The sequence below is a fragment of the Paenibacillus glacialis genome (assembly GCF_001637205.1).
Classification (GTDB): Bacteria; Bacillota; Bacilli; order Paenibacillales; family Paenibacillaceae; genus Paenibacillus_AQ; species Paenibacillus_AQ glacialis.
Genome location: NZ_LVJH01000002.1, coordinates 57,672 through 173,014 on the forward strand (window position 1 = coordinate 57,672; position 115,343 = coordinate 173,014).

The window sequence follows — 115,343 nt, forward strand, 5'->3', positions numbered from 1 at the left end:
AATGGCTCCAGCTCCATATTTACTATTTAGGGGAAGCCCTACTTTATCCACCATAAACGCATTTGATGAATGTTCAAGGGCTCCAGCAGGGCTCAAAGGACCATAAACATGCCCTCCCGAATTCTGAATTCGAGCCTGATGCCCTTCCTTACCAAAGTAAGCCGCACCTTTGTCATAATACGTATAATTCTTCGAAAAGAATCCTTCCTTTAAGCCAATAAGCACACTAAGAGGCTTAATCGTTGAACCCAAAAGAACAACAGACTCTGGATGGTATCCTTTTTTACCCGAATTAAAAGAACGAATGGTTCCATTCTGGTAAATATACTCAATATTTTTCCAATTATCTGAAGATACGGCTCCCGATCCCCAAACATTGGTATCATAATCTGGCATACTAGCCATAGCCACTATCTTGCCGGTCTTCACTTCCATAGCCACAGCGAAACCAGTGGTAGCATCTCGATGTAGTTTCCCAGATACAGCATTCTTATGTAACCAATCTAATTGGTCCATAATCGCTTGCTCTGTCTTCATTTGAACCTCTTTGTTAATCGTTGACCACACATCATGTCCTTTTTCGGGAGGGATGATATCATCCACACCTTCAGGCATATTACGAGGATCAACAGGTATTTCCATATATCCATTCTTTCCACGTAGCTCATCTTGGTACATCAATTCTAATCCATCAAACCCAACAAACTCGGATTCACTATACATTAAACCCGGATCTTTCTGAGTACCATTCTTCATTTCATCCGTAATTGTCTGATATTTATCTAATGTTTTAGATCTTTTGAAATCTTTAATATAACCTATGGTTTGAACAGCCACGGTGTCAGGATCATATTGCCTCTTATTTTCTTCAACAATCGTAATCCCTTGATATTCGGATTTATGTTCCATAAAGTAAGCATACTCTTTATCCGTAATATCCATCTTAATTCTTCTCGGTACATACCCAGAATATAATCTGTAGTTTAAGTCCAACGCCTTCAAGATATCTTCTTTAGTTAAGATTTCCCCGTTAGGGTCACCATATTCTTTAAAAGCCGCTGCTAAATCCTCAGCCAACTTCTCAACTTCAGGATAGTTGTCTCGCTTCTTGCCACCTTCAAGATCACTATAATTACTCTTCAAAGTAACATACATGGACAGTGTTGGTGTAGAATAGGCCAACTTCACACCCTTGTCATCATATATAATCCCTCTAGCTGGAGAAATAGGTACATTCTTTACATCTCTACTCGTTTCTTCTCCTTTTAGCATCGGGCCCTCAACAAACTGTAATATAGCCAAACGTACGATAATAACACAAAATATAAGGAACGTACTGAAAAAAAACAGATTGATACGCAGATTAAAACTATCTTTATGTTTAGGTGATTCTTGCTGCGTTCGATCCGGCACGTAGTCGCTCACCGGTTGTCCTCCTTTAGATATTAACCACTCTCAATGTTCATTTTCGTGAAAATGTCTTTCTCATTCTATCATAAAACAACACTACCTTCACCATCACCCATGTTCTTAACATCATGTATCATATCTTATGAAACAGAAATATAAGAGGCTAAATTGTCATTGTTGACAATTTAGCCTCTTATTTTCATGCATCCTTGAAGAATTATTGGAAATCCGAATTATTTTTATAACTTACAGCCATAACTTTTTCATATGCGCTTTCGAAATCTTCAGGAAGGAGAGGTTTGATCTGTTCCATAATATTGGATAGTGAGGCAAAGGCTTGCATTTCTTTCTCCGTCCAATCTAACGGATATAATGAAAAATCACCAATGAACTTATACCCCTTACCATACCCTTGGTGAACGATAGGAATATGCATCGCACTCAACACATCCATATCACGATAGATGGTACGTTCAGTTGTTCCACATCGTTCAGCAAGCTCACGAGCTAGAACTCCAGGCATGGCTTGTACAAGAGTAATGATACGCATGATACGAATTAGTCTGTCTGTCATATTTTCCCCTTGGATGTAGTTATTTGTACTCATATAAAAATACTATAACTAGTCCTTTCGACTATTTACCAGGGATGTCCTTCTTTTCAAACTTCAAATCATGCAACTATTTTCCTATTATATTTGATAGTCCCTCGCGAGTACCATCATTCATTTACCCTTCAAGTAATACTATAGTTATGTACCTCCATATATCTCAATGATACGATACAGCTTTTCTGCCTCTTCAATCAGACTCATATCACCTGATTGAACAGCACACAATAACAATTCATCTCCTTTCCTTCTTAATATAAATTCGGCATATTCTGGATCGCCTAATTCGTATATTTCTATCGCTTCTTTCATTATCGTAGAAGTTTTAAGAAGCTTCACTTGCTTCTCAACTTTAAAGTTGCCTGTCTTTCGCAGGAGTCCCAAATTGTATGTATAATTCATATAAATCTCCTCAACAGCTTGTTCCTTCATTCGTTCATTATTAGAGCCTTTGTATCTCCATTGGACAGATATCACAGGACGTTTACACGCGAAATGTGGCTTAAAGGAGCATTCAATAACTACACTCTGCTTCTTATCAGTATATAAATGTCCTAGTGAAAGTATTAAAGATGATTGTGGTGGTCCCAAAACTCCTTTACACCCGTAAGTACGAACAACTTTGATACCTGGTTCGAGCCATATATTCAATTCCACATCCCGTGCATAAAGTTTAGACACTGATGGTGTACGGTTTGCGTTCAGTTCAGACATATTCCACTCAATTAGTAAAAATACACTATCGGCTCCGGTAGCATATATATATGAATGGTTCCATGTATATGTAGCTTTAATATTTGCTATATACACCCCTCCCACCTCCTAGTTCTTACTAATATACCAATATCAGAATGACATCACCTTGTCAGGGAACACATGTTTCCGGAATAATTAACGATCCCCCCTCCACCTAGCCAACTACACGTCAAGACTCCACACATAACATAATCCTCATCCCTTTGTACTGTAAAAAAAGGGCTACCTCCTCATAATGAGGAATAGCCCTTTTGGTACGCACATATTCTCATTACTTTCTCTGCAACTGTTTCTTTCTGAAGAATAACAACAGAGCACCTAAAATGATGAATCCGAATCCTGTAAGTTGAAGCGGTAGATGACTTGATTCTCCTGTTTGAGGAAGTGTATTTTGGGAGTGAGTTTTACCTGTGTTCTCAGAAATACCATCTGTTCCACCTCTAGGTATATCATTTACATCAACCTCAACGAGGACTTCCTCTTCATTTCCATCTTTATCGGTAACGATGATCGTGAATGAATCTTTACCGACATAGTCTTTTTTAGGTTTGTATACCCAATTTCCTTTCGGATCTACAGTGACCTTTCCGTTCTTAGGTTGTTTGCTTATCTTCGGTGTAGTATCTTTTGGAACTTCAACCTTGCCTTTAACTGGAGTTTCTTTCGTTGTTACCACTTTCTCATCAGGTATTACCGGTTTCACTGGCTTAGGATCTATCGGTGTACCCGGAGTAGGATCTACCGGTTCACCTGGTTTTGGATCCACTGGTGTAATCGGAGTTGGGTCCACTGGTATGATCGGTGTTGGATCTACTGGTATGCCTGGGTTACCTGGTCCAGTTGGACCACTTGGATCTACTGGAGTTGAAATTCTATTGTTTGTCTTTTCGACTAATACAGTTTCAGTTTGCTTATCAGTGATCTCAAATGCTACTGGTGTTTTGTCTAATAGATAACCAAAAGGTGCTTTAATTTCAATGAGCTGATATTTATTTGATACTAAACTTTCTAACAATAGTTCACCATTTACATCAGTCGTTAACTTAGCTTCATCTATGCCTGGAACAACTTTATACACAAAGTTTCCATCTTTATCAAAAATTTTCGTCTCTTCTCTTAATTCAAAGACAGCCCCTTGAATCTTCTGACTTCTGATCGAATTATATTTGGTTAATTTGACTGAACGATCGTTTTCTTTATTTTCAATCGTCAATGTTGTTTCTGCTTTTGTAATTAACACTTCTCTATTAGCTACTTCAATAACGTAACCGTCCGCTTTTGTCTCTACCACTGTATATGGACCATAAGGTAAGTTAGTGAACTCGATTACGCCGTTTATATCAGTAGTTTTAGCAGCAACGACTACATCTGCATGATCACGAAGCTCAAATTCTACACCTTGTATAACTGACTGGTCCTTAGCATTAACCTTTGTGATAACTAGCTTACCGTCGGTACCTTGAGCATTCTTGTGGTCTAGTTCTAATACTTTGGTTTGATTAGCAACAATCTTAACAGCAATCGGTTTAGCATCGACTACATAAAAGTCTGGAGCTGCTATTTCTACTAATTCATAGTCTCCTGAAGGTAGATCACCTTTAGCAATTCTTCCAAGGCTGTTTGTTGTTAATGTGTCGATTAGCGTTCCATTCAATTTCAATTCAAAAACTGCGCCTTTCAACTTCTTCGTTGAATCAGTTGCGTCAACTTTCGTTAATTCAAATCCTTGACGAATAGTTTCATTTATAATTGTAAACGTGTTTGATACATCTTTAAACTTAATCTCTTTGCCTTTTGGAGCTCCAAACTCGGGATCAATTAGATAGCCGCTCGGCACTGATACTTCTTTTAACATATAAGGCAGCCCAGCATTTGTATTATTATACTTATAGTTTCTAGTAGTTGAAACTTCTCCATTTACATCTGTCGTAAGTTTTTCAAGGAGAGTCGTACCAGATGCATTATAAAGTTCGAATACGACGCCTGCTATCGGTTGATTTAAATCATCTATTTTAACAATTTTAATCTTCCCAATACCTGTAGACGCCCCTCCGCCTGCTCCAGCTAAAGAAACGATTACGCCTTCTTTACTATCTGAACCTTTTACAGTAGAAGATTGACCTGCAAATTCGACTTTATTCTCGATTCGTTGGCCCGTATCCGTGTTAATATACGATTCATACTCCAAAATATAAGCAGTGTTCAGTGCTTTCTTGAATGTTATAATAAATGTGTTTCCTGTGACTACTAAATCATAGTCATTTTTATCTACTTTAACATTTGTTTTATTAATAGTACCGCTATTATTTGGAGATATATCCGTTTTATAGAGCTTTAACGAATCTTTAAGCAAAATTTGTTTATCGGATAATGTATCTGTTAATATTGAGCCAGCTGCCACGTAGGATTGGCTACGGTTAATATTAACGGTCCAAGAAGCAATATCTGATCCTAGGAACTTTTGTTTACCTGTTTTGTTAATATACTCTCCACCGTTTTTAGGTGTTACACTAATTGATTTTGTAAAACGTTGAGGTCCATTTTCACCGTCATGCATCGTTGCATTATTCGAATATGTGCCTTTGACTGGATAGTTACCATCAAGACTTGTTTTGTACGTAATTCGATATGCATTTTTACCAATAGTATTCAGATCTAATACAAAACCTTTACCATCAGCATTTAGTTGAAATTGTCCTTCTGTTAGCGTAACTTCGCCACCAACATCTGTTACCTTGTTATTAACTGGGTCAAGTGTCAACTTACTCACTTTCAAAGAATTTTCTACAAATGTTTGATCACCTGTATAATTATCTTTGATCACCGCATCTTGAATATCGAAAAGATTGTAGTTCACATCAATCATCCAAGTGATTGTTTTGTCTTTGGCGTTATAATCCCCTTTTTTATTGCCATTTTCAAGGGTATAGCTTTCCGGTGTTACATAATCATACTCTGTGATTGGTGTTGGATCCGGTGTTATACCAGGTTCTTTCCAACTTAATGTCGCTTTATTTTCATACTTATTATTTGTTGGCATTCCTACCGTAGGGTCAAACGATGTAGTATACGTGATTACGTATTTCGAATCAATGGACTCTCCAGCTTTGAGTTCAAGTGTAAATCCTTTTTCATATGCTAAGTCATTCAAATCTGCTGCTTTAAGCTCAAATTTTGTGGAATTTTGAATAGCTTGTCCATTAATTTTTATACTATTTGGATCCAATTTCATATGTTTCCCAACGTAATTATCCGTAATTACGATATCAGTCATTGTATTCAAGTCTTGATTCAGAACAATCTTCCATTCAATTGTTTTCTTCTGGAAGTCGGACTTGCTTACACTTTTCTCAAAGATGACTTGATTGATGTTCTTTTCTCCTTCTTTTGACGTGCCATCGTGCATCGTTACTTTATTTTTGACTGTAGTGTCCTCATAGACGCGATTTATTGCCTTAGTTTGATATTCGATTTCATAAGCTTTATCAATTTGATTGTTAAATTTCAGCTTGAAACCATTATCAAAACCAGTACCGACTCCAGTTAAATTATATTCACTTGCGGCAATAATGGTAGGATTTACACCCTTACCACTACTGTTGATGTCAACTTGATAAACTTTCACTGAGCCCGCAACTAATTTATATTTTGCTGTATCAAATGTATCCTCTATCCATGCATTGGTTACTGGAATCGTTTGTTGATTATAATTGTATTGAACTTTCCAAGTGATGGTTTGCGTTATCGGATCATAAGCACTATTAGAACCCGATTTACTTAGGGGTTCATTGAAACTCACAGTCGCCTTGCCAATGGCAGTATCATTGATGGTTCCACTATTACCAGTAAGTACAGCTTCATTAGCGAATTCCCTATTTGTAAATGGAGCTGTACTTGGTGCTTTAACACTTGTCGTATATGTCACTCTGTAAGCTTTATTGATATCACCTAAATGGACAGGAAATGCTGGTTCAGTTGTAACTGTTGTTCCTTCCTTTACTGTCCCGTCTATTTGAACTACCAACTGACGAACTTCAATGTTACCTTTAAGTGTCAATTCGGATGGAAGGGTATCTGTAAGTACAGCGTCTTTAATTTCTTTTTCACCTTGGTTAAAGTCAACCGTCCAAACAATTTCATCTGAATTAAAGTTGTTTTTATTGGCCTTCCCTGTTTTCGTCAATCCATCTTTTGCAGTATTAGCAAAGTGAACGTCGATAACACTTTGTCCAACTGAGGTAAAGTCAATTTTATATTCCAAACCATCATTAAGTTCAGATTGGTCAAACGCTAGCCAGACATAGAAATTACCATTTAATTTTTGACCCTTTATTGCATCATTAAATATGAATGTTACTTTTCCAGTTGTTGATACTACATAATCTCCAACTCCACCAGTTAGTGTTCCCTTTAATTCAATTGGAATATTAAATTCTTTAGGAAGACTAAATGTAAAGGTTGAACCATCATCATACTGATGTATTTCACTTAGTAATGACCAGTCAAAAATGATTGCTACTTCATCTTCGACTTTTGGTCGAATAGTTTGTATTTCTACTCCCTGGGTAATAATAGAACCATCCGTCTCATTAACAAGAGGCTTTTTGTCATACATCTTCACATCTGTGATGAGATTATCAGTGATTTCGTAGACACTTTTCGTGACACTCATACCCAAATTACCTTCAGATGTTTCTCCAATGACACTCTCTTGAGTGGGATTCATTGAACCCTCCAGCTCATCACTAGCAATAACCATTGAAGCAGGTAATACGAGATTTAATACCAAAGATATGACTAACAATAAATACATTATCTTACTACGTTCCTTCATAATTAGATCTTCACCTCACCATTTATTTGTAAACACGATACTTTTAGTTCAGTTTATGTACCCAAAAGCCATCCCTCCCTCTATTTCTCACACGTTGCGGACCAAAAGGATAATCCCCTGCTGGAAAGCTCTAACCTATTCTATTATTTTTGCTTTAATAATTAGCCGATGAGTAGGATTGATCATAGGATCACAGGTGACTAAGGTCAGTTCCCTATCACTTCCAACCCCCTCCAATACCCACACCTCTTCCGGTGTTACACGCAATTTCTCCATAACTGTATATTCAAATTGATCTTCTCCGTTATCAATTTGGATCTTATCTCCTTGTTCAAGCTCATCTAGTCTATTAAGGTTTCTTCCAAAGGTGCGATTTCTATGTCCAGCGAGAGCATAGTTCCCAACCTCTCCTAGTTGCCCTGTATTTACAATACTAGCCACACTAGTCTTCATATTGCTCTTAGTTGCACCATGGAGAATAGGCAATTGTAAATTAATCCTTTTGATATACAAGATGCCTTCCATATTCTCATTGTTACTAGAGTCCAACTTCACATTAGTCTCGTATAAGTCATTTACTTCATTGTCGGTGACGATGTTGTCAGATAACACATCCCCATTTATCGATTGAGAGGAATCGGCTCCATTATCAATATTTTGGAGGCTAATCTGCCACTCCCTAACCAGCTTTTCCTGCTGATAATTTTCATACATTTCAGAAAGTTTTGGATAACACAGCATAATGATTCCAATAACTATGAATAGTAAGGAAACATTCCTCGATTTTATTGTCATATTATGTACATTCCTAACTCCTCAATTATTAAATCCACATCTTATTTCTAATCTTGTCGACAAAGCCTATTCTATAAATCTATTATAAATGTCACATCTCAACAAATTCTCGACAAAAAAATTATCATAAGATGTTCTCCTACGTCATTAGAACTTATTTCAAGATTTATTTATTTTTCCATCCCATTGATTATACCAATCTGTAATATAGCCTCTCGGTGGTTCATTAAATTCATTCCATAGATTAGTAATCAAAGAACTGTACTGTTGATCAACCAAGACATGATTGTTCATAGAAGCATATATTTTCATTAAAGCAAAATAAGCCCGTTCCTCCTGCATATGCTGATTACATATTTCAAGAAACCAAACAATGGCCTTATCCAACTGATTATTATTCTCATACAAATCCGCAATTTTATAAGAAATACTAAGCCATAATTGCTTCAGTCGTTGGCGCTCATTTTCTGCCCACCAATAATCATATTCTTGCAAATAGTGGCCCGTATATAATTTCATAATTTCCATATATTGGTCTATTGTTTCAAATGATAGAGACGGTGCCGATTCTATTTGACTCTCCCATTCTTCAACGTCTAATAGAACATGATCGATATTCAGAATATAGCCTTCCATCAAATTTATAATTTGAAAATTTTCACCACCAAATCGTGCCATTGTCTTACGGATATGATAGATTGCAGTGTATAATTGTGAATACACTTTATCCGGTTCGTACTCCGGCCACAGCAAGTCAATCAATACGGATTTACGAACGAGTTGGCGCCGGTGTTGTAGCAAATATAGAAACAACTCCTGAGATTTTGTCGTGCGCCATTGAATCACAGAAAATTGTCCATTTGACGCTTCGACTGTCACCTGCCTGAATATATTCATCCTCATCGTATAGGTCTTCATCTCAGCTGAGTCTTGTTTAGATTCGTGTTCGCTAATACGATTAATCGTTTTGATCAATCGATCTGCTCTAATCGGTTTCACTATATAGTCCAAGGCATTAAGTTCAAAAGCTTTAACTGCATATTCATTATACGCTGTTACAAACACAATTCTCAGATCAGGCTTCTTCTCCAAAATCTGTTCAGCTAACTCAATCCCGTTGATTTCAGGTAAACTAATATCTAAAAAAACCAAATCCACATCTTTAAGAAAAATCTCACTTCTTCCAGCGATTGGATCTATGAATTTACCTATGATTTCTATATTATTTATTTTCATAAGTTGACGCTCCAAATAATCCACAGCAAGCTGTTCGTCATCTATAATAATCACTTTCATCTCGAATTCTCCTTACATCATGGATTTTAATATCGACAAATTTCTTGTGGTAAGAATAGCACATTTTTTCAAAACAAAGAAGCTTCGAACATGGTGTTCGAAGCTTCTTCAACAAAACTCATGCAGTTAATATTGCTTGGAAGCAACGTATCTGGATGTATCCTTTATCATCGTAAAGACTGTAGTCGTACCCTTCCATCCTGCATCAAGCGTTGTATCAATAGTAACCCACTTGTTGTTTAAGTAGACTTCATTCCACGCGTGATAGGTATCCACATAACTGGTCTTACCCATAACAAGTTTAGTAGGAATATCTACACTCCGAAGCATTGCTGCAAACAACGAAGAATACCCATAACAAATGTCCTTTTTTGACGAAAATGTATCATCGATTCGAGGAGAATAATCCATAGGAACCTTAGCTGCAAGATTCTTATCATATTTAATATTGCTAATCACATAACTATAAATTACATTTACCTTTTCGGTATCCGTTGCTAGATTCTTCGTTAAATTTCTCGCCATTTGAATGGCTTTATTCGTACTGTTCCAATTCACATTCTGAATCGAATTCAAGTATACTGTCGTACTATCAGTCAAATCAAGCATAACTGTGTCCTTATGTACTACTTGATATTTATTACCCTTTGTTTGTTCCACGATGCTAACGTTATAATTGCCATTCCCTAATTGAAGAGGAAAAACCTCGCCTTGCTTGTCTCCAGTTAAACTATAAGTATATTGTTCCCCACCCTTAGCGATCAATAACTTAGTATTCACATTATACTTCACATCGTACTTCACACTAATGATACCCTTATTTACATTGGCTTCATTTAACCATGTATTTCCCACAGAAGCATGAACTACCGCACTACTAAACAATGGGCACAAAATCACAAGTGTAACAACAAATAACTTAAATTTTCGCATGATAAAAAACTCCCTTCGGTGGCCAGGCTGCCATTTTTTCAAGAAGGCCCTATAGCTTTGCGTCCCTAGCTTTCGATAGGTTTGCCATTATCGTATAAAGTTCTATTATAAACCAACAACTTTCCATATTTTACGTTACAGAATAGCTTTAATAATATCATATACTCCAGTTATTACAACAGATTTCTTCTATTGGACCCACACAATGACACCGCATTGTACTACTATTTGGATTTGGGAATTGTAAAAGATACAGTAGTTCCCTGATCTAATGCGCTACTAATTTGTAATCCAATACCGTAGGTTTGCTTCAAGCGCCGATCTGTGTTGAGCAGACCGATTCCTCTCATTTGCTGAGGATGGCTAATAAGTAGACTTTCTACCTTCTCCACATCCATCCCCACACCATCATCTGAAATGGATACTTCTACGTAGTCATCATTCTCAGAGATTCCTATCGTAATCGTTCCTCCACGCGCACGTGTTAGAATACCATGTCTGACGGCATTTTCTAAAAGAGGCTGGATCGACAGCGGTGGAATTTCTATGTTTATACCTTTTTGCACATTCCAAACCACCTGCAACCTGTCTCCAAAACGTTCTTGTTCTATGTACACATAGGATTCAAGCAATTCAAGCTCATGATCCAATGGAACAACTCGCTTCAAATTCTTATCAGCAAAGCTCGTACGTAAATAATGACCGAATTTCTCAAGCAAAATGACCATTCTTGTTGTATCCGTATCGCTAAGTGAAGCAATCGTATTCAACGTATTAAATAAGAAATGTGGTTGGATTTGAGCTTGAAGCCATGCTGCCTCCATACGAAGTTGCTCAGTTACAGACTGCCTTAAATCTATTAAGCCCCGAACTCGTGTTTTTAATTCCAAAGCCCTCACCGGTTTGGTCACATAGTCGTTAGCTCCTGATTGAAATCCATGATACACATCTTCGGATTGACTTCTTGCAGTCAAAAGGAGGATCGGCAACTCTGAAATAGTGAATTTCTCCCGTATCGCTCGTGATAGCTCATATCCCGACATACGAGGCATCATCACATCAGTTATTATTAAATCCCATTCCTCTCGATCTAGGCAGATTAAAGCTTCCTTTCCACTTGTTACTACTGTCATATCGTAATGATCTGCAGATAGCATATTTCTTAATATTTTTAAATTCACAGGATCATCGTCTACAGCTAATATCTTGGGCCTTCGTACATCAGAATTGAAATCAGGTGCTGTCCATGCACGATTAAAATCCATTATCACTTCGGGTGATATCACATGATCAGTGGAAATAGCTGATCTTTCAGACTCGATAATTGGTCTTTGCATCGTATTATTGTCGATGGGTAGTGTAAAGTTAAACACAGAACCTAGATCAAGAGAAGATTTCACCTCCAATGTTCCTCCGTGAAGCTCGACTAGCCGTTTGCAAATACTAAGACCTAGTCCCAGACCGCCACCTATAGCAGTCATACTAGAGTCTCCCTGCTCGTAAGGATGGAAAATCTTCTGTTGCTCCTCTTCACTTATACCTATTCCTGAGTCCTTAATATCGATATAGACCATATCATTCCGAATACCACTATGAACGACAATCAAACCCTCATTCGTATATTTAATTGCATTGTGTACCAGATTAAACAAAATTTGAACGAGACGATTCTCATCAGCCATTACGTTAGGAAATGGTTCAGGCATATCCATCACTAACTCTATCGGTTTGCCCTCAGTCATGAAGCGAAGGATATCAAATACACCGGAAACAACTCCCTGAAGATTCAGACTTTGTTTGTTCAACTGAACGTCTTGTTCCTTCAGCCGAGTAATATCTAGCAAGTCATTAAGCATCAGTGACATCCGCCGTCCAACGGTAGTAATTAGTTCCAAATGACTCTTATTCTTCTCATCTAATGTGTCCTTACCGTCCTCAAGAACAGTCTGGGCCATATTAATCATCCCGTGCAACGGATTACGTAGTTCATGCGAGGTGTTTGCCAGAAAATCATCCTTAAGCTTATCTGCCTTCTGCAGCTTAATAGTTAAATTCTCCGCTCGAGTTGTGGTTTGGAAAAAGCGAATAAACCAAAATGAAGCCAGACCAAGGAATGCAATGATCATGTCAAAGGGATAATAGGGCATGTCTAGCCAATATAATTCTCTGATTAAACCACCTGTAAAAATATTAGTGGAAATAGCAACTACGGAGAGCAAAAGGACAATCGCTTCTGCTTTCTCTCCCTTGGTAATCGCCTTAAGTATACAAGCAGGAATCAACCAGGTAACGATCATCACGATGAAGAATAGCAATACTTTTCCCAGAATAAAATAACCTTCCGGCAACACAATGAACACCATGGTAAATATAGCGCATAGCAGAGTAATCCAACGAAGGCGCCTGTCTTTCTTACTATTGTTCAGTAAATTAATCGCACAGAACATAAAAAACAGGGATGCACCCACATAAGATACTACATAAAGTTTAAACGACCATTCTAGATCCAAAGGTACCCATGCCAGAAGTATTTTATCATCATCCACCAACGTTGAAATGAACATGCAGCATATGGCTCCAGCGAAATAAAACACTACTTTTTCCCGAGAACCAAGAACATATATAATACATGCGTACAGTCCGTGCAGCAGAAGAACAATACAAACAATGATCTGCATGCTTTGTGAGAATAATTTTTCATTAGCTACCGCAGTAGTCGTTCCAAATTTAATAGATTGGATGATACCTCCCGTGTTCGAAAGCTGATAGTTAGAGACGTGAACCACAATTTCTATCTCTCTCGTATCCGTATGAAATGATGAAGAATAAGGAACATTCCTAGCTTTATTATCCTCTACTGTTTCTGTCGGAAAACCCATTTCTTGTTTCAAATTACCATTTATGTATAGTCTAGACGCTGTTAGAATGTTTGGAATACGAATCCCGTACAATTGCTCTTCATCATGAATCAACACTCTCAAACGATACGTTCCAAATCCATATTTTGAGTTTGTACCCATGACACTATTCCAATTACCTGGAACTTCAATCCAACTTCTTGGTAAGTTCAGATCAGAAGAAGATTTGAATTTCTCCGGCTTTAACAAAAGACTAGGATAAAACTCCCATTCACCATCCAGTGTAATCTCCTGTCGATCACTAAAATTCCATTGGCTCAAGTCTATTGTTCCCTGCTCCGCCCTAGGATGATCGGGGATACTATGAAATGAAATCCATGCTATTCGTAAAGTAGTAAGTACAAGAAAGAACATGACGGCAATAAGTACAATCTTCCTTTTTGACATCATCTAATTATTCCAACCTTGCCTGCACGATAAATCGGTTCGTGGACTTCACTCGTGGGATCACCTGTGATTGAAGAGAAAAGTTATAAATCAGATTCTGCTTCAATAGCTTCTTGCGCAAATCTTCAACTCCTTAACTAATATTCCTTTTGTTATGTACAACGGTCCGTATCCATTTTTGCTTTATTATATTATTAAAAAAACCGGTCGTCTATTAAACGAACCGGTTCGCTGTATGAATTGTTATGACCATATTACAATTAGATTAACTTACAATTTTCATAATAATCATTAACGCAATCGTGTAAATCCCTATTGCACCAGCAGATATCTTCATTTGTTGACTAGCATTAGCATTATATAGTTGAAGAACTAATGTATTTGTACAGACTAGAGCTAGTAGTATAGCAACCACTAAAATAATGAAGGCTAGTTGCATTGAAATGAATGCTATTATGGCAGATAACATGAATGCAACACCAAATATAAGGTGGAATGAACCTATCTTAGCCGTAAAATCTTTCACGTCCAACTTCTTTTTAGTTACGAATTGAGCTACAAACCAATAGGAAGCCATAAGGGCTAGAATAGATAACAAACCTATCAATAAAGATCGTCCTCCAAGAGAAGCTTGGGCCAATAGTGCGCTTCCAATTCCATACTCACCAAACGAATTTGATATGATTCTATCAAGTGACAATGCAAACAAGAAGAACCCTAACACGCTCATTCCTATACCGATAAGACCATAGATAAATCCACCATTAGAGCTATTAAGTTGGACACAATTCATTGGATGTCGTAGTATCTCTAGAAGAACCTGAAAATCCACTTTTTTAAGCAGGGTTTCCTTAGTTGACGCAGTTGAACCAACGAACGTACATTCATGTACATTACCTTCTGCTAAAGATTGACCACATTTACTACAAAATGTCATAATTTCATATTCCTTTCCTACTTCTATTTTTCACTCTGACTTCCTTCACTATATAAATAGGTTCTAACAATATGTAGTATACTGAATATTCTTGTGAATATGTGTCGGAAAATGTCGTCATGCATAAATCTATTATCAGCCAAAAAAATCCCCTCATCTGAGGAACTTATTTATTCATTTCATATACTAATTTCACTCATCATCATCTATGTAGTCAGTCGTATTCTCAGCGATGTTATGAGAGCTTCTATCCGAATAAGATCCATTAATATAGGTGCAAAGGTAACTTTATCAATAAGAAGCACGTTACCAACAGGTTCGCCGTTAACAGTAACCAACAATTTTTTATGATTTTCCTCTTTATTTTGCATCCTTTTCGTGCTCCATTAAGTATTGTATAGATATATATAGCCCAAACCTAGCAACACAAAACCATGATGACAAATTTCATAAGCCGTGCCTTTGGTAAATTATTTAACAAATCCACATTCTTAGGGGTGACGACGATGAGTTGGCCAATGCTCTTTCATAGAGTCGGAAAGACTAGCTTATTAATCTTCATTATTTGTATTTGTTTCTTTCAATCTAATAAAGCACACGCAAATTACTTCACTGATTTCTATAATGGATTAGAGCAATTCTCTGAACTTCCATCTGAAATAAACGAGTTAAAGAACAGCTACGAACAGTCTCGTGCTGAGCTAAATGAAGCGAAAGAAAATGTTCAAGCCTATGCAGAGCAAAATATTCAGCTCATGGAACAGAACCGCCAACTTACGGAGACCGTTCAATTATTAAAAGAAGCAGAGATATCTCGTCAAAATCGAGCTCATCAAATAAAAAGTGTCGTCATTTGGGCGATAGCGCTAGCGGTAGGTTATTTTATTCTTACACGAACGATCCGATTCGCAATGAGACGCTCAAATAAGTGGTAAGTACATATAACGTCTGTAATGGAGGTTCCATTTCGTGAATATACAAATCAACAATGACAACAATGCTCCTATTGGACAAGCAGTCACCTTCTCGCTTATGAAAGGAGATCTCGTCCATATCCTCCATCCTGAACAGATCGTTGCATATCGTGGACCTTCTAACGGACGTAATGATCGATTCATGAATATGAAACGCATGTATCGCAAGAGGAAGATAATACAGTCCGACATGACTGGTCCCTCTCAATTTGTTGCCGCTCTGCCTCCCGGGTTTGCTATGCAACCAATAGATATTAATGAGGGTAGTGATCTACTTTATGATTTCAGAAGTTTATTCTATTTTAGCGATGGAATCACGATGCAGACACGAATACTAAGTATGAAGAATATACTCGTGACTCACGATATCATTAAAGTAAAGTTCTCAGGTACAGGGCAAATAGGTATCCTCACACAAGGACCGGTATGTCAAACTGAACTTCATCCTACAGAGCCCGTATATATTGATGCTGGAAGTCTGATTGCCTATCCTGAGAATGCCAATCTAGAGTTGACCGTGTATGGAAATACGTTGGCCAGCCAGCGTATGAACTATCATTGGAAAATGACTGGTAAAGGTACCGTACTCTATCAAGCAGGCCGCCAGAATCGGCAATTAGAGAAGGACATGGAGAATGACGGATTTATAAAACGAGTGCTTAGAGAGATCATTCCTTTTGGTAATGTTTTTATTAAATGAGCGACCGATGACATCTTTAAACCACGTCATTATTGATATGTGATTATTTATGCTATAATGGTGTGGTTCCACGTTATCCGACTGGAACAATTGAAGATAATCCATGCGTTGCATGGAAGAGGTTCGCGAACTCCCTCTATAAAAAACTATTCACCTTATTTTGTTTTGATAGAAGTAAGGCTTGTTTTTGTGTTGGAATCAAGTTCATGAATCTCTTTTTCTTCTGTGAATCTAAAGAAGAATGAGAGGTTTTTTTGTGATGACTAACGACAAAGCGGTCGTCGTATTTAGCGGCGGTCAAGACAGCACTACCTGTTTATTTTGGGCTTTAAAAAATTTCAGTGAGGTTGAGACAATCACCTTCGACTACGGTCAGCGTCATAAATTAGAGATTGAATGTGCTACTAGCATAGCAACTGATCTCGGTGTGAAGCAGACCATTCTCGATATGAGTCTATTGAATCAACTTGCCCCGAACGCACTTACTCGTCATGATGTTGACATCGCTCACGAAGAGGGGCAACTCCCCAACACTTTTGTAGATGGACGCAACCTTCTATTCCTGAGTTTCGCAGCGATTGTTGCCAAACAAGCAGGTGCAAGGCATCTAATTACAGGCGTATGCGAAACTGATTTCAGTGGCTACCCCGACTGCCGTGATGTGTTCGTTAAATCTCTCAATGTCACACTCAATTTATCTATGGATTATGATTTTGTAATCCATACACCCCTCATGTGGCTTAACAAGGCGGAAACATGGCACATGTCAGACCAATTAGATGCATTCAACTATATCCGAGAGCGCACACTAACATGTTATAACGGGGTTATTGGTGATGGATGTGGAGAATGCCCAGCATGTAAGCTTAGAAAAGCTGGTCTTGATCAGTATTTAGCTACCTCTATCCAAGGTGGTGCTTAAACATGAATTATACACCTGGAGTATTCCGAATTATCGATAACCTTCAACGCTTCGGAGAAGATATTCAACATGACGAGCTAAAGTATCACACCAAAAGAGTACTCGTCTGTAAAGAATTTACCTTCGACGCAGCTCACCATTTACATGCCTATGAAGGAAAATGCAAGAATCTTCATGGCCATACGTACAAAGCGGTCTTTGGAATCAGTGGTGTACCGAATGACATTGGAATCACCGTTGATTTCGGTGAAATCAAGGACATTTGGAAAGATCGTATCGAACCCTATCTCGATCACCGCTATCTTAACGAGACCTTACCTAAGATGAACACAACGGCTGAGAATATGGTCGTCTGGCTGTTTGAACAAATGGAGCAAGCACTTCAGGGCTCTATTCACCTCAACCATGAAGACATTCCACATTCGAATGTTATCCGTACAGAGTTTGTAAGACTATACGAGACTCCTACCAGCTATGCTGAATCAAGACGGGAGTGGATGCTAAGTGAGTAGTCAGAATTACGATAAACGTAAGCCTGATGATCATAAGCTTGGTCGTCCCCTCCCGGTTCTTGAAATATTTGGACCTACTGTCCAAGGTGAGGGGATGGTCATCGGAAGGAAGACAATGTTCGTTCGTACCGCCGGCTGTGACTATCATTGCTCTTGGTGTGATTCAAGCTTCACTTGGGATGGGAGTGGGAAAGATCTTATTAAGCTCCTAAGTCCTGAGCAAATCTGTCATGAACTATATCAAGTAGGTGAAGATCGATTCTCACACGTAACGCTATCTGGAGGAAACCCAGCCTTACTTCCACAACTCGGAGAATTAATACAATTGTTACACGATCGGAACATTACCGTGGCAGTAGAGACCCAAGGATCTAGATGGCAAGATTGGCTTATAGCGGTCGACGAAGTGACACTATCTCCTAAGCCACCTAGTTCGGGTATGGAAACGGAGTGGAAGATGTTAGACATCATCGTAGATAACTTGAGGCAACGCCCTGCGAGATATTCCCATAGCTTGAAAGTAGTTATTTTTGATGAAGTAGATCTAGACTATGCCACTACGGTTCATCTTCGTTATCCGGAGACTCTGCTATATCTACAAGTAGGAAATTCGGATGTCCACACGATGGATTCAGTACAACTCACAACAAACTTATTACAGCGTTATGAATGGCTTATTGATAAAGTCATGGAATCCTCTACTTTAAATAATGTTCGGGTATTGCCTCAGCTTCATACTTTAGTGTGGGGGAATAAACGGGGCGTTTAATACGGAATACAAACATAATAAATCGAACCCAAAAAGGAGTATCATCATGCCTGGAAGACAACCTATTGAAATGGAAGACCTTACGCTACTAGGAAACCAAGGAACTAAATACCTTGTGGAATACGATCCATCCATTCTTGAAAGTTTTGATAACAAACATGCATACCGCGATTATTTCGTCAAATTTAACTGCCCTGAATTCACAAGTCTGTGTCCTATCACTGGCCAACCTGATTTTGCCACAATCTATATTAGTTACATGCCAGATGTTCGTATGGTAGAGAGTAAATCACTAAAGTTATACTTATTCAGCTTCCGTAATCATGGCGATTTCCACGAAGATTGCATGAACGTTATTATGAATGATCTCATTAAACTGATGGATCCCAAATACATTGAAGTCTGGGGTAAATTCACTCCACGTGGAGGAATCTCCATTGACCCATACTGTAATTATGGACGTCCAGAAACGAAGTATGAAGAAATGGCACATCATCGCCTGATGAATCACGATATGTATCCCGAAACAATAGACAACAGATAATAGTAAATAAGCGGGGGGATGTCCCTAACCATTTCATCAATGATTATTTGGCCATCCCCCCAAATGTTATTTTATATTTGTTTCAGATCCTCGATCTTCCTTAGAATTCTTCGTTTCTTATACAGCATCTTACCTGCCTCAGATACATCCTCAATCGTTGCTTTATTACTAATAGATCCGAAGACAATACCAGCAACCGGAACAAGTTGAAACAATTTCTTCCACCCGAAGCTATCCATATAAGTCTGAACAACTTCTTGCCATCCTTTTAGTTGAGAGAATACTTGTCCCTCGCGTTCCTCATCATCAAATAGCGCTAATTCTTCAAGAATCGCCTTCTTCCCTACGACATCTGCTGAGGAGAACTGAAGGCACTTAACAATAAATATCCGTTCATGCTTGTCATTAGGATCAAAACCATAGCACAACGCTAGCTCTTGCAATACTTTGAGCGAGAGACCCAGAACGAGGGGAATATCCGCAGCCATGGTAAATACCCCACCAACACCTATTGTCGCTCCTTGGGCAGCTGCAAATTTAACACGTCCGGATATCAAGTCATCTGCAACATGATCCAATAAAGCCAATGGTAAATTACCCACATCTTGAAGCGTCAGAGTCCCCTCTGCGGTATGATTAGTGCTAGTCTGTGATGCTTTTTCTAAACGTTTCATCATCGTTTTGTGGTGTACCAAGTACTGTCCACCCGTCTGAATAAAACTTCCGATCTCATTTATCACGCTTCCTAACTTTTCACGTATCCCTTTTGGTGTTATTTTATCTAAAAGTAAAAAAGGTACTCGTCCAATTTTCTCCCATATAAACACCTTCTTCTGTGTCTTCTCCCACTTAATAATGTTACGAAGTTCCTCCTGCAACTGTTCAGATGTCTCTTGATCATCCATTGACGCTAACCTCCCTATACGCTATAATTTGATCTCTTCTTCATCCAACACCTTAGTAGTATCATACCCTCTCTGCACTAACTTTGATTGGATCATACTACAATAAATCTATAAGCAATATAATCACAAGGGTTCGCTTTTATTGGCAGAGGGAAAACGAATGACAGCCTCCGTTCCTACCCCTTTTTTACTTTCGAATGTTACACTTCCATCCATCGATTCAATTATCCGGAATGTCACCATTAGACCAAGTCCCGTACCTCTGGTCTTATTGGAGTAGTAAGGCTCTCCTAGTCGCATAATCTCTTCAGCATCCATGCCCTGACCGTTATCATGGATATGAACGACAACCTCTCCCCCATCATGATAAGCCCAAATACGAATAAGCCCCTCATCCCCCAAAGCTTCTATACTATTCTTAATCATATTTATTAGCGCTTGTTTAAATTTCGAAGAATTACCATGAATCATTAGGCCAGAGGGGATATTTGTATATACAGTCCCACCTTCAAAATTAGCTAAAGGCAACAAAATCCCTTCTATATGCTTGAATTCTTTGGATATATCAAGAAGAGTAATTTGTTCAAGTCCAGGTTTAGCAAATGTTAAAAAGTCGGTAATGATATTCGATGCTCTCTCTAGTTCCTCAAGGGCAAGTTGTAAATAACCCTTTTCCTTGTCTTGTGACTTCTCCTCTAATAATTGTAGAAACCCCCTGGTCACTTGAAGTGGGTTTCTTACTTCATGTGCTACTGAAGCTGCTAATTCACTGATAATGTCCATCTTCTCAGAACGTTGTAATTCATTATTAAAACGTTCAAGTTCTTTCGAGTATTCAACAACACGGCGATGATTCAAGGCGAATTTCCTTCCTAATAATACAATTAAGGAAACGACGAAGCCCATTACACCCCACTTCCATAGAAATAATTCATGGTTGCCATTTTGTGAATAATACCAAATAAACTCAGTAATGATTACTAATGAGAATACTGCAAATCCTGTAGCCATAATAACGGCATCTCTATTACCTTTGATTGCATAATATACTGCGTTAACCACCAGTAGAATCCCTTGTATAATAATAAATACACCTAAAACTGTTACAGATACAATATAATAAATACCATAGAAAGCGTTATCAAGAAGCATATTAATAAACATTAGTATGAGACAGAGTAGTGAGTACTTCATTTGGAATTTTCGAAAATGACTAATCAACCCACGATAGCCCTTCCCAATCATACTCTCAAAAATATAGGTTAAACCAGGTAAGAAAATTAATAATGCAATATCAAATAAAGCGGTATACATATTCCCGTATTCTCCATAATGAGTATATAAATAGGGAGAGTACGTTATAATCAACGTACCGATCGCTACTAATACGATATCTAGAGATAACCAATCTCGTATCTGCTCTTTTCTCAAGAAAAAAGTACAAATAAACATCACTACAGCTATAAATATAATGGAACTCCCAAAGATGATATCGATTAAGTTTTCCTTGACGAACTTTTTAAGAAGAGTTTGATACTTTCCTACTATGATCTCTTCGGCCATTCCCATTCGGTCTCTTTCCGAATGTACCCTCATAAGCAATTCTTTGCCTGCATCCTCAGGTTTAACTGCCACTAAAATTCTATTTGCGTCATATGTGTGGGACCTATTATTCTCATATATCAGCACATTGTCTAAATATATAGAAATATCTTTTGCGTAGATCTTATCGATGAATATAGCTGGAGTGGATATATCTATTGTTGCTGGTAATCTGAATTTAAGCCACAAGGTATACGAACGCTGATTAGAACCTGTTATAACTTGACTGGAGCCACGCCAAGTCCACGGACCTGAAGAAAGAATATCACTTATATTCTTTCTTTCCTCACTATTACTCTTTTCCCACATAAATTGCCACCTTTTAATCTCGATGGACTTGTTTCTGTCTTCTATCGTATTAGAGGCACTAACAACATTAGATGAAGCCATGAGAACTACGATCAGTATTACCATCATTTTTTTAGAAAACCATTTCATAGACACACCTCAACGAGTAAAAATAAAGTATTATACTATCATTCTAAAATTCGACAAACTTCGAAACTTCCCTTCATCAAAAAACACTTCCTCCAAAATAAATTGGTTCATTTGGGTATATATGTTAAAATAATCATGAAAGGAGTGTGATATCATGCCATGGTATAAAGACTTTGAGAAGGAACTAGCACAAGTCTTTATGGAGTCACAACGAATAGTAGCAACATTCCCACCACCACTTAATCACAAAGGTCTCTCTTATTTAAATAAGTTTGATATTCACCAAGAAGATAGCTCGAAGAACTACATTTGCTACCTTTTACCTTTCTGGTTAAAGGAAATAACTCATCTTAAGGATGCGGATTGTGTCAAATTGTCTGTCGGCAATGTATTTGCTATGTTATATTTCTTTATTCAGGATGATATCATGGATAATAAAACAACTTTAGATCGAGATCAAATCCCTCTTGCCAACTTACTTCACATGCAGTTCTTAGAGATATACAGATCTTATTTCCCTTCCGATTCCCTATTTTGGGCCTACTTCCACCAATACATAATAGAATGGACAGACAGTGTTTCCAATGAACATCAACAAGATTACTTTCGAACTAATATAATAATGACAGCTCGTAAAGCTAGTCCTCTCAAACTTTCAAGTACAGGTGCATTAGTACTGTCAGGACAATCGGAACTTATATCCACGCTAACGAACTTCATCGATCATGTCCTAATTACTTTGCAAATGGCTGATGACTGGATTGATTGGATGGATGATTGGGAGGAAGGTAACTATAACGGGTTATTATCTATGATTAATGAAGAAAGTCATAGAGATGAACCGTTGACCTTAGACCTCATTAAGAATGCTATTTTTGTCCGAGGTGTTATGAAGCGTTATACGGACATTGCTAGTGCAAATCATACTTATATTCAAACATTAGAATTGAACCTTCCATACCTTATATCATTTCATAAAACACTTATTGATCACTTGATTAAAGACGCTAACCAGATCGAAGAAGATAAATTATTGCAAGAAAAAGGGGGATTATATTATTGGTTGTCGAAAAATATGATTTAATGATAGATTCCCAACATTATCCATGGTATTCTTAATAAGTAAATATTAACCAATACGAAAGGGTGATTCTAATGACGCAACAGGCACTACTTCAAACACAAATTATTAACAAAGCATGGGAAGATCCAAGTTTCAAAGCACAACTCTTGGCAGATCCAAAAAAAGCTATCAAAGAAGCACTTGGGGTCATCATTCCCGAACATATTAAACTCAAAATGGTGGAAGAATCATCCGATGTATTTTATCTAGTCCTACCGTCTAGTCCATCTGAGAGAAGTCCTGAGAACATTCAAACAAAAATAACCTGGTAGTTAGGTTATTTTCAAGTTTAATAAGGGGTTGGGACGTGGCGAAAGCCTCTGTCCCAACCCCTTTTTGTAATTTCCAAACGTACCTCTATCTTTCATAGTTCAAAATTGAAATATTTATCTTTAGAATTAACCACCGATACGTGACATTTCAACCTTAGAACCATCACTTTGATTTTTACCTCTATCTATAGAATATCGATCATGTCGGTTATACCATATGTCAACGAGATACGTTGTAATCTCCTCATCAGAAGCACCAGATCTAAGCATTGGGAGTAATGCGTAGCCTTTTGTAGCAAATAGGCATGTATATAGTGTACCCTCTGCTGACAATCTCGCTCTTGTACAAGTAGAACAAAATGCGTCACTGACGGATGAGATAATACCAATTTCCCCTTTCCCATCTAGGAAACGATAGCGAGAAGCAACTTCTCCAGAATAATTGGAGTCGACAGGTTCAAGCGGCCATTCCGAATGAATCCGTTCCAACATCTCTTTCTTACTCACTACTTGATCCCAATTCCAACCGTTTGTATTTCCAACATCCATAAACTCAATCAATCGAAGAATATGCCCCCTATCTCGAAAGTATTCTACCATCGATAGAATAGATTCATCGTTGACACCCTTTTGTACGACCATGTTTACTTTGACCTTAAGCCCAGCTTCTGCGGCTGCTTCAATTCCATTTAGAACAGGCTGCACATGAGAACGGCCGCCATTCATTTTCATAAACGTACCATCATCTAGCGCATCCAAACTTACTGCAACTCGCATTAACCCAGAATTCTTTAACAATTGAGCATGCTTAGCCAGAAGACTACCATTGGTTGTAAGGGCTACATCCTCAATCTGTGGGATTTGAGATACACGTTCAATGATCTCAGGCAACTCTTTACGAAGTAGTGGTTCCCCGCCTGTAATACGTATTTTCTGCACACCAAGAGCCGTAAATAGTCGAGCTAACCGTATAATCTCGTCTACGCTAAGAATATGTTCTTTCGGTAGAAAAGCATAATTGTTATCAAATATTTCTTCAGGCATACAATATCTACATCGGAAATTACACCGATCCGTTACTGAAATCCTTAAGTCTCTTAGACCTCGGCTGTATTGATCTTGTATCTGCATGTCATCAACTCCATTAAAGTCTACTTCAATATATCAGCCTATCAAATCATATTATAAACGATTGGTACTCACCATGTTTTAAATAAATCTAAAAAAGAACAACTTTACTTATTATTCAAGTCTGATAGAAAACAATCCCAGAAGCTATTGATAAGCTTCTGGGATTGTTTTGTTCTATATTCTATTTTTCAATTCAGTTTCAATTGCAGGCTCTAAATCTAATGGGTCGACAGGTGCCTCAAACCGACTAACGACTTCACCTTCTCGATTAATCAAGAATTTGGTGAAGTTCCATTTGATATCGTTACCGATTAATAGTTCTGGAAGCTTATCGTTCAACATCGCATTCAACATTTTGGCTGAAGAATTGTTCAGCTCAAACCCTTCAAATGGTGCTTGTTCTGTTAAATATGAGAACAACGGAATCCTCTCGTCTCCACGTACATTCACTTTTTCAAATAAAGGGAAAGTGACGCCATAATTCAATTGACAGAAGGTATGTACTTCTTCATTACTTCCGGATTCTTGCTCAGCGAACTGATTACATGGGAAGCCTAATACTACAAACCCTTGTTCCTGATATCTATCGTATAACTTCTGAATATCTGCGTATTGTGGAGTAAATCCACATCCACTTGCCGTATTCACAATAAGAACTACTTTTCCCTTGAATTGTTCAAGACTTATCTCTACTCCGCGAATATTGTTAGCTTTAAATGAATAAATACTCATTATTTCATTCTCCTCTGTTGAAACCTTTTGTGTTATAGATGAATCTATCATTTCGAAAATTCATTGTGAATTCAACTACCACTCTACCCATTTCCATATCACTATAAGGCTTAGATGGAGCGGATAGAACGATCGCCATATCCATTTGCGTACACGAATCGATTCAAGTCTAGTCCATAAGATCGGTCCATACACGATGACCAAGGTAGGTACAATACTGTACATTTGTAAGATCGCGTTATTCGAGAACAAATACACAACATTTAAAAATACATGTGCGAATACTAACTCGTGGGAAGATAAATATTTGAATAATAAGACAAGTACAAGTCCATAGGCACCATAATCAAATGGAATAATCTGCATCAATATACCGAACAGAAGGACAATCCCAACTGAAAGTATCTTTGAAGAAATCCTATCCAATATATTCATAACTAACACCGCTATAAATAACGTAGCTACAACATTAAATCTTGAAGTATCGAACGCAAGTTCATACGGGAGTTGTGATAATATCGCTATAATTAACAATCGAATGCCATATTTCAGCTGATTCGATGTATGTAAATATCCCTGAACTAGAGCATAAGTATAGATTGGGAAGGCCAATCTTCCAATCGTTCTCCACATCATCTCATCTGGAAAGAATACATATCCAATATGATCCATAAGCATCGTTAGCATGGCAATCCACTGCATCCATTCTTCTCCTTCGCTTTGACTACTGAACTCTTATTCTTATCCCATGTGGGACTTGATTAGCTCTCTTACCTTTAGAATACCATAGTGAAGGTGTATCTTTCATGCCCCGAACTTCAACTTCAAAGGGATCGCGAGGCAAATGGATCTCCCTCGCCCTTACACGATTCCCATCGAATTCAAGCCTCATATCCGTCACCACTTTATCCTCCACCAAACCTTCTTGAGACAACGGATACAACACAATCGTTACTCTTGACTTAGGGTCAATTCTTTTGCTAAAAGAAATAAGCAGCTCCTCTTCTCCTGTACGTGTAGCATAAATAGGAATAGGCGCTTCCGAAGACATATACCCGCCCAAATGATATTCATATGCCGTCCACGTGTCATACCCCAGATCGTACACGGTATTCTGAAACTGATTCAGCCATTCTCGACTCCGAACCATTCGTGCTACCGAGCCAATATCCGTCTGAATACCTAATGGGAGGGTAGGATATGTGTCTCGTATCGGTGCTGCAATAACTTCATAACCCTTAACATAATGGGGTGATAAGAACCTTTGCATCCAATCCGGCCAATGCGTCTGTAAGAAGTGAATATCTGGCTTCACAAGCCCAATCATAGATATCGCATCAATCCCTTGCCATTCCTTTACTTTCTCTAGCGCATTTGATGCATGTACAGCAAGAGACCAAGTTGCCACTAGAATATCAGGACGAGCAGTACGCACGCCATCTACACCATTCATCAATTCATGAATAAACCGATTCACTGTCTCAACTCTAAATAGGATCCATTGCTTATATATTTCTGGTACCTTTGTATAGTAGTTATCTGCCTTTTTATCAGTAAACTCAGGCATTTCCATCCCAAATTGTTTCTGAAAGGCCGCTTGCGCAAAAGGTCCGACATCCCCATATATCCCTCTACGTATACCGTCCCATTCAGGAAAATAAGGCTCTGCAATCTCGATCCCGTCGAACGGAAACTCTTGTACGAGTCGAACTAATACCCCTTTCTTCCACCGTACATAATCTGGAGCAAAAAGAGACAACCTCTCAAATCCATCCTTTGGATCTTTCAGCATACCCATACGCCATTCTCGCCAATGTACTGGTAAATGACGTGTATCGAACGTTCCATTCCCAATAACCAATGCCCATACCGTAATCCCATGTTTATGAAAAGCGTCGATTAGATCAATCGACACCTCATGTTCGTTAACTATAAAATAATGGACGATCTGATAACCAGCATTTCTTATTTCATCAGCTATGCTCTCTGGGGTACGATTTAAATAATAAGAAAACAGCGGGTCTATCTGAATACTGGGTCCTTGTAATTGCCTTAGCCTAGACGTCGTTTCAGGGTCACTCATACGGCTTCTCAATGACGAACAGACAGGTACTGTCTGGTAGTGGCACACGATTTCCCTGTTCATCAAACAAAGTCACTCGTTGACCCAATGCTTCTGTATATCCCTTTTGGAGATAATGTCTGCTGACGAGAATATTAGCTTCTTTCCCTAATGTTTCTGTTATAAACGCAGTGTACTGAGAAGGAGTGAAATAACCAAATTGTTCCTGTATCTCATGAACATAAGCATCTTCCCCCCATGTATACGTATAAAGAAACTCCATTGCATCGTTTATAGGTACAATAGCCTCATGATCATTTAGCTCTTCAAACTGGATGCTTCTTCCGGAAAAATCATGAGCGTATCGACGCAACCACACGATTCCATCAGGCTCATGAAATACGATTCTTCGCTTCTGATTCGTCGGCTCTGTCATAATGCCATCACGAATAATAATTCGCCCTCCTGGCGCCAAGACATCATAAGCACTTGCCAGCGCTGCTGCAACGGTATCATGATTAAATTTATGTCCGTTATATGGAATGTAGGAATAGAGCTCATGAAGAATGGACGAGAATATCACACTATCGATGCTGCCGGGTTCCACATATTCCTGTAGCTTCAGAGCATCCCCCTTCATAACTTTCCAATGATGACCCTCAAGCAATCTCTTACGCTCCAGTGCTTCTATGACGTTCGAAGAAATATCGATCCCAATCGGTTCAAGATGTGGCATTTCTTGCTCCATAAGATCAAGTAGTACGCCACCTCCCGGTCCGATATCTAGTACTTTGTGTCCTACGATATGGTCCAATAACACTTTTTTATAATCCGAAGTCTGATTCATATCAGCTAAATATTCTTCTTCGTTATGAAATCGATCATAGGCATCACGTCGCAAGTCGAATAGATCAAATAACAGAAGCACAGCCTTCTCGTATAATGGTGATTTCTCGGCTTCGATACAGAACTCAATTAACTTCTCTGCCGAACTCGAGAATGTAAAGGTGAAGAATAATGTATCAGGTAATTCCTTGTTTAATGTCAACTCGTGTATAAGATGTGGATTATCCGGAAACTTACCACAACGGATCGACTCCCACGAACATTCTTGCAGATATTTCTCAATAATTCGCTTCTTATACACATTCAGCCTCTTTAAGCCCTTATAGTCATAATACATCGTATTCATAAGCGGTTCGAAGCTGATATGCCTTATTCGTTCGATATCATCGTTATGGTATAAGAATAGAAATACTTTCATGAATTCTTCCAGCGTGAAATCCTGTAGAGCAGCTTCTACGAACCATAATGTATGATCTTCTAACCTCATGAATTCCTTTTCAATATCGATATGATTCCTTAGTGTCACAATCTCAGCCTCAAATGGTTCTCCTCGTCTAATAGCAGCCGTACGTAATTTACGCAACCTATTTACAATGCCCTCTGGCTCTAGATCATGATGGTCCGATATATTACGAATGATTCGCTCCACATCAAGCCTAACTTCATTCCACAACTCAGGTGACACGCCAGTAATAATGCAACGATTTAGGGGAACAAGAATATGGTGTAGTTCTTCGGGTGATAGCATTCTATCTAATGTCAAATCCGTTAGAGGACTATTGTCTTCAAATAATACTTCTCCACGTAGAAACTGCCCTACAAGGCCATGCGTTGCAATCAATGTATGAATAACATCCGTTCTATCGGTTCGAGCAACTACGGCATATTTATTATACAGATGGGATGATCCTACATTATGTACAAATAGATTGATTCCTTCCGCTTGCCAAGCCAAGCGGTCTTTAACAGTCCCTCCTTTTGCAACTTCGGACCATATCAGTACTTCCTCTAGAATTTCCTTTACCCAGAAGGATAAAGATAGCTTATCCAATATTTCAAGGGTCCTCTCTACATAATCAAGAACTGGATTCACTTCCGCCATTTCTTTGATAGAAGTAACCCGCTCCAAATTAACAATACGTTCTTCAGCAGATGTTATCATCTCTAGCCAAGTATTCTGTTGCAGGACACTACGGTCTCCTTGACGGAACGCCTTAATGATTGTTAATGATTTCAACATTGGATGTTCACCTTCTCTTTCTTATCCGATAAATATTCACACTTATTGTAAACGATATCCCCCCATCCTTGAACTAAAAATATATTCTGTTCACACGTTAGGAACCTATACTATCCGATCCGTATAAAGCCTGCATGATTAGCCATAATAAGGATTGTTTTCTAATACATCTAGAAGGATGGTTATCGACATGTCTATTTCAGCCCTACAGGAATTCACCTTTTATTTTCTAATCTATTCATTAGCAGGTTGGTTACTTGAGAATGTATATAGTTGGTTTATCGATGATCTATTTTGGAAGGTGGGATTTCTTAAAGGTCCTTTCAAACCCATGTATGGTTTTGCTCCCCTCTTCCTCTCTTTGACCTTGACACGGCATCTTCATTGGATCATTATCCTTATCCTCAGTCTGCTCATTCCTACTACGATAGAATATGTTAGCGGTGTTATACTTCACAGCCTGTTTCAGAAACGATGGTGGGATTATTCAACACAATCACTACAACTTCATGGACATATCTGCATGAAGTTTTCACTATATTGGTGCCCATTGTCATTGGTATGTTTATATGGTCTTCACCCATGGGTTATAAACCTATATACACATATGCTCCCTTTATGGAATTGGCTAATTCCAATATTATCTCTATCTATGTTGGCTGATGTCATTTGGAGTAGCTATAGCTGGAGATCAATATCCAAGAATATCTTAACAACATCTTGACGAGCTCTTTTTGGACATATTCCAACAATAGTAAAATACGCTAAAGTAAGAGAAATAAAACTTGTATCTTAGTTGTAATTACCTATATGTATTTACATAGCTTGAGTCCATTGACTCAGGCTTTTTATGTCGAAAAAACACTAAGATTATTCGACATAAAAGCCGATATTATATAGTAGGATTTTTATTATTTTGTCGACTCATACACTAACTTTATAATGATAACGAAGTAATAATATGAATCGATTTAAGGGAGATGAATCTTGTGCCAGACAAAATCAATTCCAGCAACAAAACAAGGGGATGGTTTAAAAATGTTCTAAGTGTTCGTACTGAATCAGAAAACGATCTTATGGTCATACATGAGGGTTCTGAAGTTGAAAATTCAGAAGCAAGTACAGATCCTTCGAAACTCGACTATGAATTACTAAAGCAAGATAAAACAGCTTTTGATTTAGTTGTTGCGGTTGAGAATTTATTAAATGATCGCCAGTTGTTCCAATTTAAGAGTAAAGATACAGAAGATCAATTATTAAATGCCAATGAAACGATCAATCGGCTTAAGAATGAGTTAAGTAAGAGGGAACATTTAATCCTTGAGAAGGAGAAAGAGTTCAGAAGTCTTGAAGACAAATTGACAAGTAAACAAATGAGCTATGATCAACTTCTTGAAGACTATAAAGACTATCAGAGTACTTCCAATAGCGGAATCGAGAATTTAAAATATCAACTAGATAAAGAACGAAACAAATATATCCAACTAAACGAAGAGTTTAGCAAACACCAATACGATAGTATGCAGAAGACAAAAGAACTTGAAGAAGAATTAAGAGATTCTGAGGCAGAGAACTTAAACATCTCAAGTCAATATCACAAAGTGATGGAAGAAAAAGCTCAATTATTACAATCCGTCACAGATTTCACGACACGCATGTCTTTCTCATTCTCACCTCCATCGTAAATGATAATCTCTGCTTACTACTGAAAGGAGGGGAACCCTATCCATTCTTACTCTGAGAAATGGCTGGAGCTTCTATCTGTGGATAAAGGATCCAAAACGTATACCATTCATGTCAATTTTACCTTTGAAGAAACTGTTCTAATGCAATGGGAGCTTGATGCTTTTACGGCTGATCATATTATAGCAATTACTGGTGTATCGGAGAGAGTCAAATACAGACTATCCTTGCAGTGTTATTTCAACGCAACCTTCAATTATCACTATAGTTACATAACGAAATATGATCGTGGGATTAGTGAAAAGGTCATGTTCCCATGTTCAGAGTCCTATTCAATAAAGATCTCAACATTGAGAGATATTCAAAGTCTGAATTTATTGCTCCCCTCAAGTTCCATTGTACTTCAACAACACGCCTCTGCCCTTCATAAAGAGCCTATGGAGTCAACTGGGATTATCCCTTTAAAATTCAGTAGAAGATTGAAACCTTTGTTATCTCGAATGTTAGTATCAACGGTTATTATTGCAATGCTTTCATTTCTCTTTGTTCCAGAGTATTCCTATATAAGCGAAAGAGTATTTGCAAACGTCTTCACTAATTCTTCTGAATTAACAGACAAAGCTGTCATGAAGTCTGAATTGAACACTGTGAAATATGAATCAAACCCCTCTTCTCCATCAGAGGAAAATGTCCTAGCTTCCGTGATATTACAACCTTCAGAGGTGCCGAAACCTATCTCAGCCCCTGAAATTATTTTGGACCAATCAGTCAACTTCAATCTACCCTCTGGGTCGGTTGCCTTAACCTTTGATGATGGTCCTTCCATTTACACGAAGGAGATCGTGGATGTTTTGAAGAAGTATGGTGTCGGGGGAACGTTCTTTTTCGTAGGAAGTCAGGTTCGTAAATTTCCTGAAGCTGTCAAGTATGCAGATGCTAACGGGTTCTCTATAGGAAATCATTCTATGACTCATTCTAATTTATCTCAATTATCTGCTACCATTCAGCAATATGAAATCGAGCAGACCAATCAATTAATTCAGCAAATTACATCCAATCCTGTTCTTCTATTCAGACCACCTTATGGCTCTCGAGATGATAAACTGACAGATCTTATGACCAACAATAACATGAAGATGGTATTGTGGAACAAAGATCCCGAAGATTGGAATAACAGTAATTCACAAAAAATACTGAATTATATCATCAATACCCACTCAACGGGGTCAATCATTCTCTTACATGAATCCAAAGAAACACTAAAAGCTCTACCCTTCATTATTGAATTTCTACAAAAACAACAACTTGAAATTTCAAGTTTAATTTAATTTCATTTATTGTTTATTCATAGGTTACGTTACATATATCAAGACTGCTGATTATATATATCAGCAGTCTTTTCGTTTATTCTCACTTGTCTATCACATAACCCCTCTCCCCGTGAATATACTTACTTAATAACAGACCACACTGTGCCGTATAAACCATTGGGAGGTGTCTATTATGTCATCGTCACCCCGGCCTTATTCGTTCGTTGTTTCTCGCGAAGACTGGTCTCTGCATCGAAAAGGCTACCAAGATCAAGTCCGCCATCAACAAAAGATACGCGATGTGATTAAGCAGAACTTACCTGATCTCATCACCGAAGAAAATATCATCATGTCTGATGGAAAACAAATTATCAAAGTGCCCATTCGAAGTCTGGATGAATATCGATTTGTTTATAATTTTCAGAAACAAAAACACGTTGGGCAAGGAGATGGAGATAGTCAAGTTGGAGATGTCCTCGGTCGGGACCCCGCACAGAAACCGGGGAAAGGTGATAAGGCAGGTGACCAGCCAGGGCAGGATGTTGTAGATGCAGAAATTAGTATTGAAGAGGTAGAGAACATGCTCTTTGAAGAGTTGGAACTCCCCCACTTACAACCGAAAGATAAAGAACAGATCGAGACCCACAAGATCATCTTCAATGACGTTCGTAAGAAAGGTATGATGTCCAACTTAGATAAGAAAAGAACCATCCTAGAAAACTTACGAAGAAATGCTTCTGCGGGTGACCCAGGAATTCATGGCATCAATCCAGATGACCTACGATACAAGACTTGGGATGACATCGTCGTACCTGATTCCAATGCCGTTATTATCGCTATGATGGATACCTCAGGCTCCATGGGAGTATCATAATTAACTATTAAAATCAAAAATATAATCGATGTGTAAATCCTCAACAGTTAAAGTAATCTTACTTATTACTTCCCGTAGCAAAGTACGTAGGTGATTAACATCCTCGATATCTAATTTATTAAACTCTTCTATAATGTACTGCAATGATGTAGCCTCAGATAACTTCTCCTCTATCCCACAAATTTGATTTTCAATGATTGACGTTTCGCTATCTGAATCACCAATTTTATTTTTAATCTCAATCATTTGAGTTCGATATAAATCTTCAGGGAATAAATCACGTTGAGAGAATATATCCATTTGATCCTTCATAAGTTTTTCTTTTCTTATGTTGATACTTTTCAATTCTTTTCTAAGGTTATCAATATCATCTTCTCTGTTAGCCGAAAGTAATAATGATTCATTTGGCAAATTGGTGAATTTACTTTTAACATCTTCGATTACTACTTTTTCAAGCTCATCAGCATTAACATTGGCTTGAGAGCAAGTGTCACGTCCATATTTATGATATGTTTTGCAAATGTAATAACGATAGGATTTCTCTTTATGCGTTCTCTTCTGACAAACCATTCCTGCCCCACATTGACCACAAATAAGGAGACCAGTGAGAGGATGGTAAGCACGTTTCACACCTCTTTCATGGGAACGAGAGGAGATAATTTTTTGTGCCTTATAAAACAATTCCTTATCAATGAGAGATGGATGTGCATTTTCAACAATCTGCCACTCTTTTCGATCTATTTTAATTTGAACTTTCTTTTTGCTCATGGCTCCTCTTTCGTCATATTCTCTTTTCAGAACATTACGTCTAGTACCATAGGCAACTTGTCCAATATAAGCTTGATTTTTAATCATTCGGTTAATTGTCTCACGACTCCAAAGATTGTCGTTTTTCGTTAATAAATCCCTTTGATTGAGATACTCCGCAACTTTAAATGTTCCTAGTCCTTTGTTGACATATAGATCGAATACTAAAGGTGGAACTTTACCACGTTCTTCGTCTATTTCAAGTCTTTTTGTTTCAGGATTTATATAGTATCCAAATGGTGGTTCTCCATTCCATTGACCTCTTGCTGCTTTCTGTTTTCTTGCTGAACTGACACGCACAGATATCTTTTTACTTTCTTGTTCAGATAAAACAGATAAAATATCGAAAGTGATATTGTCCTTGTTTAAACTGTCATAGTTATCATTTATTGCAACTATTCGCACACCGTATTGCTCAAACATCCCAATAATAGCTGGATTTTCTTGTTTATCTCTGCCTACACGACTTACTTCCTTAAAGACAAGTAATTGTATTCTTTTATTTTTTGCATCATCAATTGCAATTTTCATTTCTGCACGATCAAATACACTAGTGTAATACCCAGAAACCGCCTCATCTTTGTAAATTAAGATGTCTTCAGAATCGTACTCATCGCCCATACGTTTTATATATTCTCTTGCCTGACTAACTTGATTTTCTATTGAATCGCCTTGCTTGTCCGTACTTACCCTTGCATATATTCCACATTTTATCTTGTCATTCCCCATATTTTATCTCCTTCATTCCTTGGTTAATAAACGACACACTCACATTTGATTATACTTTAATCATTAACTAAAAAACACCCAGTTTATTGGGTGTTAGATAATAATATTATTTGCTATATGTATTTGTAGATATAATTTCAACATTGATCTCTAGTCCGTATTTTTCTTTTGCAAACTCTTTAACTTTTTTAGCATACCATTCCATAGGAGACTCTGTTCCGCTGGAGGATGTAACCTTTAATTGAATACTACCCCTCCTTCCTTTCTATTTATATATAAAATTATATTGAAAATCTACTTGTCCTATTCCATCTTACTTGCTTGCTAAATGTTTTATTTACTATTACATGACTAATGGTTCATTATTGTTATGGAGAGGATTAATCCCTGACACTTGCAACCCTCTCTTTTGACTTTTAAGACACTTTTATATCACCTTGTTACTTACTCTAGTTTCAAACTTATCATTCCTTAGAACGTCTCTTGCTTCGTCATACTCTATGTATTTTTGTGTTGCTCTGTTAATATCACCGACATGTATGGAAACCTGATTTCCTGCTTGATGATCCTAGTTTCGCCATTCGAGTCCTCTATAGTCCCAATAGGAATCCACGCTGTATACTCTTCATCATCTTCGTAGTTATACTCCTCCATGGGTTCAAGCCCAAGAGTTACGGCTTCACTTTGTATAAGATAGTGCTTGCCATCCACTTCAAATATCTTACCTGTGTCAACTTTATTATTGATTCCTATAAATTTTAACGCTTCTTTTTTATGTTGGAATCTCTTGAATTTCTTTTGCCCACTCAGATCAAAATTGATTTGGAATACATAACATGACTTACTCAGAGCCTTGCTCGAATTTGCGCTATGTGTGAGGGGGGCAATATTTTCTAGACGGTAACCCACTGATCGGTCTTCAGAAAGACGATCCACCGTGGGTCTGGCACTAAGCTTTTGTTTTGATTCTATAAATTTACCAGTCATGACCACCCACTCTTTCCAAAACTCAGGTTTGTGGTTGATAATATCTCTACACATCGAATTAGAGTCACTCCAATCAATGTAGACATCAATATAGGGTTTCTGTGCTTTATAGCGAATTGCATTAATCCGAGCCTCACATGAGCCATAGAGAAGATAAGCTGCAAATTCTGTTTCCTCTTTAATCAATCCACTTTTTATACTATTTTTCACAAAAACCCATGCTCGAACTTTGTTGTTTTTGTCCCCATATTTGGAGGTGAATTTCTCCAATTCGCTTGGTTGTAGTTCATAGGGTCTTCCCTTTTTCTTCTTCAAAATCATTCATCCTTTTCTATTTTTTAATTATTATGAAATATTAGTTTCATATGGTTGTTAGTCTATTTTATTACTATGGTGTATCCGCAATATAGCCTGTATAATATTGGAATATGATAGGCGAAATTACCCTTTTAAAAATAATTAAAGTGAAGAGGTACAACTATGAAAAAGATTGGATATATTGCAATTGGATTAGTTATTGGTATGGCATTAACAGTAGTAACTCCTGTATTAGCAGATACAGCAAAATCTATCTCAGCTAAAATTAACAACACTGTTAAAGTTGCTATTGATGGAAAGAATGCTAAGTTAAACACTCAACCCATCACCTACAATAATACGAACTATTTACCTGTAGGTGAGATAGGTAGAGCTTTAGGATTAGATGTTAGCTATGACAAGAAATCAGATACTATTAAGATAGACGGCAATTCAATAGAGACTAAACCCAATCCTCCTGTAGTAAAAGAATCGACTGTAACAAAACCACCAGTTGAGAGTGGTAAAGAGGTACAAAAGGTTAAAATTGGCGAATCCATTACGAATAAGGGAATTACTGTTTCGATTGATAAGATCGAGTATGTTACTAAGGAAGAGATAGATGGAATCTTCTTAGATAAAGGGTTTAAAGTATACACAACTGTGACTAATAACTCAGACGTAGGCATATCTTTAGGTAGAATGTATAATTTCGGAACTGGTAATTTAATAACAGACAAGCAATTAAACTATCTTGGAAACACAATATTCCTTAAGGTTAATGGTAAACTCGATATGGGAGAACTATTGACCAAAGGTGAAACGGCTACTGGTTTTATTTTTTACAGTTTTAGCACAGATGTAAATATAAAAGAAATTAGTTACTTACCTAATATAGAATTTACTCAATCCCAAGTACCGATGGGCACCTGGACAATTGAATAAGCATTTATTAGAACCCTACAAATGACTTAACATACAAACTAGCATTGATTCTTCCTAATTGTGTTGACGTTAATTCAATAGTGTGCCATCCTGTTGTTGTTATCCATTGTGTAATATCAACCGTATTCTCTGAACTGCTGTACGTTCCACCTCTAATTACTCCATCAATTGAGATACGTACACCTGTAGCATATGAACTCTCATAAATTCCATAGTCAATGTCGTGTGAATGAGAAGGCATTGATATGGAATGTGCGTGTTCGGGCATAGAAATGTCATGAGAATGTGCCGGAACTGTAAAACTATGTGAATGAGAGTTTAATGATATTGGATGACGATGACCTCCAGAAGTTGACCAAGAAACTGTTCGTCCCCCGCTAACCAATAATTGCGTTCCATCAGGAATACCATGGTTATGTCCACCCACACCAGAAATATAAGTACCATCTGTTTCAGTATTTCCAGACACATTCTCTGGCAGTGTTGATTTTGATGCAAAGCTCCGTTCAAGTGTTGTAGTCAAATCAATTCTCTCTGAACGTGTTGTATTCAAATCAATAATTTTACTCAAAGCGCCTTTACTATGTGCTCTAAATCTCTCCAACGTAATATTAAGCATAACTTTCCTAATACTAATCATGCCATCATCTACGTAAAACTTAAGCTTCAATCCATGTGAGCTATCAACGTTATCAACCACTTGAATACTGTCTACTTGAACAATCCCATTTTCATCTAACACTACATCACCCTTGGGTCCATATAGCTTCAATCCGAAAGAACCTTTAGTATACTCCCCTAATTGAACCTTCGTTTTCTTACTATCATCCGTGATCGTTAGCAAATTGCCTTCAATAGTAAGTGTTCCTCTATCATCTGATATCTGTAGCTTATTCCCTAAGATGTAATGACCATTGTTAGGCTTATAATCTTCGTACTTTAACAACTCTTTTTTATCTTCAATTTTGTATGTATTGTGTGAAATAACTCCTCTTACATTATCAAATTCGTACATTTCAAAACTCCCTCCTACTGCTTCGCATGATAGTTTGTTATATATCGTTTTAAATACATCTACTGGATCTAGTTTCTCTTTGAGTGAATTTCCAATGTCTGTTGCTTCTTGTCCTAAAACCCCTGCTGTAGCGAATATATATCCATCCTTTTTAGTAATGGGATACTCGAATAGTTCAAAGTTGTTTGTGCTATTAAAATTGTAAAGAATATTTTGATACTTATCCTCAATCTTCACTGAGGTTACAACAGTACAATCCATATACCCAGCACCTAATATATCAACGTGGTTGGGATACAATGTTTCAAATGATCTGCCATGCTCTTTAATAATATCCTGTAATCTCTCAATACTATGATCTGTGTCTACCTCAAAATCTTCTATAACCTCTTTGCACAATGCCGAGTATCCAGATATAAAGATAATTTTATTATCAATATTGAATATCTTCTTAGCATTGTCATTCATCTGATATAATTGTCCATCAACTGTTGCACATTCTCTAGTATCTGCTGTGAAATATGCTCTTTTTTCGTTCCCCATAAGACAAGCTAAACTCATTCTATTTATCCTCTCCTTTAATTTCAGCAGTTTCAACTTCAAAGCTAAGTACCATCTCTTTTAATTCTGAAATATCATAAACTTTTCCGCCATTTTCTAATGTTCCACCATTCTGTTTCAACTCAATAATAGTGCGAAACAGGTCTGCACCATCAAATTTATCAACTGGATATTTAATTACTGCATCCTCAAATTTGAAGGTAATATGTAATCTCTCATTTGCGGATTCCTCATTTACTTGATTGTTTGTTTGGTTTGTTTGGTTAGTTGTTGTCATTTTTAACTTTCTCCTTTTAAAATGTTTTTTTATTTTATAAGCTTTAACTTGAAGCGGGATTTAATTACCCGCTCCACTACTGTTATCGTTGAATACAGGTTCACATATTGACCACCTCCTCTAAAATTGGATGCAAGAAAGAAAGGTCGATGGAAAGAATATTTTTAGTATCCTTCTGACCAATTACTTCATTTTCAACCGTCAACTAAAAGCTTGTTGGAAACGGTATATATCTTTACACTCTTTAGTCTAATGATACATGGTGGTGCTATAAGATGAATTAGTTGTCCATTATTGTTAAACTTTTTATCTACAATTCAATTAAAATAAGACTTTAACACGATAAACATTATGTATGAATGACGCTATTACTTATTATTAATCCTTACGCTTAAAGACGTTAGATACGTATTGCTTACTGCATTTCACAATTCCCGCAATTTTGATATAAGAAAGACTTGAATCCTCTTGTTTCAATCTTCTTATATGACTAGCCTTATCCTCAATTTTCAGAGGCTCCTCTTCAATAAAATTCTCATGATAAATATATCCCTTAACATTCTCAGGGATACCGAATTTGTTCCTTATTGATTTGTTCACTCTCGTTCTACTTAATTCCTCATGATGCATGATTACTGGCATGTTCAAAACTAATTTCTTACTTATAAAATTGCGATACCATCTCAGCATGTTCACATCATTATCCTGAATTTCTAATAAATCTATTGCTTCAGATTTCTTATTCTTTATGTATTTAAATGTATTTCTAAATTCTTGTTTAATATCAAAATCTGGAATGACAAGGTTATCAATAATCTCGTTATCATATGTATATCTCTTTCTATGAAACAATTCTGCAACAACACGCTCAATTTCTGATGTTATAGATTGATTTAAACTACTAATCTCCTCATCTGCCCTATCAGGATATATACGATTAGCATCTTCACTTCCACGCAATCTCAACACTTGCTCTCTATTGAATCCTGCTATAGTCAAACCTTTTTCATAAAAGAATTTAGCCATCTCTTCAGCTAATATAAGTCGATCTGTATCTAAGCTTACCACCTCATAATACCTACTCATGTTCGTGTAATGAATCGTCTTTCCATTTCGTTCTATGCCCTTCTGCTGATACTCTCTAGCTCTCTTTTGTAACTCATCAGGCAACTCAGAAACACCAACACAATTTAATAAAAACATAAATATCAAGATGACTGCCTTCGTATTAGCCTTATCTATGTTACGTAGACTAGATACATTTATGCTCAAGACATCCTCTATGACCTTTCCCATTGGAGCGAATACGATTGGATTGTTCATCCCTTTCACCTTGGCAAGCTGTGGTAGCTTACGTCTAGCAACCTCATGAATCTGAATTAGTAATCCTAGTGTTCCTTTGGTGTCTAAAAACTTCGTTAGAAAGGGATAGAGTTCACGTAACTCTATGTCATATTTAAATCGTGAAAGGAATTCAGTGTTAAAATCTATTAGTCTCTCTTGATCTTGCTGCCACTCCGTTTTAACTTCGGCTATGTTATAAAGCTCTTTTAAGTAATCGAATGATTTATGTATTGGCAATCTCGTAAGTCGCTCTATAATTTGAATAATATCGTAATGGACGCCACAATTTGAGCTATGGCATTTATAAAAGTATTTGTCTCCATGCGGATATATAGTCCCGCTACTTGAATTACTACTGTTATGAAATAGACAAAAGAATCTGTCCGACTCCACACCAAGCAAATATTTTAAATTCTGCTTTTTTAAATATTGCCTGATATCATCTCGATCTATGTAACATAACTCCGGTTGTTTATCTAAACCTAGCCTTTTCTTTAATTCGGGTAACCCTTTAAATCCTTGGCTTATCAATGGAATATTGCCAATCATCATTAATGAATAATCTATACCTCTCCTAGAAGGTATCCCTCCAGCCTTTGACAGCTCCTTGGTGTTGTATAGAGGCTTCTTTCTATCATTCACACACAACAATGACTCCTTGTTATTCTGTGCGACAATCCCCCTTAAAATAGACAGTACACTTTCTGCGTCATAGGAGATTTTAGGATTCCACTCATTCAATTGAATTTTAAATGGATCATTCCTATCCTTTAAATGCTGTGTAAGTGGCACTCTCAGGAGTCTTGCTGGATTTTTAACCGCTAAATCCCCATTAAGACAATAGATAAGTAATCCTTCTATTGCTTCAAACTGATGTTTCTGAGTCTCTTGCTTCAAAAAATGATAAACATGAAATCCATTCTTAGTTTCAACAATCCCGCTTGGAATCAGACCGCTTGTTCTAAGCTCATCAATACGCCTCATAAAAATCTGTTTATATTGTACTTTTTCAGTATTATTGAGTGAATTAAACTTTTCCGTTACAAGATTTTTTAACTCAGCACCATTACCTTCAAAACCTTCATTAATAAATTCATACTCTATTTCATCTTTAATGTCTAAATCAGCGAAAACAGACCTGAAATCTGTTATCTCAGCGTCTTTATACCCTCCACCATTAGGTAGAAAGTAAATACCGTATCCTTTTTCATTCCACATTTCAAATTCTTTAACAGCTTCTCTACTGTAATACTTCATCTTGCTTTTATGAGGAAAATTACTCACTTTTCCGCTATTATCTTTTAGTAGTCCCTGTTCATATATGTACTCAAAGTTAACTTTCCCATTGTTACTGATTGTAGTAAAAAAATCCTTTGTTTTGATATCAATCAAAAACAAAATATCCCCCTTATATTGAGCAGGAGAACTATTTAATTCACAGACTCCTGCTCTGTAAAATAAATGTAATTGAATAAAAAATTGTGAACCTTACTAATTCCGCAAAATAATATGTATGTGTATTTCCAATAATTTTCAAGCTATTTTAGTTCATTAATGTCCATCACTTAAAATATACAAGCGTTTTCTCCTCTCTTCATATTTTTTAGTTTTTTAGTTTTTTAGTTTTCAAAGATCAGTGTGACGTTACGTTGCTTTATGTATCTTGCTACTACCCTTCTTCCTACTCCAATAATATACCATGGGTAATTTTAGAAATCAACACTTTTATCATTACTATTTCAAGTATTATGATAGACTTGAATGATATACTCAATGATATACCGATGGTTTTCCATATCCAATTCTTATTTGAGAAGCCTATATAGATGAAGTGAAAATTCATATGATTGGATTCATCTTGCAAACCCTTGAAATTAAAAAACAAGTAACCTTCTTTTGCAAGCTTATTACTATCTGTGTTATTTTGCATGTGTGGTCTAACGACAATTGCTTCTGGACATTTCTGAAGTGCTTTCCAAAGCACCTCTCCCGAATCAACTCCACATGCTTTAGCAATTGGACACGCTGCAAGGATTACTCCTCCACGTCTTGCTGGATCTCCTGAAACGAGTAAAGGCTTATTCTTATATTTAGGCGTTTTAGCCTTCTCTACACTTGCATAAAAGGATTGCATATCAATCAACATTATTGTCTTTTGTTTCTTCAACATGTTCACCACCTCAAAAAATAGGAACGTTTGTTTGGTTGTATATTGTATTATACACCGAACACCCGTTCCTTATGCAAGTGGTATTTATTTGTTTTTTTAAAGGGTTATTAATAAATTTGTCGAATAAATAGTAATACCAACTTAGAAAAAGGAGTGTCATCGTGAAAGACAAAGTTAAAGGATTAGTTATTGGTATTGCAATAGGCACAATGTTGACTGGTGCTACTGCATTTGCCGCAAGTGGAACAAACATTAAAGCTGTCATGCAAAAAATGAATATCTATGTAGATGGTACTAAGAAAGTAACTTCTGATGCTATCACTTACAAAGGAACAACTTACGTTCCTGTTCGATCTATTGGAAATTCGATTGGTAAGCAAGTTGGACTTCAAGGAAATAATCTTTATATTGGGAAACAACCCATAGTTAAAATGTCCGAAAACAAAGCTATTGAGATGGTTTACAATAAAATTAAAAAAGCTGCAATTAGCTATAATCTTCACTTCGTAATTGATAATGATGAAGCAGACAGATATACAGTGTGGGCATATGAACAAATGTCTGATCACACTGCATCATATGGTTATTATTATGTAAATAAAGCTACAGGGAAAATAACCACATGGGATTTTGTTGCTGCAAAAGAAGTTGAAGTCTAAGGGTGAATTTTATCACCCTTTTTTCTTTTGAAACGATACTTTTATGTAGTTTTATTCAACATACTGCTTTCTATTTATTGATTATTTAAACCTTTCATATTATATGCTACTTAATAACTATACAAATATAACCAAAATGGAGTGAATTTCTTTGTACAAATGCCTTAAGCTTCGTGCGCTAACTATTATTCTTTGTTTATTTACCATTTTTTCCACCATACCATTTAATGTGGAGGCTGCTGCCCTGAATGTCATACCAGATAATGTATATCTGTCAGCAGAAATACCTATCTTTTTAAATGGGCAAATCATTGTATCTAAAGAAAAAACTTATACTATACAAGGAATAAAAAATAGTGGGACTTATTTGCCTATCAGGCTGTTATCAAAATTCAAGAATATATCTGTTAATTTCACTAAGCCTATAACTATAAAAACAGATATTGGAGTATTTAAGTTAGATAATACAAATTCTGCTTTATTTCAAAACACCACATACATATCATTGGATTATTTTTATAAAATTTCAGGATATGCAGGAAATTATATCTATGATGCTAACTCATTGTTTCTGTGGAGCGATGCTAATGGAGAATCGAAATCAAAAAAATTAATCAATCAAATAAATAGTATTTCCGACGACTTCCTAAAATCCTATATGGGACAAAAACTATATATTTACGAAGGTGAAAAAATTGGATGGGTAATTGAAATTGATCGTTTTGCTGACAACATTACTAATTTTAAAATACTTCTTAACGATGGAAGTGTAATTGAAGATTTAGTCGTAGGTGAGGATCCTGATTCGTTCTGCACATATTTAGATTATGAATCGATTACTTATCTATACAGTGGAAAGTATTATTGGGCAAATAAAAACTATTTACCCTCAACGATTCCTTTACAAAACATTGAAAAGGTGTATTTCGAATCAGTTAAGCTAAAAGAAAAAGATTTAGTTATCCAAGCAAAGCGTATGAATGGTAAAAAAATAACCTTCAAATTGTCTTTTTTCAGTAATCAGAGTGAACCAATTAAAAATGGTTTCTATACTGAGAACCCTAGGACTAAATACCCTAGCTGGTCTTCAAAAATATGGAATAAAATTGCAGAAAAAAAGATATCTATTGGAATGAACAAGGAACAAGTTTTAATGTCTTGGGGAGGTCCAAGAGATATTAATAATTACACTAGTTCAAAGTATCATATGGAACAGTGGGTGTATGATAACGATTATTTATATTTTTACGATGGGATTCTAGAGTCGTGGTCTAATTAAGGTGGGTTATCCCACCTTTTTCTTATGAATTATGTATTTTATATATTTATTTTATAAATAATTTTTAAATTAATTCAATATAAACCACTCATCAAACGAGTGATTTATATTATTCAAACAAAAGTTAATCTTATCTTTCTCTTAGAATATCTCCTTGAATATCATAAGATGAATACTCGAAGTCATTTACTAAAACACTAAAATTTATTGTGGCTCCTGATTCAATGCCATCTCCAGGGATAGGTATAGAATCTCTAGCATATGTAATTTTACCATCACTATCATAGAAATATATCGCAAAGTATCCTTCAATTGCTTTATCATAATTATTGGTAATTTGTCCCACAACCTCTCCAGTTGATGAAACATTTGACCAAATTACATCGATATTAGAAAAGTCTAAGTAGTTTAATAGTGAACCTGTTTTTGCTTCACCTTCTATCGCAAACGTTTCCTCTGGATTAGTATCTCTTGTGTAGTCCTCTCCTTTTAATAAAGCTGTCATTTCTTTTATGACTTCGGTTGCTTCCAGATACTTACCTCTAGCGTTTAATTCATCTGCTTCTTTTCTTAAATCAATCATTTTTGCTTCTGTTCTTGTTTCATTAACCTTATTTACTACTTTTGGAACAAAGATGATTAAAAGCAACACAACAATAACCGTTGACGCTATCAAAACTTTATTTTTCAACCTACTCTCTCCTCCTATATATCTAGTATTCTAAATATTACCATGTATCTAGAACTAGTTCTATAGCATTAGATGAAATAGTGAATATCGATGTGCATGTATGTATTGGTATATTGATGTGAAGCCTATTAGTTTCATACATTCTCGTCAATAGAATAAAACACGCATTTCACAATATCTTTTCTTCATTATCAAATATTAGAAGTAGATATTTTCATATCACGATCTCATTTACTGTAATAACTTGGATCTATGTCGCAAATTTTAGTATAAAGATCATAGCTGTATTCGTTCTGTTCTGAAAACCAACCTATCCCACAATGCTCTAGCGTCTCAACCATCTCGCTAGAATCTTTTTCGGTTAACATTTAATTCTCCTTTCTCTATACAATGCTGATTTCATATTCTATAGCAATAAGGATTTTACATCTTTTATATTTAAACTAATTTTATCCGATGCATTTTGGTTAGCGTCGGATAGATAATTATTTTGTTTGAGTTAAGCCTAATTTTCTATAAACATTCAATGACTCAATCAAATATTCAATTTCATCACTTGTAAGTTTAGAGTCAATCTGTTCGAACGTGAGCGGTGGCTTTGTTTGACGTTGTATAAATTTCTGAAATGTATGAGCCACATCAATAGCTCTTCGATCACTAACAAAGTCAACTGCTACTAATACAAATAATTCACTAAATAATTTGTCGAATACTTTACAAAGTGAGATTGTTTCTTCAATTGAGACATTTGTATCCTCACTAAAACTAAGCCGAATTTTCTCTAACCTCTCTTTAGAGATTCCTGTTTGATAAGCCTCATTTTCTCTAATCTCTTTTGATAATGCTGGAAGCGCTGAAATTGTATAATTAAAACTCAACTCTTCAAACATTTGTTCATCGGTTAGAATTTCATTTGAGCGTAGTTCGTTCCCGATAACAGGAACCTCAAAATAATTATACGAAATCAAAATATTATACTCGCTTAACCCAATCGACCTACCTATCTCTTTAGCGCTGCCTGATCCTATGTATGTGTCAGCAGTTTCCAAATTTTGAATTGTTTTCTCAGATAACCCTATGTATTCACTGAGCCCTCTCCTACTTAATCCTTTAATTTCTCTGTATTTAATTACTAGATCTTTCAGTCTTGGAATCATTAATTACACTCTCCTTCGTTTGTTCATAAGTATAATTTAGCATATATTTAGTATTTAGTAAATGCCAAGTAACTAAATTTTACTAAATAAACACTTACATTCCTTGATCGTATTACTATTTGGTCATATTCGTTGCAGTGATCATAAATGTATCTATCTTTTTGATTTTAACCGATTGAATTATCAACTTGATCAAAATATTAAATATATAAATAAGTCAATTAAGAAATATATACCATTTCAGATACAAAGATGCTAATATAGTGAGGCATTACTTTTAGACTATGAAATAGTACATAAGACTCAGGAGGTCATCATGGGAACGGTAGCACAACAGAAAGTGAAAAAAGAAGTTAAAAAAGTAGATAGACTTGGCAGAGCAGTAGTATCATTTATATTTAGCTTCATAGGGTTAGCATTCTTTGCTATATTCATTAAGGTGATGGATGCTAATAGTTCGAACTATGAATCTAGTGCGCTAACAAGAATTACAGTCGCACTAATATTGGCTTTAGTAATTAATGCGATTAGCTTTTTCCTTGGTATAAGCGCAAGGCGCTCAACAACGGGAAGAGGACTAGCTATTGCAGCAATTACTATAAGCGCAATCCCATTAACTATTTTAGTTGTATTACTGTTAGGAACAATTATTTTTACGTTGTCTGCCTTTTTTTAAGCCTCAATTGAGGCTTTTTTATATGAATTCCTTATTTCAAAAAAATTCTAAAATTTATCGCAACTTCATAGACACTGGGAACGATTTTTAGTGTGTTGGGAGGTGTTGGTATGAAACTTGAATTCAAAACTGCAAATGGATTCGAATTTAAATTAGACATTAGTTTGTCGACTATGATTGGACTGTTTAAATAACAGTCCTCTTTTCTAATCACATACAGCATTTATAAGGACTTTAATTCATTTAATAACTCTTCAACCTTCAATCCATATTCCTTCCTACTATGCTTACTTGCCTCAATTGATGTTTCTGCTATGTATTTGATAGTCTTTAGCCTTTTCATTTAGTCCTCTGCATAATGTCCTACGCCAATCTATATAATTTTTCACCAGATTATATCCTCCAGAACCACTTTTTCGCCTTATAGGCTTATAAATTTGTAATATTTATGAAATTGCATCGCATGAAATTCTAGGATGGGTGTAGGGGTGGAGGTGCTACGGGGATAATCACAAATGAAAGAGAATATTAGGATTTAAAACACCCCCCCTAAAAAGCCCCTATTAAGGGCTTAGAGTTTGTTCATTTTATCAATCATGTTCTTCATGTTTGGGTTCGTGTATAACAGCGTTGTTTGTATGTTGCTATGACCAGCCATGTGTGCAACCTCATGAACAGAGAATTCATTCTCTAGTGCGTGTGAACAGAAGAAGTGTCTTAGATCATGTGGCGTTATCTCTTTGCCTATCACCTCTGAATAGTTATTGAAGAGTTTGTTAATAACTGTTCTATCTAGTTTGCTTCCTCTATTACTTGGAAACAGGTATTCACTCATATTACCAGTATCATTACGTTCCTTGATCCAACTTTGCAGTGATGTCCTTGCCTTATCATTGATGATTACCGTTCTAGTCTTCTTTCCTTTACCCTCAGATACAACCAATTGCTGAGATGTGATATTAAAACTATTCATCTTCACGTTTAATGCTTCACTAATACGTAACCCACAGTAAGCAAGAAGGGAAACAATTGCATGGTTACGCTTTGAATTGCTCTCTAACACCAGTTGTCTAAACTTCTCTACGTCTACGATCCCTACAGTAGCCAGTGAAGCATATTGACGTTGTACCTTAATCATATCTCTCTTAGTTATGACTTGCTCTGTCTGTAATCCAGTGCTGATAAGGAAATCATTATACTTAATGAGAGCGCTAATCTTGGCATTAATAGATGATGGACTCAGCTTCTTAATAACCTTCAGGAAGCTTATGTAATCCTTTATGTTCTCTCTATGTAGCTTCTTAAACTCTGTACCTTTACTTTCATCAAACCACTTCATATAACCGCTAACGTTAAGCGTGTAACTCTTAATTGTATTGATACTCTTTTCTTCTTCGATCAAGTATGATTCAAAGGTTATCATTTACTCACCTCATTATAATTATGTTGCATTGATTTCGGTGTGTTTAATTATAAATTATGTTGCATTTCCTACTATTATCATACTGTTTCTCATCTACTTTTGCAACATAATTAATATTATGTTGCATTGTTGTTTTGCTTTTATATTACTCTGATAGGAACACACACTGGAACCATGCACCTTTAGTCTCAATGTATAGCTTTCAATGGTCTGCTAACTTCAATTAGAAGTTCACAAAGGAGTGAACGAATCTTTCACCCATCCACCTGAATAGATTTCTAGGTCGTGCCTACAATAAAATTCCTATCGTATCTCGTGTCGCAATTTCATCATGAACACAGTAACCATATGGTATTTCACCTGTTGAGTAACAAATATAGAGTAATCGTAACTTGTATCGTAATCACTTCATAAAGCCAGTAACTATAAGGTTATTCTATCCATTAGGTGTCCAATATAGGGGTATCGTAATTGCTATCGTAGTACCATCGTAAAAACATCACTAAATCATCAAGAAACGCAATCATATCAAGGGTTTTAGCTACTTTTTAACAAAATTAGGATAACATCTAAAATAAAGAAAAACACCTATATTAAAGGGTTTTTCAATTTCTTCTTATCGCATCGTGAATATAACAGGAGTAGCGAAATGCATGTGTTATATTTGCTCTTTTCACATTAAACAAGTAAAAAAGCAACCGACTATAAGCCAGTTACTTCCTTCTCAACGTAATATTTATTCGTCATATAATAACCCTTATCTTTACCCACATCAATTAATCCAACTTTCTTATCCAAAAACACCATACTGTTACATTCCTTGCATGAAGACTTTGTTCTGTATTTAGCTAAACTTTCAATGTATGAAGCTCCGCACTTACATTCTACTCGAATCATCGTTTTCTGTTGACTATGCTGGTTGTAAGCCACTTCCAACTGATTACTTTCTTCTATTGACTGTGCTGGAACTATATACTCTCTATGATCCGAAAAACTATTATGTACTTTAAAATCTGCTACTAGATCCGAATTAAGTCCGAACCATTCCTTACCTACAACAGTAATAAATATCGTATTTGATTTGTAACTCTCTATCCATTCTTCTATTTGCTTATCAGACAATGGGACAGTACCCTTAACACCACTGTTTAATGTATAGGTCATAATGTTCAATACTTGATCCATATGGTTAGTATCCACCTCCAGACACCAATATACTATATATAGTTAACTTTCACCATTGATGATTTCATAATTAAGACATAAAAAAACGCCTATGGTTAGGCGTAAGTTGATATCTATAAAGGGGTGTATGCATGGCACATACAGCATATAAAGAGGAATTTTTATTACATAAACTATTAACCACACATTCCCTGCTCTTTCATCTTTCGTTTCAAGCGTCTAATAGCTGTAAGTTGTTTGCGGATTTGCAAACGTCTCTCTGTCGTAGTAGCCTTTAATCCCGCTTCATTAATTAGCTGTCTCCATTTAGTATCCAATTAGCACGCCTCCTCTTCTACATATATGAGTATCTTGAGACTAACCCAGTTATTAGCTAATGTTTTGACAAACAGTTTACCGTTAATGAGTCTTCCTGTTTTGTACATATTGACAACTACCCATCCTCTCCATACACAATTTTTTCCATATTAACAATTGACTCTAAATTGTATTTCGATTGGTTCACCCAAATTATTAATACTGGCTGTATATAATCGAGAATCTCCTGAATCAACATCAGATATTGAGATTAGTTCAGCTTCTTTGTTGTAGAATAGGAACTCTTCAATTTCCTCTGAGAACACTTCTGGCGCTCCAACATATCGATATGTACAGTCTGTTTCTATTTCTTCATCATCATAATCGCATTCATACTGCGTAACCCATTCAAATCTTCCCTGAGGCGTGTTGATGATCATATCTTCAAAGCAGTGACCACTATCAGCTAACATATTAATGTCTGTCCATGTTACAGCTTTATAGTCAAGTCCTGATTGCATTGCTTCTTCTAATGTTAGAAACAGATATTCATTAAAAATGATATTACCTCTATCACTTACTTTATCTGTAGGTACCGCTGCATAGTAAGGTGTAACCTCTGGTCTTTGATTTAATGTTGGATTTGTCATTATTCTCTCTCCTTAAAATGAAATTTCGTGTTCCAAAAAAAATAGAAATAGGAAAGAAAGGAAATGTATATACATTCCTATTGGGTGGTGATATAATCATCTAGTGGTTATATGCGTTTGTTGTTTATATGAACATATTACGACTACAGTCGTTTAATGTCAATGGTTTGTTTAAATATAAATTTGGAGGTTATTATCAATCATGAAAATTAAATACGTGCTCTCTTGTAATTTAAATGAAATATTGATAGTCAAGGGAATCACGCCTTATAAGTTATCAAAGGATACTGGAGAAAGAATTGGAACCATATATAAGTTAGTAAACAATCAAGATATGGACACGTCACGTCTTCCTGCTTCATTGCTGGCTAATGTCTGTGGATATTTAGAAATTACTATGGGCGATTTGTTTGATGTAGTTCAGTTAGAAGAGGAGACGCTTTGATTGTTAATAATTAAATAAAATACATAAAGTAAAAAAAGCCCTGAGTGATTGCCTCAAGGCTTTACTTTAGAAGACTTTAATTTCTTACTCTTATATTTAATCTATTATTTTATTTTGTTTTTCTACTACCTTTTAGATGTTCATAATCTGAAACTCTAAGCACTATTTCCAGTTCATCCTCGTGAAAAATAACCTTCTCAAAAAAGAAATTCACAAGCAATTTCTTGTCATTCGTTGAAATTAAATTGGATTCAATCACATATTTATACTTTTCAAATATGGATTCAAACAATTGTATTTGATCAACTTCAACGTCTGTGTACTTTAATGTGTCGATGATAATAATAATGTCTTTCTCAATATCATCAATTTGATTATTTAATTCTCCAATCTTTTCATCTAGAGCTTGTTTTGTCTTGATATACCCTGTTGCATACAAGTCGAGGTATCTTTCAACTGCTGATTTCTTTTCAATTTTTTCTTTTTCTAATACGGTTTTCTGATGCCTGATTTCATCCAACTTACCTGAATTGGTGCTATTTGAAACGATGTGTCTGATAATCGTTTCTGGAGTTTTAAGGATTTCAGGAATCCTATTCCAAATTATATTATCTACATTATCAACTCTCCAATTTCTACCCCTACATAAGGGATTCGATTCACCAGTACCAACTTCAAATGATTTCTTAGTCTTTTGAGTACATGAGTAATATTTTAATAATCGCTTCTTGGTTTTTGATGTTATTCCAGATGAAACTGATGATCCACATCTTCCACATCTCGCTAATCCTTTTAACAAATAATCTTCCGATGGTCTACCACTATTCTTGTTTCCCTTAACATTATCATCAAGGTATTTTTGAACTCTTAAAAAAGTCGCTTCATCAATATATTGTGGAATTGGTATTCCAACCCACTCATCAGGAGCTTTATCAATTTTAGTTTTTTTGCCATTCTTTTGTACTATCTCAGTTTTACCGTGATAATAAATGCCTTTATAAGTTGGGTTTCTCAATATCCTGCTAATTGTTGCTTGATACCATTTACTACCCTTTGGTGCTTCGATGCTCTTCTTAGATAACGTTCTAGCTATTTCCGAACAACTCGATTTATTCAGAATCATTTTCACCATAGTTAGATAAACTTCTTTTTCAACGTCATTTGTAACGAGGATGTCCAAGTCTTTATCAAACGTATAACCATATATCCTATTTAATCCTGGGATTTTCCCGTTATTAACCATTGTTTTTCTTCCACGTTTTGTATTAGCTAGAATCTTAGCCTTGTTATATTGCGCAATAGAACCCTGAATATTGAAGTTAAGCATTGATTCAGCATTATCTTTGTTTAAATCGAACTCAACAAAATGCAGATCACAGCCCATTCCCCAAATTTCATGTGATATCTGTTGTTGGAGATTTAAGTAGCGGCTCAACCTATCTGGATGAAGAAAGATGACCTTATTTCCAATTCCTTTACTAAATAAAAACAAAATATAATTGATCATCGGTCTGTTCGGATTATCTCCAGACTCCCCATCTTCAACCAACACAATTATTTCATTTTCATTAATGAAGAACTTTTCTTTTGCTTCATTAATACATCTTTGAATTTGTGATTCAATTGAATAATTATCTACTTGTCCATCAGTTGAAACACGGACATAAACAAGAGCCTTGATCAAACCGACCAAGGCATCCAATTCACTCTTTTTTAGTTTTTCGTTACCTGTTAGGGTAATCACTCGACATCACCTCTTTTATGATTGCTTCCATATTTTTTTATTACCATTTCAATCCAATTACAAAGAAAATCATCAATTTCTGATTGAGTAATATCACATTCTTTGTCCGAGTCACTATATTTCACTTTGATATATTCTTCATCTATCTTACTCATGTATTGTCCTCCTATGTCTTTAATAAAATAAATATAGTAATATAGTTAATTATTTTATACATATATTTACATTTTATATTCTTATCATAACAAGGACTACACCTAAAAGAATAGCGGTAAATGATGGTGATGAGTGATCCTTACAGAACGAAAAAAAGGACTACTTATCTTCAAGTAGTCCTCAGTATTTCATCACTCAACCTTCATAATACCTGTAATTTTCAATTGCTCAGACTTCACTTTTACCTTTAAGCATATTGCTGTTACAACATCTTCATGAAGATCATCAAAATCATCAGTAATACACTCAATGTCGAGAGATATAGTTTTATTCTCGAATTGAAATTGTCCAGTATCAATTAAACGAGTAATGGTGTAATTGACTATTAGTTGTGACAAGGAATTACTCTCTTCTGCCATTTAACTTAATCATTACTCATTTCTTAAAATTCGTCATTTATCAAATTTAATATTATTGCATTTCACTTAGCGTTTCCTCAAACTTTTCTTTAGTTAGGATCATGGAGGATAATTCCCCTTCCTCATAATACTCAATAATATATATCTTTCCAGTATCGATATTTTTGAATTTTTTATATGACTCCATACTGATCTCTTCATCAATCTTATATATAACTTCAGACAATAACCCATTCATGGTATTGAAAATAACTGCATTTACTATCTCTTCAATCTTATCTTCCATTAGCAATTGGTTGTACAATTTTTCACTAATTTTCCTTTTTACTGTATTACCTTTATCATTCTTTAATTCCAATTCAACTTTTTTACCAAATAGTGAATCCCATACACCAACAGAAGTTTTCATAGATTTCAACCTCTCAGACAATTTGGAATGTTATAACACCACAACATAAATAAATCTACAACTCACAGTAAATTACGAATAAAAGAATCCTTGATCAGGACAACTTTCAGATTCAAGTAGCTGATCATATGTCTGTCCTTTATAAAATTGTTTCAATACAATTTTAATCTCAAATTTTCCTTTCCCAGAAAGATCATTTTTAATTCCTTTATCTCTATCACCATCGCCAAGTAATTCATAAACATCCTTGCCTCCAAAAACACCATATCCATCATAAGCGTCCTCATAAATACTTTGTGTTGGTGTAATGAGATAACATTGACTTCTTTTTGGTGACTGACCACTATGTACATTTGCTATACTTAATTTACTGACCGCACATTTCCAACTAAACATCCCCATAATTATTGCCTCCGTTTTTTTGATATCTTGTCATTCTAAATCTTACTTTTTATCGTACAGTTTTCTCTATTAGACTATCCTTACTCACTAGATTTTCAAATGACATTCTTCCCACACGATTATTATCAATATACCTTACTTTAGCTTTGTGTACAAAACCTGATTCATCTTCTAGGAAATCAACAATAATACATTCTCGATCCAACATTTTAAGTTGCTTACTATATAAAGGAGGCACTACAACATATCTTTGATTAAGTTGTATATTTGTGGTTCTCTTAAACCTTTTCTTATCTACATAGTACATAAACTCGACTCTGTAGCCATTAGCTATCTTATCAATATGCAACGACATTTCACCTCACATTTAATGAATAATGCAAAATATATAGAGCTGACTGATTCTAATAAAATATGCCTTTCAAAGTCTTATTAATTTAGATTACTAATCATGTCCCTATAATGTTCTTCGTGATCAGGGAAACGATAAATAATATCAAGTTGATTAGAGTCTTTACTCATGATAAACCTATGAATTTCTCCTCCGATGCCAACTTTATCTTTGCTTAAATCATCTTCATATTTTTGTAAAGTTATCAACTTGATAAACATTTCGTCTACTCCGTGTATAGATAATTCCTCATAAAAATCAAAAGAAACTTGAGGTTTAATTGCTGCACAGTATTCGTATTCTTCCACATTAAAATCATTTGTACTTCTATAAACGAACCCCCTAAAAGCATTCTGTTTATGCGAATATCCAAACTGAAAAATCGTACTAGTAACTTCTTTCGGGTATTGAGAGTTAAGATTTCTAAGAGCTTCTGTAGTCAGAATATTCAAGTAATCAATGTCATAAGAAATAACATTTCTATTTATCATCTTATTCCAATCAAGAATGAGATCAATGTTACCAGTACCACACATTACACTCCTTAAATGCGGTAAGGGGAAAATTTTAGAAGCGAATTTAAATGGCTTTTTTTCATCTACGGTTATTGACAAAGTATCCATTGCAATATAGACATTTTCAGAATCAAAGATAAAATTTAAAGCTGTCATTTTCTACACTCCCTATACATTGAAATAGCCATTTCACAACATCAGTTCATATAGATTTTTTGGGTTTTTCTTAGGTTGTATTTTATCTTCTCCGTTCTTTCTAATCAAATCAACCTTTCAAGGGAATTACTTCCCTCCTATGTGTCTTCTGATTGTTCTGACATTCTTCTTGTGGGAGTGTATATTTTTAAAGTATTCTCTATCTCTTTTGTCTTTTATCTCCATAATTTTAACAGTTTTTTTGAAATGCCCTTCTATCTTTTTCATTTCCTTATTTAGATCGTGAATATTCTTTTGCATGATGCCGTAATAACCATTATACATATTCGAATCGATTACATATGTCCTGTTGTAATGATTCTGGTCGATATCTTGATAAGCTAGAGATACCTCGTATGTAGGAAAATCTTTGTTATCATTCATAAGTTCTACAAAACTACCTACATGAGCACTCAGTGTTTGGTTAGGAGCTAAAAATGCAACTCCTTCTTTAAACATAAAAGCATCTTCTAGAATTTCATTAGTCTTAGTTTGATTCATTGGAGCCAAATTAATTTTTATATTTTTTGCTGCATTTATTCCGATATTTGATAATTTAAATGATAAAAAATTCAAGTCAGTGGTATCAAGATAAGCAATAATATTTGGAGTATTATTTTCTCTTCTAATCCTCTCGTTCTGCATTAATGAATGCGCACTATATTTTTGAGAGTTCTTTGCAAACCATACATTAAGGATAGTAAGAAAGATTATGACCACCACATTAAGAAAGTTAACTATGCTCGAATTATCTGTAATCCATTGATTCATTCTTCTGCTCCCTTATGTTTGTAAAATGTATGATTTATCAGACTATATCTTTACATTTAAAAGATTATATCCAAGGTTCTTATGTTTAAGAATTATCATGTTTTCAATTATCAATCTAATATTTTTAGATGAAAGGCTATCTTGGTTTAATTCGATTCCATTAAAAATAAATGTTGAAATTTGAACTATATCTAGTTCAATCTTATATCCTTTTTCTATGTAATTATCAAATAAATTCTTCATACGGATATTCGTCATTTGACTAATCCCCGGCTTTAAATAACCAGTGACTCTTCTTTTCAAGTTGTCTGTCTCTCCGATGTAGACATCTCTACATTCAGAATCTGTTTTATAAATTCTCCACCTGTATACAGATGGAACCTGAAGATTCTTATTCATACTTCTATCAAAAGTCTGAGGATATAGATACGGGATTTCGTCAGTTTCAACTTTACTCCAGTTAAAATCTAAGCTTAAGTTATTCAGCATATGATCCCTCCCATTACGATGAAATATTTGCCTTATGTATCTTTTTTTCTCTTCTCGAATGCGATCCATGAATAATATAATAGCCAGAATATTAATGGTAATATAACTAATGCATAATTTCGTTTTTCATAAGGAAGCGTGAATATAGCGACAATTGCGATTGGTATTACAATGGCAAGTAAGATAAAATACTTTTTCCAATGGTAATTTTTTATCACAATCTCCTCCTCAAGTCGAGTTTTGATCAAAGTCCGTCACTACTATCTATGCTTTTTATAATTTATACGGCATGACATACAGATGGTGATCACTCTTTTCCTTCCCGTATCCTCAACCAATGCAATCTTATTCACTTCATCTTCGGTATATCTATCTTCTGTTTCTCCTTCACGATCACAAGCAGGACATACAGTAATCCACTTTTTTATTCCTCCTAATGATCTACTTAAAAATCACATTTCATTCACTCGTGGATCTTTGATCATGTCTGGATAATAACTCAGTTCGATGGCTCTTGCCATACACCTTTAAATCCCTTAAATCACGATCCCTCATCCTCTGATGGAAAAACTCTTTTGGTATATTATTCATGACTGAATTCAGGCAATAATCTATAGGAAATTGGGCAACCAATCTACCTTCCCAAAGCTCGTTAAACGTGTAATCCTCGAAAAAAGTACACTCATCATCGCGCCACACAAAAATCCTCGTAGTATCCTTAGCTCTAAAACTATCTATATGTAGAGAACCGCACTCCCCTCCGTCAAGACGAGCTAATGATATTTTCTCTCTCCAATGTTGAGGTATCCTTTGTTTTATACCATCGTTACGACTAGCAGTTCCTATATAAACTTGACAATACTCATCTAAGACCATAACATAGTGCCCGTAAATACCAGCTACAGAATTAAGATCTTTAATTTCATAAAACTTATTTGAAGCTACAAACTTATCCAGTTCTTCATTAAATTTCTCCCGAGACAGTGACTTAAAGTATTTCATATTAAGATCAAAACGAGTCATAACCTTCTCTAACTTAAGCTTTGATTCTTCAAACGAAGTGGCATTATCTTTATCACTCGTCTTCACATAATTATCGGCGGTTAGTTTATATCCACCCTCTTTATTGAGTACCTTTACTCCAAAATGTGTGTTCATATAATTTCACCCCAATCTCCTCATGAAAGGCTAATTTCATTCAAGTTTATCAAAGTAGTTACTGATGGCGATTAAAGCATCTATCTTGCCTATCTCATCATTATTGTCCATCGATTCCGTTATGAATCCAGCAAGTATGTGTTGGTTGGAAAAACTAACCTCTGAGCTTGATATCAATCTTTTTACTATATCGTTCAAACTACTGGAGCTTGAATAGTTCTCGCAGACATAGATTAGTCTACCAATTTGTAATGCTTTATTGTCCACTCATTCACCCCACTTCTTAAAGGAAGACTCATTTAATAATGTTTATATCATATTTCTTGGTGTAATTCCCTGTGTTTATCACAAGTCTATTTTCACCTTCTTGTAGAAATTCAGTTAATTTAATAACGAAGTGCTTGTTAATGTAATCACTGGAATAAAAATTAGACATTTCACTTTGTGGCTGCCCATTATAAATAACTTCATTTAAAACTACGATAAGGGGATCTGCACTATTTACATATCTTCCATAGAGAAATAGATCCGCTTTATTGCCACTAAATTTAGCTAGATCAATGTTCACTTTAGTCTGCTCTTCTAAATTTATTTCTTCTTCGTATCCCCCACCAACTTCATTGAGCGTTACTCCTAGATTAATATAATTAAAATGCGTCTGAGGATTACCAAACATATCCTCAATTTCGTATCTAAGGTAATTAGGAACTTGTAATATAACCGAAACAATTAATATGGCTATAGTTCCACCTATTATTTTCTTTTTCATTTTTTCTCCCTATGAAAGAATTGTTTTATAAACAACACTCTGATCTAATCAAGTTCCAAATTCCCAGAAAATTAGTCATCGCGAATATGTCTGATTGGGCTTCGATAACATTGGTATACTGTTTAAATTGAATCTCATTATTTTTTATCCATTGATCATCTATCTCTTGATTACCAAAATCATGTTTTAGTATTTCCGCATACATATCAGCAAATTCCGCTAAGCAAAACTTCTCAAACACCGCTATGTGTCCAATTTCATGTAATACGACAAAAAGAAATAAAGACTCATTAGAGATAGGTATGTTTAAAGATTCAAGAAAAATGGATTTATTCTGTACTCCGTACCTGTTTTAAAGTCAGCTCGATTGACGATGCTTTGCCAATCTCGATGAATGTAAATAGAAAAAACGCCTTTTTCTACTTCGCAGTATGCTCCGGCACAATCAATACATTTTTTTGTTTGAGGCTCACTACCCTCCAACAAATATATAGTAAAAGAAAAAGAAAGATTAATACTATTCCGAACAATACCGATTATCTTATCGTGAACGTTGTTATTCATAGTGTTCTACTCCTAATAAAAGTATTATTTCAACGAAAATCCTCTTCTGTTTTGGGACTCCTTCTAACTTCTCTGAGATCAAATTCCATTCTCTTTATAATCCAAAAATGCAAACTCACATTACAATTAAAAACCATTCCTAATTTGATCTTAAATTTCTCAATCTGAAACCCTGAAAAACTGTCTTCAATCACTTTCTCATATTCTACCTTAAATTCTGTTAGTCGATTTACTTCGATGAATCTATTTATATCATGGTAAGCGATGATGTGATCTATTTCATCCTTTGAGAATATCTGATCTCTAGTAGGATGAATAACACACAGGACAGCAAATTGATCCGCATCTTTTATTTTCATCTCATTCAATTTATTAAAGTCCTTGTTTATTCCCATCTCTCCGTAAACTACACTTCGATAACCGTTAAAATTAGCATCTTTTTGTATATCCCATGTATAACAAAGTTTAAATTCAATGAGATCTGTAGGCTTATATTCATCATCAAATACAACTAAGTCAACTCTTTTATATTCTCTTGTTACATTGAGATTTCTTTTGTACATTTCAAATGCCACCGCATCTCTAATAGCGTGTTCGCTCTTTCCGGTTAATTGTATGAATGACAATTCTTCGCTATTTAAATAGTTACTGAAGGCGGTTTCTATACAGCTCTTTAGTTCAATGATATCCATAACAATCTCCTTATAAATCATCGTTTCAACTTCTAATCCCCATATGTCCCCTTAACTTCCTCGATTGTCAATTCAGGCATCGGCTTACCTTCATAGTACTCTAACGCCTTCCACCAAAACCAAACTCTTTTCCAACGTGGTCTCGTCAATATCTCTGCTATTGATAAATCCTGATCCTTAGTTTCTTTTAAGTATCGTTTAACAATTTCAGCTATTTCAACATCAAATTGCATTGGTTATTCCTCTGCCTTTTCTTGATATTCTATAAATCTAGTAGCTCAACCTAGCACTTAATTTATGGATAGGATTATTTTACCATACATAAAAATAAACGCCCATCAATGGACGTTATAAACATACATTTTCACTTGATATCATCTAATGTTAAAACCTTTCCATTTAATCCATTCAATAGATCAATCAACCTCTTACACCTGTATTCTGTTGTTGTTACAAACATGATTTCTGGAAAAACTCCATTCTTTGCTTGCCATTTTCCTGTGTTATGAAGTTCTCTATATAGAAGTATCTTTTTTTCATTCTCTGACATCGATTGTAAACGATCCACTTCGAGTAGTGTAAATATGTCCTTTTTCTTAAATTATGCGTCTGCAACAATCGCCTTGTTATCCCACTTCAAAGTGTACTCTTCTCTCCATTGTTCTGGCTGAAACGATATATAAACCTCATTCCTCATCAACGTGTGTCCTATAAGCTGTGTACGTCTACGTACAACATCAGAACCTATCTCCTTACGCCCCTTTGCGTATAAATAATAAACTAACTCACCTTCTCTAAAACTGCTTAGATACTCACCCATATCATTTAGAATACGTGCTTGAAGGATGTGATATTATAAAGAAAAGGACTCACCGATTAAGTGAAATCCTTTAAGGAAATCGACAAAGCCTATTCCAGTGTGGTTTTCTTCATAGTTAATTATGTGATACTCAAGTCCATGGGTTCTTTCGAGAAATATTGCGCACGTAGCTTCTTCTTCTGGATGAATCGTTTCCTACGGAAACAGTATGAGAACGTTGATATCGTATTTATCGCCCATCATACAGAAGCTAAAGAAGTAAGTGAGAATGATTTCTTTACGCGTGGAGAAAGCGGTGGCACCATTTGTTCATCAGCCTATCAAAAGGCACTCGAGATTATCGATCAACGTTATCCCCCTGCCAAATTCAATATTTATCCTTTCCACTTCTCCGATGGTGACAACTTGACATCCGACAATGAGCGCTGCGTGAAGCTGATTGGAGAGTTACTCAAGGTTTGTAACATGTTCGGCTATGGCGAGATCAATCAATACAACCGGAGCAGTACCCTAATGTCCGCCTACCGCAACATTAAAATAGATCAATTCATGTATTACGTTATCAAGGAAAAAGGTGAAGTTTATCAAGCACTGAAGACCTTTTTTCATAAGCGTGAAGGTGTGCAAAGTTAAGTGCTGTCAAATTCCATATTATGAACAGGAAAAAGAACGCCCTTGCCCTCGCATATGCGAGTTAGCAAGGGCGTTTCTATGAATATGAGATGGATTGAACTCTTCTGCGTGCAAAAAGTAGAACAACTATCTATCATTAATTGATAGATAGTTACACCACTCCACATTAATCCCCATCCTTATCCTTTATTATCCAAAATTCAACCGAAACAACACTATTAATTTGCTAGGATTAGTGATAGGTTTATTTTGTAATTAGAGTTATTTAAAGTATAAAAAAAAAGAAGGAGTGTTATAGAAATGAGAAAACTAGGTTTAATGGGATTGGCGGTACTTATTATTAGTGCTGGATTGTTTACAGGTCTAGAGAGGGCTGAGGCAGCGACGAATAAGCCTCACGGAACATATCCGGTCAGTCGGGTCGATGATAGAGGGATCGTTTCAGCAGAATATCCTGATAATATGAGTCCTAATGGTCAAGTCAAGGAGAATGCATTTGACAACAGTCTTGGTTCTAAGTGGCTAGTCGTTGAAAAGTACCCCTGGATTCAATATCAATTTGCCGACAATCAAGCGTATGTTATCAATAGCTACTCTATCACTTCTGCCGAAGACGCTCCAGATAGAGACCCTTTGAACTGGACATTACAGGGCTCGAACGATGGTGTCAATTGGACGGATATAGACACGAGGCAGGATATAGATTTTGAACAACGTAACCAGCTAAAGTCCTTCACAATTTCGAATCCAACGAGCTACAGCTACTATAAGTTCGATTTTGAGAGTGTCGGAGGTTGGCTTCAGTTGGCGGAGATCAAGCTATATAATGGAGAAGAGCAAACGTATACCTATACGTCAATTCTCCCTTCAATAACCGCAAGCAGTGAAAACAGTCCTAATGAGCGTAAAGAAAATGCAATAGACGGTACCAGTAATACCAAATGGCTAACGTTTGAGAACAATGGCTGGTTGGAGCTCGATTATGGTGTGCCCATTTTACTCGACGGTTATTCCATTGCTGCTGCCAATGATTCTGAAGAGCGGGACCCGAAGCAGTGGATATTGAGAGGATCCAACGATGGTAATAATTGGACGCAGATTGATACGAAGGACAATGAGAATTTCCTGAAACGTCATCAACGTAATCATTACTTTGTAAACCCAAGTACAGCTTATCAATACTACCGGCTGGAGCTACAGAACAACAGCGGGGACATATTACAGGTTGGAGATGTAGCGTTATCCTATACAAATGATATGTGGCATTCGATCAATCCGATTGTGGAGTATAGGAATTTGGATACAGGTGGCAACGGTGATCTATTCCAAGAAGTCCTACCGAACTATGAGCAGGAAGTAATAGCGATCGTACGTGACATTGTCAGCATGCTATATGACGATCCAGGGCAGTTTTATTTAAATCATAAGAAGATAAATATCGCTACACATACTACTAACCCTAACAATGCCCCGGCATGGGCAACCCATAGCGGTAGAGAGGTGCATATCGGTATGGACAGCAACTACATTAGGCGCGCTTATGATGCTGGCAAGCTAGATCCTAGTACCCCAGTTAAAGAAGAATTGATTGGTATGCTTTATCACGAGCTGACTCATGGATATCAAATCAGTGGTCCTGGATATATAGTTGAAGGCTTGGCTGATGGGGTACGTACAGAATTCGGCTATCACGATCGTTACCAATGGAGAGCCGAACCAAATGGAACTTGGATGGGCGGCTATAGCACAACAGGCAACTTTTTACGATGGATCAATGACAATAAACACGAAGGATTCCTTCGCGATATCAATGCTAGTACACGCCCGTCAAACGGAGTGTGGACTAAAGATGCATTCAAGACACTCACAGGGGAAGAAGTAGAGTCATTGTGGGATCAATACCAACAGTCTTACTCTACAGGCCCTACTCCTACAATAACCGTTAGTGGTGAAAATACTCCTAATGGACGTAAAGAAAATGCAATAGACGGCAACAGTAATACCAAATGGCAGACGAATGGGACCCATGGTTGGTTGGAGCTCGATTATGGTGTGCCAATCTTGATCGACGGTTATTCCATTACTGCTGCCAATGATCTTAATGTCGCGGACCCGAAGAATTGGACTTTGAGAGGGTCTAATGACGGGATTACTTGGAGATGGCTTGTTATGAAGGAAAATGAGATTTTCTCTGATCGCCAGCAAGAGAAGCGCTACGATTTGAACCCTAATACATTTGATAATGCAACCTTTCGATACTACCGGCTAGAGTTACAGAACAACGGCGGGGACAAACTACAGGTTGCAGAAGTAAAGTTATCCATTAAGAAATAGATATATAACATTCGATCAATCCGATTGTGGAGATTAAGAAATTTGGATACTACGAACTCATTGTTGGATAACTATCAACAGTCGTTCAACGGACAATAATAAGGAATGACAACTAGTTGTCATTCCTTACATAGGATTACACAAATAACGCTCTTTGCCTCCCCCTATTTCGGGAGGTGGCAAGGGCATTTTTACGATCAATTTATTCGATCATGATCTTCATAAATTGCGATTCACTTGAAGCAAAGAAATTTTCTTAATCGTTATTGTGTCTCTCACGGTTTCTTCTGAAATAACATTCAACTTGATTAGACTAGCAATCTTAGTAGGATCGGCTTTAGAAATCATCTTCCATACACTCGGATCAGGTAAGGCATCATATAGTTTGTTATCGTCATATTCTTTTCTGTCCTGAGACACAATCTTCACATGATAATGACCTGTCTGAAGTTCTGTCAGGTCCTCTTCTGAACAGTGACTAAGGATTTCATTTCTTAAATCTCCTAATTCCTGTTCTATTTCTTTGTGCTTCTTTTTCAGTTGAAAATAACGTTTCACTTTCGCCTCCATGATTTCACGCCTCTCCCCTTTTCTAAATAGATATGCTGAGAGAGTCGTTTTTATACGAAAGTACCTTATAGAAATCTTGATCTAGCTCATACCTACTCAGAAAATTTCTCTTGGAGCTCCATCCAAACCTTTTTATTACTATATTGCTTCTCTGAACTTATATCTTTACCGAACCATTCTGGTGCTACGAAAGCATTCGCTTCCTCTACAGAATTAAATTCGACCTCAACCACGATCAACTCAACTTGGTCATAATAATCAATTTCAATAACTCTATCTTCCCATACTGCTGTAATTCGGTTCTTCGTTAGAGGAATAGCGTCAAATGCTTGTACAATTTGATCATATATCTCTTCCGAGATTGAATATTCAATTTCCTCGCGACTAAGACCATTGCCTTTCTTGAAGGTATGTGTGAACGACATCTCATTCGATTCTAGGTCAATAATCCTCCGTACTCTCATTTCCTGATCCGTATCGAGCGCTAAATACGTTTGCTCTATCCGGTGTTCTGAACGGAATTGTAGCTTGCCTTCATGCACTAAGGATTCCGAAATTTCAGGTAGTAGAAACTTACGTTCAATTTCTAAAGACATCGATTATAGCTCCTTTTTCATACGATAAATTGCTTTATTCTCTAATCCACGAATGAATGGCGTCCATTCCTCAGTCTCTGGCGTCGTATCTAACGCATCCTCTACCATCTGTAACTTCGCATCCATGGCATCAATGAAATGAAGAGCTACCGCTTCTGCCATTTGTGGTTGAACCGGACTCCCCCACTCACCCAAGTTATGATGGGATAAGACCATATGCTGTAAACAGATTACTTTTTCAGAGTGAAGATTAATATCACACCGGATAGCAGCTTCCGTAATCCAATTCGATGCCATGGAGATATGACCCAAGAGCTTGCCTTGAACACTATACTCTTTGACGATTCCAAGCTCTGCTGTCAGTTCTTCCGTCTTAGCTATGTCATGAAGAATAATACCTGCCTTGATAAGATCTTCATTTAGAAATGGTCTCTGTTTGCAGATGAATTCCCCAAGTTCCAACATCCGGACCATATGATAAGACAATCCCGCGTAAAAAGCATGATGATGCATTTTGGCAGCTGGATAATGCATTAGTTTATCTTCCACTTTAGTCACGCAAAAGTTAACGATCGTACGCATCTCTTCATCTTGAATACTTTCTAACGTCTGCTTAATCGTATGCATAAGATCCGCAGGCTGAACTGGAGCAGACCGAATGAAATCAGTGATGCTCACACCATCTTCTTCGGTTACCTTACGCATCTTTGAAATCTTTACCTGTAGTCGTTCACGATAAGTGTGAGCTATACCCTGCACCTTCACCAGATCCATAGGAAAGAATGTTTCCTTATCTGTTGCGCTGGCATCCCAGAACTTAGCAGAGAGTTGACCGCTGGAATCCCCAAGAACGATATCAAAATAATCCTTCGGTGGTGTCCCATTCGTCTGTTTCACTTCCAGCTCTTTCAATATATAAAAGCCAGTAAATTCATCTTGATTCGTTAACTTATTAATTAAAGTCATGTGTTTACCTCCAACATGAAATGAAAACCATCGTATTTTTTATCTTTGTACAATCCAGTCGTTACTCATAACTAACTACAATATCATATTTGCTCGTTCACATGTTAATTCTAAGTTTATCTTTATCATACAACATAACCATAAGAATAGGATACGCTATGGCGTCGAACGATCAATGTCGAATATCTCCGCACCTCTCCACATACACATAATAAGAACCTAAATTTTCTCCTTACAGAAAGGGGGAAGGTAAATCCCATGCATCAGGATGAAATAACCGCACTAGAGCATTCCATAGCAGAAATCACCGAGATTGCCACTGGCTTCGGATTGGACTTTTACCCAATGCGATACGAAATTTGTCCTGCGGACATTATCTACACCTTCGGAGCTTACGGGATGCCAATCCGATTCTCACACTGGTCATTTGGGAAAACTTTCCACAAAATGAAGACACAGTACGATTTCGGTTTATCCAAAATTTATGAGCTTGTTATCAATTCCAATCCTTGCTACGCTTTCTTGCTTGATGGAAATTCATTAATCCAAAACAAATTGATTGTGGCACACGTCCTTGCTCACTGCGACTTCTTTAAGAATAATGCTCGTTTCAGCAAAACAAATCCAAGCATGGTGGAGAGCATGTCTGCCACAGCAGAACGCATCAGTCAGTACGAGATTAAGTATGGACACAAACAAATTGAGGAGTTTCTAGATGCGGTGCTCGCGATTCAAGAACACGTCGATCCGGATCTCGTTAGTCCCTATCGACGGAACCGATATGACCGCAATGGAGATGGAACGACAGACTCCGGACATGAGAAATTAGAAACGCCACCAACAGGATTTGAGGATTTATGGGTATTAGATGAAGTTAACAAGAATGATAATCGCAATATTGACCCACCTAAGAAGTTCCCTCCACGTCCAGAGAAGGATCTCATTTGGTTCATCCAAGAATTCTCCCCCAATCTGGAACCTTGGCAACGTGATATCTTGACGATGCTTAGAGATGAGATGCTCTACTTCTGGCCGCAAATGGAGACCAAAATTATGAATGAAGGTTGGGCCAGCTATTGGCATCAACGAATCTTACGAGAGTTAGACCTTACATCCGAAGAAACCATCGAATATGCCAAACTCAATTCTGGGGTTGTACAGCCGTCAAAGAATAGCTTAAACCCCTATTATCTTGGACTCAAAATATTCGAGGATATCGAGAAACGCTGGGATTCACCTACCGGTAACGATTCACTGCTCACGGGATCTAAGCTTGGATCAGGTAGAGCCAAAATATTTGAAGTACGAGAATTAGACTCTGACACCTCTTTCATTCGTAATTATATGACGAAGAAGCTCGCGGATGACTTGGACTTATATGTATTCGAGAAGAAGGGTCCCGAGTGGACCATTACCGATAAGTCCTGGGAGAATATTAGGGATCAACTTGTCTATTCTCGCGTAAACGGTGGTTTCCCTTACTTGGTTGTTCAAGATGGGAACTATGAAGACAACGGTGAGTTATATATAAAACACATGTATGAAGGAACTGAGTTAGATCTTAAATATGTAGAGCGTACGCTACCTTACGTTCATAGGTTATGGGGTAGAACCATCCATTTGGAAACAACGATGGAGAACAAAACGGTACTGTTTACATTTGACGGGAAAAAGATCGGAAGAAAATTTGTCTAATTATAGAAGACAACATCTACGAACCTACTTACCTAAATAAGCACATCACAAAGGACACGCAAGTATGTGTGTTCTTTCTGATGTGCTCATCTATTATTCCACATGTTGCTTATAATAAAAATAACCCCTAGTCCTCATTAACTGACTGAGTCTAAAGGTTATTATTATCTATCACACAATCATCACGCTAACTTAACGATTCAACAGACTTCCCACATATTTCAACAGTTCATTAGCACAGATAGGGCAGTATCCATGGTCATTGATAAGCCGTTTACTTACCTCATTAATCCGTTTCAACTGATTTCCATCAGGCGTCTTAGTGGAAGTCGTGATCTTCACGATATCTTTAAGGTCTACAAAAAGCTTCTTCTCTATCGCTTCACGAAGGCGGTCATGATGGTTGTATTCGAATTTCTTACCCTTTCTTGAATAGGCAGAGATACGGATAAGAATTTCCTCGCGGAATGCTTTTTTCGCATTTTCTGATACCCCGATCTGTTCTTCTATAGAACGCATCAGTCTTTCGTCCGGATCCATCTCTTCATCCGTAAGCGGATCACGTATTTTGGACCAATTACAGAAAGCTTCTATGTTGTCGAGGTAATTCTCAAATAATGTTCTCGCTGATTCTTCAAAAGAATATACAAATGCCTTCTGAATTTCCTTCTTAGCTAGTTCATCATACTCTTTACGTGCAATAGCTATGAAATTAAGATAACGCTCACGTTCTTCTTTCGTAATGGAAGCATGTTGATCTAACCCCTCCTTGATAGCCCTTAGTACGTCGAGTGCATTAATACATTGAAGATTCTGCTTAATAAGAGCACTAGAAATTCGGTTGATGACATAACGTGGATCTACACCCGACATGCCTTCATCCAGATATTCATTTTGCATTTCCTTTAAATCTGCTTCTTTATAACCCTCAACTTCTTCACCATCGTACATACGCATTTTCTTGACGAGATCCATCCCTTGTTTCTTTGTCTCTTTGAGGCGAGTAAGAATCGAGAAAATGGCAGCTGCTTTTAACGCATGTGGGGCAATATGAATATGTTTCATATCGCTTTGCCCTATTAATTTCGAATATATTTTCTCTTCCTCAGATACCTTCAGGTTATATGGGATCGGCATAACAATCATACGAGACTGTAGTGCTTCATTCTTCTTATTGGAGATAAAAGACTTATACTCGGATTCATTGGTGTGCGCAATGATGAGCTCATCCGCTGAAATCAACGCGAACCTTCCGGCTTTGAAGTTCCCCTCTTGCGTTAACGACAATAAGTTCCATAGAAATTTCTCATCACATTTCAACATCTCCTGAAATTCCATCAGACCCCGATTCGCCTTATTTAATTCCCCATCAAAGCGATACGCACGTGGATCCGACTCAGAACCAAATTCTGTAATCGTAGAGAAATCAATACTTCCCGTAAGATCGGCTATGTCCTGCGACTTCGGGTCCGAAGGACTAAAGGTTCCAATCCCTACACGTCCCTCTTCAGATATCAACACCCGCTTCACATTAACTTTTTCAATATCTCCACCATATTCTGTCTTCAATCTCATTTGGCAAGAAGGACACAAACTCCCTTCAATTCGAACACCCAGTTCTCTCTCTACTTCAGGGCGCAGATCCATCGGAATTAAATGCAATGGTTCCTCATGCATTGGGCACCCATCAATCGCATATACTGCCCCTTTTTCTGTCTTTGAGAATCTCTCCATGCCACGTTTCAAGAGGGTTACAATCGTTGACTTCCCTCCACTAACAGGACCCATAAGCAACAGTATCCGCTTACGAACATCTAGACGCCTTGCTGAAGAATGAAAGTACTCTTCTACAAGTTTCTCAACAGAACGATCCAATCCAAAAATATCCTGTTCAAAAAACTTATACCTCCTATGCCCATTGACCACTTCCGCACCATATGATTCGATCATTTCATACACACGAGCATGAGCAGTCATGGCGGGTGTGGGGTCTTTTCGAAGCAATTCAATATAATCTTTAAATATGCCATTCCACTCCAACTGATTGCTCTCTGCACGATAAGCTGCTACGCGTTCGAAAATATCCATGATTGGTACCTCCTATGACTTATGTTTGGAACTGGCATCACTAAGTAGATATGGTCTTGTCGTCTAGCATATGCTTTCGATGTTAGCGATACTTCATATCGCTTTTAGGCTTATGCTTTCGACGCTAGCGATACTTCGTATCGCTTTTAGTCAACCTCTTATCGTTTGAAAAAGTGTACTACATACCTATGCAAGAAAGTGGGTTTAGTTGACCTATTTTTATCAATATAGAGTTTGTCTTTTTAGAAATGCTATAATTGATAACTAATAACGAGTGGATAAAGTCAGTGAAGGAGATATCTAAATGGCCATTCAACACGAAACTGAACTATATGAACCTTTAAAACATTTTTTTGAAGAACAAGGATATGTCATTAAGGGAGAAGTACGTCATTGTGACTTGGTAGGGGTAAAAGAGGGACAATCTGAACCTTTAATTGTGGAAATGAAAAAGACGTTCAATCTCTCGCTGTTACTACAAGGGATGGAACGTCTCAAAATGAGCTCTAACGTATACTTAGCTGTCGAACGTAGCCGTGCCAAACGTGGGGCTGTAAACCAACGTTGGGGTGAACTGTCAGCACTGTGCCGACGGTTAGGTCTTGGGCTAATCACAATTACCTTTTACAAGACCAAGAAACCTTTTGTTGAGATCCTAACTCAACCTACTGACCCACTAAAACCTCAGGTAAAGAATAAACGTCGTCGATCGAAGTTGGTTGATGAATTCCGTGAACGTAGTGGGGATTATAATATAGGAGGAAGCAACCGTGCGAAGTTGGTAACAGCTTACAAGGAAAAAGCACTTCGTATCGCCTTACCTCTACGAAATGCTGAAGCGAGCGGTATATCTCCAGTATCGCTACGTAGTGTTACCGGAGTAGGTAATGCATCTTCCATACTACAACATAATTACTATGGCTGGTTTGAGCGCGTCTCTCGCGGTCGATATATCCTTACCCCCTTAGGCATTGCTGCCTTAGAGCAGTATCAACACGTCTTAGAAGTGTCATCTTCTCTTCAATCATTACCCCCATTTGTAGAATAAGGACAACGGACATCTGAACCGACTAACCCCTAGCTGTGAATTCGTTAATCGCTTCGCTTATTAAACGCATACCTTGAATTAGCTTATCTCGTCCAGGTTGGGTGAAATTAAGACGAATATTGCCCCTTCCTTCTCTTTTATTAGCAAAACATAATACTCCTGGGCAGAAATCCACCCCTTTACCAATGGAACATTTCAATAGAGCCTCGCTCCGCAGACCCTCTGGCAGCTGTATCCATAGGAACATTCCTCCTGAAGGAAGATCATACCTAGCCCCTCTCCATGCAGGTTGCTTCAATAATTCCTTCATGAGTTTCAGACGAATACGATACTCACGTTTCAAAAGAAGGATATGCTCATGCCAATCAAAGGTTGTTGATACCAGCAATTGATACAACATTCGCTGATTCAAGATATTTAATTGAAAGTCTGCTATTGGCTTTGCAGCACCCATCAATTCAATCAACTTACGATTTCCAACTACCCATCCCGTTCGTAGCTCAGGTGCCACCGTTTTATTGAATGATCCCATATATAGCACTTGTCCACCCATGCCATGACCATCTAGTGTAAATAGTGAAGGATACCGTATGCTAAATGACTCGGGATCATTACTTTCGCCAAAATGGAGATCTCCGTACGTATCATCTTCTACAATCAGAATCCGATTCCTTCGACATAGGTCAAGTACTTGCGCTCGTCGTTCAAGACTCCAAAGAACCCCTGTTGGATTCGTAAAATTAGGGGCTACAAACAGGAATTTCGGAGTTGTAGTCGCAAGGACTTTATCTAATGAATGAAGAAGTAACCCCTCCTCATCCCCATCAATCGGAATAATGCTTGCCCCACGCATCCGCAATATTTGTAGAATACCCGGTGAAGTAGGATTCTCAACAAGTACAGGATCTCCAGACTCTACACACACACGTGTTAGTAAATCCATTCCTTGCTCACTACCTGTTGTTAGAAGTATTTGATTAACATCTACTTCCATTTCCTTATGTTTCCACTCGGACTGAAGCCATTCTCGAAGCGGCATGTATCCATCTGGATTTTCATACTGCAACGCTACAAGATCGCTTGGAAGGTCTGTAATATGCACCGACGTAAGTGAGAATAAATCTTGAGCTGAGAATTCATCTGCGAGTGTTATCAATGAACCATGCACAGAATACTTCATGAACCGCCCTCCTCTACACTGCTATACACAACTAATATAATTATATGTATATAGGATAGTTCGGAGACGAATAAACAGCAAACTTTTCGATGGCCTGAGCTCGTGTACTAACGCCCAGCTTTACATATATCCTTTGTAAATAATTATCTATAGATCTTCGGCTAAGTTCAATCTCTCTTGCTATTTTATCATATGTAATTCCTCGAACGACACGCTCCATGATAAGTACCTCTGTCTCTGATAGTTGAAAAATGTCATGTGTATTCCGTGGGGTAGCCACAGGCCATGTCCCATTATTCAAACATTCTAATGGTACAAAGGCATACCCTTCACGTAGACCCTCAATGAGAAGTAGGAGTTGGCTTGGAGATGCCTGTTGAGATAACATCCCATTTGCTCCTAGATTAAGTAATGTTTGGGATCTGAGGAGCACTTCTTCATCCGAGATAATGACAACATGACTACCCGGGGATTGAAACTTAATTTGCCCCAATAAACCTTCCAATCTCCCCTTTGACCATAAATAATCTAGTAGAATCAAGTCCGGTTGCATCTCTTTAACCATAAGTATACCTTCAGTAATACCCGATGCCATTCCTATCACATTCAGATAAGCTTGTTCCTCCAGAATCAACTTCGTTCCCAACATACTCGTGGGCTGACCACCCAAAATAACGACGCGCCAAACTAACGACATGTATAAAATCCTCCCAGTCATTATAAACAGACTTAACGAAATTGTATCTTAATAGTTCCAAAAATAGGAATTGAATATCGATAATTGTGTGAAATTTTGTTTTTTTGCGTAATTGATAGGGTAATGATAGAATGGGAACTTGTAAAAATACTAGATTAAGATGAGGTGATGACGATGCCTTCCTCAACGGATACTGCAACAACTCCCTACCAAGAACGTTCTAAAGCTAAGCGTGGTCCCTCTGTCAAAGCCTTCTTGCTACTATGGATATTACTTATTGGAACAGGAATAACAGCCGCATATATATATAGCAACGAGCTGAAACAAGACATGCTCCAACAATTACAACAAGAAAACCGACAACAGATGACACTATTAAAAACGGAATATGAACAGAATCTCACAGAACTATCCGCTCAAGTCGAAGAACTGAATAGCAAGGTGCAATCTTTTAATGAGTTACTCACATTTACTAAGGATAATGCGACGAGTAAAACCGATAACAGCAACAAATTGTACACACAACTAAATGAGGTCAAGAAACAACTTGACACTCTGCAGAAGAAAATGGACCTTCTCAAATGAGATTGCAAGTTAAACAGGTCAATCGGTTTTTTCTACTAGCAACAGCACCTTTTATCGGTATTTTATTCTGTCTCATGCTCCCCCATCGATCTGTGGAGTTAAATATGAATACGAGTTCCTACATTCCAAGTGAATCTATTCACGAATCATCGCAAGACATTGTGCTGCAACTAAATGATGCACAAGAAGTAGTGAAAAGTACTCTTTCAACCATACGACAGACATCCGAGTTATATCAAAAAACACTTGAGACGACTAACAGTATCGTAAAGACAACTATATCACAAGCGCTTAAGCCTGAGTATATTTACAATAAGAGAATTACCTCTAAGCTGGGTACGCCTTATGAGAAAGTAACCAGTGATCGCATAACTATTGAACTCTTTAAAGTAAATCCAGGTGTTTATCGCGGTTATGCCATGAAGGTGAAACTTAAAGATCCTAAGGCTATGAAGATGAGCCTCGGCAAGGACGTTATCGGAGGTTCTGAGACGACTGCTGCAGCTGTACAACGGTACAATGCCATTGCTGGTATCAATGCAGGAGGATTTGCCGATGGCAAAGGTAAGCGGTATCCTCTAAGTACAACGATCATGAATGGACAATATTTGACAGGGTTTGAGTCCAGCTTTAAAGACCTCTTCTTTGTAGGCTTGGATAAATCCGGTAAGCTCATTGGGGGCAAATTTCACAACAAAGAGGATCTTGATCATCTGAATCCTTCGTTTGGCGCGACTTTTGTTCCCGTATTACTACACAATGGTCAAAAGGTACCTATTCCAGCGCAGTGGCAAACTTCACCCGCTCGGGCACCACGTACGGTTATAGGCAACTATAAAGATGACCAACTGTTGATCATCGTTATTGATGGATATAATGAGAACGGCGGATCAGGTGCCACTTTACTGGAGCTTCAAGGCAAATTACATCAACTAGGTGTTCGTGACGCCTATAATCTGGATGGCGGAGGTTCTTCTTCCCTAATCTTCAATGGAAGAGTCGTGAATAAGCCCTCTGATGGAAGTCTTCGTCCCGTACCCACTAATTTTTTGTTTTTTAAATAAAAATTAAATGGTATAATAAGTATAGCGAGGTAGTTTTACAGGAGGTGAGCATGGTGTCTTTTTCATTAACTTTTTGGATTGTTGCATTGGTTCTGGCTCTATTCATGATCGGCATCCTCACATCATCTTATAACGATGATAAAACAAAAGGTCTATAAGTTTCGTAATGTTTGGCTTCCTCATACTGAGGAAGCCTCTTTTATTTAAGTCACAAGACATATTCAGTAGTTATATGAAGTATATAGATTGAACTAAAGTTTGCGCTCGCAAGTTCAATAATTTCTAAAGAGAAACATGAATATGAGGGTTCGTCTTTAGTTCAATCTATATAGTTAAATCAAAATCAAAAAAAAAAAGCACCACGTTAAATCGCGATGCTCCCTATCACATACATCAGGCCCGAAGTAAATCAGTCATCTCTGACTGGCACTGAGCACAAATAAGACGGTCTTTGAAATCGTTCACTTCTTCTACCGAACCACAGAACACGCATTTCGGACGATATCTTTCCAAAATAATATGATCTCCTTGGACCAAAATCTCTACTGGGTCCCCTTCATTCATCTGATATCTTTTTCTCAGTGATTTGGGTAAGACAATTCTCCCCAGCTGATCCACCTTACGAACCACACCAGCAGGTTTCATAATGGTACTACACTCCCCTATCAAAAAATATAATAGCCCCTCAACGATAAAAAAATGGGTCTATATTAATAGTTCGATATGATTATGTCGAATCCTGCTGTTCTCGACAATTTTTATCGTAAATTATTGAAATCTAATTGTCTCAATGCCTCATACACGACAATTGCCGCAGAATTAGAGAGATTTAATGATCTAACTTGCTCACCCATCGGTATCCGCATGCATGTATCAGGATTAGCTGCAAGTAATTCTGGAGGCAATCCCTTGGTCTCTTTACCAAATACAAAAAAGTCTCCATCCTGATATTCAAAGTCGCTGTATCTTAAATCTGCTTTGGTTGAAGCATAGAAAAACCGACTACCCGCATACTTCTCTTGGACCTCAGCAAAAGAATTATGATATTCAATATGAACAGCATGCCAATAGTCCAAGCCTGCTCTCTTTAATGTTTTATCATCGGTAAGAAACCCAAGCGGGTGAACCAAATGTAGATGTACACCTGTTGCTGCACATGTTCTTGAAATATTTCCTGTATTCGCCGGTATTTCTGGCTCCACGAGTACAATATGTAATGCCATGATGATATCCTCCATCTATCTATTTGTAGGTATTATAACCCCAATTGTTCCACAACCCAAACAAAAACCTTCCACCAAAGGGTGGAAGGCTAAGAGTACTAGAAAGTTAATGACGAATCAACTTTCCTTACCCATGAGTCTTTTGAAAATGTGACATGAAATCAGCTAACGCTTTACAACTCTCATAAGGAACCGCATTATAGATCGAGGCGCGTAAACCGCCTACACTACGATGGCCTTTGAGACCCACAAAGCCTTCCTGCTCTGATTCTTTAATGAACTGGTTCTCAAGTTCCTCAGAAGTCAGACGGAAAGTGATATTCATAATCGAACGGCTACCTACTTCAACAGGTCCCCGATAAAAGCCACCACTGTTGTCTATTGTATCATAGATAAGCTCTGCTTTCTTCCGATTAATCTTCTCTATTCCTTCAAGACCTCCTTGCTCTTCCACCCATTTCAACACTTCATTAACCATGTACACGGAAAATGCCGGTGGTGTGTTATACAACGAATTATTTGAAAAATGTGTATTATAACGTAGCATTGTAGGAATATTCTTCGGTGAGTCATTAATCAACTCTTCACGTGCAATAACAACCGTTACACCCGAAGGTCCTAGATTCTTCTGAGCACCTGCATAGATAAGACCGAACTGATTCAGATCGAATTGACGGCTTAGAATATCACTCGACATATCGCCAATCAATGGAATGTTGCCTGTATCCGGAAATTGTTGATATTGCGTTCCTTCAATCGTTTCGTTGGAAGTCACGTGTAGATACGCTGTTTCATCAGACAATTGAACGTTGCTAAGATCAGGTATGGACATAAACTTATTCGCCTCAGACGAAGCTACAACATTTGTTTTCCCAATCAGTTTGGCTTCTTTGATTGCTTTATCAGCCCAACTTCCCGAGTTAACATAACTAGCAACTTTACCTTCGGATAGCAAATTCATAGGAAGCATTGCAAATTGAGTACTCGCTCCGCCTTGCAAGAACAGAACTTTATACCCTTTCACATTACCAAGCAATGATAGAAGACGGCTTTCAGCTTCATTATGCACTTCCTCGTACACTTTACCTCGATGAGACATCTCCATAATAGACATCCCTGTACTTCTAAAATCAACAAATTCAGCTTGTGCGCGTTCTAGAACTTGAAGCGGTAGTGCTGCAGGTCCTGCATTAAAATTATAGGCTCTCTTATTCAAGTGTACTCCCCACCCTTTCTCTATCCTCTTATATGATATCGCTATGATAGCAGTATTCCCACTACCCAGCAAGTACGATTTGCACTTTCGAACCTGAATCGAACATTTAATTTCTTTATAGGCAAACTCATTTTTATTTATCGGATTAAAGCGACACCGTAGAAAAACACTTCGCAAGTATTCCTTCTACAAGCAAGATCCTTCGGGTAAACCCGAAGGATCAAGATAATATATGATTTTATAATGCCAATTTTAGCAATCGAAGTAGAGGCTATATTCATGTGGATGAACACGAATCGCAACGGCCTTAGCTTCAGCACGTTTCACATTGATATAATTTTCAATGAAGGACTTTGTGAATACATCGCCTTCTGTTAGGAATTCAAAGTCTGCTTCCAGGGCATCCAACGCTTCATCCAAGGTACCTGGAACACTGCGAATTTTGAATTTCTCTGCATCAGATAATTCATAGATATTTGTATCCATTGGACCATAACCTAGTTCCTGAGGATCGATCTTTCTCTTGATACCATCAAGACCAGCCATCAGCATAGCTGAGAAGGCAAGATAAGGGTTAGCTGTGGAATCCGGTGTACGGAATTCGATGCGACATCCTTTAGGAGTTACAGCTGCAACTGGGATACGGACAGCTGCGGAACGGTTACCTTTGGAATACACAAGGTTTACAGGAGCCTCATAACCAGGAACCAGACGTTTGAATGAGTTCGTGGATGGGTTCGTCAATGCAATCAATGCTGGAGCATGGTGCAGAATTCCACCGATGTAATGTAAAGCCATTTCACTCAGGTTACCATATCCACCTTTTTCATAGAAAAGAGGTGTGTCGCCATTGAAAATAGACTGGTGAACGTGCATCCCACTACCGTTATCACCAAAAATAGGTTTCGGCATAAATGTTGCTACTTTGCCATATTGGCGTGCTGTATTGTGAACAATATATTTATATACAAGAAGGTTATCTGCTGTTTTCTTCAACGTATCAAAACGGAAATTGATTTCAGCTTGACCCGCTGTTGCTACTTCGTGGTGATGACGTTCTACGCGCAAGCCCGCTACTGCAAGCAGACGGCACATTTCACTACGGATGTCTTGTTGTGTATCTACTGGAGCAACCGGTACATATCCACCTTTGACACCTATTTTGAAGCCTAGGTTACCGCCTTCTTCTTTACGATTCGTATTCCATGCAGCTTCTTCCGAATCTACGAAGAAAGAAGAACTGTTCATGCCACTTTCGTAACGCACATCATCAAAGATGAAAAATTCAGATTCAGGTGCGAAGAAGGCTGTCGTACCTACGCCGCTCTTTTGCAAGAATTCTTCCGCTTTAGCAGCTATTCCGCGTGGATCACGCTCATAACGCTCGCCATCAGGCGTATGAATGTTACACATAATGTTCAAAGTAGGGTGTGCAGTGAATGAATCGATAAACACTGCTTCTGGATCAGGCATCATAACCATGTCTGATTCTTCTATGCCACGAAAACCGGTAATGGAGGATCCATCGAACGCAACCCCATTAACGAATGTGTCTGCATCTACTTCTGAAGCTGGTAGTGAAATATGATGAGCACGTCCTGCTAGATCTACAAAGCGGAAATCTATCCACTCGATATTGTTATCCGCAATACTTTTCAATACATTCTCAACTGACATTCCCTTTTCCCCCTAAATTCCGAACATTAACCATCTATTTGATTAAAAATGTTCATAATTTCTTTTGTTTGTTGACGCAATTATAAATCGTATTTTTTTTAACGTCAATACGTATGTTAGGTATTTCTTTCTGATATGTAAGATAATCTAACATAAGTGTTGAATTATCTAAATGAAAAAACCACTCTCGATTTTATTAAAAAACCGAGAGTGGGCAGACAATTCAATCTATTCATTTCAACTCTTATCTTTAAACTCTAGAAAGGAAATTCTCCGCTGGAGCTTTCTCTGTATTGAATGTTCTACCTACCAAAGGTGCCAATTTCTCTAAATCTTGCAATAGTTCTGCAAATTGATCTGGGAATAGTGATTGTACACCATCACCTGTCATTGAATTATCAGGATCAGTATGCATTTCAACAATGAGACCGTTAGCACCCGCAGCTATTGAAGCTTTAGACATCGGTGCTACCAACTCACGGCGTCCGGTACCGTGACTCGGATCAGATATCACTGGAAGGTGACTTAATTGTTGTAATACAGGTATAGCAGCTAAATCAAGCGTATTGCGAGTATAAGACTCAAACGTTCTGATTCCTCGTTCACACAACATGACATCTGGATTGCCTCCAGCTAAGATATACTCTGCTGCATTCAGCAACTCATCATAGGTTGCACTAAAACCACGTTTGAGAAGAACGGGTTTGCCACAGGTTCCTAACTTACGAAGTAAGTCGAAGTTCTGCATATTACGGGTTCCGATCTGTAAAATGTCCGCATATTCAGCACAAATATCAACATATTCAGGAGTCATAACTTCAGTAATCGTTAGCAAGCCATGTTTCTTTCCAGCTTCTTGCATCATGATAAGACCTTCTACTCCAACGCCTTGGAAGCTATAAGGTCCCGTACGTGGTTTAAATGCTCCTCCACGTAGCACCTGGCCACCAGCTGCTTTGACTAGCGCTGCTATCTCATCAATCTGTTCAGCTGACTCTACAGCACATGGGCCACCCATAATAACAATCTCTTTCCCACCAATCTTCACACCTTTAATATCAATGATCGTATCTTCAGGGTGGAAATCTCTACTAGCTAGTTTATAAGATTTAGAAATTTTAACCACGTTCTCTACACCCTTCATTTGGCGCAAATGTTCAGAAAGCTTAGGACTTACACTACCAATCAATCCGATAACGGTACGATCAGCCCCCTTAGATACATGAGCTTGTAAGCCCTCTTTCTCAATCACCTTTACGATTTCCCCGATTTGTTCGTCTGGTGTTACATTCGATGTAATTACGATCATAATTTATGTCATCCTTTCTTTATATCAACATATCACTAACTCACTTAGACGCTTACCCGCTTTTATGCTTTTAATCACTAAAGTAAATATACCCTAAGATACGTATACCGTCAAGTCCAAAAATGCCATCCAATGATCGCAAAAAACTCGAAAGATGAGCACTCTTATTAAAGAGTCTATCTTTCGAGTCATATACCTATCAAAGGAATAGCCATTTCTTTGTTAATCCATATTAAGTCGTCGTATTACTTTTCACTTTAACAGATGGAAGTAGCTTCTTCATATTAACGGTTCGTTTCGTTTCCCACGTATCCGAATTGTTAGGGTCATACTGTTCCAAATAAAGTATAACTTCCTTCGTAATCGGTGTAGGAGTAGAAGCACCCGATGTAACGGCAACTTTCGTAATTCCTTCAAGCCACTCACGTTTAATTTCTGTTACATCGCCTACGCGATAAGCAGTAACATTAGCTATTTCCTCGGATACTTGTGCAAGACGATTCGAATTATTGCTCATTGGATCACCAACAACGATCACGAGATCAGCTTGGCCCGCTTGTTCTGCCACCGCTTCTTGACGTACTTGTGTTGCTAGGCAAATTTCATTATGCACTTCAGCAGAAGGAAATTTCTCTAACAACTTCCTCATAATATGCTTAATATCCCACTGACTCATCGTTGTTTGATTCGTTATAACAATGCGAGAGGAATCCAAATGGAGATCCTTTATTTCCTCTTCTTTTTCAATGAGATGAACATGATCAGGTGCAATACCAATAGCCCCTTCTGGCTCTGGATGTCCACCTTTACCAATGTAGATCACTTCATAACCATCGTTGACCTTTTCCTCAATCAGAACATGGGTCTTTGTTACATCCGGACACGTAGCATCTACTGTTGTTAATCCTTTGTCCCGAGCAATCTTACGTACTTCTGGAGATACACCATGAGCAGTAAATATAACAGTACCACTCTCTACCTTATCGAGAATATCAAGACGGTTAGCACCATCCAATGTAATAATGCCATCATCTTCAAATGAATTTGTGACATGGCTATTATGGACAATCATGCCCAATATATATATAGGCCGGGGAAGATCTAAATTCTGAGCCGCCTGGCGCGCAAGCACCATCGCATCTACGACTCCATAACAATATCCCCGAGGAGAAATCTTAAGCACTTCCATGGTATCGACCTCTTTTCATTAGCTTACCTCATTCTTATTCATTATACCTCATTCCAAAGGGACAGGAAAGATCATAGGAAGCCAGATAATAAAGGTTGTCCCTTCATCCACTCGTGTTACCACTTCAATGGAGCCATCCATTTCTTCTATAATCCATTTCGCAATCGACAATCCTAATCCTATGCCCTCTGTGACTCCTCTAGACTGATCAGCCCGATAGAAACGCTCGAATATAAGCGGTACATCCTCTTTATTCATCCCAATTCCCGTATCCGCGACACGTATCCCTACTTGATCTTGATACCTAAATGCATCTAAAGAAACCTGTCCTTCGGGTGTATATTTGAACGCATTCTCAATAAAAATAAACAGCAACTGTTGCAAATAATCCTTATTACCGTTCACATAAACACCGTTTAGCGTGGATAAATTACCTATTATCCATTCTGCTTGATGAGGTAGAAATTGTGCACGACGAGCAACTTCCTCGACCAATGGCTCAAGTGGTACTGGTGATTTATCAAATGTCTGCCCAGTATCTGCACGTGCCAAGGAAAGCATGTCGCTTACCAGTTGACTCATTCGTTTAGCCTCATCGGAGATATCACCAAGTGCTTCTTTGGACATCAACTGCAAAGTCTCCTCGTCCATGTTAGGACGATCTCCCGATTCCTTATCCCACATCTTTTGTAGGAAATCTACATTTCCTCGAATCGTCGTAAGCGGCGTTCTCAGTTCATGGGAAGCATCTGACACGAACCTTCGCTGTGCTGCATAGGCGTCTTCTAATTCTTTGTAGAATCCATTCATCCGGCTAAGCATATTATTTACGGTTCCTATTAACTGACCAATTTCATCCTGAGGACCCTTGTACTCGATCCGTAAGCTAAGATCTGCACCCTTCTGTATTTGATTGGCCGCTTCAATTACTTTACCAATCGGTCGAATTGATTTATGTGCAAGGAATAATCCCAAGCTCGAAGCAATAATAATCATGATCGCCGAACCCAATACAAGAATATTTTGAAGTCCATCTAATAGATTTTGCTCCGATTTTGTGTGGGCAGCCACTTGGAGAAGACCTATGATAGGACCTCCATCATAAGCAGAAAGAGGTGCTTGATAGATAAGAAACGGACTCCCATCAATTTGAATACGGCTGAGGCTTGCCACCACTTTTTCAGGTGTAGTTGAAGGAATCGGGATTTCAATCCCGCTTACTCTTTTTAAATTCTGATCGGGTATATTTACACCTGTAGTATAGTCGTGTATCTGTGCAATAATCTGTGTTTCCTGAAAGTTAAATGTCGCTTTCTCAAATGCGAAACCGACTGTTCTTGTAAACGGTTCGATAGTTATGTGTGGATTAATTCGTTTTATCTGCTGATAAATTCGTTTCTCCACCTCATCATACGTATTATAATAAACAACACCATATACAATCGAACCGAAGATGATAAGTGTTACAGCTAAAATGGCGGAATACCATGCCGTTAATCGAAGTCGGATGGACATATTTATGTATCCCCTCTTAGAATGTATCCTGCTCCACGGATGGTCTGAATGATTCGTTTCCCTCCATGCTCTTCCATCTTCTGACGCAACATTGCTATATATACTTCTAACACATTAGATTCTCCACTGTAGTCATAACCCCATATCTTGTCCATGATCAGATCACGGGATAACACTCGCTTCGGATTCTGCATGAATAAGTTCAAAAGTTCAAATTCTTTAGCTGTTAACTCTAATCGAACCCCACCTCGAAGCACTTCTCTTGCATCCATATCCAAGATAATATCTTCATAGCTGAGCTTCGGCTCTCCTGCTTCATTCAATCCAGGTTTACGTCGAAGGAGCGCACGTACACGAGCTAGCAACTCTTCAAGGGCAAATGGTTTCACCAAATAATCGTCTGCGCCAAGATCTAATCCTTTGACCCTATGTTCAATCTCATCTTTGGCAGTCAGCATTAGAATAGGAACCTTACTTCCGCCTTCTCGTAATCTTCGGCATACTTCAAAACCATCCACCTTTGGCATCATAATATCTAATACAACAAGGTCTGGCTCACTGTTAAGAATCATATTTAATCCCTCTGCACCATTTGCTGCTGTTGAGACATCGTATCCTTCAAAAGCAAGTCCTCTACGTAGCATAGAAATAATTTTCTCATCATCATCAATCAGTAAAATAGTAGAACGCATAAATCATAACCCCTTTATTATTAGACAATTAGGTAAAGTATCGATCTTGTTATCTATAAACATATTGTAACCAACTGCGCTCATACTAGCTATCTATCCATATATAAATAGCGGAAGGAGAAATTCCTTCCGCTATTTCATCGTGCCACTCCTGTTACTTCTGAGTTGTTGAAACATCAAACCCATTTCGATCTCCTATCGTTACAGGAAGATCAATAGACTTACCATCTCTTTCGATATTAAGTGTTACTTTGGTGTTCACTTGTTGTTTCTGTATGAAATCGATTAGATCTTGGCTAGTAGGATACTTAGTACCATTAATACCAGTAATGATATCATATGGACGAATGTCAGCTACGTATGCAGGGGATTTATAGATGACTTCTGCAACCAAAGACCCTTCTTTCAAAGTCGTCCCCATTTGTTTAGCCACCTCATCAGTCAGCGTGGTCAACGAAGCACCAATGAATGGAACAGGATCTTTAGGAATTTCCTGATTATTCTTAAGTTTATCCACAACTTCCGAGATTACACTTGATGGGATAGCAAACCCAATACCTTGTGCATCTGCACTCACCGCAACATTCATTCCGATAACTTCACCATTTAGGTTCAAGAGAGGTCCACCTGAGTTACCAGGATTAATAGAGGCATCCGTTTGTAATAAATGTTTGTACTTACGCGTACCACTACCGTCTTCCTCATTGATATCTATCGTACGTTCCTTGGCACTAAGCACACCGGATGTAACTGTATGATCGAAACCTTGTGGATTACCTATAGCTACGACGCCTTCTCCAACTGACATATCATCCGAATTACCCATAGGAACAATAGGGAAATTATTGTCGCCCTCAATCTTCAGCACAGCTAAGTCAAGATCCTTGCTTGATCCAAGAAGCTTAGCTTCGTAAGGCTTATTATTACCCTCTAGCGTCACTTGTATCACATCTGCACCATCAATAACATGCTGGTTCGTCAGGATGTAACCCGTTTTATCATAAATGAATCCAGAACCAACACCATAAGGAACCAATTGACCTGATTCTGATTTAGAATCCGAAGACGAGCCCTCCTTATCACTACCACCCTGCCCTTGATCACCAAAGAAAAAGGAGAAAGGGTCGTTTGAATATGGATTAGTCCGTTGTCCATTTCTAGCCTTACCCGACTCAACCAATGTATCAATCTTCACAACCGCAGGACTTGCTTCCTTAAATACCATAGCTACATCTCCTGGCTTGGACAACGGTAAAGATGTTGCTGTAGCCGAGGATGAACCTGAATTATTATTAGGCGTTGTTACTACTGATGTACTTGACTCTGGTGCCATCGCAGATATAGAAGTGTCTGGTGTGAACAAGTTCATTCGATCTGCCGTAAACATGAGGGACGTGATGACCACCATCCCTGCTAAGAATGAAACCAATATTGCTTTAACCGAGCTTTTCGGTTTTTTGCTATATTGCCAGTTACCATTCCCACCATTATTGTTTCCACCCTCTTGGCCATTACCTGGTGAACTGAATGCGTTCGCCACTGGTAAGTTCCGAAGAGGTCGAGGTGGAGTAACTTCCACTTTCTCTCGATCATTGGAATCATCTTCATTCTGTATCACACTATCATTACTTATCGATTTAAATGGCCCGTAGGAATAATAATAGGAAGAACCTGATTCCGAAGAACCTTTTCCTTTTGACATTTCTTGATCTAAATCTTCATCCAATCGTCCATACTTATTGTCTCGTTCATCCATGTCTAATTACCTCCTATACCCTTACCTCACTGTTGTTAGGTGGGATATTATTTAACTGTTCTTATCATGACCCATAAACCTTAAAGTCACATTAAAAACAATTTAAAGAGAGATAAAACATCAAATAATAGATTCATCTTATGTATAATTTTATCTACGCCCAACCTTTTCGATGTGCAAAAATAGCGAGCTGAGTTCGATCATCTAATTCACACTTCATCAGCAAATTACTAACATGTGTCTTAACGGTTTTAATACTAATGTGTAGTTCCTCAGCAATATCCTTGTTACTCTTTCCTTCTGCAATAAGGAGGAGAACTTCCTTCTCTCGTTCTGTAAGTCCTGATGAATCAGCTTCGACTGTCCGTTGGCGAATGCCCCGCGTTAACGCTTGAGAAACATCCCCTGTCATCACTGGCATTCCTCTAAATGCACCTTGTAGCGCATATATGAGTTCCTCCGCAGATACCGTCTTAAGCACATAACTAACAGCTCCAGCTTCTATAGCATCCACTACTAGATTATCTTCTAGGAAACTAGTTAGGATAACTATTTTCATAAGAGGATGTTCTTTAAGTACTGCCTTAGTCGTCTCGGCACCATTCATGATGGGCATCATCAAATCCATAAGAATTAAATCTGGAGGGCCTTCCGGCAATCCAACCCTTAGCATATCCAATGCTTCTTGACCATTCCTTGCTTCCCCAATGACTTCGAACTTTGGCTCCAACATCAAATACGTTTTTAGCCCCATACGAACCATATCATGATCATCTACAAGTAGAATCCGGATGTTTCCTTCCATGTTTATACTTCCCCCTCATATGTAGAATTAACGTAAATCAGAATCATTCTCCCCAGGAGTAAATTTAGGAATATGTACGCGGATCGTTGTGCCTGCGCCTTCTTTACTAATGATCTCTACATGACCACCCAGTTTCTCAGCTCTTTCTCGCATCGTAAGAAGTCCATACGACCCTTGTTTCTGTAGCCCTTCGTTAAACCCCTGACCATCATCACTCAGACTGAGCACCACCTGATGTTGATCTTCTCGTAAAGACATACTAACTAAAACCGCATGTGCATGCTTCACAATGTTGGCCATAGCTTCTTGAATAATAAGAAATAATTGATGTTCTATCGCTTCAGATAACTCGCCTTGCAATTCTAGTTCCTTCATTCCCTTAAGTCCATTCTGACGACAATAATCGGGGAACCATTTCTCCAAAGCCTCAGCCAGACATGTACCTTCAAGTTCCACGGGCCGAAGTTGAGCAATGAGTGCACGCATTTGCTTCTGTGCCAGATGTGACATCGTTATTAGCTGTTCTAATACCACCTTCCCCTGCTCCTCATTGTGTACCAATACCTTAGGAAGAGCTGAAGCAGACATATGAATGGCAAAGAGCTGCTGACTGACTGTGTCATGCAGATCTCTAGCCATTCGTCGTCGTTCTTCTAATACTGCATTCTCTGCAGCCTTCTCCTTATTCACTACTTCTTGTACACCTAAGCGCTGCAATAATTTCATCTTCTTCTCAACCGTATCTATCATGTTATTGAACTCGTGGTATACGCGTGCGAACGATTGATCCTCTGCTACAGGCATCCGTACGGATAGATTCCCTTTGGCTACCTGTAACATATTAAGATCTAGAACATCAATTCCTCGCTGAATACGTTGCCCTGCCATATACCCTATAACCACTGTGAATATGATAATACCAAGCGAGTAGTACAACCACATCACATTGTCTATAACTTCAATATATCCCATGTAAATCCCCATATATATAACTCCGGCCATTACGACTCCGCTTAATAAGAAATAAAACAGTAACAACCATTTCGTATTTTTAAGAATTTTCACCATTACCTTAACCTACCCTATTCACTTTAATATCACCTATAAAAGCACTGACATTAATGACTATTTTCTTTTGGGATTCTTTAAAATAGGTACTGGAAGTTTGAACGGAACTCATGAACCCACTTTTTGATTCAGATAAGATGGACATATCTCCAATAAAGGAACTTGAATTCACCTTGATTCCCAAATCCATATCATCAGGAACATATATTTTAATATCGCCGATGAAGGCAGAAATATTAATCTTCGTCTTACCATAAGGAATTTGAGCTTTCGTTAGATCAAGTACCGTATCTCCAATAAACTGAGATATGTTAGTAGGCTTTAGTTCGAAATACTCACGTCCCATATGAACGTCCCCAATGAAAGCAGACTTATTGATCTTCTCACCATCGCTGAAGCTTTCGAATTTACGATTGTATTTATCTTTGTATTTATCCTTAAATTTATTTCTTCTATCGCAATTGTTATACGAATCTTCTTCCTCATACTTATCAGAGTCATCATCAAAATCCATATCAAAGGTGCCTGATTTTTTTTCCTGGTTTTTATCTGCAAAAGAAACCCCAAACTTCTCTTCAAATTGCTTATCTAACGTCGACTCAGTTCCTTCATCTAGATCGGATAAATTGGGTAGTTCAGATGGCTCTGGTGGATATCCTAAAGGTGAAATAGGTACAATAGGTGGCTTCATTTTCTTACTAGGCTCGGAACGATGCGGCTTGAATATGACATGGAGTCCACATAAAATTAAGAATCCAGGAACTAAGTACTTAAAGAAATCACCCGGACTTAAAATATCCCAATCTAATGCACGTGCTTGAAAATATCCTCCGACAGCAATAAGAATAAAAGCTCCTAAAAAAGAACCACCTTTACCACGTGAGGTTAGCAAGTTTTTCAAACCAGCATATATTAAAATCAGCGGCCAATATGTCGAAATAATAGATCCTAAACTAATATCCACATACCCCATTTGCTGAAGTAAAAATATGACGCCAATACCAATAAGTACTAATCCACCAAAGAAACGATCGGACCATCCTTTTCTCATGTTTAACTCCCCTTATCCTCTTTCGTTATCCTTAGTGTACAACAGACTTGCCTTTTCGGATACCGACCACAGAATGAAAAATACTCGGTCTAGAGGCGGAGGACAAAAGCGCATAAAGAATGCCCTCAACGTATGAGTTGAGGGCATTCTTAGCTTGTCCGAGAAGTACGTTTGGAGATCTCATTGATTCACAAATTAGTTTTGAGATTCAAACTCCGCATTATACTTTTCATTTGGCGTTTTGTAATTTTCTTGTACTTTATTTGGTTTCTGAATTTGACCATTTTCCTCAGCAAATTCAGCGTTAAACTTTTCATTCGGTGTTTTGAAATTATCTTGTACTTTCTTTTGTCTTGAATTCTGATTTTGATTATTTGGCATGAGATTTCACCTCCTCTTAGACTTGCATGTGCAAGCTTTAAGTAGGGCTTCAATGCTTTTCCCCAGTCCATAGTATGTAACGCGGACGGAAAATTATGCAGCAGTGATAAAATCAAATACATTCGTTGACTCAGATGGATTTCTCAAGCACAAAAGAAGGTAACGATTTATAAGTCTCGATGGCTTTACCTAGACTTCGTAACATCTTTTCCGAACATTTCCCATTTCCGCGCCTGATTACTTGTACTTCCACACTTTTCTTACCCCATTCTTTATACACTTGCTTTGTTGTAGCAAAATAAAGGTCAATCTTGCGCCCTTTAATGGCGGAACCTGTATCAGCGACAACACCGTATCCATAACCCGGAATATATAGAATGCTACCTAATGGAAATACCTTAGGGTCCGCAGCAATCGTTGATATCTTGTTCTTATCACGTTTCACCTTAACACCTGAATAGGTAATCCCATATTCGGGATGGCTCGGCCGTTTACCCGTAGATTCATAGCCCGCCGTGTAGCCTGTTGCGACAACCTTAACAGTTCGAATAACCTGCGCCTGGCTTGGAGCTAGAACTGCGATGAACGGACCCTTTACTTTACTTGTTGCTTGCGTTGTTACTTTCTTCGGTGTTGGCTTCGTTACTTGTTTGGTGGGTTGCTTCGTCTTCAATGCAGTTGCAATATTCTTTGTATTCGTATCACGAGCGTAATATTGCTGTTGTTGGTAACATGTATTTATTGTCATTCCGGCATAGCTACACTGAGTAAGACTCATGGAAGCATACGATTTATTCTCACCCATCATCATTCCAGCGATGAATACACCGATCAAAATTCTTTGCCAAGATATAATTTTATTCATATGAAAATCTCCCCCTTACTAGCGAGGGTTCCCAATACAACGGATATATATACATAAAGGGTTGTCAAGCCATATGAATTTGGCCTGACAACCCTTTACTAAACAAAGAACGATTACTCCATTAAATATGGTTAGAAATTATGAAATACGGTGATTTGAAATCTCATCCTTCAACATGGAAATGACCTCATCGAGAGGCTTAGCCCCGATATCTCCCTCACCACGTTTACGGATTGAAACGGTACCACTATTCATTTCATTCTCACCAATTACGAACATATACGGTATTTTCTCAAGTTGGCTTTCACGAATTTTGTATCCTAACTTCTCATTACGTAAGTCAGCTTCAACCGAAATGCCACTAAGTTTCAACTTGTCTACAACCTTATTCGCGTAACTTTCGAAAGCACCTGATACTGGAATAACCTTTACTTGAACCGGAGACAACCAAAGTGGAAGTGCACCCGCAAAGTTCTCAAGTAGGAATGCAGTCATGCGCTCCATTGTTCCAAGAATACCACGGTGAATGACGACTGGACGATGTTTCTGCCCATCATCACCAACATATTCTAATTCGAATCGTTCAGGTAATAGCACATCTATTTGAGTTGTAGAAAGCGTCTCTTCCTTACCAAGGGCTGTCTTCACCTGCACGTCCAACTTAGGACCGTAGAATGCCGCTTCGCCTTCAGCTTCAAAGAATGGAAGCCCCATTTCTTCTACAACTTCACGAAGGATACGTTGTGTTGATTCCCACATTTCATCATCCGGCCAATACTTCTCAGTATCCAGAGGGTCTCTGTACGACAATCTGAAGCGGTATTCCTTGATTCCAAAGTCTTCATACACTTTAGTGATCAGTGTAACAACACGTTTAAATTCTTCCTTGATCTGATCCGGGCGGCAGAAGATATGCGCATCGTTCAGCGTCATCGCACGAACACGATGTAATCCTGTCAAAGCTCCTGACATTTCATAACGGTGCTGCATACCAAGCTCAGCGATACGAATAGGTAGATCTCGGTAACTACGCATATCACTCTTATACACCATCATATGGTGAGGACAGTTCATAGGACGTAACACGAGTTCCTCGTTATCAAGTTCCATTTTGGGGAACATATCTTCTTGGTAATGTTCCCAGTGACCTGAAGTTTTGTAAAGTTCCACATTACCAAGCACTGGCGTATAGACATGTTGATAACCTAGATTTTCTTCCATATCTACGATATAACGTTCCAATGTACGACGTAATTTAGCACCCTTAGGCAACCACAGTGGAAGACCTTGCCCTACAAGAGGTGAGAATGTGAACATTTTCAACTCTTTGCCTAATTTACGGTGATCGCGTTTCTTCGCTTCTTCTAGGAAATGCAAATACTCGTCCAATTGTGCTTTTTTAGGGAATACGGTTCCGTAGATACGTTGCAACATCTTATTTTTACTGTCTCCGCGCCAATATGCTCCGGCAACATTCATCAACTTAAACACTTTAATTTTTCCTGTTGAAGGTAAGTGTGGTCCACGACAAAGGTCAAAGAATTCACCCTGATCATACATCGAGATAATGCTGTCTTCTGGAAGATTGTTAATTAATTCGATCTTATACGGGTCTCCAAGATCACCAAATATTTGTAGCGCTTCTTCACGACTAACTTCTTTACGAGTAATCGGTAAGTTCTCACCAATAATACGTTCCATTTCCTTCTCAATCTTCTGTAAATCTTCTGGGTTGAGAGGATGCTCAAGATCCATATCGTAAAAGAAACCATCTTCAATCACAGGACCTATGCCTAGATGTACCTCCTTGTTACCGAACAAACGCTTCACGGCTTGTGCCATGACATGAGCAGTACTATGACGCATTACCTCAATACCTTCTGGCGAATCCAGTGTCACAATTTCAATGAGTGCTCCTTCTACTAATGGTGTAGATAAATCCACCACAGCCCCATTAAATTTACCTGCTACTGCACTCTTTTTCAGACCACTACTTATGGACGCTGCCACATCTTCAATACTGCTACCCTCAGCATACTCACGAACGGAACCGTCCGGTAATTTAATGCTAACTGCCACGTAAATCCCTCCTAATAATTTCTATTCTTCAAAAAAAGACAACAAAAAAACACCCATCCCGGTAAAGGGACGAGTGTTATCACCCGTGGTTCCACCCTAATTTGACAATTGTATATACATGCATTCAATTCATTGAATGCACACCCAATGTCCTTCATCAGCATTTGGTAACGGTAATGAACCGGCGATTCTTACTATGCTCTAAAACATATATATTAGAGAAGTTCATAATCGCAACTACAAAGGGGTAAACCTACGTTGGTAACTGAAGGGAATTGCAGCCTACGTTCCCTCTCTCTGAACAGCCCTATTCTTCGTGGTTCATGTCTTCGTCAATGCTTTTAGTCAATTTAACAGTTATTATAATTCTAGCTGACACGAAACGTCAAGTCATATCTTCTCTTTCTCCCTAAAGAAAACATCGCAGTCTGGGCAATAGTGGCATATCTCTACCCGTTTATCGAATATTTGCAACAACGTTTTGACAGCTGGCATTTGTGTATCACGTGTATGGAGAATTAATTTAGCTGGTGATACCGAAATAAGGGTACTAACAACGGCATCTTCCATTTCCATATCCTGTTGATCAATTCTTTCTACGAAAACACCTTCGTTGGATTTATTTTCTAAGGGATTCATGAACTCATCGAACAATAACAGTTCCTGTCCTCCCTTATGAACAACGTGAACTAATGGAATCTGTGGTTCCTGAAAGTACACGAAATATTTGAGTAACCCTACAAATTCTTCATACTGTCGATCAACCAAGAACTCATCTACAGCATATTCGATGATCTCCCGCAGTTCTACACCATAATTTTGAAGTCGAAAGGAAATAAATCCATCTATATTTAAATCAGAACTCTCCAGTAAGCACTGTTGTAAGCTCTTAGTAAGCATCAGATACCGACGTTTCCACGGTTCGTTCGGAGTGCCTTTCCCCTTCTCTAATAAAGAGACGCAATGCTTTATAATTCGCTCAGACTCCTCTTTACCGGAGAAATCAAATTCATCACGAAGCAACGTTCTAATTATATGTTGTTCCTTTATTTCTAAGATGATTTCAGCAGCTGCCTCTGCAGCAAGTTGGTATAGAATGATCATTCCATCACCCAAGGCGATTTTCTGTTCATTCCCCATGCATTGCCACACTGAAGTGCCCTCACTTGAAACACATGAGAATTTCAATGCCTTGTATTTCTTATGTAGTTCTTTGTTTTTTCTCAAAATAATGCTTTCAAATGTTACTTTTTCTGCGCCCGCTGTCGTAGCTGATATGCTGAATAGTACCATGGAGAACACTCCTTTCATTATCCTTGTTAAGTATATGGTCCCTGAACAGAGGATATACGGAAGGGGTTAGTGGAAAACAAGCTAACATTTCTCAGTTACGTGTCCGTATGCTTTTTTTAAGCCAGAACTATACGATGGAAACAAGTAGAAACGGCTGCGCCGTCCTTCTCCAAGGACGGCACCCGTTTCAACGGAAATATTAGGAATAGAGTATCAAGTGACTTTCTTATATTTTAAAAAGGGACTGATCTCAGAGATCATTATACAGACCTCTGGGACAGCCCCTTAATGGGTACTATTTAATTTTGCATTACAAAATCACGATCAACCGTTGTTCCATCTTCAAACACTTTCAAGATATCATATCTAGTATTACGTTGAGCTGGAATTTTACCCGCATCACGGATCAGTTCGACGATAGATTCTATATTCACCTTATGAACTGTTCCTGCAGAGGAAACCACGTTTTCTTCCATCATCGTACTTCCGAAATCATTACATCCGTAGCTCAGAGACAATTTACCTATCTCAGGACCCATCGTTACCCATGATGATTGTAAATGTGGCACATTATCAAGTAAAATGCGACCAACCGCTACAGTCTTCAGATAAGCCTCCGGTGTCTCACGTTCGCGTACAAAGTTCGTATTATCCGGTTGAAAAGTAAATGGGATGAATGCCAAGAACCCTTTGGAGTTATACTTATTCGTAATACACTCATCTTGCGCGTCACGAATACGCAACATATGAAGTGCTCTTTCTTCCATCGTTTCGCCAAAACCGATAACCATTGTGGCGCTAGTGTTCATTCCTTGCTTGTGCGCTATTTGCATAACATCCATCCATTCGCGCCAAGTGCCTTTTAATCGGCTAATCTTTTTACGAATACGATCATCCAAAATTTCGGCGCCTCCACCTGGAAGCGAATCAAGCCCCGCTTCATGAAGCTCGCGAACGACTTCTTCTAGTGATAATCCAGAAACCTTATGCATTGTGCGTATTTCAGCAGGCGAGAAGGAATGCATCGTAATGTTAGGGAATCGTTGCTTAATTCCTCTGAGCAGGTCCGTATAATAATTAAATGGAAGATCTGGATTTGTTCCACCTTGCATCAGAATTTCGGTACCACCCACATCCTCCGTTTCTTTAATCTTCTGAAAGATGGCTTCATCCGGTAGCACATACCCTTCACTTGAACCCGGCGCTCTGTAGAACGCACAGAACCGACAATATGTATCGCAAATATTAGTATAGTTAACATTGCGACCAATAACGAAAGTCGTAATCGGGTCAGGGTGTATCCGTTTCATGAGAATATCTGCTGTGTGTCCTAATTTCTCAATCTCGTTACTCTCCATAAGTCTAACGCCTTCTTCTAGATTAAGACGTTCTCCTCGAATTGCTTTTTCTAATATACGATCTACTGTATTCATAAAGGCAACCTCCCTTAATATGATAATAAGAAAAATAAACTTACCACCCAATCTTAACATAATAGACTCAAAAAAAAACAGCACCGTGTATACGATGCTGTCTGTCGTTCGTTCTTAGTCCTCTTGAAGCGCCTGATTGAGATCATTAATTAGATCCTCGATATCCTCTAAACCGACAGAGAAACGAAGTAATCCATCTGTAATCCCGCGCTCAGCACGAACTTCGACTGGCATAGCAGCATGAGACATCATCGCAGGATAAGATAGAATACTTTCAACCGCCCCCAGACTTACAGCAACCAATGGAATCTGAACTTTATTGAGCACTTTCTTCGCACGTTCTCCTGACCCAACATCGAAAGACACAACTGCGCCATAACCCGTTGACTGTTTCTCGTGAATTTCTCTGCCTGGATGGTCTATCAATCCAGGATAGAACACAGCAGAAATATCCTTTCTTTCATTAAGCCAAGACGCAAGCTTACCAGCACTAATTTCACTTTGATTCATACGTACTTTCAGCGTCTTCATACCTCGAATAAGAAGCCACGAATCCTGCGGACCCAGAACTGTACCTAAGCCATTCTGAAGTTGCTTTAACTGGTGGCCAATGGAAGCTGTCCGAGCTACAGTAAGTCCTGCAAGAACGTCACTGTGCCCCCCTAGAAATTTAGTGGCACTATGGATGACAATATCCACACCTTGTTCAATTGGACGTTGATAGTAAGGCGTCATAAACGTATTGTCCAATATGGTAATAAGATCATTCTCTTTAGCCCAGTTAGTGACCGCTGCAACGTCTGTAATTTTCAATGTAGGATTAGACGGCGTCTCCATATAAACAGCCTTGGTATTAGGCTTAAGTGCGCCCTTCACCTGGTCCAAATCTGTCATATCAACGAACGTTGTCTCAATACCCAATCTACTCAGAATACTTGTTAAGAGACGATACGTTCCACCATAAACATCTTCAGTGACAATGACATGTTCACCAGACGATAACAGCATAAATGTACTAGAGATAGCCGCCATTCCTGAAGCATAAGCAAACCCTCGCGCACCGCCCTCTAATAGAGCAATATAATCCTCTAAAGCTTGACGTGTAGGATTGCCTGAACGGCTGTAATCATATTGAGGTGGATTAAATACATCTTCATGATGAAACGTTGAGGCTTGATAGATTGGAACGCTAGATGCCCCAGTCGTACGGTCAATTTCCGATCCGAAATGTATTAGCTTCGTTGCAAAGTCTGCTTGAGAATGTTTTCCGGAATCTTGTTGATTACTCATCCTTATTGTCCTCCTTCAATTTCTTCACGAGCTGCATCTAGTGCCCCTCCAAGATCTGCAATTAAATCCTCTACATGTTCTATACCAACAGAGAATCGAAGTAGTCTATCATCTACACCAATCGCTTCGCGAATTTCCAGTGGAATATCTGCATGTGTCTGCACTGCTGGATAAGTCATCAAAGATTCAACCCCACCCAGACTTTCTGCAAACGCAATTAATTTAATATGTCTAAGTAACGGTTCCACATAACGAGCATCTTTTACTTTAAAAGAGAATATCCCCGTGTTACCACTACATTGCTTCTTTTGGATATCATGTCCAGGATGATCCTTAAGGTACGGATGAAATACTTCCGCTACCGTTTCATGAGTAAGTAGGAACTCAGCTATTGCGATCGCATTACTCTCATGACGTTCCATCCGTAGTGCCAATGTCTTCATTCCACGCATCAGTTGGTATGAGTCTGACGGTCCGAGTACCGCTCCGATAGAATTATGAAGGAAGAACATCTCTTCAGATAATTCTTTACCTTTTGTCACGATGATTCCTGCCAAAACATCGTTATGACCGCCTAAGTATTTCGTAGCACTATGAACGACAATGTCTGCACCTAATTCTAACGGCCGTTGAAAGAACGGCGTCATTAACGTGTTATCAACGATGGTAAGCAATTGATGACGTTGTGCCCACAAACAGACAGCTTCAATGTCCGTAATCATCATCAACGGATTCGTAGGTGTTTCAATAAAAACAGCCTTCGTGTTAGGACGTCTGTTACTCTCTAATGCATCCAGGTCATTCGTGTCCACATAAGAGGCACTTACTCCAAATCTGGAAAGAATTCGTTCTAACAGCCGATAGGTACCTCCATATAAATCTAATGAAACAATAAGATGATCCCCTTGACCGAACATCGCGAAGACGGTCTGCAAGGCAGCCATTCCTGAGCTACATGCGAAGCCTGCATCTCCAGACTCTAGTTGAGAAGAAGCATCTTCTAACACTTTACGGGTTGGATTCTTCGTACGAGCGTAATCAAAACCTGTACTTTTCCCTAGTTGAGGATGACGAAAAGCTGTCGCCTGATAGATAGGGAAATTGATTGCTCCTGTTATTGGCTCCTCAATGGATCCGATTTGAGCCAAGCGACTCTCTATTCGTAACCTTTTCTCCTTCATTCTTCTTCTCCCCTTCTGGTCTGTTATATTTGCGGCCATACTTCCAGCGTTTCTCCAATATCAAAAGGTGTCTCTTGGTATACATAATAATTCAGCCAATTTGCAAATAATAAACTTGCATGTGCACGCCATATTGCTGGAGGTACACGATTAGGGTCATTTTTAGGATAATAATGTTTCGGCAAATCTATTTCTAGCCCTTTCGCTACATCACGTTCATATTCCCATTTCAATGAAAAAGGATCGTATTCGGAGTGACCTGTGACAAATATTTGCTTGCCATCTTTGGTCGCCACAATATAAATACCCGACTCTTCTGATTCCGACAAGATCTCCAGTTCAGCAATTCCTTCAATATCCTCGCGACGGAATTCCGTATGACGGGATTGAGGTACATGAAACACTTCATCAAAACCTCTTAACAATTTCACATTCGGTGAGTTGACGGTATGTGAGAATACACCAAATATTTTCTCGCCAGTATCGTATTTAGGCACGCCAAAGTGGTGATAGAGACCTGCTTGAGAAGCCCAACATATATGAAGTGTCGATGTCACATGAGTCTTACTCCATTCAAATATTTCCTGCAATTCTTCCCAATAGTTAACGTCTTTGAATTCCATTTGTTCCACGGGCGCTCCTGTAATGATAAGGCCATCGAAACGTCTAAATTTAACTTCGTCAAACGTCTTATAGAATGTTCTTAAATATTCTTCAGATGTGTTCTTGGAAGTATGTGAGCTTGGATGCAACAATACAATTTCCACCTGAAGTGGTGAATTCCCAAGTAAACGAAGTAATTGTGTTTCCGTCGTTTCTTTCGTAGGCATCAAATTGAGAATCGCAATTCGCAGGGGACGGATATCTTGGTGGTAAGCCAGGCTTTCATCCATGACAAATATGTTCTCCCCAGCAAGTATTTCTTTCGCTGGTAACGTATCTGGAATCTTAATCGGCATGCTGATTACACTCCTTTGGCTGACATCGGCGATAATCATGACTGAGGAAAGGGTTTTATAAACAAAAACAACCTAAATCCATAGGAAAAATCCATAGGAGAAAGGTCATCATCGTTAATCTATGCGCCTCTCTCATCTCTCAAGAAGGATTTGCCGACAATTCGACAAATCTTCCTGCAAGAATTAGCACCGTGCGTTATTAAACGCCGGTTGCCGGGTTTCATCGGGCCTGTCCCTCCACCTGCTCTTGATAAGATTTCGCTTTATTCATTTATAGTTTGATTTGTAATTGGTAAATATTTATACCTGAATTCACTTTAAATCATAACGTTACCTTCGTCAAGAAGCGAACTACAATTTTACAGATAAATTTTTAACTCACTAACACATAGATCACTCCATCCTCATAAGCTGTAGACTAGACTAAGCAACCTTTTTTCTTCTTGAAAGGATGTTAGGAGGACGTTATACTAGACAAGTATTATATCCTGGTTAAAGAAGAGGTGACATGGAAGATGGACGGCGACCCGAAGCCCAAGCTGATTAATTGTACAACACAACCGCATAGGACTAGAACCAGCCTGTTGGAGGAAGGAGCTATTCAATTTCTCCGTGTGTAAGGATCCTCTCTCCTTACCTTTAGCTCCATTCCAATAACTAGACTGATCTCTTTTCTATGCGCGTAACTAAGCGCTACCCATGGCAGATCATGGGGATGAAGGAGTGAAGACTAATGAAAATTCGATTGGTTAATTCTGGGGTATTCACCCCCATTGATGACATCCAAACTACACTAACCCCACCTGAAGAAGGATTCTATTGGATCGACGCAGATGCAGAGGATCTCATGTTATTGCAACCTCTCTTTTCTTTACACGATCTAGCTGTTGAGGATTGTCTTAGTGAAGATGAACAGCGCCCTAAGATTGAAATATATGAGAACCATTACTTCATTGTCGTCAACAGTATCCGGTTCGATGATGAAGAAATTTTCCTACGAGCCTTGAGTGTATTCTTAGGGAGAAATTATATTATTACCGTTACGAATCAAAAAATAAATGAACTTCGTTCACTAAAACCCATCCTTTGGGAGCAAGAGGTAAGTTCACCCGATCGGTTCTTATATCTGCTCATTGACTTAGTTGTGGATAACTATTTCACTGTAGGTGATCGAATCGAAGCCAGAATAGAGAAATTAGAAGAAGATATTCTAATGCACACTAAGAAATCTCATCTTATTGAAATCATTGGACTACGAAGTGAAATATTGTGGCTGAAGAAAGTTCTTGGACCTCAAAAAGAAGTCATTAACATTCTTAACAAAAAGGATCTACGACTGATTGACGACCAATTACAGAAGTATTTCAGCGATATTTATGAGAATGCTGTGAAAATCACAGAAACTTTCGAAACCTATCGTGACCTTATGGGTAACTTACGAGAAGCTTACCAGTCCAGTATCGCTAACCGTGCAAATGAAATTATGAGGGTATTTACGGCTATCACGACCATCTTCATTCCGTTAACACTTATTACCGGGATTTATGGAATGAACTTTAAAAACATGCCTGAATTAGACATGAAGTATGGCTATTTCATGATCATCGGTATCATGGCGACTTTAGGTTTCGGTATGTTCCTCATATTCAAAAAAAAGGATTGGATCTAATCATCGCACAAGGACGAAAGATGCTCTGTCTAAAGAGAATCTTTCGTCCTTGTGTTATATTTAACCGACGTTCCGTTTAGATTCCTGATCCCGTCGAAAGCGGATACGAATCAAGCGTATACGTTCATACAATAGATCTATACTTCCTCTGGCAATAGCCTCTTTACTCTCACCATACACCTTTTGTAGAACTGGCTTTAAGAACATATCCCCCAGCTCTTCAAGTGCTGACCATACTGCATTCTGCTCGTCACTAGGCATTTCCTGTAGTTCATTCTGTATAAGATGCTCCGTATCGTAACCTTCCTTCTCTAGTTCCTCCAATGCTTCAACAATTTCTTTGCGTGGTGTATTACATTCCTGTTCTAACTGCCCCAGGTTCTTCCCACCCGATATACCCATCATAAGAGTTCGACGCATCCTATATTGATCAAGCTCAAGTTTGTATTTCTGCTCCTTCTGTTTGAATACCCAAGTCATATAAACCTCTTCGTTTAATTCAGCGTAAACCCAATTTAAAGGAAAGTTATGATTGCGTGCTACTTTAGCTGTTATCTCTAAAATATCCGGTCCATAGTCCCCTGCTTTGTTATCACCTACGCCAGGTAGTTGCATTAGCTCGTCCACATTGTGAGGAATAAAGCTACTGATTAGCCGTAACAATTTATTACTTGCAATGAAATAAGGAGCCTTTCGTTCAGAAACAGCTCTCCTACGTCTCCATGCACATAACTCGTTATATAAATTTTCCTCAGGATGAAATTCACTATAACAATATAGTTTCTGAACACTCTGACCGCGATAACGTTGCTCTTCTTCTTCATGGAATACACCTTCTACGATAGGTCGGTAACCCTCTCCAAGCTTGATGGCAAGCCCGTGACGATAAATGCATAGTAACTCATTCCATGAATCGCCTTCGTACCATGAAGAATCAACGAATTCTTCGTTCATCTGGAAATCTCGCCATCCTAGATGCCAAACCCCTTCCTCCTCACCAATCCATACTTGCGCTGCCGCTTCCTCATCACTTTGTGATCCTTTGACTAATCGATTCATAAAAACAACCTGCATATTTCATCCCTCCCTATCATTCAGTACAACACGCAAAAAAAGCACCACCCTTACAATAATGTAAGAGAGGTGCTTCCTCGGTCGGACCATGTTATACTGTTATCCCTATAATACCATATACTGTAATTTCGTCAACGTGAATTCATATCTACCAGTGTTCGTAATTAAACTTCCTCAAGTGCTAACCGTGCAAGCGCGAGCGCTCCACAAAGTCCTGCATTGTCACCTAGTTGAGGAGAAACAATATACTGCTCTATATCTTTATTAATGGATGCATGCTGTACATAACCATTCAGAAGATGACGGAGCTCGCGTTGAATCAGCGGAAAGAGCTGTTTCTGCTTCATAACGCCACCACCCATAATGATCTTTTGCGGAGATAATATCAATATATAATTCATTAAAGCCTGCGCTAAATAATATGCTTCCATCTCCCACGCCGGATGATCCACTTTTAATTCAACACCTTGCAATCCAGAACGCCCGCTGATTGCTGGTCCTGCTGCTAGTCCCTCTAAACAATCCGCATGATAAGGGCATGTCCCCTTATATGAATCTTCTGGATGACGCCGAACGACAATATGTCCCATTTCAGGATGAGATAGGCCATGCAACATTTTTCCGTTAACGACAGCTCCAGCGCCAATACCTGTACCCACGGTAATATATATACAGCTATCGAGGCCTTGTCCTGCACCCCATAGATGTTCACCCAGAGCAGCTCCATTCACATCCGTATCGAACCCGATTGGAACATCGAATTTAGATTTCATATGTCCAACAATATTGTACTGGCTCCAATGTGGTTTCGGTGTGGTTGTGATATAACCATATGTATCGCTTTCTTTAATTGGATCGATGGGCCCAAAAGAACCAACCCCAATCGCTTCAATATCTTTCCCCTCAAAAAAGGAGACTACCTGTGCCATTGTCTCCTCTGGTGTTGTTGTTGGAAAGCTAACCCTCTCCACAACTTCACCATCCTTCGTACCTATACCACAAACAAACTTCGTCCCACCTGCTTCAATAGCTCCTAATAATCCCATGTTGACAAATCCCCCTTATGACTTTTGATTTATACTTACGGATTTCTATTCAGGTTGCTTCCAAATATTAACGTATTGCTTAGTAATCGTCCCGCTGGAGTAAGCACTTTCCCTCCGCTGTAAAGTGCGGAGGACGCCCCTCCGTCCAGGTTCATAGCTTGTTTAGCACCCATCTTGTGCATCACTTCAGCCCACTGCTTCATAGTCGCCCCTGAGACTGTAGCAAGCATAACAGATCCATCTGCCATAATCGCAATTCCACTACGTGCAGCAGCACTACTTAAAATCTTCTGATCTTTAAAGCCTTCAGCAGCAGGAGTTACTGAAACCTTTCCGTCCTTCACTAGTCGGGGTCCAGCTCCAACTGCCGTAATGACTTCCTCCCAAGGAAGGGCTTGTCCCTTATCGTCTTTATACGTAACGCTCATCTCCACATCCGCTCCAACCTCAAAGCGTTCGGCCATCGACTTCTCTGTACCGTTACATATAAGAACATAACCCTCTTTTGGAATTATAACATTGTCATTCGGTCCTTTGTACGTAACTTTGCCGTTCTCTATCACAACGGCAATACCACCCTTAAATCCAACACGACTCCCACGTTCTTCTGTATATAAAATGCTAACATTAGCATTTGCCAAAGGCGTCCTATTAATAAAGGTCGCATACCAGCCTATAGGACTGCCTACGGTTCTAGATACTTTACCCGAAAGACTTAATCTAAGACTATCCATAAGTGCGGTTCCGTCAGATTTAAAACCAATCGTAGTCCCATAGTGTCCCATATGCGCTATCTTTCCGTCCACAATCAGATTTCCATAAGGATCCGGTGGACCTCCATAAGCTTCAAAGAAAGCCCCATTTATTGCCGCTTCTGCACGATATGTTTTTACAATGGCGTTGAAGTCTTGAGTCAACCCCACTTTCCCCTTTGCTAGCCCAACAGTAGTTGGTACTCCTTTAGGAATCGACACGGTCCGTACGTTAAAGCTTCGCCCACTAACCGTTACCTTTTTCACTTCATTTCTGATAGCAGACTTAGAAGCTGCATACGAGGTATTCATACGCCCAGGAAGTATACAGGATAATGTCATTATTATTGCAAGCATGACAATCAATACCATTCTTTTTCGCTTTGACTTAAACCATGATCTGCTCACTTAGACCGCTTCAACTCCAATCAATTGACATAAGCTCTTCATTTCCAATTCTTCGAACTTGGACGAAATCAGAACATTGTCTATTTCAAGCTGGCAACCATCCACTGCGCACTCAACGGGTACTTTACAATGAATTTCTGCGAGCCTGCGTGATAAATGTAGCATATCCAGATCATTCTCTATCTTCGTACGCACGCTCGATGAGAGTTGATCGAGGTTCTCAAGAATCCCCTCAATTGATTCATATTCCTGAATAAGCTTGATCGCTGTCTTTTCTCCTATTCCACGAACACCAGGGTAATTATCACTGGCATCACCCATCAGTGCCTTCATATCAATGATTTGACGAGGATGAAGCTGTCTTTCTTCATACAAAGATTCAGGAGTATATACTTTATAATTACCCTGTCCTTTTTTCATAATAATGACACTCGTTGTCGGGCTCACAAGTTGAAGTAAATCATGATCCCCTGTTAATATCGTAACATTCATTTCTTGACTGATTTGTGTTGCTAACGTACCAATGCAGTCATCTGCCTCAAATCCTTGATAACTTACATTAGGAATTCCGAAACTTTCAATGACATCACGGATTAGCGAGAATTGAGGAATAAGATCTTCAGGTGCTTCCGAACGATTTCCTTTATAAGCCGAATATTCCTGAGCACGAAAAGTAGTTCCGCCCAGATCCCAGCAACAAACGACATGACTCGGATCAAATGTTTGGACAGCATCCCAAAAATAACGTACGAACCCATAGATAGCATTGGTAGGTACGCCAGCCTTTGTACGACGGATATATCCACTAGAAGCCGATGCAAAATACGCTCTAAATAATAAAGCCATTCCATCGACCAGCATTAAAGATTGTTTTTTCTGACTTGTCACTCTTTTAACCGCTCCTTATATATATCTTTCTTCCGCGCTGATGGCGGTGATAGGCTAAGTATATCACACCTTTATTAAGGCTTTGTGGAATTACTCACTTCACCAAACATTGGCATATTGATCTTCTTTAAAGCCAACCGTCACTTGCTCCCCACTACTTACGATAGGTCGTTTAATTAACTTCCCATTGGATGAGAGTAATTCAATTTGTTCCTCGCGGGACATATTTCCAAGCCTATCCTTTAGTCCCAAGCTCTTATATACTTCTCCACTCACATTAAAAAATTTCTTTAGTTCTAGCCCACTCTTATTAATTAATTCATTTAATTCAGAGACTGTTGGTGGTTCCTCAACGATATGACGAGTTTCAAGATCATGTCCATTGGATCGTAACCATTTCATTGCATTACGGCAAGTACCACACTGTGGATACTGATATATGACAAGTTTACTCATATTTATTGTTCCTCCTCAAGTGGGTGATGAAGTAATTGATTTCGAAGTGTGTCCATATCAAGAGGAAGTGGTGCAGTAATCGTCATCCGTTCTTGCAGAATAGGATGTACAAATGACAACTCCGATGCGTGCAGTGCTTGGCGACCTATCAGTTGATCAATCCTCACCACATCATTCACATCATTCAACTTATCCTCAACTTCCGTTCCTGTGAGCTCATCTATTTGATCCATATCCAGCGTATTATAGATTGGATGTCGATAGAACGAATCACCAATCAATGGACACCCTATCGAAGTCATATGCACACGGATCTGATGTGTCCTACCTGTTTCTAACTTTAGTTGCACCATACTTGCCTGATTAAATTCTTCAATCAACCAGTAGCGTGTCAGTGAACTATACCCTGTTGGTGTCACAATTCTACGATGCGGCTCCAAAGGGTCTCTATCAATAGGACCATCTACCATACCCTCAGAGGGACTTGGCACACCATGAACCAATGCAATATATTTCTTGTCGACATGTCCATCAATCATCTGCTGAGAGATATGTTGATGAACATAAGGATTCTTAGCGATAACTAATACACCAGTTGTCTCCTGATCAAGCCTATGAACCGGTCGAAACCGAAAAGATTTCCCTTGTTCAAGCCAATAATGGACGACTCCATTCGCTAACGTATTTGTGTAATGACCGCTAGTGGGATGAACAATGATACCTGCCTCTTTGTTAACGATCAACAGATGGTCATCTTCAAATAAAATATCAAAAGGAATGGGCTGAGGTAAAATATCTTCAGAAGTCTCCTGCTCCATCCGTATTTCAACCCTATCTCCACTCCTTACATGAATGCTAATATACTCTCTTTGACCATTGAGCATGATACCTTCCTCAGTCTGTTTCAAACGTGTTAACAGCTTGCGAGAAATATGCATCCTATTCTGCAAAATCGTCTTAAGTTTAAAGCCTTCTTCTTCAGCAGAAACTACGTATGTGATTGGATTATAATATTGGCTCATTTCTCTGATTTGAACACCTTTTGACTACGTACATATTCGATGTCTGCTACTCCTTTACGTGCATTTACCGTTCTTGCAATCACGAAGAAATAATCAGACAAACGGTTTAAATATTTACGTACATCAGGATTTATATCCTTTTCCTTGCCTAAAGTAACTGTTCTGCGCTCTGCTCTACGGCACACCGTGCGGCAAACATGGAGAGTGGAAGATATCAAGTCTCCACCAGGTAGAATAAATCGCTCAAGCGGTGGGTTCTCTTTCTCACACGTGTCTAGCCAAAGTTCCAATCGCTCTACCAGTTCGCCTGTCACTTTATATTTACTCTCACTGAGCTTAACGAATGCTAAATCTGAACCACAATCAAACAACTCATGTTGTATCTCTAACAACTGTTCCTTCAGATCAGCAAATAATTCACCCTCCACGAGGCTAATCACTTGTCCTACGAAACAATTCAACTCATCTATCGTTCCATAAGCTTCCACTTGATTATCATCTTTGATCACTCGCCCTCCAATAACAGAGGTTTCACCCTTATCGCCTGTACGTGTGTATACTTTCATTGAAATCCTCCTAAAAGTTTTTGGAGCGTTACTCCTTGATTTTACTACGTCAAAAACTCGCCTCGGAAGCATATGCTTAGTTTTTGGAGAGCTAGGCTTCTCCGATAATTCTACGTTTCAAAAACTTACCTCGGAAGCATGTTCTTAGTTTTTGGAGCGTTACTCCTCCAATTATTCCCCGATCATAGCCTTCATCACTTTAACAGAATTCTCAACTGAACTCGTGGAAAATGGAATCGTGGCAAACAAACCTTCCGTTGGGAAATCCAAACCTTCAAATAATTTCATTTTTGAGAGAGGAATTGCAAATAGATGCTTCTCAGTGATTATCTCATTTGTTGTTTCATCCATTACGCCACCCTCAAATACACCTTCGGTGAATTTTGCGGAATCGAAATCCTGATCAAGAACCATATGAGCACCCTGCTGGGTATATCGTTTCATAATATCTTCAGGCACAATGATAATTTCGTGTTCACCAGCCGCGTATTCTAGCAATATTTTTTGTTCAACGTATAATGCCGCTGTCGTGATCGTCACCTTAGGTTCTTCTCCAAGCTTCTCTTGGATTTTTTGCTGTACCGACTCTCTAATTTCAGTAGGACTTTGCGAAAATTCAGTTAAAAAAATAGAAAAATCCGCATCATTTTTCCCACAACCTGCCAACATTATGATACTTACGCAAATCAGAATCCATTGCCCAATACGTTTCAATGTCTGCTCCCCCAATCGATAATAAGACCAATATATCATAAATAGTGAACCGATAAAAAGGAGGCTCATACTTACGAGCCTCCTTGTGATCTAAATATTATTTTTTAGTGGGAAATGACTTCATATATTCATTTATCTTTAAATCTAGTAGACTACTAATTTCAATAACAATTTCAGAAGTAAATGACTGTTCTTGGATGAATATCTGTTCCATCTTGCTGCGGAGCAAACGGATCTCATCTTCCAATGTAAACTCTCTATTCGAAGATTCTATCGTTTTGCTTGGCCATTTACCAATCTTCCCCTCGGAGATATAACCTCCCCGATATTTGGGTATTTCATAATCAGCGGCAAAAAACAAATCGAATCCCTCCATTAGATAGTTTTTGCTCTTAGAGACAAATTATAACATATCATATACTAATTATAAAAGTGAACATATTGTTACTTTAAAAAATATTCAGCCTTTTTTCAATTTCTCTACAAATCGGCCTATTCTGTCGAGGGCCTCCGTCAGTTGAGCAACCGAGGTTGCATATGAACAGCGAAGAAAACCATCACCACCAAGTCCAAAGACGTTACCTGGAACAGCTGCCACTTTAGCTTCTACGAGCAGTCTTTGAGCAAAATCATCTGACGATAACCCTGTACTTTGAATGCTTGGGAATGCGTAAAATGCCCCTTGTGGTTCATGACAATCAAGTCCAATATCACGTAACCCCTGAACAACCAAACGTCTACGCTGGTTATAAGATTCCATCATACGATCTTTTTCCTCTAAACCATTAGTTGTTAAAGCCTCCAATGCAGCAACTTGACCCATCACTGGAGCACACATCACGGTATATTGATGAATCTTTAACATGGCTGCAATGAGATCTTCATGCGCACATGCATATCCCATGCGCCATCCAGTCATAGCAAATGCCTTGGAGAATCCACTTACAAGCACGGTTCGATCCTTCATTCCAGGAATAGATGCAAAACTAACGTGTTTCTCTCCATACGTAAGTTCGGCATAAATTTCATCAGAAATAACGATTAGATCATGTTTTTCTACCACTTTAGCAATCGGAAGCCAATCCTCGTAAGTCATGATAGCACCTGTCGGATTGCTTGGATAACATAATATCAGCACCTTTGATTTAGGTGTGATCTTTGCTTCCAAAGCCTCAGCCGTTAATTTGAAGCCATTCTCAGACGTTGTTTCAATACCAATTGGAACACCGCCTCCAATAGCAGTGATCGGCGAATAGGATATATAACAAGGCTCTGGAATAAGGATCTCATCACCCGGAACAATCAGTGCACGTAATGCTAAATCTATCGCTTCACTACCGCCCACAGTAACTAAAATCTGCTTCAAGGGTTCATATTTGACCTGGAAGCTCTCCTCTAAATATCGACCAATAGCTTCACGAAGTTCAGGCATTCCTGCATTGGAGGTGTATCCTGTACGTCCACGTTCTAAAGAGTATACACATGCTTCACGTACATGCCATGGTGTGACGAAATCAGGCTCGCCCACACCAAGTGTAATAATATCCTTATTAGCAGAAACGAGATCAAAAAATTTACGAATGCCCGAAGGAGCGATCTCCCTGACGAGCGGCGCTAAATAGGATTCCATTGACTTTTTGTGCTCTGTAACACGCCCTTCATCCAAGATCATCACACTTCCTCCTTCATCATGGAGAGATCATGAGTCGAGTATCTTCTTCGTGATCCTCGAGAATAATCCCATCTTGTTTATATTTCTTCAGAATAAAATTCGTCTTCGTTGAAAGTACAGATTCAATTGGTGATAGCTTCTCGGATACAAAATTCGCTACTTCTCTTAAGTTATGTCCTTCAACTTCTACAAGTAAATCATAAGCACCAGACATCAAATAAACGGATTTCACCTGAGGATATAAATAAATGCGTTCTGCAATCCCCTCAAATCCACGCCCGCGTTCTGGAGTAATCTGAACTTCAATAAGAGCTGTTACTTTCTCATCTTCAATCTTGCTCCAGTTCACAACTGCAGAGTACTTCACAATCACGTGGTCACTTTCAAGCTCGGCTATGGCCGTTGTAACTTCATCTTCGCTAACACCAAGTAGGGTAGCTAGTAAAGACGGTGACCTTCTCGCATCCTCTTTCAAAAGGTCCAATACCTTCATTTTGAGATCGTTTAGTTCCTTCATAAGTTATCCTCCAGTGCTTGCTTTTCGTGGGCACTGATAATAATAAATGTCATACCCGCGTAAAAGAGATTAATACATATACTACAATATTTTGTGGTATATGCATAGAAAAAACCGTCCCAATTAGCTTGATGCCTCATGAGACGGTTTTATTTCATATCTTACATACTTATTCCAATCGTTTACATATATTGAGAATGTACCGATTGGGATTGTTGTCGCGCATTAGGAATATATCCATTTTGTATATCATTCCCTGTCTTTTGACTCACGAATTGGCGAGATTCTTGTTGTGTTTGTTGAGATGCTTGAACTTGCTTATCTAATTCTGATCGTGGTGCTTGACTAGGTACCGAATACTGAGTTTGCTGCTGCATCAGGGTAAATACTTCTCCCTGTAATCGCAATCCATTATTTACTCAATCCTTGTACAAGTCTTAATCGATCTTCCTCAGAAAGTGTTGTCTGCACGTGGAAGCATCCTGTGCAAATGTACAAATCCACCGTGAATGGTGTGCTTAGAATCGGGGACTGTAGCGCTTTAACTACGGCAGGTTGGAACCCCGCATCTGTAACTTGCTGTCCTGCTAACAACATGTATTCATGACAATGAGGACATTCTGGAACTTCTTCTTGTTCATCTAGCACTTTCTCAACCATTTCCTCGTAATTCATCAAATCATGACTTGTCTCATACTTATCAAGTGCACGAATAGTTGAGGTAGTACGACTAACATCTCTTTCCCAGAATGGCGATATGGATAGCTTGTCTTCATCGTGAGAATGAGTCATGACTTCCGGTTCAAGTTCCTCGCCGTCTTCCTCTATATCAATGTTGAGTGTCCGATATTCATTCAGTTCATTCTGACAATGCGGACATTCTTCTTCAGGACCTAGTTCTTCATCCCATACAATTTCGGTCTGACACCATGGGCATACTGTTGTTTCCATGAAACCTTCCTCCTAGCTATTCTTCAAATAAACAATCCCAGCTACTATAAACATAACAGCAGCAACAAATAATATACGTATCAGATTTTTCATAGGGCTGACGCTCCTTACAACTGAAACTTAATGCAACTCAGCGACGGTAACACCATTTCCGCCTTCTCCATAATTACCTAACCTATAACTTTTCACATGTTTGTGCTTACGAAGATACTCGTTAATTCCTGTTCGAAGAATCCCTGTTCCCTTACCATGGATAATACTAACCTGACCTAGATTGCTCAAAAATGCCTCATCAATGAAATGATCCACTTCCATCAACGCTTCTTCCAGGTTGGCACCACGTAGATCCAGTTCACGGCGAATATTATCATCTCGAGTTCGTTTAACCATTGTAACATTCTTCTGCTTCTGAGGTTTATCTGATTGGTTTGCATTCAAGAGTTCCAAATCATCTAAGCTAACCTTCATTTTCATAATACCCAACTGTACTATAGCTTCTTTATTTCCTTTAAGTTCTACAACATGACCTTTCTGGTTCAGACTGTATAATCTTACCTCATCCCCAGGTTCTATCGTACGAACTTTGATTTGATTCTTAGTCGGAGACTTCTTACGCTGCTTCGGCTCAGCTTCTTCAAGTTGTTTACGTGCGGCAATTAACTTGTGCTCTTTCACCGATGCGCCTTCAGTCATGGCAAGATCGCGTAGTTCAGATATAATTCGTTCTGCTTCGACACGAGCTTTGTTGATCACTTCTTGTGCGTTAAGCTCTGCTTTTTCCAATAACTTATCACGTTGTTGATCCAACTTCTCTAACTCTCGTTGATGCTGAATTCGCAATGCCTCCATCTCCATACGAAGCTGTTCAGCTTGTTTACGCTCATTCTCAGCACGAAGGCGATTGTCCTCAAGAGACGCTATCATATGCTCCACACGCATATCTTCCTCTTTCACTTCACCACGAGCGAAATCCAGTATGCTTTTCTGTAATCCCAATCGCTCTCCGATAGCAAAAGCATTACTTCTCCCGGGAACTCCGATCAATAAACGATACGTAGGACTCAATGTATTAACATCAAATTCCATACTCGCATTAATTATTCCTTGACGTTCATATGCATAAGCTTTTAACTCACTATAATGTGTCGTAGCCACCATCCGGCAGTTAAAGCGGTGGATATGTTCCAGAATAGATATCGCTAACGCCGACCCTTCCGCAGGATCTGTTCCAGCCCCTACTTCATCCAGAAGGATGAGACTTTTAGGCGTCATTTGCTTCAATATCCGAATTATATTGGTCATATGACTTGAAAAAGTACTCAGGTTTTGTTCAATACTTTGTTCATCCCCAATATCCGCAAATATGGCGTCAAACACACTTAGTTCGCTACCCTCTTCAGCAGGAACGAAAAATCCAGACATCGCCATGAGGCAAAGAAGTCCTATCGTCTTCAGCGTAACCGTCTTGCCTCCCGTATTCGGGCCAGTTACGATAATGGAAGTATGCGTCTTGCCCAGTTCCACATCAATAGGAACAACCTGTTCCAATGGAATGAGCGGATGCCGTCCTTTTTTCAGCTTTAGATATCCAATATCATTCATCTGTGGCATCGATGCTTTCATCACATGTGCTAATCGTGCTTTTGCAAATATGAAATCAAGGTCTCCAACCACACCAACATCTATAAGCAACATTTCTGCTTCATCACCAACAAGAGCCGTTAATTTCTGTAGAATAACTTCAATTTCGCGTTCTTCTTTCATCCGTAATTCCCGCAATTTATTATTCATCGCTACGATGACCTCAGGTTCAATGAACAGTGTTGCACCAGAACCGGATTGATCATGAACGATACCACCGAAATAAGAACGATGTTCTGCCTTCACCGGGATAACGAAACGATCTCCACGAATGGTAACCAATTGATCCTGAAGCATCTTAGAGACCGTAGAGGAGCGAATCATAGAATCCAGCTTTTCACGAATACGAACTTCCCCAGATCTAAGTTCTCTGCGAACCTGTGCTAGTTCTGAGCTTGCAGAATCCATCACCTCAGCATTTTCATCTATGCATTCTTTGATTGTATCCTCCAGAACCTTCTGTTCAGAGATCCCTTCACTGAGTGTGAACAAAATCTTTACTGGCTCATCCTCATGAATGTTAGCAATAAATCGTTTGATACGTCTGGATCCATAAATAGTATTACTTATTGCAACCAATTCATGAGGATTCAATGTCCCACCGATCTGTGCCCGCTTCGTTGCTGCAGAAATATCCGTTATTCCACCAAATGGGGGAGTCCCCTTTAATCGATCTACTGTATAAGCCTCATTCGTAACATTTAATTGTGAATTGACGGACTCTAAATCTGTAGCGGGTTTAAGTTGTTCTGCCGCCTGTTTACCCATACTTGTCTGGGTATAGCCAGAACATTTATTTAAAATCTTGCGATATTCTAAAGTATGTAAAATTTTATCATCCAATATTATTCACTACTCCTTTCAACCTTGACTTTATTATAACGAAACTAATCCAAATTCGCTATTTTGAACTTCCATACATAAGTTCCTGATAAATTGAATACAATAACTCTTGCATAACACATTATTCATGTGTAAAGGAGGCCAATTGCATGAACTTCCTGGGTCATGTCGTTAGATTCATTGTAGCAGCACTGGTGTTAATGGTTGTAGGTTGGATCGTTCCACAGTTTTCCGTAGGTGGATTCTGGAGCGCACTTATACTCGCTCTAGTGATTGCCTTAATTAGTTGGGTCGTTGAGGGAATATTCGGCAAACGAATTAACCCCTTTGGTAGAGGTATCGTCGGTTTTCTGGTGAGTGCTTTGGTCATTTATATTGCCCAGTTCATCGTCAGTGGAGTTAGCGTAACTATGCTTGGAGCTCTACTTGCTGCACTTGTCATTGGGATTATTGACCTCTTCATACCGGTAGCCACACCCTATGATGCCGGTCGTGATCATCGTTAATCAAGAGTGGTAAATAACTCTTAGTACCTACAGCAGATAAGCCCCTGTTCCATGGAACAGGGGCTTTCCTGTGACCATTATTCATTAAGATACACGATCTACTACTCTACACAAATCAGATTTTGTTCACGAATCATTCAAATCATGATGTGTAAAAATGTCTTCGATAAGGTATGATATTACTATATTTGTCACAATATCACGCCTATGGGAGAGTGTAATATGAAAAAAGCACTTGTATTAATTATAACTTGTATGCTCTTAATGACCTTATCTGCATGTGGAGGGGACAATTCCTCTTCGAATTCTTCCAACAGTGGGGTTTCAGATACCGGAGTAGCTCCAAGCGAGGAGATCGTCATTAAAGCCTCAAATTATACTTTTGACCAACAAGAATATCGCATTAAGCAAGGTACCACAGTTAAGATTGTATTCAAGAATGAAGAAGGTAATCACGGCGTTATGATTCCTGGGTTAGAGGTTCAACTATCTAAGAAGAATCCTTCCCAAGTCATTACAGCAGACAAACCAGGTGAATACGAAATTATTTGTTCTGTATTCTGTGGCTCTGGACACACAGCCATGATTTCAAAACTAATCGTAGAATAAAAACTTCGATCCCCTCACTTCAATTAAAGTAAGGGGATCTTTCATGTATTCAACCTTTATCCTGTTCGATCAGCTCTATCCATTCGTTATACTCACTTTGTAATTTTCCGTATTCCTCACAGAGCTTACGATGTTCTTCCTGAAGCTGGTTCGTCTGTTTCAACTGCATATCATGTTCCACCTGAAGAAGACGATATTGGTGAGCCACAAGTTCGAAGGACTCTCCAATCTCACGTAACTCTTGAGCCACATTTTCCTTTTCCCCACGTAACTCTTCACGTTGTTGTTCTGTTGCAGCAATCTCTTGTTGCCAGATATCTAATTCTGCCTGAAGCTTCTGCTCTTCCTCTCCCCATGCAGATTGCTTACTCTCAAGTTCATTATACCGCTCTATCCATTCCTTCAATGAATATTGAGCAGTCTCTAGCAAGACCTGATTGTCGGATTCACGAGAAGCTACTTCTATTATCTTATCTTGTAACTCTTTCAATAACCGTTCATTCTCTTCTTTCTCTTCTAACAACATCACATTCTCTACTCTTGCATCCTCATCCCGTCTCAACGTTTCACGATAGACCTCTTGCACATCTTCGTATTGCTGTTGCAGATGAAGTAATTCATTCTCAACCGTTTGGCGTCTATTCACTTCCTGTTCGGATTGCTCCTTCAGTACGCTCAGTTCATCATGAGTAGATTCTAATAAGACCTGATTGTCGGATTCACGAGAAGAAATCTCTATGATCTTATCTTGTAACTCTTTCAATAGCCGTTCATTCTCTTCTTTCTCTTCTAGCAACATCAGATTCTCCACTCTTGCATCCTCATCACGTCTCACCGTTTCACGATAAACTTCTTGCACATCTTCGAACTGCTGCTGGAGTTGTAGTAACTCATACTCAAGTGTTTCTCGTTTATTCAGTTCCAGCACAGATTGTTCCTTCAATACACTCAATTCATCATGAATTGACTTCATGCCGGATTCGAGTGTCTCATTCTGTTCATTTCCTTCTAATATAGTTCGTTCCAAATCAGCGACTTCTTCAGCTCTCTTGTCAGCAAGCATCTTCCAAGACTTCGTTTCTGCCAATAATTTATTCACTTCGCCTTCAAGTTTACGGACTGTAGCGCCGCTCTCTTCAAGAGACTTCTGTAATAATTGGCGTGCTGTTTCGGACTTCCCTAAACTATCCTTGATTTGGTTTCTTTCACTGTGTAATTTCGTAACTTGAGTCTGCAGAGATTGCTGATCAGCTTTAGCTGTCTGCTCTCTTTGTACTGACTGTTTATATTGTTCGCTCAATTGTGCGTGAACTTCTTGTGCTGTCTTTAATTCCTTCTCATTGCCACGCAATTTCGTCTGCCATTGGTTGTTACTATTTCGCAGATCTACAAGTTGTTTATCTAATTCCAGAACAGACTGTTTATGATTCTGCTCCTGATCAGCTTGATTCTGCGTTAATTGCAGATTCTTGACTATTTCCTTATCCAGCAAAAATTTATTATTCTCTAATTGTTGTTGTAATTCAGCTTGTACTCGGTTAAGTTCCGCCTGAAGTTCTTCTTTCTCTTTAACAACAACGGCAGATTCCTCTTGTTGCTTCAACAACTTCTCCGTCTGTTCCGTACGGTTGTCTAGTAGCTTCAAGATCTCAGCTTTCAGTTCGCTACGTTCTCCGGTAAGCATCTTGAGTTCATTACGAACTTCCTGAGTCTGAATGGCTTCTTCAGCCATATGGACAGCAGCGAGCACCGCGATCTTGGGTGTATCGAGCCTAGTGTGATTCTTTGATACCGCATTCATTCGTTCATCAACGTATTGAGCAATTTTTTTCATATAGTCAGAACTGCTTCCGACAAGTTTATAAGAAGTCCCGTAGATTTCCACGGTGACGCGATTACGATCGGGTATATTCACTGTTGTTCCCTCCTTCATATGTGTTGGCTCTTAGTTGTCTGATTCGCAATCATCATATCCATAATTTAGATGTGATTCTTTCCTAAAAAGGTCACATCGAATCATTATGTCTATGGATTCGATGTGACTGTGTTCAATTCCTGCTATTTTCTTAATTCAGCTTCAAAAGTTTGTTCCAATGCCGTTACAACTGTTCCATGTACCGAAGTTACTTCTTCATCGGTTAATGTCCGGTCCTGATGACGATATACAAGTGAGATGGCAATACTCTTCTTATTGTCACCTAGTTTACTTCCTGTGTAGACATCAAATACTTGCACGGTCTGCAACAATTCTCCCGCAGTTTCACGGATCGTAGCAAGTAATGCTCCTGCTTCCGTACGCTCGTCTACCACAACTGCAATATCTCGTTCAACAGCAGGATAACGTGGTAAATCCCGATATCTCAACTCATAATCAGTGTTATCAAATAATGGTTGTAACAATAGCTCCGCCACATAAACATCTTCAAGATCACGATCTAGTTGCAACTGTGGATGAACCTGACCAAGTGTACCCAGCAACACTTTAACACCCGAGCCATTATCTAAGTAGATAGATGCCGAACGACCAGGATGGTATCCTTCTGGCTGGTTCGCTACATAGGTAACCGCATCCTGTAACCCAAGGTGATTGAACAATGTTTCAAGCGTTCCTTTGATATCAAAGAAATCCACTTTCACTGGCGTTACGTTCCACTGTTTCTGCCCCTTATTACCACTAAGCAACAAAGACAACACTGGGATTTCTTTCGGCTGAACAGTCAATTGTTCTTCTTCCGTGAAGAAGACATGACCCATCTCGAACAATGCTAAGTCTGGATGTTTGCGGTTCACGTTGTAAGTAGCCGCATCTAACAACTGAGGAATAATACTAGTACGTAGTACGCTACGCTCTTCACTCATTGGCATCGATAGTTTGACAGGCTTACTACCGATTGTTAATGCTGGAAACACTGCAGCTTGATCGGGATGTGTAAATGAATAGCTAATTAACTCCTGCCATCCTCCGTGA

The 115,343-nt window shown here is 38.2% G+C and carries 110 protein-coding genes, 3 pseudogenes and 3 riboswitches (2 of these 116 cut by a window edge); of the genes and pseudogenes, 26 read left to right on the top strand and 87 right to left on the bottom strand.

Annotated features, from left to right (window positions below):
- The 10 genes from PGLA_RS00670 to PGLA_RS27785 all read right to left on the bottom strand — a co-directional run.
- On the bottom strand, positions 1-1,425 hold the 5' portion of the coding sequence (locus PGLA_RS00670) for a peptidoglycan D,D-transpeptidase FtsI family protein (protein ID WP_068527295.1). The gene continues 627 nt to the left of window position 1, outside the view; the window shows 1,425 of its 2,052 coding nt (coding positions 1-1,425); its start codon is at positions 1,423-1,425; its stop codon lies off the left edge, out of view.
- Positions 1,426-1,627: 202 nt separating this feature from the next.
- Positions 1,628-1,984 carry a helix-turn-helix transcriptional regulator gene (locus PGLA_RS00675; RefSeq protein ID WP_068527297.1) on the bottom strand — a complete coding sequence of 119 codons (357 nt, stop codon included), beginning with the start codon at positions 1,982-1,984 and terminating at the stop codon, positions 1,628-1,630.
- Between the two features lie 177 nt (positions 1,985-2,161).
- Positions 2,162-2,830, bottom strand: a complete 669-nt coding sequence (locus PGLA_RS00680) for a hypothetical protein (RefSeq protein ID WP_068527298.1) — start codon at positions 2,828-2,830, stop codon at positions 2,162-2,164.
- A gap of 217 nt (positions 2,831-3,047) precedes the next feature.
- Complete coding sequence (locus PGLA_RS00685) at positions 3,048-7,610, bottom strand: collagen binding domain-containing protein (RefSeq protein ID WP_068527300.1); 4,563 nt, start codon at positions 7,608-7,610, stop codon at positions 3,048-3,050.
- Positions 7,611-7,745: 135 nt separating this feature from the next.
- Positions 7,746-8,351, bottom strand: a complete 606-nt coding sequence (locus PGLA_RS00690) for a class D sortase (RefSeq protein ID WP_245699645.1) — start codon at positions 8,349-8,351, stop codon at positions 7,746-7,748.
- A 213-nt stretch (positions 8,352-8,564) separates the two neighbouring features.
- Positions 8,565-9,701 carry a response regulator gene (locus PGLA_RS00695; protein WP_068527305.1) on the bottom strand — a complete coding sequence of 379 codons (1,137 nt, stop codon included), beginning with the start codon at positions 9,699-9,701 and terminating at the stop codon, positions 8,565-8,567.
- A gap of 126 nt (positions 9,702-9,827) precedes the next feature.
- Positions 9,828-10,634 (bottom strand): transglutaminase-like domain-containing protein, encoded by an 807-nt coding sequence (locus PGLA_RS00700; protein WP_068527306.1) that lies wholly within the window; start codon positions 10,632-10,634, stop codon positions 9,828-9,830.
- Positions 10,635-10,648: 14 nt separating this feature from the next.
- Positions 10,649-10,730, bottom strand: a riboswitch (cyclic di-GMP riboswitch).
- 128 nt (positions 10,731-10,858) lie between these two features.
- Positions 10,859-13,942: a hybrid sensor histidine kinase/response regulator gene (locus PGLA_RS00705; protein WP_245699646.1), complete on the bottom strand. Its 3,084-nt coding sequence runs from the start codon at positions 13,940-13,942 to the stop codon at positions 10,859-10,861.
- 262 nt (positions 13,943-14,204) lie between these two features.
- Positions 14,205-14,876 carry a hypothetical protein gene (locus PGLA_RS00710; RefSeq protein WP_068527308.1) on the bottom strand — a complete coding sequence of 224 codons (672 nt, stop codon included), beginning with the start codon at positions 14,874-14,876 and terminating at the stop codon, positions 14,205-14,207.
- A 206-nt stretch (positions 14,877-15,082) separates the two neighbouring features.
- Entirely contained in the window at positions 15,083-15,247 is a 165-nt protein-coding gene (locus PGLA_RS27785) for a hypothetical protein (RefSeq protein WP_161487816.1), read from the bottom strand.
- A 135-nt stretch (positions 15,248-15,382) separates the two neighbouring features.
- On the opposite strand from PGLA_RS27785, the gene PGLA_RS00715 reads away from it, so the two are divergent.
- The 6 genes from PGLA_RS00715 (at position 15,383) to queF (ending at position 19,297) form a co-directional block, all read left to right on the top strand.
- Positions 15,383-15,811: a hypothetical protein gene (locus tag PGLA_RS00715; protein ID WP_068527310.1), complete on the top strand. Its 429-nt coding sequence runs from the start codon at positions 15,383-15,385 to the stop codon at positions 15,809-15,811.
- 34 nt (positions 15,812-15,845) lie between these two features.
- The gene (locus PGLA_RS00720; protein ID WP_068527312.1) at positions 15,846-16,550 is read left to right on the top strand and encodes an AIM24 family protein; all 705 of its coding nucleotides are present in this window, start codon (positions 15,846-15,848) and stop codon (positions 16,548-16,550) included.
- 112 nt (positions 16,551-16,662) lie between these two features.
- A riboswitch (PreQ1 riboswitch) is annotated at positions 16,663-16,706 on the top strand.
- Positions 16,707-16,809: 103 nt separating this feature from the next.
- A complete protein-coding gene (gene queC / locus PGLA_RS00725) occupies positions 16,810-17,472 on the top strand; it encodes a 7-cyano-7-deazaguanine synthase QueC (RefSeq protein ID WP_068527314.1) in 663 nt (220 codons plus the stop codon).
- A 2-nt stretch (positions 17,473-17,474) separates the two neighbouring features.
- On the top strand, positions 17,475-17,984 hold the full coding sequence (gene queD, locus PGLA_RS00730; RefSeq protein WP_068527315.1) for a 6-carboxytetrahydropterin synthase QueD: 510 nt from the start codon (positions 17,475-17,477) through the stop codon (positions 17,982-17,984).
- Positions 17,977-18,753 (top strand): 7-carboxy-7-deazaguanine synthase QueE, encoded by a 777-nt coding sequence (gene queE / locus PGLA_RS00735; RefSeq protein WP_068527317.1) that lies wholly within the window; start codon positions 17,977-17,979, stop codon positions 18,751-18,753. Before queD ends, queE begins: the two co-directional genes overlap by 8 nt.
- 46 nt (positions 18,754-18,799) lie before the next feature.
- Positions 18,800-19,297 (top strand): preQ(1) synthase, encoded by a 498-nt coding sequence (gene queF / locus PGLA_RS00740; RefSeq protein ID WP_068527319.1) that lies wholly within the window; start codon positions 18,800-18,802, stop codon positions 19,295-19,297.
- Between the two features lie 71 nt (positions 19,298-19,368).
- Here queF and PGLA_RS00745 read toward each other — a convergent pair whose 3' ends face one another.
- Positions 19,369-20,202, bottom strand: coding sequence for an EcsC family protein (locus tag PGLA_RS00745; protein WP_068527320.1), 834 nt, complete (start codon positions 20,200-20,202; stop codon positions 19,369-19,371).
- 123 nt (positions 20,203-20,325) lie between these two features.
- Positions 20,326-22,242, bottom strand: a complete 1,917-nt coding sequence (locus PGLA_RS00750; RefSeq protein ID WP_068527322.1) for a sensor histidine kinase — start codon at positions 22,240-22,242, stop codon at positions 20,326-20,328.
- 154 nt (positions 22,243-22,396) lie between these two features.
- Between PGLA_RS00750 and PGLA_RS00755 the strand changes: the two genes are divergently transcribed.
- Together PGLA_RS00755 and PGLA_RS00760 are read left to right on the top strand one after the other, a co-directional pair.
- Positions 22,397-23,326, top strand: coding sequence for a hypothetical protein (locus PGLA_RS00755; protein ID WP_068527324.1), 930 nt, complete (start codon positions 22,397-22,399; stop codon positions 23,324-23,326).
- Positions 23,327-23,397: 71 nt separating this feature from the next.
- Complete coding sequence (locus PGLA_RS00760) at positions 23,398-23,637, top strand: NHLP leader peptide family RiPP precursor (protein WP_068527326.1); 240 nt, start codon at positions 23,398-23,400, stop codon at positions 23,635-23,637.
- Between the two features lie 126 nt (positions 23,638-23,763).
- Here PGLA_RS00760 and moaA read toward each other — a convergent pair whose 3' ends face one another.
- From moaA to PGLA_RS00785, 5 genes are all read right to left on the bottom strand, one after another.
- Positions 23,764-24,768 carry a GTP 3',8-cyclase MoaA gene (gene moaA, locus PGLA_RS00765; protein WP_068527328.1) on the bottom strand — a complete coding sequence of 335 codons (1,005 nt, stop codon included), beginning with the start codon at positions 24,766-24,768 and terminating at the stop codon, positions 23,764-23,766.
- A gap of 174 nt (positions 24,769-24,942) precedes the next feature.
- Positions 24,943-25,500, bottom strand: a complete 558-nt coding sequence (locus PGLA_RS00770; RefSeq protein WP_068527329.1) for a glutathione peroxidase — start codon at positions 25,498-25,500, stop codon at positions 24,943-24,945.
- 75 nt (positions 25,501-25,575) lie between these two features.
- On the bottom strand, positions 25,576-26,202 hold the full coding sequence (locus tag PGLA_RS00775) for a TraX family protein (protein ID WP_068527331.1): 627 nt from the start codon (positions 26,200-26,202) through the stop codon (positions 25,576-25,578).
- A 22-nt stretch (positions 26,203-26,224) separates the two neighbouring features.
- Positions 26,225-27,583, bottom strand: coding sequence for an N-acyl-D-glucosamine 2-epimerase (locus PGLA_RS00780; RefSeq protein WP_068527332.1), 1,359 nt, complete (start codon positions 27,581-27,583; stop codon positions 26,225-26,227).
- Positions 27,576-29,648 carry a class I SAM-dependent methyltransferase gene (locus PGLA_RS00785; RefSeq protein WP_068527334.1) on the bottom strand — a complete coding sequence of 691 codons (2,073 nt, stop codon included), beginning with the start codon at positions 29,646-29,648 and terminating at the stop codon, positions 27,576-27,578. Before PGLA_RS00785 ends, PGLA_RS00780 begins: the two co-directional genes overlap by 8 nt.
- Positions 29,649-29,838: 190 nt before the next feature.
- Between PGLA_RS00785 and PGLA_RS00790 the strand changes: the two genes are divergently transcribed.
- The 4 genes and pseudogenes from PGLA_RS00790 to PGLA_RS00805 form a co-directional block, all read left to right on the top strand.
- The gene (locus tag PGLA_RS00790; protein ID WP_084410630.1) at positions 29,839-30,372 is read left to right on the top strand and encodes a putative ABC transporter permease; all 534 of its coding nucleotides are present in this window, start codon (positions 29,839-29,841) and stop codon (positions 30,370-30,372) included.
- Positions 30,373-30,637: 265 nt separating this feature from the next.
- Positions 30,638-31,333, top strand: a complete 696-nt coding sequence (locus PGLA_RS00795) for a coiled-coil domain-containing protein (RefSeq protein WP_084410637.1) — start codon at positions 30,638-30,640, stop codon at positions 31,331-31,333.
- A 78-nt stretch (positions 31,334-31,411) separates the two neighbouring features.
- Entirely contained in the window at positions 31,412-32,659 is a 1,248-nt protein-coding gene (locus PGLA_RS00800) for a polysaccharide deacetylase family protein (RefSeq protein ID WP_068527340.1), read from the top strand.
- Between the two features lie 175 nt (positions 32,660-32,834).
- A pseudogene (locus tag PGLA_RS00805) lies at positions 32,835-33,506 on the top strand (DUF444 family protein); the annotation flags it as partial.
- A 9-nt stretch (positions 33,507-33,515) separates the two neighbouring features.
- Here the strand turns inward: PGLA_RS00805 and PGLA_RS00810 are convergent.
- Positions 33,516-35,051, bottom strand: a complete 1,536-nt coding sequence (locus PGLA_RS00810) for a recombinase family protein (RefSeq protein WP_068527342.1) — start codon at positions 35,049-35,051, stop codon at positions 33,516-33,518.
- 498 nt (positions 35,052-35,549) lie between these two features.
- Positions 35,550-36,353, bottom strand: coding sequence for a hypothetical protein (locus tag PGLA_RS00815; protein WP_068527344.1), 804 nt, complete (start codon positions 36,351-36,353; stop codon positions 35,550-35,552).
- Positions 36,354-36,518: 165 nt separating this feature from the next.
- Between PGLA_RS00815 and PGLA_RS00820 the strand changes: the two genes are divergently transcribed.
- Complete coding sequence (locus PGLA_RS00820) at positions 36,519-37,280, top strand: stalk domain-containing protein (RefSeq protein ID WP_068527346.1); 762 nt, start codon at positions 36,519-36,521, stop codon at positions 37,278-37,280.
- A gap of 7 nt (positions 37,281-37,287) precedes the next feature.
- Here the strand turns inward: PGLA_RS00820 and PGLA_RS00825 are convergent, their stop codons facing one another.
- The 4 genes and pseudogenes from PGLA_RS00825 to PGLA_RS28705 form a co-directional block, all read right to left on the bottom strand.
- Positions 37,288-38,856, bottom strand: a complete 1,569-nt coding sequence (locus PGLA_RS00825; RefSeq protein WP_068527348.1) for a hypothetical protein — start codon at positions 38,854-38,856, stop codon at positions 37,288-37,290.
- Position 38,857: 1 nt separating this feature from the next.
- Positions 38,858-39,133 (bottom strand): hypothetical protein, encoded by a 276-nt coding sequence (locus PGLA_RS00830; RefSeq protein ID WP_068527350.1) that lies wholly within the window; start codon positions 39,131-39,133, stop codon positions 38,858-38,860.
- 378 nt (positions 39,134-39,511) lie between these two features.
- On the bottom strand, positions 39,512-41,869 hold the full coding sequence (locus PGLA_RS00835; protein ID WP_068527352.1) for a hypothetical protein: 2,358 nt from the start codon (positions 41,867-41,869) through the stop codon (positions 39,512-39,514).
- Positions 41,870-42,389: 520 nt separating this feature from the next.
- Positions 42,390-42,647 (bottom strand): annotated as a pseudogene (locus tag PGLA_RS28705) (Y-family DNA polymerase); the annotation flags it as partial.
- A 161-nt stretch (positions 42,648-42,808) separates the two neighbouring features.
- Between PGLA_RS28705 and PGLA_RS00845 the strand changes: the two are divergent.
- Complete coding sequence (locus PGLA_RS00845; RefSeq protein WP_068527359.1) at positions 42,809-43,306, top strand: stalk domain-containing protein; 498 nt, start codon at positions 42,809-42,811, stop codon at positions 43,304-43,306.
- Between the two features lie 151 nt (positions 43,307-43,457).
- Entirely contained in the window at positions 43,458-44,585 is a 1,128-nt protein-coding gene (locus PGLA_RS00850; RefSeq protein WP_068527361.1) for a hypothetical protein, read from the top strand.
- A 130-nt stretch (positions 44,586-44,715) separates the two neighbouring features.
- Here the strand turns inward: PGLA_RS00850 and PGLA_RS00855 are convergent, their stop codons facing one another.
- Together PGLA_RS00855 and PGLA_RS00860 are read right to left on the bottom strand one after the other, a co-directional pair.
- Positions 44,716-45,276 (bottom strand): hypothetical protein, encoded by a 561-nt coding sequence (locus PGLA_RS00855; RefSeq protein WP_068527362.1) that lies wholly within the window; start codon positions 45,274-45,276, stop codon positions 44,716-44,718.
- 485 nt (positions 45,277-45,761) lie between these two features.
- Entirely contained in the window at positions 45,762-46,433 is a 672-nt protein-coding gene (locus tag PGLA_RS00860) for a hypothetical protein (RefSeq protein ID WP_068527364.1), read from the bottom strand.
- Between the two features lie 316 nt (positions 46,434-46,749).
- Here PGLA_RS00860 and PGLA_RS00865 point away from each other — a divergent pair, with 316 nt between their 5' ends.
- Positions 46,750-47,109, top strand: coding sequence for a hypothetical protein (locus PGLA_RS00865; RefSeq protein WP_068527366.1), 360 nt, complete (start codon positions 46,750-46,752; stop codon positions 47,107-47,109).
- Between the two features lie 571 nt (positions 47,110-47,680).
- Here the strand turns inward: PGLA_RS00865 and PGLA_RS00870 are convergent.
- The 4 genes from PGLA_RS00870 to PGLA_RS00880 all read right to left on the bottom strand — a co-directional run bounded on the left by PGLA_RS00870 (position 47,681) and on the right by PGLA_RS00880 (position 50,664).
- A complete protein-coding gene (locus tag PGLA_RS00870) occupies positions 47,681-48,532 on the bottom strand; it encodes a tyrosine-type recombinase/integrase (protein ID WP_068527368.1) in 852 nt (283 codons plus the stop codon).
- Between the two features lie 702 nt (positions 48,533-49,234).
- A complete protein-coding gene (locus PGLA_RS00875) occupies positions 49,235-49,717 on the bottom strand; it encodes a hypothetical protein (protein ID WP_068527369.1) in 483 nt (160 codons plus the stop codon).
- Between the two features lie 176 nt (positions 49,718-49,893).
- The gene (locus PGLA_RS28315) at positions 49,894-50,034 is read right to left on the bottom strand and encodes a hypothetical protein (RefSeq protein ID WP_169810184.1); all 141 of its coding nucleotides are present in this window, start codon (positions 50,032-50,034) and stop codon (positions 49,894-49,896) included.
- A gap of 150 nt (positions 50,035-50,184) precedes the next feature.
- Entirely contained in the window at positions 50,185-50,664 is a 480-nt protein-coding gene (locus PGLA_RS00880) for a hypothetical protein (RefSeq protein ID WP_068527370.1), read from the bottom strand.
- 202 nt (positions 50,665-50,866) lie between these two features.
- On the opposite strand from PGLA_RS00880, the gene PGLA_RS00885 reads away from it, so the two are divergent.
- Positions 50,867-51,109, top strand: a complete 243-nt coding sequence (locus PGLA_RS00885) for a helix-turn-helix domain-containing protein (RefSeq protein WP_068527373.1) — start codon at positions 50,867-50,869, stop codon at positions 51,107-51,109.
- Between the two features lie 109 nt (positions 51,110-51,218).
- Here the strand turns inward: PGLA_RS00885 and PGLA_RS00890 are convergent, their stop codons facing one another.
- The 16 genes from PGLA_RS00890 to PGLA_RS27800 all read right to left on the bottom strand — a co-directional run bounded on the left by PGLA_RS00890 (position 51,219) and on the right by PGLA_RS27800 (position 60,603).
- The gene (locus tag PGLA_RS00890; protein WP_068527375.1) at positions 51,219-52,853 is read right to left on the bottom strand and encodes a recombinase family protein; all 1,635 of its coding nucleotides are present in this window, start codon (positions 52,851-52,853) and stop codon (positions 51,219-51,221) included.
- Positions 52,850-53,008, bottom strand: coding sequence for a hypothetical protein (locus PGLA_RS27790; RefSeq protein ID WP_161487817.1), 159 nt, complete (start codon positions 53,006-53,008; stop codon positions 52,850-52,852). Before PGLA_RS27790 ends, PGLA_RS00890 begins: the two co-directional genes overlap by 4 nt.
- Before the next feature lie 192 nt (positions 53,009-53,200).
- Positions 53,201-53,407 (bottom strand): hypothetical protein, encoded by a 207-nt coding sequence (locus PGLA_RS00895; RefSeq protein ID WP_068527379.1) that lies wholly within the window; start codon positions 53,405-53,407, stop codon positions 53,201-53,203.
- 73 nt (positions 53,408-53,480) lie between these two features.
- Positions 53,481-53,837 carry a hypothetical protein gene (locus tag PGLA_RS00900; RefSeq protein ID WP_068527380.1) on the bottom strand — a complete coding sequence of 119 codons (357 nt, stop codon included), beginning with the start codon at positions 53,835-53,837 and terminating at the stop codon, positions 53,481-53,483.
- 72 nt (positions 53,838-53,909) lie between these two features.
- Entirely contained in the window at positions 53,910-54,239 is a 330-nt protein-coding gene (locus tag PGLA_RS00905; protein WP_084410641.1) for a hypothetical protein, read from the bottom strand.
- A gap of 49 nt (positions 54,240-54,288) precedes the next feature.
- Entirely contained in the window at positions 54,289-54,588 is a 300-nt protein-coding gene (locus tag PGLA_RS00910) for a hypothetical protein (protein WP_068527382.1), read from the bottom strand.
- Between the two features lie 83 nt (positions 54,589-54,671).
- Complete coding sequence (locus PGLA_RS00915) at positions 54,672-55,301, bottom strand: hypothetical protein (RefSeq protein ID WP_068527383.1); 630 nt, start codon at positions 55,299-55,301, stop codon at positions 54,672-54,674.
- Positions 55,302-55,427: 126 nt separating this feature from the next.
- Positions 55,428-56,111, bottom strand: a complete 684-nt coding sequence (locus PGLA_RS00920; RefSeq protein ID WP_068527385.1) for a hypothetical protein — start codon at positions 56,109-56,111, stop codon at positions 55,428-55,430.
- A gap of 42 nt (positions 56,112-56,153) precedes the next feature.
- Positions 56,154-56,600, bottom strand: coding sequence for a GIY-YIG nuclease family protein (locus PGLA_RS00925; RefSeq protein ID WP_068527387.1), 447 nt, complete (start codon positions 56,598-56,600; stop codon positions 56,154-56,156).
- A 459-nt stretch (positions 56,601-57,059) separates the two neighbouring features.
- Positions 57,060-57,758: a hypothetical protein gene (locus tag PGLA_RS00935; RefSeq protein WP_068527388.1), complete on the bottom strand. Its 699-nt coding sequence runs from the start codon at positions 57,756-57,758 to the stop codon at positions 57,060-57,062.
- A gap of 295 nt (positions 57,759-58,053) precedes the next feature.
- Positions 58,054-58,527, bottom strand: a complete 474-nt coding sequence (locus PGLA_RS00945) for a hypothetical protein (protein WP_068527390.1) — start codon at positions 58,525-58,527, stop codon at positions 58,054-58,056.
- Positions 58,528-58,833: 306 nt separating this feature from the next.
- Positions 58,834-59,091 (bottom strand): hypothetical protein, encoded by a 258-nt coding sequence (locus tag PGLA_RS00955; protein WP_068527392.1) that lies wholly within the window; start codon positions 59,089-59,091, stop codon positions 58,834-58,836.
- A gap of 29 nt (positions 59,092-59,120) precedes the next feature.
- Positions 59,121-59,783, bottom strand: coding sequence for a hypothetical protein (locus PGLA_RS00960; RefSeq protein WP_068527394.1), 663 nt, complete (start codon positions 59,781-59,783; stop codon positions 59,121-59,123).
- A gap of 32 nt (positions 59,784-59,815) precedes the next feature.
- Positions 59,816-60,016: a hypothetical protein gene (locus PGLA_RS00965; RefSeq protein ID WP_068527396.1), complete on the bottom strand. Its 201-nt coding sequence runs from the start codon at positions 60,014-60,016 to the stop codon at positions 59,816-59,818.
- A 131-nt stretch (positions 60,017-60,147) separates the two neighbouring features.
- Positions 60,148-60,333, bottom strand: a complete 186-nt coding sequence (locus PGLA_RS27795; protein ID WP_068527397.1) for a hypothetical protein — start codon at positions 60,331-60,333, stop codon at positions 60,148-60,150.
- Between the two features lie 51 nt (positions 60,334-60,384).
- Positions 60,385-60,603 (bottom strand): replication-relaxation family protein, encoded by a 219-nt coding sequence (locus PGLA_RS27800; RefSeq protein WP_161487818.1) that lies wholly within the window; start codon positions 60,601-60,603, stop codon positions 60,385-60,387.
- A gap of 84 nt (positions 60,604-60,687) precedes the next feature.
- Here PGLA_RS27800 and PGLA_RS00975 point away from each other — a divergent pair.
- Positions 60,688-61,236 (top strand): annotated as a pseudogene (locus PGLA_RS00975) (DUF444 family protein); the annotation flags it as partial.
- A gap of 300 nt (positions 61,237-61,536) precedes the next feature.
- Positions 61,537-63,570 carry a discoidin domain-containing protein gene (locus PGLA_RS00980; RefSeq protein WP_068527398.1) on the top strand — a complete coding sequence of 678 codons (2,034 nt, stop codon included), beginning with the start codon at positions 61,537-61,539 and terminating at the stop codon, positions 63,568-63,570.
- A gap of 219 nt (positions 63,571-63,789) precedes the next feature.
- Here the strand turns inward: PGLA_RS00980 and PGLA_RS00985 are convergent, their stop codons facing one another.
- The 3 genes from PGLA_RS00985 to PGLA_RS00995 form a co-directional block, all read right to left on the bottom strand.
- Entirely contained in the window at positions 63,790-64,140 is a 351-nt protein-coding gene (locus PGLA_RS00985) for a hypothetical protein (protein ID WP_068527400.1), read from the bottom strand.
- 92 nt (positions 64,141-64,232) lie between these two features.
- Entirely contained in the window at positions 64,233-64,736 is a 504-nt protein-coding gene (locus PGLA_RS00990; protein WP_068527402.1) for a CYTH domain-containing protein, read from the bottom strand.
- Positions 64,737-64,739: 3 nt separating this feature from the next.
- On the bottom strand, positions 64,740-65,702 hold the full coding sequence (locus PGLA_RS00995) for a 3'-5' exoribonuclease YhaM family protein (protein ID WP_068527404.1): 963 nt from the start codon (positions 65,700-65,702) through the stop codon (positions 64,740-64,742).
- A gap of 258 nt (positions 65,703-65,960) precedes the next feature.
- Between PGLA_RS00995 and PGLA_RS01000 the strand changes: the two genes are divergently transcribed.
- The gene (locus PGLA_RS01000; protein ID WP_068527405.1) at positions 65,961-67,397 is read left to right on the top strand and encodes a SpoVR family protein; all 1,437 of its coding nucleotides are present in this window, start codon (positions 65,961-65,963) and stop codon (positions 67,395-67,397) included.
- Between the two features lie 192 nt (positions 67,398-67,589).
- On the opposite strand, the gene PGLA_RS01005 is transcribed toward PGLA_RS01000, so the two are convergent.
- Positions 67,590-69,485 (bottom strand): PrkA family serine protein kinase, encoded by a 1,896-nt coding sequence (locus PGLA_RS01005; RefSeq protein ID WP_068527406.1) that lies wholly within the window; start codon positions 69,483-69,485, stop codon positions 67,590-67,592.
- A 304-nt stretch (positions 69,486-69,789) separates the two neighbouring features.
- Here PGLA_RS01005 and PGLA_RS01010 point away from each other — a divergent pair, with 304 nt between their 5' ends.
- A complete protein-coding gene (locus PGLA_RS01010; RefSeq protein WP_068527407.1) occupies positions 69,790-70,533 on the top strand; it encodes a DUF2161 domain-containing phosphodiesterase in 744 nt (247 codons plus the stop codon).
- A gap of 22 nt (positions 70,534-70,555) precedes the next feature.
- On the opposite strand, the gene PGLA_RS01015 is transcribed toward PGLA_RS01010, so the two are convergent.
- Together PGLA_RS01015 and PGLA_RS01020 are read right to left on the bottom strand one after the other, a co-directional pair.
- Complete coding sequence (locus PGLA_RS01015; protein WP_068527408.1) at positions 70,556-71,713, bottom strand: aminotransferase-like domain-containing protein; 1,158 nt, start codon at positions 71,711-71,713, stop codon at positions 70,556-70,558.
- Between the two features lie 40 nt (positions 71,714-71,753).
- Positions 71,754-72,410, bottom strand: a complete 657-nt coding sequence (locus tag PGLA_RS01020; protein ID WP_068527410.1) for a response regulator transcription factor — start codon at positions 72,408-72,410, stop codon at positions 71,754-71,756.
- Positions 72,411-72,584: 174 nt separating this feature from the next.
- Between PGLA_RS01020 and PGLA_RS01025 the strand changes: the two genes are divergently transcribed.
- Both PGLA_RS01025 and PGLA_RS01030 read left to right on the top strand, forming a co-directional pair.
- A complete protein-coding gene (locus PGLA_RS01025) occupies positions 72,585-72,995 on the top strand; it encodes a hypothetical protein (protein WP_068527412.1) in 411 nt (136 codons plus the stop codon).
- A complete protein-coding gene (locus PGLA_RS01030; RefSeq protein ID WP_068527414.1) occupies positions 72,992-74,059 on the top strand; it encodes a phosphodiester glycosidase family protein in 1,068 nt (355 codons plus the stop codon). The genes PGLA_RS01025 and PGLA_RS01030 overlap by 4 nt, the downstream gene beginning before the upstream one ends.
- Before the next feature lie 393 nt (positions 74,060-74,452).
- On the opposite strand, the gene PGLA_RS01035 is transcribed toward PGLA_RS01030, so the two are convergent.
- From PGLA_RS01035 to metA, 20 genes are all read right to left on the bottom strand, one after another.
- Entirely contained in the window at positions 74,453-74,704 is a 252-nt protein-coding gene (locus PGLA_RS01035) for an AbrB/MazE/SpoVT family DNA-binding domain-containing protein (RefSeq protein ID WP_068527417.1), read from the bottom strand.
- A gap of 113 nt (positions 74,705-74,817) precedes the next feature.
- Positions 74,818-75,282: a tRNA (uridine(34)/cytosine(34)/5-carboxymethylaminomethyluridine(34)-2'-O)-methyltransferase TrmL gene (gene trmL, locus PGLA_RS01040; RefSeq protein WP_068527419.1), complete on the bottom strand. Its 465-nt coding sequence runs from the start codon at positions 75,280-75,282 to the stop codon at positions 74,818-74,820.
- A gap of 127 nt (positions 75,283-75,409) precedes the next feature.
- The gene (gene serC / locus PGLA_RS01045; RefSeq protein WP_068527421.1) at positions 75,410-76,498 is read right to left on the bottom strand and encodes a 3-phosphoserine/phosphohydroxythreonine transaminase; all 1,089 of its coding nucleotides are present in this window, start codon (positions 76,496-76,498) and stop codon (positions 75,410-75,412) included.
- 252 nt (positions 76,499-76,750) lie between these two features.
- The gene (glnA, locus tag PGLA_RS01050) at positions 76,751-78,175 is read right to left on the bottom strand and encodes a type I glutamate--ammonia ligase (protein WP_068527425.1); all 1,425 of its coding nucleotides are present in this window, start codon (positions 78,173-78,175) and stop codon (positions 76,751-76,753) included.
- A gap of 250 nt (positions 78,176-78,425) precedes the next feature.
- On the bottom strand, positions 78,426-79,484 hold the full coding sequence (gene aroF, locus PGLA_RS01055) for a 3-deoxy-7-phosphoheptulonate synthase (RefSeq protein WP_068527428.1): 1,059 nt from the start codon (positions 79,482-79,484) through the stop codon (positions 78,426-78,428).
- A gap of 232 nt (positions 79,485-79,716) precedes the next feature.
- On the bottom strand, positions 79,717-80,673 hold the full coding sequence (locus PGLA_RS01060) for a 4-hydroxy-3-methylbut-2-enyl diphosphate reductase (protein ID WP_068527431.1): 957 nt from the start codon (positions 80,671-80,673) through the stop codon (positions 79,717-79,719).
- A gap of 48 nt (positions 80,674-80,721) precedes the next feature.
- Positions 80,722-82,188, bottom strand: coding sequence for a sensor histidine kinase (locus PGLA_RS01065; protein ID WP_068527434.1), 1,467 nt, complete (start codon positions 82,186-82,188; stop codon positions 80,722-80,724).
- A gap of 2 nt (positions 82,189-82,190) precedes the next feature.
- Positions 82,191-82,880: a response regulator transcription factor gene (locus PGLA_RS01070; RefSeq protein ID WP_068527437.1), complete on the bottom strand. Its 690-nt coding sequence runs from the start codon at positions 82,878-82,880 to the stop codon at positions 82,191-82,193.
- A gap of 154 nt (positions 82,881-83,034) precedes the next feature.
- A complete protein-coding gene (locus tag PGLA_RS01075) occupies positions 83,035-84,636 on the bottom strand; it encodes a S1C family serine protease (protein WP_068527438.1) in 1,602 nt (533 codons plus the stop codon).
- 154 nt (positions 84,637-84,790) lie between these two features.
- Positions 84,791-85,441: a response regulator gene (locus PGLA_RS01080; protein ID WP_068527439.1), complete on the bottom strand. Its 651-nt coding sequence runs from the start codon at positions 85,439-85,441 to the stop codon at positions 84,791-84,793.
- A 27-nt stretch (positions 85,442-85,468) separates the two neighbouring features.
- The gene (locus PGLA_RS01085) at positions 85,469-86,509 is read right to left on the bottom strand and encodes a sensor histidine kinase (RefSeq protein WP_068527441.1); all 1,041 of its coding nucleotides are present in this window, start codon (positions 86,507-86,509) and stop codon (positions 85,469-85,471) included.
- 4 nt (positions 86,510-86,513) lie between these two features.
- The gene (gene liaF / locus PGLA_RS01090; RefSeq protein ID WP_068527451.1) at positions 86,514-87,560 is read right to left on the bottom strand and encodes a cell wall-active antibiotics response protein LiaF; all 1,047 of its coding nucleotides are present in this window, start codon (positions 87,558-87,560) and stop codon (positions 86,514-86,516) included.
- A gap of 195 nt (positions 87,561-87,755) precedes the next feature.
- Complete coding sequence (locus tag PGLA_RS01095) at positions 87,756-87,941, bottom strand: hypothetical protein (RefSeq protein WP_068527454.1); 186 nt, start codon at positions 87,939-87,941, stop codon at positions 87,756-87,758.
- A 130-nt stretch (positions 87,942-88,071) separates the two neighbouring features.
- Positions 88,072-88,806 carry a 3D domain-containing protein gene (locus PGLA_RS29325; protein WP_068527458.1) on the bottom strand — a complete coding sequence of 245 codons (735 nt, stop codon included), beginning with the start codon at positions 88,804-88,806 and terminating at the stop codon, positions 88,072-88,074.
- 138 nt (positions 88,807-88,944) lie between these two features.
- Positions 88,945-90,885, bottom strand: a complete 1,941-nt coding sequence (gene thrS / locus PGLA_RS01105; protein WP_068527464.1) for a threonine--tRNA ligase — start codon at positions 90,883-90,885, stop codon at positions 88,945-88,947.
- A 390-nt stretch (positions 90,886-91,275) separates the two neighbouring features.
- Positions 91,276-92,178 carry a putative sporulation protein YtxC gene (locus PGLA_RS01110; protein ID WP_068527467.1) on the bottom strand — a complete coding sequence of 301 codons (903 nt, stop codon included), beginning with the start codon at positions 92,176-92,178 and terminating at the stop codon, positions 91,276-91,278.
- Positions 92,179-92,477: 299 nt separating this feature from the next.
- Positions 92,478-93,611 carry a cyclic dehypoxanthinyl futalosine synthase gene (mqnC, locus tag PGLA_RS01115; RefSeq protein WP_068527469.1) on the bottom strand — a complete coding sequence of 378 codons (1,134 nt, stop codon included), beginning with the start codon at positions 93,609-93,611 and terminating at the stop codon, positions 92,478-92,480.
- A gap of 114 nt (positions 93,612-93,725) precedes the next feature.
- Positions 93,726-94,901 carry a trans-sulfuration enzyme family protein gene (locus PGLA_RS01120; protein WP_068527471.1) on the bottom strand — a complete coding sequence of 392 codons (1,176 nt, stop codon included), beginning with the start codon at positions 94,899-94,901 and terminating at the stop codon, positions 93,726-93,728.
- Positions 94,902-94,903: 2 nt separating this feature from the next.
- Positions 94,904-96,082, bottom strand: coding sequence for a PLP-dependent transferase (locus PGLA_RS01125; RefSeq protein ID WP_068527473.1), 1,179 nt, complete (start codon positions 96,080-96,082; stop codon positions 94,904-94,906).
- Positions 96,083-96,105: 23 nt separating this feature from the next.
- Positions 96,106-97,041 carry a homoserine O-acetyltransferase MetA gene (gene metA / locus PGLA_RS01130; protein ID WP_068527475.1) on the bottom strand — a complete coding sequence of 312 codons (936 nt, stop codon included), beginning with the start codon at positions 97,039-97,041 and terminating at the stop codon, positions 96,106-96,108.
- Between the two features lie 129 nt (positions 97,042-97,170).
- Positions 97,171-97,298: riboswitch (SAM riboswitch) on the bottom strand.
- Between the two features lie 476 nt (positions 97,299-97,774).
- On the opposite strand from metA, the gene corA reads away from it, so the two are divergent.
- Entirely contained in the window at positions 97,775-98,710 is a 936-nt protein-coding gene (gene corA / locus PGLA_RS01135) for a magnesium/cobalt transporter CorA (protein WP_068527478.1), read from the top strand.
- Between the two features lie 60 nt (positions 98,711-98,770).
- Here the strand turns inward: corA and PGLA_RS01140 are convergent, their stop codons facing one another.
- The 14 genes from PGLA_RS01140 to PGLA_RS01205 form a co-directional block, all read right to left on the bottom strand.
- Positions 98,771-99,784 (bottom strand): HRDC domain-containing protein, encoded by a 1,014-nt coding sequence (locus tag PGLA_RS01140; RefSeq protein WP_068527480.1) that lies wholly within the window; start codon positions 99,782-99,784, stop codon positions 98,771-98,773.
- A 164-nt stretch (positions 99,785-99,948) separates the two neighbouring features.
- Complete coding sequence (locus tag PGLA_RS01145) at positions 99,949-100,830, bottom strand: ROK family protein (RefSeq protein WP_068527483.1); 882 nt, start codon at positions 100,828-100,830, stop codon at positions 99,949-99,951.
- A 35-nt stretch (positions 100,831-100,865) separates the two neighbouring features.
- Positions 100,866-101,924, bottom strand: a complete 1,059-nt coding sequence (locus PGLA_RS01150) for a phosphodiester glycosidase family protein (protein ID WP_245699647.1) — start codon at positions 101,922-101,924, stop codon at positions 100,866-100,868.
- Between the two features lie 66 nt (positions 101,925-101,990).
- On the bottom strand, positions 101,991-102,851 hold the full coding sequence (locus PGLA_RS01155) for a 5'-3' exonuclease (RefSeq protein ID WP_068528328.1): 861 nt from the start codon (positions 102,849-102,851) through the stop codon (positions 101,991-101,993).
- A 126-nt stretch (positions 102,852-102,977) separates the two neighbouring features.
- Positions 102,978-103,334, bottom strand: a complete 357-nt coding sequence (locus tag PGLA_RS01160) for an arsenate reductase family protein (RefSeq protein WP_068527486.1) — start codon at positions 103,332-103,334, stop codon at positions 102,978-102,980.
- Between the two features lie 2 nt (positions 103,335-103,336).
- Positions 103,337-104,356, bottom strand: a complete 1,020-nt coding sequence (locus PGLA_RS01165) for an RluA family pseudouridine synthase (RefSeq protein WP_068527489.1) — start codon at positions 104,354-104,356, stop codon at positions 103,337-103,339.
- On the bottom strand, positions 104,353-104,922 hold the full coding sequence (locus PGLA_RS01170) for a cob(I)yrinic acid a,c-diamide adenosyltransferase (RefSeq protein WP_068527491.1): 570 nt from the start codon (positions 104,920-104,922) through the stop codon (positions 104,353-104,355). The genes PGLA_RS01165 and PGLA_RS01170 overlap by 4 nt, the downstream gene beginning before the upstream one ends.
- A gap of 171 nt (positions 104,923-105,093) precedes the next feature.
- Positions 105,094-105,705, bottom strand: coding sequence for a hypothetical protein (locus PGLA_RS01175; protein ID WP_084410649.1), 612 nt, complete (start codon positions 105,703-105,705; stop codon positions 105,094-105,096).
- 28 nt (positions 105,706-105,733) lie between these two features.
- Positions 105,734-105,934 (bottom strand): aspartyl-phosphate phosphatase Spo0E family protein, encoded by a 201-nt coding sequence (locus PGLA_RS01180; RefSeq protein ID WP_245699666.1) that lies wholly within the window; start codon positions 105,932-105,934, stop codon positions 105,734-105,736.
- 162 nt (positions 105,935-106,096) lie between these two features.
- Positions 106,097-107,308, bottom strand: a complete 1,212-nt coding sequence (locus tag PGLA_RS01185) for an aminotransferase class I/II-fold pyridoxal phosphate-dependent enzyme (protein ID WP_068527495.1) — start codon at positions 107,306-107,308, stop codon at positions 106,097-106,099.
- Positions 107,309-107,324: 16 nt separating this feature from the next.
- Positions 107,325-107,825: an Lrp/AsnC family transcriptional regulator gene (locus tag PGLA_RS01190; RefSeq protein WP_068527498.1), complete on the bottom strand. Its 501-nt coding sequence runs from the start codon at positions 107,823-107,825 to the stop codon at positions 107,325-107,327.
- 182 nt (positions 107,826-108,007) lie between these two features.
- Positions 108,008-108,202: a hypothetical protein gene (locus PGLA_RS01195; RefSeq protein WP_068527499.1), complete on the bottom strand. Its 195-nt coding sequence runs from the start codon at positions 108,200-108,202 to the stop codon at positions 108,008-108,010.
- A 34-nt stretch (positions 108,203-108,236) separates the two neighbouring features.
- Positions 108,237-108,776: a hypothetical protein gene (locus PGLA_RS01200; protein ID WP_068527500.1), complete on the bottom strand. Its 540-nt coding sequence runs from the start codon at positions 108,774-108,776 to the stop codon at positions 108,237-108,239.
- Positions 108,777-108,896: 120 nt separating this feature from the next.
- A complete protein-coding gene (locus tag PGLA_RS01205) occupies positions 108,897-111,260 on the bottom strand; it encodes an endonuclease MutS2 (RefSeq protein WP_068527505.1) in 2,364 nt (787 codons plus the stop codon).
- 149 nt (positions 111,261-111,409) lie between these two features.
- Here PGLA_RS01205 and PGLA_RS01210 point away from each other — a divergent pair, with 149 nt between their 5' ends.
- Both PGLA_RS01210 and PGLA_RS01215 read left to right on the top strand, forming a co-directional pair.
- Entirely contained in the window at positions 111,410-111,766 is a 357-nt protein-coding gene (locus PGLA_RS01210) for a phage holin family protein (RefSeq protein ID WP_068527506.1), read from the top strand.
- Between the two features lie 222 nt (positions 111,767-111,988).
- The gene (locus PGLA_RS01215) at positions 111,989-112,375 is read left to right on the top strand and encodes a cupredoxin domain-containing protein (protein ID WP_068527508.1); all 387 of its coding nucleotides are present in this window, start codon (positions 111,989-111,991) and stop codon (positions 112,373-112,375) included.
- Between the two features lie 49 nt (positions 112,376-112,424).
- On the opposite strand, the gene zapA is transcribed toward PGLA_RS01215, so the two are convergent.
- Together zapA and pheT are read right to left on the bottom strand one after the other, a co-directional pair.
- Positions 112,425-114,290 (bottom strand): cell division protein ZapA, encoded by a 1,866-nt coding sequence (gene zapA / locus PGLA_RS01220; protein WP_068527516.1) that lies wholly within the window; start codon positions 114,288-114,290, stop codon positions 112,425-112,427.
- Between the two features lie 143 nt (positions 114,291-114,433).
- On the bottom strand, positions 114,434-115,343 hold the 3' end of the coding sequence (gene pheT / locus PGLA_RS01225) for a phenylalanine--tRNA ligase subunit beta (RefSeq protein WP_068527524.1). Its footprint extends 1,541 nt past the window's final position; only the last 910 of its 2,451 coding nucleotides appear in the window; its start codon lies off the right edge, out of view; it ends in the stop codon at positions 114,434-114,436.

Bases quoted from the DNA above. Each gene is read 5' to 3' on its own strand.
- PGLA_RS01185 (WP_068527495.1), bottom strand. From the start codon at position 107,308: ATGATCTTGGATGAAGGGCGTGTTACAGAGCACAAAAAGTCAATGGAA.
- PGLA_RS00810 (WP_068527342.1), bottom strand. From the start codon at position 35,051: ATGGGGAATGACAAGATAAAATGTGGAATATATGCAAGGGTAAGTACG.
- PGLA_RS00830 (WP_068527350.1), bottom strand. From the start codon at position 39,133: ATGACAACAACTAACCAAACAAACCAAACAAACAATCAAGTAAATGAG.
- PGLA_RS00675 (WP_068527297.1), bottom strand. From the start codon at position 1,984: ATGACAGACAGACTAATTCGTATCATGCGTATCATTACTCTTGTACAA.
- metA (WP_068527475.1), bottom strand. From the start codon at position 97,041: ATGCCGATTAAGATTCCAGATACGTTACCAGCGAAAGAAATACTTGCT.
- PGLA_RS01160 (WP_068527486.1), bottom strand. From the start codon at position 103,334: ATGAGTAAACTTGTCATATATCAGTATCCACAGTGTGGTACTTGCCGT.
- PGLA_RS00760 (WP_068527326.1), top strand. From the start codon at position 23,398: ATGACGCAACAGGCACTACTTCAAACACAAATTATTAACAAAGCATGG.
- PGLA_RS01030 (WP_068527414.1), top strand. From the start codon at position 72,992: ATGAGATTGCAAGTTAAACAGGTCAATCGGTTTTTTCTACTAGCAACA.
- PGLA_RS01165 (WP_068527489.1), bottom strand. From the start codon at position 104,356: ATGAGCCAATATTATAATCCAATCACATACGTAGTTTCTGCTGAAGAA.
- liaF (WP_068527451.1), bottom strand. From the start codon at position 87,560: ATGAGAAAAGGATGGTCCGATCGTTTCTTTGGTGGATTAGTACTTATT.
- PGLA_RS00920 (WP_068527385.1), bottom strand. From the start codon at position 56,111: ATGAATCAATGGATTACAGATAATTCGAGCATAGTTAACTTTCTTAAT.
- PGLA_RS01155 (WP_068528328.1), bottom strand. From the start codon at position 102,851: ATGCTGGTCGATGGAATGGCTTTATTATTTAGAGCGTATTTTGCATCG.
- PGLA_RS01140 (WP_068527480.1), bottom strand. From the start codon at position 99,784: ATGCAGGTTGTTTTTATGAATCGATTAGTCAAAGGATCACAAAGTGAT.
- aroF (WP_068527428.1), bottom strand. From the start codon at position 79,484: ATGATCGTAATTACATCGAATGTAACACCAGACGAACAAATCGGGGAA.
- PGLA_RS00965 (WP_068527396.1), bottom strand. From the start codon at position 60,016: ATGCAATTTGATGTTGAAATAGCTGAAATTGTTAAACGATACTTAAAA.
- PGLA_RS27800 (WP_161487818.1), bottom strand. From the start codon at position 60,603: ATGGGTGAGTATCTAAGCAGTTTTAGAGAAGGTGAGTTAGTTTATTAT.
- PGLA_RS00755 (WP_068527324.1), top strand. From the start codon at position 22,397: ATGCCATGGTATAAAGACTTTGAGAAGGAACTAGCACAAGTCTTTATG.
- PGLA_RS01025 (WP_068527412.1), top strand. From the start codon at position 72,585: ATGCCTTCCTCAACGGATACTGCAACAACTCCCTACCAAGAACGTTCT.
- PGLA_RS00980 (WP_068527398.1), top strand. From the start codon at position 61,537: ATGAGAAAACTAGGTTTAATGGGATTGGCGGTACTTATTATTAGTGCT.
- PGLA_RS00690 (WP_245699645.1), bottom strand. From the start codon at position 8,351: ATGCTGTGTTATCCAAAACTTTCTGAAATGTATGAAAATTATCAGCAG.
- PGLA_RS00705 (WP_245699646.1), bottom strand. From the start codon at position 13,942: ATGATGTCAAAAAGGAAGATTGTACTTATTGCCGTCATGTTCTTTCTT.
- PGLA_RS00985 (WP_068527400.1), bottom strand. From the start codon at position 64,140: ATGGAGGCGAAAGTGAAACGTTATTTTCAACTGAAAAAGAAGCACAAA.
- PGLA_RS00865 (WP_068527366.1), top strand. From the start codon at position 46,750: ATGGGAACGGTAGCACAACAGAAAGTGAAAAAAGAAGTTAAAAAAGTA.
- PGLA_RS01035 (WP_068527417.1), bottom strand. From the start codon at position 74,704: ATGAAACCTGCTGGTGTGGTTCGTAAGGTGGATCAGCTGGGGAGAATT.
- PGLA_RS29325 (WP_068527458.1), bottom strand. From the start codon at position 88,806: ATGAATAAAATTATATCTTGGCAAAGAATTTTGATCGGTGTATTCATC.
- PGLA_RS27795 (WP_068527397.1), bottom strand. From the start codon at position 60,333: ATGTCAGAGAATGAAAAAAAGATACTTCTATATAGAGAACTTCATAAC.
- PGLA_RS00935 (WP_068527388.1), bottom strand. From the start codon at position 57,758: ATGAACACACATTTTGGAGTAAAGGTACTCAATAAAGAGGGTGGATAT.
- PGLA_RS00775 (WP_068527331.1), bottom strand. From the start codon at position 26,202: ATGCAGTGGATTGCCATGCTAACGATGCTTATGGATCATATTGGATAT.
- PGLA_RS01000 (WP_068527405.1), top strand. From the start codon at position 65,961: ATGCATCAGGATGAAATAACCGCACTAGAGCATTCCATAGCAGAAATC.
- PGLA_RS00990 (WP_068527402.1), bottom strand. From the start codon at position 64,736: ATGTCTTTAGAAATTGAACGTAAGTTTCTACTACCTGAAATTTCGGAA.
- PGLA_RS01150 (WP_245699647.1), bottom strand. From the start codon at position 101,924: ATGACATTATCCTGTATACTTCCTGGGCGTATGAATACCTCGTATGCA.
- corA (WP_068527478.1), top strand. From the start codon at position 97,775: ATGAAAATTCGATTGGTTAATTCTGGGGTATTCACCCCCATTGATGAC.
- PGLA_RS00785 (WP_068527334.1), bottom strand. From the start codon at position 29,648: ATGTTGAAATCATTAACAATCATTAAGGCGTTCCGTCAAGGAGACCGT.
- PGLA_RS00780 (WP_068527332.1), bottom strand. From the start codon at position 27,583: ATGAGTGACCCTGAAACGACGTCTAGGCTAAGGCAATTACAAGGACCC.
- PGLA_RS01125 (WP_068527473.1), bottom strand. From the start codon at position 96,082: ATGAAGGAGAAAAGGTTACGAATAGAGAGTCGCTTGGCTCAAATCGGA.
- trmL (WP_068527419.1), bottom strand. From the start codon at position 75,282: ATGGCATTACATATTGTACTCGTGGAGCCAGAAATACCGGCGAATACA.
- PGLA_RS00995 (WP_068527404.1), bottom strand. From the start codon at position 65,702: ATGACTTTAATTAATAAGTTAACGAATCAAGATGAATTTACTGGCTTT.
- PGLA_RS01145 (WP_068527483.1), bottom strand. From the start codon at position 100,830: ATGGGATTATTAGGAGCTATTGAAGCAGGTGGGACGAAGTTTGTTTGT.
- PGLA_RS00770 (WP_068527329.1), bottom strand. From the start codon at position 25,500: ATGAGTATTTATTCATTTAAAGCTAACAATATTCGCGGAGTAGAGATA.
- PGLA_RS01085 (WP_068527441.1), bottom strand. From the start codon at position 86,509: ATGGTGAAAATTCTTAAAAATACGAAATGGTTGTTACTGTTTTATTTC.
- PGLA_RS01190 (WP_068527498.1), bottom strand. From the start codon at position 107,825: ATGAAGGAACTAAACGATCTCAAAATGAAGGTATTGGACCTTTTGAAA.
- PGLA_RS00700 (WP_068527306.1), bottom strand. From the start codon at position 10,634: ATGCGAAAATTTAAGTTATTTGTTGTTACACTTGTGATTTTGTGCCCA.
- PGLA_RS00960 (WP_068527394.1), bottom strand. From the start codon at position 59,783: ATGGATATCATTGAACTAAAGAGCTGTATAGAAACCGCCTTCAGTAAC.
- PGLA_RS01015 (WP_068527408.1), bottom strand. From the start codon at position 71,713: ATGAAGTATTCTGTGCATGGTTCATTGATAACACTCGCAGATGAATTC.
- PGLA_RS00745 (WP_068527320.1), bottom strand. From the start codon at position 20,202: ATGGATGATCAAGAGACATCTGAACAGTTGCAGGAGGAACTTCGTAAC.
- PGLA_RS01110 (WP_068527467.1), bottom strand. From the start codon at position 92,178: ATGGTACTATTCAGCATATCAGCTACGACAGCGGGCGCAGAAAAAGTA.
- PGLA_RS01095 (WP_068527454.1), bottom strand. From the start codon at position 87,941: ATGCCAAATAATCAAAATCAGAATTCAAGACAAAAGAAAGTACAAGAT.
- PGLA_RS01075 (WP_068527438.1), bottom strand. From the start codon at position 84,636: ATGGATGAACGAGACAATAAGTATGGACGATTGGATGAAGATTTAGAT.
- PGLA_RS00900 (WP_068527380.1), bottom strand. From the start codon at position 53,837: ATGAAAACTTCTGTTGGTGTATGGGATTCACTATTTGGTAAAAAAGTT.
- PGLA_RS01065 (WP_068527434.1), bottom strand. From the start codon at position 82,188: ATGTCCATCCGACTTCGATTAACGGCATGGTATTCCGCCATTTTAGCT.
- mqnC (WP_068527469.1), bottom strand. From the start codon at position 93,611: ATGAATACAGTAGATCGTATATTAGAAAAAGCAATTCGAGGAGAACGT.
- PGLA_RS27785 (WP_161487816.1), bottom strand. From the start codon at position 15,247: ATGCAAAATAAAGAGGAAAATCATAAAAAATTGTTGGTTACTGTTAAC.
- PGLA_RS01060 (WP_068527431.1), bottom strand. From the start codon at position 80,673: ATGGAAGTGCTTAAGATTTCTCCTCGGGGATATTGTTATGGAGTCGTA.
- glnA (WP_068527425.1), bottom strand. From the start codon at position 78,175: ATGTCAGTTGAGAATGTATTGAAAAGTATTGCGGATAACAATATCGAG.
- PGLA_RS01200 (WP_068527500.1), bottom strand. From the start codon at position 108,776: ATGGAAACAACAGTATGCCCATGGTGTCAGACCGAAATTGTATGGGAT.
- PGLA_RS01120 (WP_068527471.1), bottom strand. From the start codon at position 94,901: ATGAGTAATCAACAAGATTCCGGAAAACATTCTCAAGCAGACTTTGCA.
- PGLA_RS00880 (WP_068527370.1), bottom strand. From the start codon at position 50,664: ATGACAAATCCAACATTAAATCAAAGACCAGAGGTTACACCTTACTAT.
- PGLA_RS01005 (WP_068527406.1), bottom strand. From the start codon at position 69,485: ATGGATATTTTCGAACGCGTAGCAGCTTATCGTGCAGAGAGCAATCAG.
- PGLA_RS00955 (WP_068527392.1), bottom strand. From the start codon at position 59,091: ATGAATAACAACGTTCACGATAAGATAATCGGTATTGTTCGGAATAGT.
- PGLA_RS00860 (WP_068527364.1), bottom strand. From the start codon at position 46,433: ATGATTCCAAGACTGAAAGATCTAGTAATTAAATACAGAGAAATTAAA.
- PGLA_RS01010 (WP_068527407.1), top strand. From the start codon at position 69,790: ATGGCCATTCAACACGAAACTGAACTATATGAACCTTTAAAACATTTT.
- PGLA_RS00905 (WP_084410641.1), bottom strand. From the start codon at position 54,239: ATGGGGATGTTTAGTTGGAAATGTGCGGTCAGTAAATTAAGTATAGCA.
- PGLA_RS01215 (WP_068527508.1), top strand. From the start codon at position 111,989: ATGAAAAAAGCACTTGTATTAATTATAACTTGTATGCTCTTAATGACC.
- PGLA_RS00710 (WP_068527308.1), bottom strand. From the start codon at position 14,876: ATGACATTTTGTAGTAAATGTGGTCAATCTTTAGCAGAAGGTAATGTA.
- PGLA_RS01170 (WP_068527491.1), bottom strand. From the start codon at position 104,922: ATGAAAGTATACACACGTACAGGCGATAAGGGTGAAACCTCTGTTATT.
- queD (WP_068527315.1), top strand. From the start codon at position 17,475: ATGAATTATACACCTGGAGTATTCCGAATTATCGATAACCTTCAACGC.
- PGLA_RS00820 (WP_068527346.1), top strand. From the start codon at position 36,519: ATGAAAAAGATTGGATATATTGCAATTGGATTAGTTATTGGTATGGCA.
- PGLA_RS00695 (WP_068527305.1), bottom strand. From the start codon at position 9,701: ATGAAAGTGATTATTATAGATGACGAACAGCTTGCTGTGGATTATTTG.
- PGLA_RS01020 (WP_068527410.1), bottom strand. From the start codon at position 72,410: ATGTCGTTAGTTTGGCGCGTCGTTATTTTGGGTGGTCAGCCCACGAGT.
- PGLA_RS00790 (WP_084410630.1), top strand. From the start codon at position 29,839: ATGTCTATTTCAGCCCTACAGGAATTCACCTTTTATTTTCTAATCTAT.
- PGLA_RS01175 (WP_084410649.1), bottom strand. From the start codon at position 105,705: ATGAGCCTCCTTTTTATCGGTTCACTATTTATGATATATTGGTCTTAT.
- PGLA_RS00825 (WP_068527348.1), bottom strand. From the start codon at position 38,856: ATGAGTTTAGCTTGTCTTATGGGGAACGAAAAAAGAGCATATTTCACA.
- PGLA_RS01070 (WP_068527437.1), bottom strand. From the start codon at position 82,880: ATGCGTTCTACTATTTTACTGATTGATGATGATGAGAAAATTATTTCT.
- PGLA_RS00875 (WP_068527369.1), bottom strand. From the start codon at position 49,717: ATGGATCAAGTATTGAACATTATGACCTATACATTAAACAGTGGTGTT.
- queC (WP_068527314.1), top strand. From the start codon at position 16,810: ATGACTAACGACAAAGCGGTCGTCGTATTTAGCGGCGGTCAAGACAGC.
- PGLA_RS01080 (WP_068527439.1), bottom strand. From the start codon at position 85,441: ATGGAAGGAAACATCCGGATTCTACTTGTAGATGATCATGATATGGTT.
- PGLA_RS00715 (WP_068527310.1), top strand. From the start codon at position 15,383: ATGAGTTGGCCAATGCTCTTTCATAGAGTCGGAAAGACTAGCTTATTA.
- PGLA_RS00750 (WP_068527322.1), bottom strand. From the start codon at position 22,242: ATGAAATGGTTTTCTAAAAAAATGATGGTAATACTGATCGTAGTTCTC.
- PGLA_RS00945 (WP_068527390.1), bottom strand. From the start codon at position 58,527: ATGAAAAAGAAAATAATAGGTGGAACTATAGCCATATTAATTGTTTCG.
- moaA (WP_068527328.1), bottom strand. From the start codon at position 24,768: ATGCAGATACAAGATCAATACAGCCGAGGTCTAAGAGACTTAAGGATT.
- PGLA_RS01195 (WP_068527499.1), bottom strand. From the start codon at position 108,202: ATGCAGCAGCAAACTCAGTATTCGGTACCTAGTCAAGCACCACGATCA.
- PGLA_RS00685 (WP_068527300.1), bottom strand. From the start codon at position 7,610: ATGAAGGAACGTAGTAAGATAATGTATTTATTGTTAGTCATATCTTTG.
- PGLA_RS00870 (WP_068527368.1), bottom strand. From the start codon at position 48,532: ATGATAACCTTTGAATCATACTTGATCGAAGAAGAAAAGAGTATCAAT.
- PGLA_RS00885 (WP_068527373.1), top strand. From the start codon at position 50,867: ATGAAAATTAAATACGTGCTCTCTTGTAATTTAAATGAAATATTGATA.
- PGLA_RS27790 (WP_161487817.1), bottom strand. From the start codon at position 53,008: ATGAGTAAGATAGATGAAGAATATATCAAAGTGAAATATAGTGACTCG.
- PGLA_RS00915 (WP_068527383.1), bottom strand. From the start codon at position 55,301: ATGACAGCTTTAAATTTTATCTTTGATTCTGAAAATGTCTATATTGCA.
- PGLA_RS00925 (WP_068527387.1), bottom strand. From the start codon at position 56,600: ATGCTGAATAACTTAAGCTTAGATTTTAACTGGAGTAAAGTTGAAACT.
- queF (WP_068527319.1), top strand. From the start codon at position 18,800: ATGCCTGGAAGACAACCTATTGAAATGGAAGACCTTACGCTACTAGGA.
- PGLA_RS01210 (WP_068527506.1), top strand. From the start codon at position 111,410: ATGAACTTCCTGGGTCATGTCGTTAGATTCATTGTAGCAGCACTGGTG.